The following is a 93,959-nucleotide window of genomic DNA, read 5'->3' as shown; positions in this document are numbered from 1 at the left end:
AAAGGCTTGGGGGCAATGGATCGAGCAAGCCCGGCAAAGCGGGATTGCCGCGCTGCAACTGTTTGCCCAGCGCTTGCAGGGTTACTGGCACGGCATCCTGGCCCGCTGCCGCCATCCGCTCAATACCCGCGTCGTCGAAGGCATCAACAACACCATCAAGGTCATCAAGCGTCGCGCTTACGGGTACCGCGACGAGGAATATTTCTTCCTCAAAATCCGCGCCGCGTTCCCCGGAATTCCTCGATGAACCTATTTTTTTTGGAGTGGCCGAGCGTGGATTCGCGGAAGCCCGCCTGCGCCGATTCGCGTATGCTGAGCGCTTTGTCATGCAGCAAAGGAGATTCGCATGTCCGAAGTCGCCGTCGTCGCGCTCATCGTCGCAAAGCCGGGTGCGGAAGCGAAGCTATTGGAACAACTCGAGGGAATCGTCGGGCCGACGCGCAAAGAAGAGGGCGCACTGCAGTACGATCTGCACCGCGATCTTCAGGAGCCGCGCCGTTTCATCTTCATCGAGCGCTGGACGAGCGAAGCCGCGCTCGCTGCCCATGCGCGATCCGCGCATATCGATGCGTACAAGCGTGCTGCGGCGGATTGGATCGAGAGTGCGGAGATTCGCGTCGCGTCGAAGATCGCTTAGCGAAGAGAGAGCGGGCCGCGCGGCGCGCGGCCCGGTGACAAGCATCGGCGATCAGTGCGATGCGTTCGGGACGTCGAGGATCAGGATGATCGTCCAGTCGGCGTCGCCGTCGTGGTGGTACTGCCGCTCCGCGACGATGAACGGCTGCTGCTTGCCTTGCGGACCGAGGAAAAGCACGTCGCCTTCCATCGGCAGGCATTCGATCGGCGGCAGCGCGAGAAACGCATCATCGGAGCCGCGCGGCATCAATTGCTTGATCTTGCTGGTCGCGGCCTCGGTCCATTCGATGTCCAGTTGGATGTTGCTCATTCTGTCCTCCGCACCGGAGTGCGCACGGTTGGAAAAGTTCGGTGCGCGACTTTAGCACAATGCGCGGCGCGCTCATTCCGGCGCGCCAATGAAAAAGCCGAACCCGACAGATCCGGATTCGGCTTTCGCGCAAGCGGGGCGTACCGCGCTTATTCGCTGGCGGCGTTCGCCGGAGCTGCCTTGGTCGCCTTCTTCGCGCCCTTGTGAGCAGCCTTCTTCGGGTGATGCTTGTGCTGCTCGTGCATCGGCTTTGCTTCGGCGGCCGGCTCGGCAGCCTGTTGCTGCTGCAGCGCTTGTGCGCGCTGCTCGATTTCGGCGATCTTCGCCGGATCGGTGATCGTCTTGATTTCCGTGCTCTCTTGCGCATGGGCCGCGCCAGCCAGAGCCGACACCGAAACCAGGATAGCCATGGTCATCTTCTTCATTGCTTACCTCCGCTAAGTGGTGATGGACCCGAGTGTTGCCGATTTGTCTGGCGTCTGCAATCGAGTGAGCCGAGTTTATCAAAAGTGACGGATCAGTGCATTCGATTGCGTCATGGCGGTTGGCCGCGTGGATCGAGCGCAACAGTGAGGCAATCCGTCATCCTTGCGCAATCCACGCACACGGAACCGGTATCGGCGGTGGGGGGCGTGACGATCGGGCGCGTCGAAAACTGTGTGCGCCGCTAGAACCAGCCGAGACGGCGATACACATGGAATTGCGCGATGCCGAGGATTTCGTGCAGCGCCCGCTCGGCGTTGACGAGATTGCCGCTGCGCGGCAGCCAGCCGAGTTGCGCGTTCCTGCGGTTCGCGTAGACGGGCTGCGGCGCGATCCCGAACCGCTCGAAATCGAGGAGCGCGCGCCGCATCTGGTAAGACGAAGTGACGAGAATCAGATCATCGTAATGTTGGGCGCGTAATATGGCAGCAGTGAAGCGTGCGTTTTCGTAAGTCGTATGGCTGCGCTGCTCGTGGATCAGGTCGCTGTTCGCGACGCCGCGCGCGAGCAGATAGGGCGCATACGTGTCTGCTTCGGTGATGCCACGGAACTGCGGATCGCCGCCCGACGCGATGACCATGCAGCGCGCCGCCGTTCGTTGGCATGCCGAATAGAGTTCGGCAGTCTTGTCGATGCGGGCGAGCGCGTCGCGCGGCGGCACCGCGACGCCATCGCGGCGCTTGATGCCCGCGCCGAGCATCACGATCGCGGTATCGCCCGCCATCGTCGGACGGGCGACCGGCCGTACGCCCGATTCCGCGAGCGCGATGAGCGGCGCGGCGAGCCAGCCGGACGCGATCAGCCACAAGAGCGCGACGCCCGCGACGAGTATCGCGATCGCGCCGGGGCGTTTGCGGCAGAGCAGAAAAACGACGAAGAGAAGTCCAAATGTGTTAAACAGAATCAATTTGATTGGGGTAAGGTAGCTTTTTGGGCACGGTTAGCGATCTGTCCCCGCGTTGCGCGAACGAAGCGGCGGGGAGCGGGTCGGAAGAAGTGAGGGGATTATAAGGACCCCTCTTGAGCTGCGTGGCGGCGCCGGCGGGCGGAGACCCAGGCCGGCGGGGCCGCTTTGCAATGTCGCCGCACTTTAAGAAAGAATCGAGATGGCCACGTATTCCAACGAAGCAGTGCTCGACGCGCTGAGGCGTGTCCAGTACCGTCAGGTTCCTTGGGCGAGGCGTCCGGGTGTGTTCGAATACCTGCGTGCGCTCGGCTTGATGGATACGGTTCGGCAGAAGACTGTCGCGCCTGCGCCCGGTTTCCACGCGCCCGTCGATATCGCCGTTTTGACGGACAACGGCCGAGTCGAATTCGCACGGCTCGAGCGAGACGAAAGGCAGCCCGATTGGGACGCACGCCGGACCGAAGATTACGCGCTCAGCGAAGCGAGTGCCGTGTCGATTCTCGAAAGTCGCTTGTAGCGCCGCGCACGGCGCCGCATCCTCCGCACGAAAAAAAGCCCGTATCGCGAGGATACGGGCGGTACCGGGTACATTGCTGCTGCCACGCTGTGCTCATGGCAAAGCTCAGACTCGGCGAGTGCCGAGCAGTTCCCGTGCATGCGGATTTTTCCCTTTGCTGCTTCAGTGATGATTCGAATAGCTCGGCGGACGTTGCGCATCATTGCGCGCGCGTGCATTGCTGGCGATGTCGCCGCGCAGATCGCCGCGCGGCACGTTCGGTCGTGCGCCGGGTGCGGCTGCATCCGCTTGCGAACGGGCGACTCGTTCCCGCTGTCCGTGCTGCTTCGGAGGAAATTGGTCGGCGTGCGAAGGAGCGGCGAGCGCCAGCGAAACGACAATGCCGCATGCCTTGAGAAGTGACATGGGTTTCATCGTTGGGAGCTCCCTTTTCAAGCCGTCGGACGGCTCGTTGATATATACCGTTAAGGTAAGCGGGGGAGCGAAGGCGCGTTGTAAATATTAGTAAATAGATGTATCGCTTGATCGCATTGTCAGGAGTCCGTGCGAAAAGGCGGCCGTGCGCCGCGGCAGCGGGCGTCGAAAACGATTCTGGGCGGTCGGTGCCGCCCAGAAATTGAATTCATGCCATCTTGACGGGAGCGCGCCAGGATTCCGGATTGGTCCAGAACGCGCCGCGCAGACGATCGCGGCTCGGCGGCGCGGGCGGTTTCACCGCGCTCGCGCCGATGCGCCCGCGCAGCGAGATCTGGCGGCCGCTCGAACCGAGACGCTTCACCACTTCGGCGAGCGTGCCGTCGGCCTGCCATTCGTCGAAGCGTCGACGGCAGGTCGGCGGCGAAGGATAGCGGCCGGGCAGCTTCGACCAGCCTTCGCCCGTCGACAGCACCCAAAGAACGGCGTTCACCACCGAGCGCGCTTCCACGCGGGGACGACCGCGGCGCTCACTGCGTGCAGGCTCGGAGCAGAAGAGTCCCTCGAGCAGCGCCCATTCGTTGTCTCTCAAATCGTCGAACAGCATCATGTCCTCACCTCAGCGAAGCTAACTCCGGTGCGCCGCCCTGCGCCGCGCACTCGTCGAGCACTCGATGCAACGAGTGCCGGGGGAGGCATCGGCTCCATGCAGCAGCGGATGTTGCGCGATCCGCCGCGAGAAGCCCGAAAGCCCGCAGCCCTGTGCGCCTGCTAATGCACGAAGCGTGCCACGTTGGCGACGACCACCCCAAAGCCGCCTGGTAGCGAACTGACAGCCGCGTCAGCTAGGGGCGTATAAGACGCTAAAAAGACCGTCGAGCAAATAAGGACAATCACCAATCTTGTGCAGTCTGGCTCGTGAGACGTGCGTTTCAACGTGTGCTGCACCGCACCGACACACGGCACGGCATCGCAAGGACGCAATACAATTGCGCATCGATGCGTCCGATTGATGAGGGAATCCCATGAATATCACGCTGAGGCAGTTGCGCGTGTTCATCGAAGTCGCGCGGCTCAAGAGCTTCAGCCGGGCAGGCGACGAGATCGGTCTCACGCAGTCGGCCGTGAGCCGGTCGGTGCGCGAGCTGGAAGGCGAGATCGGGCTCAAGCTGATCGACCGCACGACGCGCGACGTGCAACTGACCGACGTCGGCACGAATTTGATCGCGAGCGTGTCGCGCCTGCTCGGCGACCTCGACGACACGCTGCGCGAGATCCGAGAGATCGGCGAGCAGCGTCGCGGGCGCGTGATCGTCGCGGCGAGCCCGACGATCGCATGCCGGTTGATGCCGCGCGTCGTCGCCGCGTGCGAGCAGCGCTTTCCGTTCGTCACGCTCGGCCTGCGCGACGACGTGCAGAGCGACGTGCTGCGCAAGGTGAAATCGGGGGAGGTCGATTTCGGCGTCGTGATCGGGCCGCTCGCGACGAACGATTTGATCAACGAACCGTTGATGACCGATTCGTTTTGTCTCGTCGCGCGCGCCGATCATCCGCTTGCCGCGCGCGATCGCGTGCCGTGGACGGCGCTCGCGGGCGAGCGGCTCGTGCTGCTCGACTACGCGTCGGGCAGCCGGCCGCTGATCGATGCGGCGCTCGCGACGCATCGGGTCGCGGCGAGCGTCGTGCAGGAGCTCGGCCATTCGGCGACGGTGTTCGGCCTCATCGAGGCGGGCGTCGGCGTGAGCGTGCTGCCGTGGCTGTCGTTGCCGCTGCCGGCCGGCTCGTCGCTCGTCGCGCGGCCGCTGGCGCCGCGCACGGAGCGTACCGTCGAGCTCGTGCGGCGGCGCGACCGCTCGCTGTCGCCGGCGGCGGACGCGGTCTGGGGGCTCGTGAAAGAGATGCCGGCGCGCGTCGAGGATCTGAGCTGACGACGCGCCGCGTAGCCGATTCGGCATGGGGCGGGGTCCGGTCGTCGCAACGTTTGCCGCTGAGTCCGGATAGGGGGCGCATCGCCGTTCGCGCGGGCGGGCGCTCTGTCGGCGACCATGGCGGAAGCGTCGGCGGCGAGCGTTTTCGTCGCCGCCGACGCGCCAGAGATATGTCTTTTGCCGTACGTTCTTTGTCTTTACGCACAGGGCAATTTTGCGTAAGATGGCGCTCAGTCACGCGGTTCCGACTTGGTTCCGCGCTGTTCCGTCCGGTTTGGGTTGGGCTTGAGAGTAGGTTCGCCGCCCCCGGTTCGTGCTCCCATCAATATGACCGATCAGAATCGGGCGAGCGCGTCTTCCGTTCCTTTCGTCTGTTCGATTGATCCGGTTCGCTTGACCACAGGGTCTGACCTAGCTGCATGAATACCCAAGAGGCGAAGATCGTCCTCGAGACTGCTTTGATCTGCGCGCAGGAACCGCTGAAGCTCGGCGATTTGCGCAAGCTCTTTGCCGACGGCATGTCGGCGGACACAGTCCGAACACTGCTCGAAGATCTGAAACAGGAATGGACCGGGCGCGGCGTCGAACTCGTCGCGCTCGCGTCGGGCTGGCGCTTCCAGAGCAAGCCGGCGATGCGCACCTATCTCGACCGGCTGCATCCGGAGAAGCCGCCGAAGTATTCGCGGGCCGTGCTGGAGACGCTCGCGATCATCGCGTACCGGCAGCCGGTGACGCGTGGCGACATCGAGGAAATCCGCGGCGTCACGGTGAACACGCAAGTCGTCAAGCAGCTCGAGGACCGCGGCTGGATCGAGGTGATCGGTCATCGCGACGTGCCGGGCCGTCCGGCGCTCTACGCGACGACGAAGCCGTTCCTCGACGATCTCGGCCTGAAGGCGCTCGACGATCTGCCGGCGCTCGAGGAGCCGGCCGCGCATCTGGAGGCAAGCCTTCTCGCGCAGCAGGCGATCGACTTCCCCGAAGATGCGCGGGGCGACGGCGGAGCGGTGGCGGACGCGTCCGATGTGGATGCGGGCGAGGCGGCCGCGCATGCTGCAGATCCGGCGGTTCGACCGGACGAAGCCGTGGCGTCGGCTGACGACGAAGCGGCGGAAGCCGAGGCACGCGCGCCCGATGCGCCGTCCGAAGGCGCTGACGGCTTGACGGCACGGATTGCCGATCCGGCTGATAATGACGAACGAGCCGATGCGAGCGGCGATGCGGCACAAGCTTCCGACGAAGCCGATGCGTCGCGGCGGGTCGGTGGCGATTGCGATTCATCCGAGCATGCCGCCGGCCGAATCGAAGCCGGCGAAGCCGTCGATTCGGCATCGACCGCTGACGAAGGCGCACTCGCGCAAGGCGCACCCGCGTCGCACGAGCATGCGGCGGCGCATGGCAATGCGCAGGATGCAGCGGACGCCGCCATGGCGCCGCATGCCGAGTCGGCCGGCCACGCCGCCGGCGAGCGCGCCGAATCGCCCGTGCCGGCGAACGAATACGCACACCCTGTCGCGCAGGCGGACGCAGCTCCGGCCGACGCGGCAAATGCAGCAAGCCGCGAGGCGGCCGCCGATCCGGCGGCGGACCAAGCGACGAAGGAAGACCAACGCGCGATCGGCGGCATCCCGCACGATGCCGAGCCGGTCCCAGCGCAGGCGGAGGAGGCGTTGGACGACACGTCCGACAGTCTCGCCGACGCCGTGCGCAGTGCAAGCGAGGCGGTCCCCGAGCGCGAGCTGCAGGACGACGAAGAAGAGCCTGCGAAGCGTCGCGCCTGAGACGGGCGACCGAACCCTAGCCGTGCCCGCAACGGGCGCGAGACCTGACATTTTGAGGTTGTTTTGACTGATACCCACGACATCGATTCGTCCGAATCCGCGCATGCCGTCGCGACGGCGCGCGCCGACGGCGCACCCGAGCAGTCCGCTCAGGATGCGAGCGGCGAAGACCGCCCGCGCCGCGGCTTGCGACGCGGTCCGCGCAGCTTGATCGCACGCCGCCGAGCGGCAGCGAAGTCGAAGAACGCCGACAACGCGGAGAGCGCCGAGGCGGCCGCGACCGGCGACGCCGATGCGGGCGCCGGCGCCGCGAAGGCGCCCACGCGCGCGCCGCGCGGCAAGGACGCCGCGGCGAAGACGCCGCGCAAGCCGGCGGCCGGCAAGCGCGAAGGCGCGGCGCGGCAAGGCCAGGCGAAGCGCGGTGCGGCAGCTTCGGCGGCCGAGGCTGCTGCGCCCGCCGAGACCGGTCAGGACGATCTGTTCGCTTATGTGATTTCGCCGGCATTCGACGCCGATAACAATGCATCGGGCGGTGGCGTGCGCGCGCCGATGCTGCGCCGTGGCCGTCAGAGCCAGCCGAAGCGTGTGCTGTCGCCGGACGACGATGCGCCGAAGCTGCACAAGGTGCTCGCCGAAGCCGGGATGGGCTCGCGGCGCGAGATGGAAGAACTGATCATCGCCGGGCGCGTTTCGGTGAACGGCGAGCCGGCGCACATCGGCCAGCGGATCATGCCGACCGACCAGGTCCGGATCAACGGCAAGCCGGTCAAGCGCAAGCTGCCGAACAAGCCGCCGCGCGTGCTGCTGTATCACAAGCCGACGGGCGAGATCGTGAGCCACGCGGACCCGGAGGGTCGCCCGTCGGTGTTCGACCGGCTGCCGACGATGAAGACCGCGAAGTGGCTCGCGGTCGGCCGGCTCGACTTCAACACCGAAGGCCTGCTGATGCTGACGACGTCGGGCGACCTCGCGAACCGCTTTATGCATCCGCGCTACAGCGTCGAGCGCGAATATGCGGTGCGCGTCGTCGGCGAGCTCCCCGAGGCGTCGCGCCAGAAGCTGCTGCACGGCGTCGAGCTCGACGACGGTCCGGCGAACTTCCTGCGCATCCGCGACGGCGGGGGCGAAGGCACGAATCACTGGTATCACGTTGCGCTTGCCGAAGGGCGCAACCGCGAAGTGCGGCGGATGTTCGAGGCGGTCGGCCTGATGGTGAGCCGCCTGATCCGCACGCGCCACGGCCCGATCCCGCTGCCGCGCGGCCTGAAGCGCGGCCGCTGGGAGGAGCTCGACGAGGCGCAGGTGCGTCGCCTGATGGCGGCCGTCGGCCTGAAGGCGCCGACCGAGGAGAAGGGCAAGCACGGCGGTGCGACCGAGCGCCGCCAGCCCGATCCGATGCAGACGTCGATGGGCTTCATCAATCGCGAGCCGGTGCTGACGACCCACGGCCAGCTCGACCAGCCGCGGCGTGGCCGTCGCGGTCCGGCGGGCGGTGGCTTCGGCGCGGGCGCAGGCGGCTACGCCGGTCTGCCGGGCTACGGTGGTGGCGGCGGCGGCGCGCGCCAGGGCGGCCGCGACGTCGACGGCAATCGCGCGTCCTACGGCGCGGGCGGCAACAAGCGCGGCGCCGGCAAGGGCGGCCGCAGTGGCAATGGCAACGGCAATCGTGCCGAAGGCAACGCGGGCGGCGCGCGCGGCGGCCAGCGCACGCCGCCGCAGCGCAATCGTTCGCGGGGCCGCTGAGCGACGCGAAACGGCATTCGCAACTGCGCTCGCGTGTTGCGAGTGCCTCGCGAAATCGCCGTTTCGGGCCGATTTCGCGGGGCGAAGCTTTGCGTTCGGGCCAAAAATCGCTATAATCGCGGAGTCGCTGGGCGTACGGATTCGATGTGTAGCTCAGGTGCGACCAACGGTAACAAGATGGGCGTTGCGCCCATTTTTTTTTGCCGAAACGGTTGAGCATCTCGGGTAGCGCTTCCTGCGCCGGCTAAGGCGCGCGTCTGCGGGTGAATCGCGAGGGGCGGGCGCGGACACCCGAGAGGACACTGTGCAACTGACGGAACTGATAGAAACTACGGTCACTGGGCTCGGCTACGAGCTCGTCGATCTCGAGCGCACCGGGCGCGGCATGGTCTGCGTCTATATCGATCAGCCCGCCGGCATTACGATCGACGATTGCGAGAAGGTCACGCGTCAGCTCCAGCACGTACTGACGGTCGAAAACATCGATTACGAACGGCTCGAGGTTTCGTCACCGGGGCTCGACCGGCCGTTGAAGAAGCTGGCTGACTTCACGCGTTTCGCGGGCAGCGAGGCCGTCATCACCCTGAAAAAGCCGCTGGACGGGCGCAAGACGTACCGGGGCATTCTGCACGCGCCGAACGGCGAGACGATCGGTTTGGAATTTGAGAGGAAGAAGGGCGAGGCGGCCATGCTGGATTTCACGCTGGCTGACATCGACAAGGCCCGCCTGATTCCGCACGTTGACTTTAGGAGCCGCAAACAATGAGTCGCGAAGTGTTGATGTTGGTGGATGCGCTGGCGCGCGAGAAGAACGTCGACAAGGACGTCGTGTTGGGCGCGCTCGAAGCAGCCCTCGCGTCGGCATCCAAGAAGCTGTTCGACGAAGGCGCCGAGATCCGCGTACATATCGATCGCGAGAGCGGTGAACACGAGACGTTCCGTCGCTGGCTCGTCGTGCCCGACGAAGCCGGCCTGCAGGAGCCGGATCGCGAGATCCTGCTGTTCGAGGCGCGTGAGCAGAAGCCGGACGTCGAGGTCGGCGATTATGTCGAGGAGCCGGTGCCGTCGATCGAGTTCGGCCGGATCGGCGCACAGGCGGCAAAGCAGGTGATCCTGCAGAAGGTTCGCGACGCGGAGCGCGAGCAGATCCTGAACGACTACCTCGAGCGCGGCGAGAAGATCATGACGGGCACGGTGAAGCGCCTCGACAAGGGCAACTTCATCGTCGAATCGGGCCGCGTCGAGGCGCTGCTGCGCCGTGACCAGCTGATTCCGAAGGAAAACCTGCGCGTCGGCGACCGCGTGCGTGCGTACATCGCGAAGGTCGACCGCACGGCGCGCGGCCCGCAAATCGAGCTGTCGCGCACCGCGCCCGAGTTCCTGATGAAGCTCTTCGAGATGGAAGTGCCGGAGATCGAGCAGGGCCTCCTCGAGATCAAGGCGGCTGCGCGCGATCCCGGCGTGCGCGCGAAGATCGGCGTCGTCGCGTACGACAAGCGGATCGATCCGATCGGCACCTGCGTCGGCATCCGCGGTTCGCGCGTGCAGGCCGTGCGCAACGAGCTCGGTGGCGAAAACATCGACATCGTGCTATGGTCGGAAGATCCCGCCCAGTTCGTGATCGGCGCGCTCGCGCCGGCGGCCGTTCAGTCGATCGTCGTCGATGAAGAAAAGCATTCAATGGACGTCGTCGTCGACGAGAACGAGCTGGCTGTCGCGATCGGCCGCAGTGGCCAGAACGTTCGTTTGGCCAGCGAACTGACCGGCTGGCAGATCAACATCATGACGCCGGACGAATCCGCCCTGAAGCAGAACGAAGAGCGCGATGCGCTTCGCGGTCTCTTCATTGCGCGCCTCGATGTCGACGAGGAAGTCGCGGACATCCTGATCGACGAGGGCTTCACGAGCCTCGAAGAGATCGCCTACGTGCCGCTGAACGAAATGCTCGAGATCGAGGCGTTCGACGAAGACACCGTCCATGAACTGCGCAACCGCTCGCGCGACGCGCTGCTCACGATGGCGATCGCGAACGAGGAGAAGGTCGAGACGGCCGCACTCGATCTGAAGAGCCTCGACGGCGTTACGTCCGAACTGCTCGCGAAGCTCGCGGAGCAGGGCGTGCAGACGCGCGACGATCTCGCGGAGCTTGCCGTGGACGAGCTGGTCGACATGACCGGCATGGACGAGGAATCCGCGAAGGCGCTGATCATGAAGGCGCGCGAACACTGGTTCCAGTGAGAAATGACCATGGCGCAATGATTTGCTGGCGGCCGGAAGGCCTGACCCGATGCTAACCGCAAGGAATTGGTCCTTGCACTAAGAGGAATGAATGGCGAGTAACAACGTAGCCCAATTTGCCGCGGAACTGAAAATGCCTGCTGGTGTGCTGCTCGAACAGCTGCAGGCGGCGGGCGTCCAGAAAGCGAGCGAGGACGATGCGCTGTCGGAGACGGACAAGGCGCGTCTGCTCGATCATTTGCGCAAGTCGCACGGCGCGACCGATGGCGACAAGCGCAAGATCACGCTGACTCGCCGGCACACGTCGGAGATCAAACAGGCCGACGCGACGGGTAAGGCTCGCACCATTCAGGTCGAGGTGCGCAAGAAGCGCACGTTCGTCAAGCGTGACGACGTGAGCGAGACGGGCGCCGACCAAGCACAGGCGCAGGCCGACGAGCAAGCCGATGCGGAGCTGAAGCGCCGCGAGGAAGAAGCGCGCCGCGAGGCCGAACTGCTCGAGAAGCAGGCTCAGGAGCTGCGCGAGCGTCAGGAGCGCCTCGAGCGCGAGGAGGCCGAGCGCCGTGCGCGCGAAGAGGCCGCCGAAGCCGAGCGTCGCCGCGCGGAAGATGACGCCGCGGCGAAGCGCGCGGCCGCTGTCGCGCAGGCCGAGGCCGTGCAGCAGGCTGCGGCTGCTCGCGAGGAAGCGCAGCGTGCCCAGACCCAGCCCGAGCAGTCGGCTCAGGAAGAGGCACGCGCGGCCGCCGAGCGTGCCGCGCAGCGCGAAGCGGCGAAGAAGGCGGAGGATGCCGCACGCGAAGCCGCCGACAAGGCGCGTGCCGAGCAGGAAGAGATCCGCAAGCGCCGCGAAGCCGCCGAGGCGGAAGCGCGCGCGATCCGCGAAATGATGAACACGCCGCGCCGGGCGCAGGTGAAGGCGGTCGAGCCGCCGAAGCCCGTCGAGCAACCGGCTGCGAAGGCGGCCGAGGCGAAGGGCACGCTGCACAAGCCGGCGAAGCCCGCCGGCGAGGCGGCCGCGGCCCGTCCCGCGCCGAAGAAGCCGGCGGGCGCCGCACCGGCGCCCGCCGCTGCGCCTGCGGGCGATCGCGCCAAGAAGCCGGGCACCGGCAAGAGCGGCTGGCAGGACGACGCAGCGAAGCGCCGCGGGATCAAGACGCGCGGCGATTCGAGCGGCGGCGTTGATCGCGGCTGGCGCGGCGGCCCGAAGGGTCGCGGCAAGCATCAGGATAGTGCATCGTCGTTCCAGGCGCCGACCGAGCCGATCGTGCGTGAAGTGCATGTGCCGGAAACCATCTCCGTCGCGGATCTTGCGCACAAGATGGCGGTGAAGGCTTCGGAAGTCATCAAGGTGATGATGAAGCTCGGCCAGATGGTCACGATCAATCAGGTGCTCGACCAGGAAACCGCGATGATCGTCGTCGAGGAGCTCGGCCACCGTGCGGTCGCCGCGAAGCTCGACGATCCGGAAGCGCTGCTCGTCGAAGGCGAGGCCGGCAGCGATGCGGAGCAACTGCCGCGTCCGCCCGTCGTCACCGTCATGGGTCACGTCGACCACGGCAAGACGTCGCTCCTCGACTACATCCGTCGTGCGAAGGTTGCGGCGGGCGAAGCGGGCGGCATTACGCAGCATATCGGCGCATACCACGTCGAAACGCCGCGCGGCGTCGTCACGTTCCTCGATACCCCGGGTCACGAGGCGTTCACGGCCATGCGTGCGCGCGGCGCGAAGGCGACCGACATTGTCATTCTGGTGGTTGCGGCCGACGACGGCGTGATGCCGCAGACGAAGGAAGCGATCTCGCACGCGAAGGCGGGCGGGGTGCCGATCGTCGTCGCGATCAACAAGATCGACAAGCCGGAGGCGAATCCGGATCGCGTCAAGCAGGAACTCGTCGCGGAAGGCGTCGTGCCGGAAGAGTACGGCGGCGATTCGCCGTTCGTGCCGGTGTCGGCGAAGACGGGCGTCGGCATCGACGACCTGCTCGAGAACGTGCTGCTGCAGGCGGAAGTGCTGGAGCTGAAGGCGCCCGTCGACGCGCCCGCGAAGGGCATCGTGATCGAAGCGAAGCTCGACAAGGGCAAGGGTCCGGTCGCGACGGTGCTCGTACAATCCGGTACGCTGAATCGCGGCGACGTAGTGCTTGCAGGTTCTGCGTACGGCCGCGTGCGCGCGATGCTCGACGAGAACGGCAAGCCGACGAAGGAAGCCGGCCCGTCGATCCCGGTCGAAATTCAGGGCCTGTCCGAAGTGCCGGGCGCGGGCGAGGAAGTCATCGTGCTGCCGGACGAGCGCAAGGCGCGCGAAATCGCGCTGTTCCGTCAAGGCAAGTTCCGCGACGTCAAGCTCGCGAAGCAGCAGGCGGCGAAGCTCGAAAGCATGCTCGAGCAGATGGGCGAGGGCGAAGTGCAGAACCTGCCGCTCATCATCAAGGCGGACGTGCAGGGCTCGCAGGAAGCGCTCGTGCAGTCGCTGCTCAAGCTGTCGACCGACGAAGTGCGCGTGCAGATCGTGCACAGCGCGGTGGGCGGCATCAGCGAAAGCGACGTCAACCTCGCGACCGCATCGAAGGCCGTCATCATCGGCTTCAACACGCGTGCGGACGCTCAGGCTCGCAAGCTCGCCGAGTCGAACGGCATCGACATCCGCTACTACAACATCATCTACGACGCAGTGGATGAGGTGAAGGCAGCGATGTCGGGCATGCTCGCGCCGGAGAAGCGCGAAGTCGTGACGGGCATGGTCGAGGTGCGCCAGGTATTCAAGGTGCCGAAGGTCGGCGCGGTCGCGGGCTGTATGGTCACGGACGGCGTCGTCAAGCGCACGTCGTCGGTGCGCGTGCTGCGCAACAACGTCGTGATCTTCACCGGCGAGCTCGATTCGCTGAAACGCTTCAAGGACGATGTGAAGGAAGTGAAGCAGGGCTTCGAATGCGGTATGTCGATCAAGAACTTCAACGATATCGTCGAAGGCGATCAGTTCGAAGTGTTCGAGGTCACGGAAGTCGCGCGTACGCTGTAACATCGGCGTGACGGCTTGAATGGGCGGGTCGGGCTTGGGCCCGTCCCGCCCATTTTCATGAACGGTGTCGCGCGCAGCGCCGATCAACCGGATGACGGATTTACCATGACTAAAAAACGCAGTTCTCCCAATCGCAACGTGCAGATCGCCGATCAGATCCAGCGTGATCTGTCGGAGCTCATCATGCGCGAGGTCAAGGACCCGCGCATCGGGATCGTCACGATCCAGTCGGTCGAGCTCACGCCCGACTACGCGCACGCGAAGGTCTATTTCACCGCGCTCACGGGCAATCCCGCGGACACGCAGGACGCGCTCAATCACGCAGCCGGCCATCTGCACAATCTGCTCTTCAAGCGCCTGCACATTCACACGGTGCCGACACTCCATTTCCATTACGACCAGACGATCGAGAAGGCCGTCGCGATGTCGCGCCTCATTGAAGAGGCAAACGCGACGCGTGCGAAGGACGACTGAGCATCGCACGAGCCCTTGCGCGAAGACCACATGACGACTGTTTCGCCTCGCCCCCGGATTCCGCGCCGCGCGCTCGACGGCGTGCTGCTGCTCGACAAGCCGGTCGGGCTTTCGAGCAACGACGCGCTGATGCGCGCCAAGCGCCTGTATCTTGCGAAGAAAGCGGGCCACACGGGCACGCTCGATCCGCTCGCATCGGGATTGCTGCCGCTATGCTTCGGCGAAGCGACGAAGTTTTCGCAGGATCTGCTCGACGCCGACAAGACCTATGAAGCGACGATGCGCCTCGGCGTGCGCACGACGACAGGCGACGCCGAAGGCGACGTGCTCGACACGCGCGACGTGGCCTGCGACGAGGCCGCAGTCGATGCGACGCTCGCGCGTTTCACCGGCGATATCGTGCAGGTGCCGCCGATGTACTCGGCGTTGAAGCGCGACGGCAAGCCGCTATACGAATATGCGCGCGCCGGCCAGACGGTCGAGCGCGAAGGGCGCACGGTGACGATCCGCTCGCTCGAGCTCCTGTCGTGCGCGGTGCCCGACGTGACGTTTCGCGTCACGTGCAGCAAGGGCACCTATGTGCGCACGCTCGCCGAGGACATCGGCGAAGCGCTCGGCTGCGGCGCGCATCTGACGATGCTGCGCCGTACCGGCGTCGGTTCGCTGACGCTCGAGCATGCGGTAACGCTCGATGCGCTCGACGCCGCGACGCAAGTCGAGCGCGACGCGCGACTCGCGCCCGTTGACACGCTGCTGTCGACGTTCCCGCTCGTGAAGCTCGACGCGGCGCTCGCGAAGCGTTTTCTTCACGGCCAGCGCCTGAAGCTCGCCGAACTGGCCGCGCGGCCTACGGACGAAGGCGCGCGCGTGCGCGTCTACGACGGCGACGACCGGCTACTCGGCGTCGCGCGTGCGATAGAAGGGGTGCTCGCGCCGGAACGGCTCGTCGTGACGGGCGCGTAGTCGCTTGGGCGGGTCGCGGCGAGGCCGGCCAGCGCCGCTCCGCGCGCAACAAGCAAGGCGAAGTGCGATGCCGCGCCGACGATGGATACGCCGTCGCGCCACACGGCATGCAGGGACGCAGCGCGCGCGATGTCAGCGTGATCGATACGACGTCAGCAAAACAAAACGCCCGGCTCGAAGGCCGGGCGTTTTGCTTGGTGCGGCGTGAACGGCGCGAAGCGCCGCTCAGTGCGCGGCCGACGCCGCCGCGCTCGAATCGCCGCCGCCCGCACGCTCGGGCTTCGTGATCCAGATGAGCGCGATCAGCAGCACGAAGATCGCGGCCGAGATGTAAAACAGGTCGTTCACGCCCAACTGTGCGGCCTGCTGCGTCGCGAGGTTGTTGATGAGCCCGTGCGCCTGCTCCCGCGTGAGGCCGAGCTGGCCCATCTGCGTGACCGCTTGATTGAACGTCGGGTTGTACGGATTCGCCTGTTCGACGAGCTGCGCGTGGTGGAAGTTGTTCCGGTGGTCCCACGCGGTTTGGAAGATCGACGTCCCGATGCCGCCGCACATGATCCGCACGAAGTTCGACAGACCCGACGCCGCCGGAATCCGGTGGCCGGGCAGGCCGGACAGCGTAATCGATACGAGCGGAATGAAGAAGCCCGCCATCGCGATGCCTTGCACGAAGGTCGGCGCCATCAGCGACCATTCGTCGACGCCCGTCGTGTAGCGCGAGCGCATCCAGAAGCACAGCGCGAACGTCAGGAATGCGGCCGTCGCGATGTAGCGCGGATCGGTGCGCGACAGAAACTTGCCCGTGAGCGGCGACAGCAGGATCGCGAAAAAGCCGACGGGCGCCATCACGAGTCCCGCGTCGGTCGCCGTGTAGCCGATCTGCGTTTGCAGCCACAGTGGCAGCAGCACGAGATTGCCGAAGTAGAGCCCGTAGCCGACCGACAGCGCGATCGTGCCGCCCGTGAAGTTGCGCATCCGGAACAGCGACAGATCGACGACCGGATGCTCGGCCGTCAACTCCCAGACGACGAAGAACGCAAACGCGATCAGCGCGGTGAGCGCGAGCACGACGATCGTCGTCGACGCGAACCAGTCGAGGTCCTTGCCCTTGTCGAGCATGACCTGCAGCGAGCCGACCCAGATCACGAGGAGCGCGAGCCCGACGCCGTCGATCGGCGCGCGGCGGACGGCCGACTCGCGACTGCGATAGATCATCCACGTGACGGCCGCGGCGGCGAAGCCGACCGGAATGTTCACATAGAAGATCCATGGCCACGAGTAGTTGTCCGAGATCCAGCCGCCGAGAATCGGGCCGGCCACGGGCGCGATCAGCGTCGTCATTGACCACAGCGCGAGCGCCATCGGCGCTTTCGCACGCGGATAGCTCGACAGCAGCAGCGCTTGCGACAGCGGGATCATCGGCCCGGCGACCGCGCCTTGCAGCACGCGCGACGCAAGCAGGAACGGCAGCGTCGGCGCAAGCCCGCACATCCATGACGAGATCACGAACAGGATGATCGACGCGAGGAAAAGGCGTACCTGGCCGAAGCGCTCGGTGAGCCAGCCCGTGAGCGGCACCGAGATCGCGTTCGCGACCGCGAACGACGTGATGACCCAAGTGCCCTGGTCGGACGACACGCCGAGGTCGCCCGAGATCGTCGGGATCGCGACGTTGGCAATCGACGTGTCGAGCACGTTCATGAACACGGCGAGCGATACCGCGATCGTGCCGAGTATGAGCTGTCCGCCGGTGAGCGGAGGAAGGGGAGCTTGTGGCTGTGCCATGCTTCGTGGTCCGGCGTGAAAGGCGCTTACATCAGGTTCGATGTGCGGCCGGCGACCTTCGCGGCCGGCGTCGGCCCGCCCGAGCCGCCCGAGTTCGCCGCGATGATGCGCGCGATCTCCGCATTCGCTTCGTCGCCGTACTTCGCGAACACGTCGGTCTCGTATACGGTGTTCTGCACGTTGCCGAGCTGGTTGCCGCTTTCGTCCTTGATGTCGACGTCAACTTGCATCGACAGGCCGATCCGCAGCGGATGATCCTTCAGATCCTTCGGATCGAGCTCGACGCGCACGGGCAGACGCTGGACGACCTTGATCCAGTTGCCCGTCGCGTTCTGCGCCGGCAGCAGCGAGAACGCGGCGCCCGTGCCGGCCGAGAAGCCGATCACCTTGCCGTGGTACTTGACCGACGAGCCGTAGATGTCGGCCGTCAGCTCGACCGGCTGGCCGATCCGCATGTGCTTCAACTGCACTTCCTTGAAGTTCGCGTCGACCCACACGGCGGCGAGCGGCACGACCGACATCAGCGGCGTGCCCGGCGACACGCGCTGTCCGACCTGCACCGAGCGCTTCGCGACATAGCCGGTGACGGGCGCGGGCAGCGTGTTGCGCGCGTTGCCCAGATACGCGTCGCGGACCTTCGCGGCGGCGGCGAGCACGTTCGGATGATCGGTGATCGTCGTGTTCGCGGTGAGCGCGCGATTCGACGCGAGCTGCTGCTCGGCGGCGTCGAGCGATGCCTGCGCGGCCTTCACCGCATCGCGCGCGTGCGAGATTTCTTCCTGCGACACGGCGCCCGTCTGCGCGACGGCGAGCCGGCGGCGCAGGTCGTCCTGCGCCTTCGACAGGTCCGACTGGCGCAGCGCGACCTGCGCGCGGTACTGGTCGTCGTTGACATAGAGGCCGCGCACCTGGCGCACCGTTTGCGCGAGGTTCGCCTCAGCCTGCTGCAGCGCAACTTGCGAATCGGCCGGGTCGAGCATGACGAGCGGGTCGCCTGCCTTCACGGTCTGCGTGTCGTCCGCCTTCACCGCGATCACGGTGCCCGTCACCTGCGGCGTGATCTGCACGACATTGCCGTTCACATAGGCGTCGTCGGTGGATTCGTGGAAGCGCGCGACGAGCAGGTAATAGAGGCCGTAGGCGATCGCGGCGATCGCGATCACCGCGACGAGCAGCGTCATCATCCGCTTGCGCTTGCCGTTGCTCTGCGGCTGCGCGGTCGCTGCGTTTTGTTGAGGGTCGCTCATGGCGAGTTTCTCCGTCTTCTATCTAAGGCGATTAAAGCGAGGGTCCGGATGTGTCCGGGAATTCAGTTCGACGCGTGCTGCGCGGAGGCGTCCGGCGTCGACGCGGGGGCGGGCGCGGCGAGCCGCGTGCCGGTCGCGTCGAAGCCGCCGCCGAGCGCCTTCGCGAGGCCGATTTGAAGGTCGCGGCGGCGCATCTTCAGGTTCGTCACCGTCTGCTCGGCGGCGAGCCGATTGCTGTCCGCATTCAATACCTGCAGTTGCGGCGACAGGCCCGCCTTGTAGCGGATCACCGCAAGCTCGTACGCGCGCGTCGACGCGTCGAGCGCGCGCTGCGCGTCGCCCATCTGCGTGTCGATCGAGCGGATCGACGCGACTTGCGTCGCGACGTCGTTCAAGGCATTGATCAGCGCCTGGTTGTAGTTCGCGACGGACAGATCGAAGTCGGCGTAGCGGCCCTTCAGCCGTGCGCGCAACGCGCCGCCGTCGAAGATCGGCAGATGGATCGCCGGGCCGAATTGCGCCTGGCGGCTCGCGAAGTTCAGGAATTTGCCCCAGCCGAACGCATCGAAGCCGAAGCCCGCCGCGAGGTTGATGTCCGGGAAGAACTCGGCTTTCGCTTCCTTCACGTCGTGCATCGCCGCCTCGACCTGCCAGCGCGCGGCGACGATGTCCGGGCGGCGCGACACGAGATCGGCGGGCAGGTTGTCCGGCAGCGCGACCGCAGCGCCCGGGCTCAGCACGGGTGCCGCGATTTTCAGCCCGCGGTCGGGGCCCTTGCCGAGCAGCGCGGCGAGCTGATAGCGCACGTTCGTGATCTGGCCGTCGAGATCGGATAGCGTCGACTGGCTCGTCGCGATGTTGCCGCGCGCGGTCTGGCGCTCGACGTTGGTGTCGAGGCCCGCGCCGACGCGGCCGTCGGTGATCTTGCCGACTGTCTGCCGGTTCGAGATCTCGCGCTCGGCGATGTCGCGCAGCGCGTAGAGCTGCGCGAGCTGGTTATAGGTGCGCGCGACCGATGTCGCGAGCGTCACGCGCGCCTGCTGCATGTCGGCTTCGGCGGCCTTTTCCTGCGACACGGCCGCATGGAGGCGCGCGCGGTTCTTGCCCCACAGGTCGAGCTCCCACGACGCGCTCGCGAGTGCGTTGTTCTCGCTGTACCACTGGCCGCCGAACGGCGGCGGGAAGAGGGCGTTGCCCGAATACAGCTCGCGGGTCCACGAATACTTCGCGTCCGCCTGCGGCAGGAGCGTCGAGCGCGACGACTCGATGTACGACGACGCCTTCGCGATCCGCGCCTGCGCCTGCGCGATCGTCGGATTGCCTTCGAGCGCCTCGTCGATCAGCTTCGGCAACTGCGAATCGCCGAACTGGTTCGCCCAGTCGAGCGACGGCCACTGGCCGCCTTGCGCGGGCAGGCTCTGCGTGCTTTCGAACTGCGTCGCGGGGGCCATTGCCTTGTCGCTCTTGATGCCGAAATAGTTCGCGCATCCCGCGAGCGCGAGCGCGGCGACCGCGACGGCCGTGGCGGTCCGGCAGGCGGACAACGGGAAGGTTTTCATTGCTGGGTATCCTGACTCGGAATCTGACTCGGAATGAATAGTGGACACTGCAAGGATTTCCTTACATTTATCTGTCTGAATTACTTGTTGCGGCAATATTTACGATGGGCTTCCGCCGGTACCCGGACATTCGCCTGAATTGACGAGAATGCGACGCAGCATGCTCTTGAGGAAGCCGACTTCCTCGGGCGTGAAGCCATCGAGCACCTGATCGAGCACGCTGCGGAAGATTGCCGGCATGCGCCTCGTGAGTTCGCGTCCTTCGTCGGTCAGTTCGAGCCGCACGACGCGCCGGTCCTCGTTGCTGCGCACCCGCTGCAGCAGGCCGCGCTTCTCGACGCGGTCGAGCAGGCGCGTGATCGCGCTTGCGTCGATGCCGTACTCGCGCGCGAGCTCGGCCGCCGTCGAGCATTTGCCGACGGCGAGCATGAACAGCATGGTCGCCTGCGTGCCGGTGATGCCGAGTTCCGTCTGCGTGCGCTGCGTGACCATGTTCGTCATCAGCGATTTCACGCGCGACATCAGATAGCCGACGCTGTCGTTGATCTGATACAGGGACAGATCGAGATCATGCTGCGGGGAAGAGGGGTCCGACATAAATTCTCTGAGGCTGCAATAGTTGACTAGGCAGCAGTATAGGCGCGATTAGTTGCTGCGGCAAATGTTAATTGAAGCTCCATTTGGATGCAGAACTGCAAAAATGGCCCTGACGCGAGTGGGCCCATCGGCGACTGGCGGATGGCGGCGCCGATGCCGCACCGCAACGGGCGGCTCAGCTTGCGACATATTGACGTGCTATAATTTCAGGCTTTTCAAGCTGCAAATCGCGCGCGCATCGGGCAACGGTGCGCGCGCGTTTGCGCGTTCCATCCGTTTTCAGGTTTCTATGACCCGCGCCCTTCGCAACATCGCCATCATCGCCCACGTCGACCACGGCAAGACGACGCTCGTCGACCAACTGCTTCGCCAGTCCGGCACCTTCCGCGAGAACCAGCAGGTCGCCGAGCGGGTGATGGATTCGAACGACATCGAAAAGGAGCGCGGGATCACGATTCTCGCGAAGAACTGCGCGGTCGAGTACGAAGGCACGCACATCAACATCGTCGACACGCCGGGACACGCGGACTTCGGCGGTGAAGTGGAGCGCGTGCTGTCGATGGTCGACTCGGTGCTCCTTCTCGTCGACGCGGTCGAAGGCCCGATGCCGCAGACCCGCTTCGTGACGAAGAAGGCGCTCGCGCTCGGTCTCAAGCCGATCGTCGTCGTCAACAAGATCGACCGTCCGGGCGCGCGGATCGACTGGGTGATCAACCAGACGTTCGACCTGTTCGACAAGCTCGGCGCGACCGAAGAGCAGCTCGACTTCCCGATCGTCTACGCGTCGGGCCTGAACGGCTACGCATCGCTCGATCCGGCCGCGCGAGACGGCGACATGCGTCCGCTGTTCGAGGCGATCCTCGAGCACGTGCCGGTGCGTCCGGCCGATCCGGAAGCGCCGCTGCAACTGCAGATCACGTCGCTCGACTACTCGACGTACGTCGGCCGGATCGGCGTCGGCCGCATCACGCGCGGGCGCATCAAGCCCGGCATGCCGGTCGTGATGCGCTTCGGCCCGGAAGGCGACGTGCTGAGCCGCAAGATCAACCAGGTGCTGTCGTTCGAGGGTCTCGAGCGCGTGCAGGTCGAGTCGGCCGAGGCGGGCGACATCGTGCTCATCAACGGCATCGAGGACGTCGGCATCGGCGCGACGATCTGCGCGGTCGACACGCCTGAAGCGCTGCCGATGATCACTGTCGACGAGCCGACGCTGACGATGAACTTTCTCGTCAATTCGTCGCCGCTCGCGGGCCGCGAAGGCAAGTTCGTGACGAGCCGCCAGATCCGCGACCGCCTGATGAAGGAGCTGAACCACAACGTCGCGCTGCGCGTGAAGGACACGGGCGACGAAACGGTGTTCGAGGTGTCGGGCCGCGGCGAGCTGCACCTGACGATCCTGGTCGAGAACATGCGCCGCGAAGGCTACGAGCTCGCGGTGTCGCGTCCGCGCGTCGTGATGCAGGAAGTCGACGGCGTCAAGCACGAACCGTACGAACTCCTGACGGTCGATCTCGAAGACGAGCACCAGGGCGGCGTGATGGAGGAACTCGGCCGTCGCAAGGGCGAGATGCTCGACATGGTGTCGGACGGCCGCGGCCGCACGCGTCTCGAATACCGGATTCCGGCGCGCGGCCTGATTGGCTTCCAGGGCGAATTCCTCACGCTCACGCGCGGCACGGGCCTGATGAGCCACATCTTCGATGCGTACGCGCCGGTCAGGGAAGGTTCGGTCGGCGAGCGCCGCAACGGCGTGCTGATCTCGCAGGACGACGGCGCGGCGGTTGCCTATGCGCTGTGGAAGCTGCAGGATCGCGGCCGCATGTTCGTGAAGCCGGGCGACGCGCTCTATGAAGGCATGATCATCGGCATCCACAGCCGCGACAACGACCTGGTGGTGAACCCGATCAAGGGCAAGCAGCTGACCAACGTGCGCGCGTCGGGCACCGACGAAGCGGTGCGCCTCGTGCCGCCGATCCAGATGTCGCTTGAATACGCGGTCGAATTCATCGACGACGACGAACTCGTCGAGGTGACGCCGCAGTCGATCCGCCTGCGCAAGCGTCACCTGAAGGAGCACGAGCGTCGCCGCGCGAGCCGCGAAGCCGAAGCCGGCTGAACGTTCGCCGGGCGTTGCCCGCGCGTCGCGCCGCCTCCGCGATGCATCGAAAGAGCCGCCTTCGGGCGGCTTTTTCGCATGTGCGGAAAGAGGGTGGGCACGCCGTTTGAAAAACAGTGTTGCATGCTGCCGCCGGAATGATCGCGAACCGCGCGAAAGCCCGCCGGGACGGGCTTTCAGGGCGCTATCGCCGTGCTCGCCGCAGGGTTTTCTGTGATATGCTGCGCGCACGCAAGTTTTAGGTCCTTCCAAGCAAGACTTGATTCGCGCAATCCGCTAAACGGTCAGGCCGTGTCGCGGAAGGTTGAGTAACCCGCTATTTCTCGAGAAGCTCGAAGAAAGGTGAGCGTCAAATGTCAGATGTAATGAAGCAGTTCCAGCTGAACTCGTATTTGTTCGGCGGCAACGCTTCGTATGTTGAAGAACTGTACGAAGCCTATTTGGATAATCCGGCGTCGGTGCCGGAAAACTGGCGCGAATATTTCGACGCACTGCAAAATGTTCCCGCGACCGACGGTTCCAACGCGAGCGACGTGGCCCACAATCCGATCGTCGAATCGTTCGCGCAGCGCGCGAAAGCCAACGCTTTCATCCCGCGCGAAAGCGGCGGCAACCTCGCTACCGCCCGCAAGCAAGTTCACGTTCAGTCGCTCATCAGCGCTTATCGCTTCCTCGGCTCGCAATGGGCCAATCTCGATCCCCTGAAGCGCCGCGAGCGTCCCGCGATTCCCGAGCTGGAACCCGCGTTCTACGATTTCTCCGAAGCCGACCTCGACCAGACGTTCAGTGCGAGCAACCTGTATTTCGGTTTCGAGCAGGCGTCGCTGCGCGACATCGTCAAGGGTCTGCGCGACACGTACTGCGGCACGATCGGCGCCGAGTTCATGTACATCGGCGACCCGGAGCAGAAGCGCTGGTGGCAGGATCGCCTCGAGACGATCCGCGCGACGCCGAACTTCTCGGCTGACAAGAAGAAGCACATCCTGAACCGCCTGACGGCCGCCGAAGGCCTCGAGCGCTACCTGCACACGAAGTACGTCGGCCAGAAGCGCTTCTCGCTCGAAGGCGGCGAGAGCTTCATCGCATCGATGGACGAAGTCGTCCGGCACGCGGGCTCGAAGGGCGTGCAGGAAATCGTCATCGGCATGGCGCACCGCGGCCGTTTGAACGTGCTCGTGAACACGCTCGGCAAGATGCCGGCCGATCTCTTCGCCGAATTCGAAGGCAAGCACGTCGACGATCTGCCGGCAGGCGACGTGAAGTATCACAAGGGCTTCTCGTCGGACGTCTCGACGGAAGGCGGCCCGGTTCACCTGTCGCTCGCGTTCAACCCGTCGCACCTCGAAATCGTCAACCCGGTGGTCGAAGGTTCCGCGAAGGCGCGGATGGACCGCCGCGGCGACGCCGACGGCCTGCAAGTGCTGCCCGTGCAGATCCACGGCGACGCGGCGTTCGCGGGCCAGGGCGTCGTGATGGAAACGCTGAACCTCGCGCAGACGCGCGGCTACGGCACGCACGGCACGCTGCACATCGTCATCAACAACCAGATCGGCTTCACGACGTCGGACCCGCGCGATTCGCGCTCGACGCTGTACTGCACCGACGTCGTCAAGATGATCGAGGCGCCGGTGCTGCACGTGAACGGCGACGATCCGGAAGCGGTCGTGCTCGCGACGCAGATCGCGATCGACTACCGGATGCAGTTCCACAAGGATGTCGTGATCGACATCGTCTGCTTCCGCAAGCTCGGCCACAACGAGCAGGACACGCCGGCCGTCACGCAGCCGCTGATGTACAAGAAGATCGCGCAGCACCCGGGCACCCGCGCGCTGTACGCGGAGAAGCTCGTCCAGCAGGGCGTGATCACGGCTGAAGAAGGCGATGGCTTCGTGAAGGCGTACCGCAAGGCGATGGACGACGGCCATCACACGGTCGATCCGGTGCTGTCGAACTACAAGAGCAAATACGCGGTCGACTGGATGCCGTTCCTGAACCGCAAGTGGACCGACGCGGCCGACACCGCGGTGCCGCTTGCCGAGCTGAAGCGCCTCGGCGAACGCATCACGACGGTGCCCGAGAACTTCAAGGTCCACCCGCTCGTCGAGCGCGTGATCAACGATCGTCGCGCGATGGCGCGCGGCGAGCAGCCGCTCGACTGGGGCATGGGCGAGCACCTCGCGTTCGCATCGCTCGTCGCGTCGGGCTACGCCGTGCGCCTGACCGGCCAGGACTCGGGCCGCGGCACGTTCACCCACCGCCACGCGGTGCTGCACGACCAGAACCGCGAGCGCTGGAACGACGGCACCTATGTGCCGCTGCAGAACATCGCCGAAGGCCAGGCGAAGTTCACGGTGATCGACTCGGTGCTGTCGGAAGAGGCGGTGCTGGGCTTCGAATACGGCTATTCGACCGCCGAGCCGAACACGCTCGTCGCGTGGGAAGCGCAGTTCGGCGACTTCGTCAACGGCGCGCAGGTCGTGATCGACCAGTTCATCTCGTCGGGCGAAGTGAAGTGGGGCCGCGTGTCGGGCCTGACGATGCTGCTGCCGCACGGCTACGAAGGCCAGGGTCCGGAGCACTCGTCGACTCGCATCGAGCGTTTCCTGCAGCTCTGCGCGGATCACAACATGCAAGTGGTGCAGCCGACGACGCCGGCGCAGATTTTCCATCTGCTGCGCCGCCAGATGATCCGCCTGTTCCGCAAGCCGCTCGTCGTGGCGACGCCGAAGTCGCTGCTGCGCCACAAGGAAGCGGTGTCGGACCTGTCGGAGCTGGCGAAGGGTTCGTTCCAGCCGGTGCTGGGCGAAGTCGACGGCGGCATCGACGCGAAGAAGGTCAAGCGCGTGCTGGCCTGTTCGGGCCGCGTGTACTACGACCTCGTCGCGCATCGCCGCGAAGCGAAGGCGAACGACGTCGCGATCGTCCGGATCGAGCAGCTCTATCCGTTCGCGCACAAGCAGTTCGAAGCGGAGATGAAGCGGTTCGAGAACGCGACGGAAGTGGTCTGGGTGCAGGACGAGCCGCAAAATCAGGGTCCGTGGTTCTACGTCGAACACCACCTGAAGGAAGGCATGAAGGAAGGGCAGAAGCTCGCGTACAGCGGCCGCCCGGCTTCCGCCTCGCCGGCCGTCGGCTATTACGCGAAGCACTACGAGCAGCAGAAGGCCCTCATCGAAGGCGCATTCGGCCGCTTGAAGAGCGCATCGATCGCGAAATAAAGAGACGCAGCGAAGCGGGAAGGCGCGGTGCGCTTTCCCGCACGCTTTCGATCGCGCGCGCCGCGCGCCGCGACTCCCGACAGCGCACGCAAACGTCTCGTCATTACCCAGATTAAGCATCCAGGAAATTCAAATGGCTATCGTAGAAGTCAAAGTCCCCCAGCTCTCCGAATCGGTTTCGGAAGCGACCATGCTGCAGTGGAAGAAGAAGCTCGGCGAAGCCGTCGCGCAAGACGAAATCCTGATCGAGCTCGAGACCGACAAGGTCGTCCTCGAAGTGCCGGCGCCCGCCGCGGGCGTGCTCGCGCAAGTACTGCAGAACGATGGTGACACGGTCGTCGCCGACCAATTGATCGCGACGATCGACACCGAAGCGAAGGCGGGCGCCGCCGCTGCCGCGGCCGGCGAAGCCGAAGTCCAGCCGGCCGCAGCACCCGCTGCCGCACCGGCCGCGCAACCGGCTGCCGCCGCTGCGTCGAGCACGGCTGCCGCTGCACCGTCCGCCGCGAAGCTGATGGCCGAGAAGGGTCTCGCCGCAGGCGACGTCGCCGGCTCGGGCCGCGACGGCCGCATCACGAAGGGCGACGTGCTGTCCGCGGGCAGCGCGCCGAAGGCCGCTCCGGCCGCCGCGCGGGCGTTGGCCGCCGCGAAGCCGGCGTTGCCGGAAGTGAAGGTGCCGGCGTCGGCGACGACGTGGCTCAACGACCGTCCGGAACAGCGCGTGCCGATGTCGCGTCTGCGCGCGCGTATCGCCGAGCGTCTGCTCGAGTCGCAGCAGACGAACGCGATCCTGACGACGTTCAACGAAGTGAACATGCAGCCCGTCATGGACCTGCGTGCGAAGTACAAGGACAAATTCGAGAAGGAACACGGCGTGAAGCTCGGCTTCATGTCGTTCTTCGTGAAGGCCGCGGTCCACGCGCTGAAGAAGTTCCCGCTCGTGAACGCGTCGATCGACGGCAACGACATCGTCTACCACGGCTACTTCGACATCGGCATCGCGGTCGGTTCGCCGCGCGGCCTCGTCGTGCCGATCCTGCGCAACGCGGATCAACTGAGCCTCGCCGAGATCGAGAAGAAGATCGCCGAATTCGGCCAGAAGGCGAAGGACGGCAAGCTGTCGATCGACGAAATGACGGGCGGTACGTTCTCGATCTCGAACGGCGGCGTATTCGGCTCGATGCTGTCGACCCCGATCATCAACCCGCCGCAGTCGGCAATCCTCGGCGTGCACGCGACGAAGGAGCGCCCGGTCGTCGAGAACGGCCAGATCGTGATCCGTCCGATCAACTATCTCGCGCTGTCGTACGACCACCGGATCATCGACGGCCGCGAAGCGGTGCTGTCGCTCGTCGCGATGAAGGACGCGCTCGAAGATCCGGCGCGCCTGCTGCTCGACCTGTAAGCACGCTTTTCCCGCATCGAACCGCTGCGGCGAGCCGCGCGGGCGCCCCTTTCCGGGCGCCCGTTCGGCACGCCGCTGCCAAATCAAAGGATTGTCATGTCGAAGGAATTTGACGTCGTCGTGATCGGCGCCGGCCCTGGCGGCTACATCGCGGCGATCCGCGCCGCGCAGTTGGGCAAAACGGTTGCCTGTATCGAAAAATGGAAGAACCCGGCGGGCGCGCTGAAGTTGGGCGGCACGTGCCTGAACGTCGGCTGCATCCCGTCGAAGGCGCTCCTCGCCTCGTCGGAAGAGTTCGAGAAGGCGTCGCATCACCTCGCCGAGCACGGCATCAGCGTCGGCGACGTGAAGATGGACGTCGCGAAGATGATCGGCCGCAAGGATGCGATCGTCGAGAAGATGACGGGCGGAATCGAGTTCCTGTTCAAGAAGAACAAGATCACGTGGCTGAAGGGCCACGGCAAGTTCACCGGCAAGACCGACGCCGGCGTGCAGATCGAAGTGAGCGGCGAAGGCGAAACCGAGGTCGTCACCGCGAAGAACGTGATCATCGCGACGGGCTCGAAGGCGCGCCATCTGCCGAACGTGCCGGTCGACAACAGGATCGTCGCGGACAACGAAGGCGCGCTGACGTTCGACACGGTGCCGAAGAAGCTCGCCGTGATCGGCGCGGGCGTGATCGGCCTCGAGCTCGGCTCGGTGTGGCGCCGCCTCGGCGCCGAAGTGACGGTGCTCGAAGCGCTGCCGGCGTTCCTCGGCGCGGCCGACGAAGCGCTCGCGAAGGAAGCGGCGAAGCTGTTCAAGAAGCAGGGTCTCGACATCAACCTCGGCGTGAAGATCGACGAAGTGAAGGCGGGCGCGGACAGCGTGTCGATCGCGTACACCGACAAGGACGGCAACGCGAAGACGCTCGAAGCGGATCGCCTGATCGTGTCGATCGGCCGCGTGCCGAACACCGACAACCTCGGCCTCGAAGCGATCGGCCTGAAGGCGAACGAGCGCGGCTTCATCGACGTCGACGACCACTGCCGCACCGCGGCGCCGAACGTCTACGCGATCGGCGACGTCGTGCGCGGCCCGATGCTCGCGCACAAGGCGGAAGACGAAGGCGTGCTTGTCGCGGAAGTGATCGACGGCCAGAAGCCGCACATCGACTACAACTGCATTCCGTGGGTGATCTACACCGAGCCGGAAATCGCGTGGGTCGGCAAGACCGAGCAGCAACTGAAGACGGAAGGCCGCGAGATCAAGTCGGGCAAGTTCCCGTTCTCGATCAACGGCCGCGCGCTCGGCATGGGCCGTTCGGACGGTTTCGTGAAGATGATCGCCGACGCGAAGACGGACGAGCTGCTCGGCGTGCACGTGATCTCGCCGAACGCGTCGGACCTGATCGCAGAAGCCGTGGTCGCGATGGAATTCAAGGCGGCGTCGGAAGACATCGCACGGATCTGCCATCCGCACCCGTCGTTGTCCGAAGTGATGCGCGAAGCGGCGCTCGCCGTCGACAAGCGCTCGCTCAACAGCTAAGCGCGAAAACGCAGCACCGCGCGCCGGCCGTCGCGGCCGGCGTCGCAGTTTCTCGGCGAAGGCGGGTGGGTTTTCCTGCTCGCCTTCGTTTTTGCCGGTTTGCATGATGAACGTCACCGAATACTACGAGCACGAGCTGAAGACGCGCGGCTATCAGTCCGATGCCGCGCAGCGCGCCGCGGTCGAACGCCTGCAGCGCTGTTATGGCGAATGGGTCGCCTACAAGGCGCGTCGCTCGAATGCGTTCAAGAAACTCGTCATTCGCCCGGATCCGCCGCGCGGCGTCTACATGTGGGGCGGCGTCGGGCGCGGCAAGAGCTTCCTGATGGACAGCTTCTATGCGGTCGTGCCGGTGCAGCGCAAGACGCGGCTGCATTTTCACGAGTTCATGCGAGAAGTGCATCGCGAGCTCGAGGAGCTGAAAGGGCAGGCCGATCCGCTCGACGAGCTCGCGCGCCGCATCGCGAAGCGCTATCGGCTCATCTGCTTCGACGAATTCCACGTGTCGGACATCGCCGACGCGATGATCCTGTATCGGCTGCTCGACCGGCTGTTTTCGAACGGCGTGCAGTTCGTGACGACATCCAATTACGATCCGGACGATCTGTACCCCGACGGATTGCATCGCGACCGCATGCTGCCGGCGATCGCGCTCTTGAAGGACAAGCTCGACGTGCTGAACGTCGACGCAGGCGTCGACTACCGGCAGCGCACGCTCACGCAGGTGCGGATGTATCACACGCCGCTCGGCGCGCAAGCCGATCGCGCGCTGCGCCATGCGTTCGCGCAGCTCGCCGCGGTGCCCGACGAGAGCCCGATCCTGCACATCGAAAAGCGCGAGATCAAGGCGCTGCGCCGCGCGGACGGCGTCGTCTGGTTCGATTTCGCGACGCTCTGCGGCGGCCCGCGCTCGCAGAACGACTACCTCGAGCTCGCGAGCCGCTTCCATGCGATCGTGCTGTCCGAGGTGCCGCAGATGTCGCCGCGGATGGCGTCCGAGGCGCGCCGCTTCACGTGGCTCATCGACGTGCTGTACGACCACAAGGTCAAGCTGCTGATGTCGGCCGCGGTGCCCGCGGAAGATCTGTACATCGAAGGACCGATGGCGAACGAATTCAGCCGGACGGTCTCGCGCATCGTCGAGATGCAGTCGAAGGAGTATCTCGAGACGCCGCGGCGCCTGATCGACACGTCGCTGACCTGATCCGACCCGACTGGCCGGCGGCCGCGTATTGCACGGTGTGAACCCCGAACGACCCGGCCCGAATTCGAAAAAGCACGCCAGACGGTTAACTTCGGTTAATTCGGTATTAACTATTCTTAAATCGGCGCGCGCGTTGTATCCAATGCCGATTCGTCTCGATATCGTTGCGTCATGTTCTTCACGAACGGAGAGACACATGACGCCGTATCGCGATATCAATGATGAGGAGTGGCAGCGCGTCGCTCCGTTGCTGCCCGAGCTGCGTCCGCGCAAGGAATTGCGCGGCAGGCCGCTCGCGGATACGCGCGCGGTGCTGAACGGCGTGCTGTGGGTGATCTATAGCGGCGCGAACTGGTCGGCGATGCCGCGCCGTTTTCCCGCGTATCAGACCTGTCATCGCCGCTTCAAGGCGTGGCACGAGTCCGGCGCGTTGAAGCGCGTGCTGGTCGAGCTGTTCGGCGCAGAAAGCGATGATCTGTGCGAGCTGATGGCGATGCGCATGCGTACGCATGCGCGCTCGAAAGCGGCGCAAGCGCGCAGCGGCGGAGCGTCGACGACGTCGACCGCGCCTCGTCACGATCACGCGCTCGAGCACGTGATCTGACGCGACGCGCGCAGCATATCGCGCGCATGAAAAAACCGGCCTGGCGGAAACGCACAGGCCGGTTTTGTTTTGCCGCCAGCGTTCGCGAAGCGCGGAACGCGAGCGGCGACAAGCAGCGCTTGTCGGCGTCGAATGGGCTTATTGCGCGCGCATCCAGGTTTGCGAGCGACCGAGCAGCGACACGCCGATGTAGCCGCGCACGACGAGCTTCTGCCCGCCTTCTTCGAGCTTCATCTTGCATTTGTAGACCTTGCCGTTTTCCGGGTCGAGGATGTTGCCGCCGTCCCAGCCGTCGCCTTCCTTCTTCATCGCCTTGATGATCGTCATGCCCTTGATCAGCTGATCCTTGCGCTCGTCGGTGCACGCGGTGCAGCGGCGATCCGGCGTGTCGTTCTCGCCGAGGCCCTTGAGGACCTTGCCCGACAGTTCGCCGCTCGAGTCTTCGCTGATTTGCACGAGTGCCTTCGGCTTGCCCGTGTGGTCGTCGATTGTCTGCCATGTGCCGATCGGGCTGTCCGCTTGAGCGAATGCGCTCGCAGCGCATGCGAGGAGCGCGCCTGCAACGGTGATTGAGCGCAGTGAACGGGTCATTTGAAACATGTCTTCCTCCTTGGATCGCACAATGTCTTTTTCATCGGGCTCGCGGGGCCGTTTGCGTTGAACGGCGATGCATGCGAGCTTTGCGCAGAATACGTGAATCTGCGCGCCGCGTTTGATACAAGTGCTTCTAATCGACGTGAAGATGTGAAGTGAAAACGGAAGCGGCCCGTCGCATGACGGGCCGCGTGCGCGAAGCGAAGCGGCAAGGGCGCGAGCGCGTCAGTAGAGCTGATAGGAGAACGACGCATTCACGCGCGGGCTGCGCGATGCGCTCTCGATCGGTGAGTCGCCGACGGGCTTCGCGATCGACACGTCGAGGTTGTAGAAGCGGCTGTCGGTCAATCGCACGCCGAGCCCGACCGACGACAGTCGGCGCGGCACCGGCGTGCCCGAATGCAGATACACGCGCGCCATGTCGTATACGACGTACGGCGTGATGTTCTTCAGATACGTGAAGCCCGGCGCGAATGCGCGATTGAACTCGAGCGACGCGCCCCAGCCGGAATCCCCCGACGTCTCGCCCGGCTGATAACCGAGCGCGAAGCGCTGCGCGCCGAACGAGATCTGCTCGGTGGTCGGCAACGAATCGGGGCTGTACTGGCCGGTGAGCTGCACGGTCGAGCCGATCTTGAACGGCCACTCGTTCGTCTGCACGAACGTCGCGCCCGTGCGCACGAACGTCGTCGATGCGGGATTCGTCGCGGTGACGCCGGGAATGTTCGTGATGCCCGATTTCGACGCGCCGAGAATGTCGAATGCCTTCGCGACGTTGAAGCTCAGCTTCTGGACCTGCTTCGGCTGCACGCTCGTGTAGTCGAGCTGCATCTGCAGCACGCGCACTTGCGAGCGCGTGCCGATCATCGCACCCGTGATCTGGTTCTGGTAGCGATCTTCACTGTGCGACGCGTAGCCCGACACCGTGCCGAGCAGGCTGCGCTGGTTGCTCAGCATCAGCGGATAGGACGCGGACAGGCCGAGCTTGTCGTTGATGACGGTGCGCTGGACATTTGGCAGCGCCGTCTGGTCGACCGACGGATTGCCGCGGTAGTGGCTCGCGTCGAGACGCGTGACGAGGCCGTTGCTGCCGATCGGCACGGCGCCGTTGAACGACACGTACGTCTGGTTGTTCGGGCCTTTCGGGAAGAGGGCGGAGATGCTCAACTGCTCGCCGAGCGAGGTGAGGCCGTTCTCGGTCACCGTGAAGAGCCCCTGCAAGCCGGGGTTGTTCGTGTTGAGCCCCGCGCTCACGTTGAACGGCTTGCGATCGACGTTGAGCTCGAGCGTCGTCGCGCCGTCGGTGTTCTGCGGCGGCGGCACGTTCGCCTTCACCGTGACGCCGGGCAAGAGGCCAAACGTGTTCACGTAGCGCTCGAACGTCGCGCGGCGCAGCGGCCGGTCGTCCATGATGTGCGCGGCGATCGCGCGGACTTTCGGTTCCATCGCGCCGGGCCGGCCGGTGATCTTCACGTTCGCGACGTAGCCTTCGACGACCGTCACGCGCACGACGCCGCCCTCGAACGTCTGCGCGGGGATGAATGCGAACGACAGTGCGTAGCCGCGCTCCTGATACAGCTTCGTCACGCCGTTCGCCATTTCGATCAACTGGCCGATCGTAATGTCCTTGCCGACGAGCGGCGTGAAGCGCTGCGAGATCTCTTCGAACGGAATCGACTTGACGCCTGCGACCTGGAACGAGGTCGGCGTCAGATGGCGGGCGAGCAGCGCCTGCACCTGGACTTCCTGCGGCGCGACCTGCACGGTCACGCTCGGCCGCTGCGGCGTGTTGATCTGCGGCAGCGCTTCGAGCGGGTTGCCGCCCGAGCGGCTTTGCGCGTGCGCGGCGCCGGCGGCCGCAACGAGCGCGAGCAACAGCATCCAAGATTCGTGTCTGGATTTCATTGTGATTCCTCGTGGGCCTCTTTGTGCTTGTGATCTTCTAATGCAGATGCGCGGCATATCGCGCGCCGCGCATCGTGGTCTTCCGTTGTTCTAATCCGACTGCGCGCTCCCCGCCGGAGGGAGCGCGCCGTGCTTCGTATCACTTACTCATGCTGCCCAGCGTCCCGAGGGTGTTCGTCACTGGTGCGAGGAGCCCGGTCGAGCCGCTCGTCGACGAGGTCGCGCCGCCCGTGAGCGACGTGATGGGGGCGAGCGGATTCGTGCCGCCGCTCGATCCCGTCGCGCCCGTGAGCGCGCCCGTGACAGTATTCAGCAAACCGGTAACGGGCGCGAGCGGATTGCTCGCGCCGCCGGACGTGGCGCTCCCGCCGAGCGCGCCTCCGCCGAGGCTCGACAGCGCGCCGCTCAGCGGGTTGCCGAGCGTCGAGCCCGAGCCCGAACCGGTGGCGGCCGTTGCCGTCGAGCCGCCGACGAGGCTCGTGATGAGACCCGGGATCGGCGCCGCACCGTTCGGTGCGGCCGGATTGACGAGGCCGCCCGCGTTCGTCACGGTGTTGCCGACCGAGGACACGAGCTGGCCGACATCGCCGACGAGCGGCTGCGACGACGTGCCCGCGATCTGTTGGCCGGCCGAGCTGATCGCGCCGCCGACTTGCTGCAACAGGCCCGACACCGGCTGGCCGACGCCCGTCGTGGTGCCGACCGTCTGAGTGACCTGGCCCGCCGTGATGACGAGCGGCGTCACGGCCGAGCTGATCGGCTGCGTGATCTGCTGGACAGGACCCGTCGACAGCGCGCTGCCGAGCATCGTGCCGGCCGCGTTCACGCCGTTCGCCGCCGTCGCCAGCGCGCCTGCGACGGGCGTCGTGACGGGCGAGAGCGGTGCGAGCGGGCCCGTGCCGACAGCCTGCACGGTCTGGCTGAGACCTTGCACGGTGTTGCTCGCCGCGCTCACGACGTTGCCGAGGCCGGCGACCGTCGTGCCGACCGGATTCTGCGTCGAGCCGATCTGGCCGAGGCCGTTGCTCACCGCGTCCGCCGCGGCGTTGAGGATGCCGCCCGTGCTGCCGACCGTCGCGCCGACGCCTTGCGTGACGCCGCTGCCGAGGCCCGGCACGCTTGTCGAGCCGATCGTGTTGCCGAGATCGGTCGCGGTCTTGCCGAGCGTGTTGACGACGCCGGACGTGCCGGTCGCGGTCGGCGGCGGGTTGTTCGGATTGGTCGGCGTCGTGTTGCCGCCGCTGCCGCTGTTGCCCGCGGACGGCGGCGCGGCGATGTCGCTGCCGCCGCACGCGGCGAGCACGCACGCGGTCGCGAGCGTGGTGAGCGGAACGCGCCAGCCCGTAAGCACGGACGCCGGAACGAAACGTTGCTGATTCATGATGCTGCTCCTCGCTGTCTTATCTGATGCTGGATGGGCGCGAGCCCTGTTTACTTCTTGATGCCGCCGAGCAGGCCGCCGACGAGCGACGTGACGGGCGACAGCAGGTTGGTCGACCCGCTCGTGCCGCTGCTCGTGCCGGTCAGCGGCGCGGTGAGGCTCGCGACCGGGTTCGTCGCGGTGGTCGTCGAGCTCGTCGCCGGCGCCGTCGTTGCGCCGCCGAGTGCGCCCGTCGCGGTCGACACGAGGTTCGTGACCGGGGCGAGCGGGCTCGTCGACGTCGTGCCGCCGGTCGCACCGGTGAGCGCGCCCGTGACAGTCGACACGAGGCCGGTGACGGGGGCGAGCGGGTTGCTCGAGCCCGTACCGCCCGTGAGCGCGCCCGTGACGGTCGAGACGAGACCCGTGACCGGCGCGAGCGGGTTGCTCGTCGACGTGCCGCCCGCTGCGCCCGTGAGCGCGCCCGTCACCGTCGACACGACGTTCGTCAGCGGAGCGAGCGGGGTGCCCGAGGTCGCGCCGCCGACGCCGCTCAGCGTGCCCGTCAGGCTGCCGACCGCGGCCGTGATCGGCGCGAGCGGATTCGTCGAGCCGGTGCTGCCCGTCAGCAGGCCGCCGACCGACGTGATCGTGTTGCCGGTTGCCGACACCGTCTGGCCGAGGCCCGTCGTGACCGGATTGTTGCCCGTCTTCGTGATCGGCGCGCCGGCCTGGTTCAGGCCGCCGCCGATCGTGCCGAGCAGCGTGTTCATGGGCGCGCCGAGGCCCGTCACGTTGCCGACCGTTTGCGTCGTGCCCGTGACCATCGACGTGATCGGCGTGATCGCCGAGCTGACCGTTTGCGTCAGTTGCTGGACGGGGCCCGTCGACAGTGCGGTGGTGAGCGTCGTGCCGCCCGCGGTGATTGTGTTGCCGAGCGTGCTGACCGCGCCGCCGAGCGGCGACGTGAGAGGCGACAGCGGCGCGAGCGGGCCCGTGCCGAGACTCGTGACGAGGTTGCCCGTTTGCGTGACGGCCCCGCCCAACTGGCTGACCACGCCGCCCGTGCTCGCGACGGTCGTGCCGATCGGGTTCGTCGACGAGCCGAGCTGGCCGATGCCGCTCGTCACGCCCGTGCCGAGCGCGCTGACTGCGCCGCCGAGGTCCTGGACGATGCCGCCGAGCGCTTGCGTCGTCTGCGTGTTCACGCCGGGCAGCGTCTGGCTGCCGACGACGGTGCCGAGGCCCGACACGGTCGAGCCGGCGCCGCTGATGATGCCGCCCGTGTTGCCGGCGATCGTGCCGAGTGCGTTGATGCTCGACGAGGTCGACGTGCCGCCGCCCGACGTGGAACCGCCGCCGGAAGTCGAGCCGCCGCCGGAGGTCGAGCCGCCGCCGCCCGACAGGCCGCCCGTCGAGCCTGAGCCGCCGTCCGAACCCGAGCCGCTCGTGCCGCCCGAACCCGAACCTGAGCCGTCGCCCGTCGTGGAAATCGCGTTGCCGCTACCGGAGCCGGAGCCCGAGCCGTCGAGCCCCTTGCTGATCGAGCCGGAGCCGCCGCAAGCGGAGAGGGAGAGCATGGTTGCTACGGTGGCCGCGATCAAAGTCGTCCGGAGCGTGCCATGGGAAATGGTCTCGATGTTCATAACGTCCTCGCATTGGTGTGTTGTCTGATGATTGGTGTGCTGCACCTGCGGCCGACTTCTCTGCAACTGGCATGCCATTTCTCTGGACGATCTTTTCGGTGCGCGCGCCGATGTCCCGCAACCCCTTGTCGGAAAAGGGTTTGAGCGAGGCGGGGCATCTCTTGGAAAGGGGCGGAAGTTGGGGGCGGCGGCCGAATTCTTATGCCTTCGTAACGTAACGCCGCGTGTTTTTCGTTACGTCCGCGGCGTAACGTGCGGCAAATGCGCGGGCGGCTCGTCGATATGTGAATCGAACTTTTTACTAATGGATTAGGTATGTAGATCTAACCTATCGTAAGTCCTTATGTGTAAGGACTACCGGGAAGTCGTAAAAATAAGCGTGCGCGTGGTCATAATGTCTGATCAAAATTGACAAAATTGTGGAACCAACAAAGATTCAGATATAAGATTCGCTCGCGCGCTATTTGTACGGCCTGGTACATCAGGGAATACGAGGAGGACGCCGCCGACATGAATGTTAACTTGTATCAAATTGTTAGAAACTCTTGAAAAAGGAGTTATAACGAAACCGCCCGATCCGACATTAAAGTCGAATGGCGGGGCAAGGTCGGCCGATAGCGAAAAGCAAGGCCAATGAGGACTCAAGGCACGAGGATCAACATGAAACAGCTGATGAATCGCTTCCTCACGGAGGAGGCAGGGGTAACCGCGATCGAATACGGGTTGATCGCGGGTCTGATCGCGGTGGCCATCGCGACGACGGTCGGCACGCTCGGTACCGACCTCAGCAACCTGTTCAGTACGATCGCCAGCAAATTGCCGGCGGCATAACGTTTACTTCTAAATACGCGTTACCACGAATTGCGGATTGCTTCGGCAATCCGCAACACGTCGCTGGGCGGCTGGGGCTGAAATGATTCATTTATTCAGTATTGGGTTCTTTTTTGCCTGGGCTGCGGCTGTTGCAATTGCTGATTGTCGCGATCGCCGTATTCCCAACGAATTGGTGCTCGCTGGTCTTGCTGCCGTTATCATTTTTACAGTCTGCCGACAAAACCCGTTCGATACGACATTGACCGGCGCATTGATCGGCGGGGTGGTCGGTCTCGTTTCCCTTTTTCCGTTTTTCGCACTGCGCGTGATGGGCGCCGCGGACGTCAAGGTATTCGCGGTGCTCGGCGCGTGGTGCGGCCTGTCGGTGCTGCCGTGGCTGTGGATCGTCGCGAGCATCGCGGCGGGCATTCACGCGCTCGGCCTCATGCTGCTGAGCCGCACGTCGTTCGGTTCGCTCGGGCGCCACGGCGCGCCTGCGTTCGCGCTCGGCGCGCGCCGCTCCGCGCCTTATGCGGCGTTTCTCGCCGCGCCCGCCGCGGCCTGGCTCGCCTATCTGATTCATACCGGAGGCACGCGATGAAGCACGCGCTCGGACGGTTCCGGCCGCGGCGCTTCCAGCGCGGCGCGACCGCGATCGAATTCGCGATCCTGTTCCCCGTCTTTTTCATGGTCCTCTACGGGATCGTCACGTACGGCATGATCTTCGCCGCGCAGCAGAGCCTGACGCTCGCCGCGACGGAGGGCGCGCGCGCGGCGCTCAATTACCAGGTCGCGCAGACGCAGGCGGCGGCGCTCAGCCTGCGTGCGACGGCCGCGTGCACGGCCGCGAGCAATCTGACGGGCTGGCTGACGGGCGCGACGTGCTCGACCTCGCAGAATTTCACCTGCTCGTACGACTCGACGATGTACTGCATCCAGGTGACGGTTACGTATCCGTATGCGTCCAATCCGCTCGTGCCGACGGTTGCGCTCTTCAACGCGGTGCTGCCGACGACGCTGACGAGCCAGGCGACGGTGCAGATCAACCCGACGAACATCATATGAACGTGATCGATTAGGCCGGGCCGCCGCGCCGCCAGCCGGCGCGGTTTTCTCCAACGACTTCTTTCGCCGCTGCACTGATAACAACCATGGCCAATCATCTGACCAAGATCATCGCGGGGCTGCTGATCGGGATCGCGATCCTGCTCGGCATTTACGCGTGGCTGCTCGGGCGCAAGCCGGCGCCCGCCGCGCCGAGCGCCGCGACCGCCGTCGCGACGGCGGTGGTGCCCGTCGTCGTCGCGGCGCGCGCGCTGCCGGCGGGGCAGCCGATTCCCGCCGACGCGCTGAAGGTGCAGCAGATGCCTGCGCCGATCGCCGGCGCGTTCCCGAATCCGACGCTCGTCACGGGCCGCATCCCGGCGAGCGACATCGTCGCGCGGGCGCCCGTGCTCGAAAGCGAGCTGATGTCGGGGCTTGCCGACCAGATCGCGCCGGGCGAGCGCGCGGTCGCGGTCAAGGTCGACGACACGAACGCGGTCGGCAATCGGCTGCGTCCCGGCAACTTCGTCGACGTGTTCGTGAATATGAAGCGCGAAGGCAGCTTCGGCACGACCGGCTCGGAAATCTCGCAATCGCAGGCGCGGCTGCTGCTGTCACGGGTGCGCGTGCTGTCGTTCGGCGACGCGACGGTCGATCGTGACGGCACGCCGGGCCCGACGGGCGCGGGCGCGCGCACCGCGGTGCTCGCGGTGCCGACCGCGCAGGTCGACGCGCTGACGCTCGCCGAGGCGAGCGGACGGCTCGTGCTCGCGCTGCGCAGCCCGCGCGACGAAGACGTCGCCGCGCAGACGGTCGCCGTGCGCGCGTTAGGCGGCGTGGAGCCGTCGAACCAGGCGGCGGCGGGGCTCGTGCTGAGCGAGCTGTCGGGCAGCGGCGGCGCGCGGGCGCCGGCGCCGCGCGCGGCCGCGCCGCGGGGCGCGCCGGTGGCGGCCGCGCCGCGCGCAGGAGGCAGCATCGAAGTGATCCGGGGCGGGCGAGCCGAAACGGTCGCCTATTGATCGACAAGTTGATTCGAACAGTGACGGCAGGGAGAGGGGCCGGCTCGCGCCGGCTTCCGACACGATGAAAAATAGACTGATTGCATTGGCGATGGCGTTCGGCGTGTTGCTGTCGTTCGCCGCGCGGGCGGCGGAGATGGGGACGATCGAGCTCGCGACGGGCGCGCAGCGGCAGATTTCCGTCGGCCGCAACGTGCAGCGGGTCGCGGTCGGCGATCCGAGCGTCGCCGACGTGCTCGTCGTGAAGGGCGGGCACGCAAGCGTGCTGCTCGTCGCGAAGGCGGCCGGCTCGACGAGCCTGATGGTGTGGGAGCGCGGCCGCGACGAGCCGGCCGTCTACACGGTCAACGTCGTGAGCGGCGCCGCGCGCGCGCTGCTCGACGGCGGCTCGCCGAGCGTGAAGGCGTACGGCGGCACGGCGGTCGTGTCCGGCTCGGCCGCGACGCTCGACGCGCATGCGCGCGCGCTCGCGCTCGGCAAGGGGATGGCGGGCAAGGACGGCGGCGTCGTCGACGCGTCGACGGTCGGTGGCAAGAACGTCGTGCAGGTCGACGTGCGCGTCGTCGAATTCAGCCGCTCGGTGCTCAAGCAGGCGGGCCTCAACTTCTTCAAGCAGAACAACGGCTTCACGTTCGGCTCGTTCGCGCCGAGCGGCCTCGCGTCGGTGACGGGCGGCGGGACGCCGTCGATGTCGGTGTCCGCGAACATTCCGATCGCGTCCGCGTTCAATCTCGTCGTCGGCTCGGCGACGCGCGGCCTTTTCGCCGACCTGTCGATCCTCGAGGCGAACAACCTCGCGCGCGTGCTCGCGCAGCCGACGCTCGTCGCGCTGTCCGGGCAAAGCGCGAGCTTTCTCGCGGGCGGCGAGATTCCGGTGCCGGTGCCGCAGTCGCTCGGCACGATCTCGATCGACTGGAAGCCGTACGGCGTCGGCCTCACGCTGACGCCGACCGTGCTGAGCCCGCGCCGGATCGCGCTCAAGGTCGCGCCGGAATCGAGCCAGCTCGACTTCGTCCATTCGATCACGATCAACGGCGTGACGGTGCCCGCGCTCACGACGCGCCGCGCGGACACGACGGTCGAGCTCGGCGACGGCGAGAGCTTCGTGATCGGCGGCCTGATCGATCGCGAGACGACGTCGAACGTCGACAAGGTGCCGTTCCTCGGCGATCTGCCGATCATCGGCACGTTCTTCAAGCACCTCAGTTATCAGCAGAACGACAAGGAACTCGTGATCATCGCGACGCCGCATCTCGTCGCGCCGATCGCGAAGAACGCATCGCTGCCCGCGACGCCCGGCGAGTTGTCCGAGCAGCGCGACGGGCCCGTATGGCGGTCGTATCTCGGCGGCGCGCTGTCGTCGGACGCAGGCCCGGGGTTCTCGAAATGAGCGCGTGCCGCATCGACAGCGCGAGCGCCGCGACACGGCGCGCAACCGGAACGCTTCAACATGAACGCGAGAACACAATCTTTGGCTGAGCCGGCCGTCACCGACTACTTCGTCTGCGCGTCGTCGCTTGGCGAACACGTGGGCTGGCTTGCGCAGACGCTCGTCTCGGCGGGCGCCGTCGAGGCCGCGCCGCTCGAGCCGACGGCGCTCGCGCAGCGCATCGCCGGGCTCAATCCGGTGCTCGTCTTCGTCGACTTCTCGGGCGGCCATGCGCAGGCGGCGAGCGCCGCCGCGGCCGCGGTGCGCCTGTCGCATCCTGGGCTGCCGATCGTCGCGCTCGGGTCGATCGCGGAGCCGGAGAGCGCGCTCGCCGCGCTGCGCGCGGGCGTGCGCGACTTCATCGACTTCTCCGCGCCCGCCGAGGACGCGCTGCGGATCACGCGCGGGCTGCTCGATCACGTCGGCGAACAGCCGAGCCGCCACGGCAAGCTGATCGCGCTTCTCGGCGCGCGCGCCGGGATGGGGGCGAGCACGCTCGCCGCGAACCTGTCGGTGCTGTTGCAGAAGCGCTCGGCCGCGCAAGGCCGGCAGACGGCGCTCGTCGATCTCGGGCTGCCGGCGGGCGACGGCGCGCTGTACCTGAACACGCGCTGCGAATTCGATTTCGTCGAGGCGGTGCGCAACCTGCGCCGCTTCGACCGGACCTTCGTCAACACGGCGCTCGCGCGCCATTCGAGCGGCGTCGCGCTGACGTCGCTGCCGCCGAATCTCGCCGGGCTGCGCGACGTGTCGTACGCGTCTTGCGTCGGTCTGATGAACCGTCTGCGTGCGTTTTTCGACTATCAGATCATCGATCTGGGCGGCTTCTCGAACCGCGACTTCGTCGCGCAGACCGCGTGCGCGGCCGACGAATCGTGGCTCCTGTGCGACCAGGGCGTCGCATCCGTCGTGTCGGCGGTCGAGCTGCTCGATTCGCTGCGCGACGCGGGCGTCGACACAGGCAACGTGCGTCTCGTCGTCAACCAATACGATCCGGCGCTCGGCCTGTCGCCCGCGCAGATCGCCGAGCGCCTCGGCCTCGCGCTCGCCGCGACGTTGCCGTCGCGGCGCGTGCCGATCGGGCATGCGGCCAATCAGGGCAAGCTGATCGTGGACATTGCCGAGCGCGACCCGTACGTGCGCGCGCTCGAACCGCTCGTCGAACGCGTGACGGGCGGCACGGGGGCCGCCGCGTCACGCACGGCGAGCGGTCTTTCCGCGCTCAAGCGCTTCATTCAACCCACCTCCAAGCGGTCGTAAGAGATGGCACACGACATTCAATTTGCCGACGGGGCGACGCCGTTCTCGCAAACGCAGCAGTTTCACGACATCAAGAACGCTGCGCACGAGCATCTTCTGACGCGCATCGAGGAGCTGGGCGCGGAGTTCGGACGCTGGTCGAGGCAGGCGATCAACCAGTTCGTCGATCTCGAGATCGACAGCTTCGTGCGGCTGCGCCGCATTCCGCTCAACGAAAACGAAGTGCGGGCGATCGCGGAGGCGCTGACGAAGGAGCTCGCGGGCTTCGGGCCGATCGAGGACCTGCTTGCCGATCCGAACGTCGAGGACATCCTGATCAACGGCTACAGCGACGTGTACGTGTCGAAGCACGGAATCCTGGCGAAGCTGCCGATGCGCTTCACCGACAACGCGCATCTGCTGCGGATCGTGCGGCGCATCCTCGCGCCGATCGGCCGCCGTCTCGACGAGTCGAACCCGATGGTCGACGCGCGGCTGCCGGACGGCGGGCGCGTGAACGTCGTGATCGAGCCGCTGTCGATCGACGGCCCGGTCGTGTCGATCCGCAAGTTCCGAAAGGACCCGCTCAAGCCCGCCGATCTGCTCGCGAACGGCACGTTCGACGATGAGATCGGCACGCTGCTCGAAGCCGCGGTCGCCGCGCGCTGCAACATCCTCGTGTCGGGCGGCACGAGCTCCGGCAAGACGTCGCTTCTGAACGCGCTCGCGTTCCACATTCCCGAAGCCGAGCGCGTCGTCACGATCGAGGATACGGCCGAGCTGTCGCTCAACCATCCGCACGTCGTGCGGCTCGAGAGCCGGCCGGGCGGCTTCGACGGCACGGGCGTCGTGTCGATCCGCGACCTGCTGCGCAACACGCTGCGGATGCGCCCGGACCGGATCATCGTCGGCGAAGTGCGCGGCGGCGAAGTGCTCGAGATGATGCAGGCGATGAACACCGGCCACGACGGCTCGATGGGCACGATCCACGCGAGCTCGCCGCGCGAATGCCTGTACCGCCTCGAAATGCTCGCCGGCTTCGCGGGCTTCCAGGGCACCGAATCGAGCCTGCGCCGGCAGATCTCCAACGCGGTCGACTTCATCGTGCAGATCGGGCGGCTGTCGAACGGGCGGCGGCGGATCCTGTCGGTTACCGAAGTGACGGGGCTGTCGGACAACATCATCGCGACGCAGGAGCTTTATCGCTACGAGCCGCGCGTGAACGCGGACGGCGACGAGATCGACGCGTGGGAATCGCTCGGCATCCATCCGCATTCGCCGAAGCTCGCGCGCTTCAGGCAGATGCTCGCGGGCGGCGGCCACGGCGGCGAGCCGTTCGGCCGAGGCGGGGGCTTCAATGTCTAGCGCGGCGCTCTTCGCGCTCGCCCTCGCGCTCTTGTGCGCGGCGGCGGCGCTCGCGCTGTGGCGGCGCGGCGAGGCGACCCGGGAGCGCGTGCATGCGGCGCGCTACATCGACAGCCGGCTCGAGCCCGGCGCGCGCCCGGGCGCGCAGCCGAAGGCGCCGCTCGCGGGCGAGTCGACGCGCGCGGCCGCGTCTGCGTCCGCCGCGGGCGCGGCGGGCGGCGCGCCGGGCGCGAAGCCCGCCGACGGTTTCGGTTTCGCGCGGTGGCGCGAGCGCGCGGCCGACGCGTGGCTCAACGTATCGAACCGCGCGGGCGTGTCCGAGGTTCGCACGCCGCTGATCCTGCTCGTCGCGGCGACGGTCGCAGCGACGCTGTGGACGGGCCTGCACGGCGGCTTGCTCGCCGCCGTCGCGACGCTTGTCGCGGGGGCGACGCTCGTCCTGTTCTGGCTCGTGTCGCGGATGCAGAAGCGGCGCCTGCAGATCGTCCGGCAACTGCCGTCGTTCCTCGACGGCATCGTGCGGCTCGTCACGCTCGGCAACAGCGTGCCCGCCGCGTTCCAGGCGACGCTGCAGACGACCGAGGCGCCGCTGCGGGGCTGCCTCGATCACGTGTCGCGAATGCTGCGATCGGGCGTCGAGATCGATCGCGCGATGGTCTATATCGCGGAGCTCTATCGGATCAAGGAATTCGAGCTCGTCGGCTCGGTGCTGCGGCTGTCGGTCAAGTACGGCGGCCGTGCGGACGTGATGCTCGACCGGATGGCCGTCTTCATGCGCGACCTCGAACAGGCGGAGCGCGAGCTCATCGCGATGTCGGCGGAGACGCGGCTGTCGGCATGGGTGCTCGGCGCGCTGCCCGTCGGCATCGGCAGCTTCGTGATCGCGACGAATCCGAAGTACTTCAGCGCGATGTGGCTCGACCCGACGGGGCGCCAGCTCGTGTATCTCGCGTTCATCCTGCAAGTCGGCGGCGGCTACTGGCTGTACCGGCTCGCCCGATTGAGGTGACGACGATGGATTCCAGCCGCCTCGGCGCAATTGCGCTCGCACTCGGCGCACTCGGCGTGCTGATGCTCGCCGTGCTCGCGATCATGCGGATCGTGCTCACGCAGCGCACCGGCCGCACGCTCGCCGACGCGCTCGACCAGCGCGCGGCCGCGCTGGAAGCGGCCGCCGCGCGGGCGACGGCAGGCGCCGCGGCCGCGACTGGCGCGGCGCGTCCGCCCGCCGCGGATGCGGCGCCTGCCGAGCGCCGGCCGCGCTTCGCGACGCTGCTCGACCGCGCGGGCAAGTTCGGGATGCGATTGCTCGACACGCGGCTCGGCAAGCAGATCGTCGCCGACGAGGACCGGATGCTGCTCGAGCAGTGCGGGTACGTCGACGCGCACACGCGCGGCATTTTCCTGAGCGCGCGGATCGCGAGCGGGGTCGCGCTGCCGGCCGCCGTCGCGATCGTCGGCGGCGAGACGGTCGGCACGCATCTGACCGCGTGGGTCGCGCTGTCCGTCATCATCGGCTTCATGCTGCCGAAGATCTACGTGCGCCGCCGCGCGACGGCGCGCCGCCAGTCCGTCGTCGACGAGATGCCGCTTCTCGTCGACATGCTGCGGCTCTTGCAGGGCGTCGGGCTGTCGCTCGACCAGAGCATCCAGGTCGTCACGAACGACTTCAAGGGGATGCTGCCCGTGCTGTCGTCGGAACTCGGGATCGCGCAGCGGCAGTTCGTCGCGGGCCGCACGCGCGAGCAGTCGCTGCAGCGCCTCGCGACGAGCTTCAACAACGAGGATCTGCGCGCGATCGTGCGCCTGCTGATCCAGGTCGACAAGCACGGCGGCTCGGTGCAGGAGCCGCTCAAGCAGTTCGGCGACCGGCTGCGCGAAGTGCGGCGCGCGATGCTGCGCGAGCGGATCGGCCGCCTTACCGTGAAGATGACGGGCGTGATGATCGTCACGCTGCTGCCCGCGCTTTTCATCGTGACGGCGGGACCGGGGATGCTCGCCGTGACGCACGCGCTCACGGCCGCGCGCCGTTAGCCGGCGCGCAACGAAGGAAGAAACGACATGAGACGAAGCAGCTTTTCTCCAATGACGACGGCGGCGCTCGCGATGCTTGCGCTGTCGCTTGCCGCGTGCGGGGCGTTCAAGGAGTCGGGATACGGAATCGGCGCGCAGGCCGAGCGCGCGGCGCTGATGCAGGCCGCGGCCGACAAGAATGCGCCGCCCGACACGCCCGGCATGTATCTCGGGCTGATCGGCCGGATGCAGTCGCAAGGGCTCTATTACGCATCGCTCGCGCACATCGATGCGTACGAGAAGCAGTACGGCGCGTCGCCGGATACGATCCTGCTGCGTGCGGACGCGCTGCGCGCGACCGATCAGCCGGCGGCGAGCACGGTCGCGTACAGGCAGTTGCTGAACACGCCGCTCGCCGCGCGCGGCTATCGCGGGCTCGGCCTCTTGGCCGGCGCGTCGGGCGATTTCGACGCCGCGTCGCAGGCGCTCGCGCAGGCGACGACGCTCGCGCCCACCGATTCGCTGACGCTGTCCGATCTCGCCTATGCGCGCATGCGCGGCGGCGACGTCGTGGGCGCGCGCGTGCCGCTGATGAAGGCGGCCGAGCTCGACCAGAACAATCCGAAGATCCTGAGCAACGTCGCGCTCTTCCTGCTCGCGACGGGCCAGACGCGCGACGCGCTCGGCTTGATGAATCAGCTGAAGCTCGCGCCCGCGGTGCGCACGGAAATCCGCAACGACGCAACCAAGATCGCGGCCGCGTCGCGCGCGCGGCAGCGGGCGCTCGCGCGTCCGGGCGCGCCGAACGCGACCGGCTCGGCGAACGCGACGGGCTCGGCGAACGCGACGGGCGGCGCCAATATGGCGGGCATCGGCGCCGGGGCGTTGGGCGCGACAGGGGCGACAGGAGCGACAGGGGCGACAGGGGCGATAGGCGCGATAGGCGCGGCCGGCGGCAAGGGTGCAACGGCCGTCGCGGGGGCGCCCGTGCCGGTGGCCTCGGCATCCGCGTCGGGCTTCGAGCCGACGGTGCCGCTCTTGCAGCGATTCTCGCAATGACAGACGTGACACGGAGCCGACATGACGACGCATGACCACACCAAGACCGCCGCGGCCCGATCCGGACGCGGCCGCGCGCTTTGCGCGACGCTCGCGCTGGCGGGTGCGCTCGTGGGCACGGCGGGCGCCGCCCGCGCGCAATCGCCGCAAGGCTCGACGCCTGCCGCATCGGAAGTCGGCCACGCGACGCACACGTGGCTCGAATGGCAGGCGAGCAACCGCGACGCGGGGCCGTCGCAGCCGATGATCGGGGAGGCGGCGTCGATCGCGTACGAGCGCTATCTCGATTCGTTCAAGACCAGGATTCCGGCGTTCTACGGATCGGCTGCGAGCATGAGCGGCGGTGGCGGCGGGGCGGGCTCCCTTCTCACGCCTGCGTCGCGTTCTCAGTGAGGTTCGCATGCCGTTAGCTCGCCGTTGCGCCGATCGCCGGCCGTCCGCTCGCGGACGCCGGACGATCGCGCGCGAACGCGGCTCGTTCGCCGTCGTCGCGGCGGTCTGGATGCTCGTCGCGATCGCGGCGCTCGGCGCGGTCGACATCGGCAGCGTGTTCTTCGCGCGCCGCGACTTGCAGCGGGTCGCCGACATGGCGGCGCTCGCCGCCGCGCAGAAGATGGACGACCAGTGCACGCAGCCTGCCGCCGCCGCGAACGCGAACGCGCGCTCGAACGGCTTCGACCCGGCGAAGAGCGGCAACACGCTCGCGCTTTCATGCGGGCGCTGGGACACGCAGAGCAACGCGGGGCCGAGCTATTTCAATACGACGTCGACGCCGCTGAACGCGGTGCAGGTGACGGCGACGCAGAGCGTGCCGTACTTCTTCCTCGGCCCGTCGCGCACGGTCAGCGCGACGTCGACCGCGAAGGCGACCAACATCGATCAGTTCACGGTCGGCACGACGCTCGCGAGCCTGCAGGGCGGCCTCGTGAACAACGTGCTGAACGCGCTGCTCGGCGCGAATCTGAGCTTGAGCGTGCTGTCGTATCAGGCGCTCGCGTCGACGCAGATCAAGCTCGGCGACCTGATGGCGGCCGCGAACGTGCTGACGGTCAACGAACTGCTGTCGACACAGGTGACGGCGGGGCAGTTCGCGCAGCTGACGCTGACCGCGCTGTCGCGCACCCAGGTCGTGAACGCGAACCTGCAGGCGAGCGTCGCCGCGCTGCAGGCGATCGTCGGCGCGAATCTGGGCGGCGGAAAGTTCAGCATCGGCAGCCAGTCGGGCGGGCCCGGGGTGTTCGCGCTCGGCTTGTCCGATACGCAGGCGGCCGCCGACGCGAAGATCAACGTGTTCGACGCACTGATGGTCGCGGCGGAAGTCGCGGCGGCCGGCCGGCCCGCGGTGAACGTTGCGACGGGCTTGCAGCTCGCGGGGCAGGGCGCGACGCTCAAGCTGCAGATCATCGAGCCGCCGTCGATCGCGATCGGCGAGTCGGGCATCGATCCGAAGACGGGGGCGTGGCGCACGCAGGCGAACAATGCGCAGATCCGGCTGTATCTGAACGTGAGTCTCGGCCCCGCCGGTCTGCAGCCCACCGGCGTGCTGTTGCCGCTCGCGCTGCTCGTGAGCCTCGTCGACAACCTCATCCAAGTCAATCTGAACCTGCCGCTCACGCTGCAGGTCGCGACAGGCTCCGCGTGGCTGCAATCGACGAACTGCGCGACGACCGCCGCGTCGAGCCGCGCGGCGATCGTCGTGCAGCCGGGCCTCGCGAACCTGTGCATCGGCGACGTGCCGACGGATCTACCCGCGCAGCAGACGTTCGCGTGCAACGTGCCCGCGACGCTCGCGACGCTCGGCGTGCTGAGCGCGCCGCTGCTGCAGATCAAGTCGGCACTCGCGCTGCCCGCCGTGGTGCCGCAATCGAATGCGGCGACGCTGACATTCAACGGCGTGACGGGCGACGCCGACGACTACCAGGCGGCGAATTCGAACGCGTTGGGCTCGGTGCTCGCGAACGCGCTGTCGGGCGCCGCGCAATCGCTGACGGGGCAGAATGGCCTGACGCTCTACGTGCTCGGCGCGGCGGTGCCGGTCGGCAGCCTGCTTAATCCGGTGGTAACGGCTCTCGTGAACCAGCTCGGCCCCGTGCTGAGCTCGCTCGATCAGGTCGTCGTGCCGCTCCTGAACCTGCTCGGCGTGCAGGTCGGCGCGGCGACGGTCCACAACGAGGCGCTGACCTGCGGCACCGCGCAAACGGTATATTGAAGAAGTCACGATAACGATGAGAAACACGAACGCAATCGAAGGACTCGACCTGTACGTCTGGGAGGGCAAGGCCGACATCGTCGATCGGGTCGCACGCTGCATGTCGAGCTTCGAAGTCGAGGTGATTCGCGCCGACAACGAGGTGCTGTCGCCCGAGCGGACCGCGATGCGGCCGTCGCTCGCGATCATCAGCGTCACGATGATCGAAAGCGGGGCGGCGTTCCTTCGCAGCTGGCAGTCGGACATCGGCATGCCGGTCGTCTGGGTCGGCGCGGCGCGCGATCACGATCCGTCGCTGTATCCGCCCGAGTATTCGCATGTCCTGCCGCTCGACTTCACGTGCGCGGAACTGCGCGGGATGATCTCGAAGCTCGCGGTGCAACTGCGCGCGCATGCGGCAAAAACGCTCGAGTCGAGCGCGCTCGTCGCGCATTCCGAGTGCATGCAGGCGCTTTTGCAGGAAGTCGACACGTTCGCCGACTGCGACACGAACGTGCTGCTGCACGGCGAGACGGGCGTCGGCAAGGAGCGGATCGCGCAGCTGCTGCACGAGAAGCACTCGCGCTACTGCATGGGCGAGTTCGTGCCCGTCAACTGCGGCGCGATTCCGGATGGCCTGTTCGAATCGCTGTTCTTCGGGCACGCGAAGGGCTCGTTTACGGGCGCGGTCGGCACGCACAAGGGGTATTTCGAGCAGGCCGCGGGCGGCACGCTCTTTCTCGACGAAGTCGGCGATCTGCCGCTCTATCAGCAGGTCAAGCTGCTGCGCGTGCTCGAGGACGGCGCGGTGCTGCGCGTCGGCGCGACGGCGTCCGTCAAGGTCGATTTCCGGCTCGTCGCGGCGAGCAACAAGAAACTGCCGCAGCTCGTCAAGGACGGCCTCTTCCGCGCGGACCTATACTACCGGCTCGCGGTGATCGAGCTCAGCATCCCGTCGCTCGAAGAGCGCGGTCCCGTCGACAAGATCGCGCTCTTCAAGTCGTTCGTCGCATCGATCGTCGGCGACGATCGCCTCTCGGCGCTGCCGGAGCTGCCTTACTGGCTCGCCGAAGCGGTCGCCGATTCGTACTTCCCCGGCAACGTGCGCGAGCTGCGCAATCTGGCCGAACGGGTCGGCGTGACGGTCAGGCAGACGGGCGGCTGGGACACGGCGCGGCTGCAGCGGCTCGTCGCGCATGCGCGCAGCGCCGCGCAGCCGGTGCCGGCCGAGAGCGCGCCCGACGTGTTCGTCGATCGCAGCAAGTGGGACATGGCCGAGCGCAGCCGCGTGATCTCCACGCTTGACGCAAACGGTTGGCGTCGGCAGGATACCGCGCAGCATCTCGGCATCAGCCGCAAGGTGCTGTGGGAAAAGATGCGCAAATACCAGATTTTCGACGAGGAGCCTGAAGCACGGGAAAGCGAGTGAAGCGTGGCTGCGAGGCAGCCGGCAAACATGCATTCGAAAAACTACAACACATCGAAGCAGGAAAAACACAATGAGCCACATACGGGGAATGGGGCGCGTCTTCGTCGCGATCGCGGCGGCGGGCGGCCTCTGCGGCGCGCATGCGCAGGCATTGGATGGCGACGGCGGCGCGTCGCCGGCGTTGACGGCGTCCGCCGTGCCGGCGGCATCGGCCGTTTCGGCGCAGGCCGTCGTCAATCTGTCGGCGCCGAGCGCGGCGACGGCCGCGAGCGTCGACGCGAACGGGCAGAGCACGATCGACGAGTTGCAGCGGCAGATCCAGGCGCGCGAGCTGACCGAAATGCGCACGACGTACAACGGCAACTACGGCGCGAGCCTGCTGCTCAACGTCAAGGAAGGCACGTACTTCGTCGCGCTGTTCCAGCAGAAGGCGTTCTGGCGCGTGATCGAGACGGCGAACGATGCGCGCGCGGAAGCGGTCTACCGCGATTTCGCGAAGCAGTCCGAGAATCTCGCGGTGAGCGAGCTCCAGGCCGCGAAGCTCGAGTCGCAGAAGGCGCAGACGGACCGGCAGATCGCCGCCGCGCAGGAGCGGGCGAGCCGGCTGCAGGCGGATCTGAACATTGCGCGTGAGCAACGGGCGGCCGTCGCGAGCCGGCAGAAGGACAAGCGCGACGAGGCGGTCGCGCTGCAGGCGCAGGAGAACGAGCTGCAGGATCAGCTGCGCAAGCTGAAGCAGCAGGTGCGCTCGCTGCAGAGGCAGGCTGACGCCGGATTGCCGAGAGTACGGTGATCACAAATGGGGCGGGGCGGAACCGGACGGCTCCGCTTCAGGCAAGCGCCGGCTTTCGCCGCGACGCGCGCGCTCCCGAAGCTCGATGAGAAAAAGGGCAAGCCGGTGTACGGCTTGCCCTTTTTCGTATGGACGGAGGCGCTTATTGGCCGTCAGTCGGGCCGAGCGAGCGGCGGCGGCGCGTGACGATCACGGGGCCGTTGCCGTTGCGCTCCTGCGCGCCGGACGGCGTCGACACGCCGTCTTGCGGCTCACGCGGCGCGCCGTACGATTCACGGGGCTCGCGCGGTTCACGCGGCTCGCGCGTGCCGTAGCCTTCGCGGGGTTCGCGGGCACCATAGCCGCCGTCGCCGCGGGATTCGCGAGCGCCATAGCTGTCGCCGCCGCGGGATTCGCGGGAGCCGTAGCCGTCGCCGCCGCGGGATTCGCGGGAGCCGTAGCCGTCGCCGCCGCCGCCGCCGCGCGGCTCGCGGGAGCCGCCGTGCGAGCCATACGGACCGTGGCCGCCGCCTTCGCGCCCGCCGGAGCGGCCGCCGCCGCCATGCGGGCCGCCCGGACGCGGACCGCGCGGGCCGCCCGGACGGGCGCCGCCCGTGTCGAGCTGGATCGTCGAGATGGCGCGTTTATAGATGCCTTGCAGGCCGACGGGCGTGCGCAGCATCACCAGGTACTGGTCGAACGACTCAATGCACCCCGTCAGGCGAATACCGTTGACGAGATAGATTTCGACGCGCTTGCGTTCCTTGCGCGCGGCATTGATGAAGTCGTTTTGCGGATGGGATTCTGCAGGATTGGCCATTAAAAAGCGGCAGGTGCCGGCGTCAATTAAGAGTTATGCGTTTCGCCGCATGCGAACTTACACAGCGTTTGGCGGGATTTTACCCTGTTCGAACCCGATGCGCGCGCGAGCGTTTGTGTCCAACCGTTACCCACTATAGACGGTCCCGTGCATTTGCGCGATCCGTCCGAACGGCTAAAGCGCGTTTGGCCGCACTTTCGTTACGTCGGGTTACAGCTCTCGCACGGCCGTTGCACCTGGCGCCGCGCAGGTTCGCTAGAGTGCGTTCACGAAGCCGGCCACGCCGGCGAAACGAGGTGATGAACATGAAAAAGATTCTGACGATCACGATGCTGGGCATCGCGGCGCTCGCCGCATCGGGCGGCGCGACGGCGGGCGGCGTCGACCTGTCGATCGGGCTCGGCGTGCCGGTCGCGCCCGTCTATGTGGCGCCGCAGCCCGTCTACGTCGCGCCCCAACCGGCGGTCGTCGGGTATCCGGCGTACGGCGGATACGAATGGCGCGGCGACGACGATGAAGACCGCTGGGAGCGTCACCGGCACGAGCGCCGGTGGCACCGCCGCCACGACGACGACTGATCGCGTCAAGCGCGTGACGGTTGGCCGCCTCGGCTCGCCGAGGCGCCGCCGCAACGAAACGCCGCGCGAGCCGGAAAGCCGCGCGGCGTTTCGTTGTGTCGAATGCTCGTCGCCGTTCGTGACGAAACGATGACGGGTCAGAACTTGTAATCGGGATTCTTCGGATCGAACGCCGTTTCGTCGAACGACTTCGGCGTGACCTTCTCGAACACGATCCGCTCGAACACGCGGCCGTCGTTGTCGAACGATTCGACGGTGCGGAAGTACGGCTGCCGCAGATCGAGCCCGAGCGTCTCCCGCTTCGCATAGAACTGCGGCCGGCCGCCGGGCGTCTCGTAGGTGAGCGCGACGACGCGCACGCCCTTGATCGTCTTCGCCTCGACGTGCGTCGGCTTCAGCGCGCCGGCTTCGCGGTATTTCTTCGCCTCGCTCAGATAGAGGTTCGCGACGAACTCGGTGCCGAGATCGCGCACCTGATGGTTCGACTGCGCGCGGGCGAGCGCGCCGTCGAGCGACGTCCACATCGGCACCTTGCCGAGCAGGCCGCCCAGGTGGCCGTACATCTCGTCGGCGCGCTTCGTCGAGTCGTAGATCACTTCCTGGCCCGAATGCGCGCCGTCCGGCAGCCACTTTGCGTAGACGCGCAGCGGCCCGTGCGTCACCTTGACGAACATGTGGTCGGGCGTATCCGACCATTTGCCGCTGATGCGCTCCTGGCGCAGCATCGTGAATTCGTACGACGGATAGCCGATCGGCCCCGCCGCGACGTAATCGGGCACGGTCTGCGGATCGAGCGACTTGAAGAGCGCGGCGAGCGTCGCATCGTCGAGCTTCTCGAGCGCGCCCTGGCGAGCGGCCGTGCGCAGCCAGCGAACCTGCTGGTCGACGGACAGCTTCGCGACCTTCGCGAGCTCGGGCGGAAGCGCCGCATCCGCCGCGCCGGATTCGACGGCGGCGGGCGCTTCGGCGTTGGCCTGCGCCTGCGCGTACGCGGCGCCGTTGGCGAGCACGAGCGCGAGCGCCCCCACGGCCGAGGCGGCGGCGAGACAGCGCCGCGCGAACCGTGTTCGCGAAGACGAAGACCGGTATTGCAGTGATGCGTACGACATGCATTCCTCCCAGGAAGCGGACCAGAAATCTTGTAGTGGTGTTTTCGTTTTTCGTCAGTGCTTCGCAGACGGATTCGCCGGCGCGTTCGCGAGCTTCGCGAGTTCCTCGTCGCGCAGCGCGCGGCGCAGGATCTTGCCGACGTTGGTCTGCGGCAGCGCGTCGCGGAACTCGACCGCCTTCGGCATCTTGTAGCCCGTCAGGTTCTTGCGGCAGTGCGCGAGCACCGCTTCGGCCGTCAGCGACGGATCGCGGGGCACGACGAACACCTTGATGCGCTCGCCGTGCACGGGATCGGGAATGCCGATCGCCGCCGCCTCGCGGATGCCCGGATGCGACACGAGCACGTCTTCGATCTCGTTCGGATACACGTTGAAGCCCGACACGAGAATCATGTCCTTCTTGCGGTCGATCAGGCGGATGAAGCCTTTTTCGTCCATGACGCCGATGTCGCCCGTCGCGAGCCAGCCGTCGGCGTCGATCACCTTCGCGGTCTCGTCCGCGCGCTGCCAGTAGCCGCGCATCACCTGCGGGCCGTGCACGCACAGCTCGCCCGGCTCGCCGACGCTCGCCCACTCGCCGTCTTCCTTGCGAAAGCGCACGAGCGTCGACGGCGCGGGCAGCCCGATCGAGCCGCTGAACGATCGCTTTTCGTTCGCGTCGTACGGGTTCATCGTGACGATCGGCGAGCACTCGGTGAGCCCGTAGCCTTCGACGATCGGGCAGCCGGTCACTTGCTCGAAGCGCTCGGCGACCGCGCGCTGCATCGCCATGCCGCCCGCCATCGCGAGCTTGAGCTTCGAGAAGTCGCGCTTGCGGAATTCCTCGTTGTCGAGGAACGCGTTGTAGAGCGTGTTGATGCCGGTGATGCCCGTGAAGGTCTCGTGGCGCAGGATCTTCATCATCATCTTCGTGTCGCGCGGGTTCGCGATCAGGATGTTGCGCCCGCCGAGCCCGAGAAAGATGAACGCGTTCACCGTCAGCGAATAGATGTGATAGAGCGGCAGCGGTGTGAGCACCGTCTCGACGTCGCCCGTCAGCTGATCCTCGATCCACGCCTTCGCCTGCAGCAGGTTCGCGATCAGATTGCCGTGCGTGAGCATCGCGCCTTTGGCGACGCCCGTCGTGCCGCCCGTGTACTGCAGGAACGCGAGGTCGTCGTGCTCGAGCGCGACGGGCGCAGGCGCGCGGCGCGCGCCTGCCGCGAGCGCCGCGCGCAGGCGCACGGCCTGCGGCAGCCGGTACGGCGGCACGAGCTTCTTCACGTGCTTGAGCACGAAGTTGATCAGATGGCCTTTCGGATTGAGGCCGTCGGCGAGCAGATCGCCGAGCGCCGTCACGACGACGTGCTTGATCTGCGTTTCGGGCAGTGCTTCCTGCAGCGTCTTCGCGAAGTTCTCGAACACGACGATCGTCTGCGCACCGCTGTCCTTCAGCTGATGCGCGAGCTCGCGCACCGTGTAGAGCGGATTCACGTTGACGACGATCGCGCCTGCCTTCAGCGCGCCGAACAGCGTGACCGGATACTGGAACGTGTTCGGCAGCATGATCGCGACGCGGTCGCCGGGCTTCACGCCGAGGCTCTGCAGATACGACGCGAACGCGGCCGCCTTGCGCGCGAGCGCCGCGTAGGTCATGCGCGCGCCCGCGCTGATGAATGCGACGCGGTCCGCGTAGCGTGTCGTGCAATCGTCGAAGTACTGGGCAAGCGATCGGTATTGCGTGACGTCGATGTCGTGCGGCACGCCGGCGGGGTACGACGCGTACCAGATGCCATCGGTGTTCGGCGCTTGGGTGTGGGCGTGGGCGGGCGCAACGGGGGCGGTCATCGCTTGTCTCCTGATTCGTTGTGATGGGCCGGCGCGCGGGCGTCGGCGGCGCGGCGCGTGACGCGCCGTGCGATGCGTTGCTGGGGTGTGCGACGGAAGCGGCGCGTCGGATCGCGGCGGGCCCGGCGCCGCCGCGATCGGCCGCGCGCCGCGCGGCCGTGACTCGCTGCGCGCGACCTCAGGTCGCGTGGGTTTCGGGCGCGGCCGCGACGACCGGCTCGGCCGCGACCGCTTCGGTGCGTGGTGTCGTCGGCATCGGCGCGACGGACGCCGGGGCGACGGACGCCGGCGGCGCGATGTCCGCCGCGGGCGCCGAAACGGAGACCGGTTCGATCGCGGGCGCGACAGCGGGCGCCGACGGCGCGGAAACGACAGGCGCGGAAACGACAGGCGGCGCGATTGCCGCGAGCGGCTCGGCCGGCTGCGTCGCGTCGGTTGCGGCCGCTGCGCCGTCGAGCACCGACGCGAAGATCGTGAGCTGCGTCGCGTCGGGCATCGGCGCCCTCAGCGCGGCGACGATCAGCGACGACAGTCGCGCGATCATCTGCACGTCGTTCATCGTGCGGCCTTGCGTGAATTCGTCGATGAGGCTTTCGGTCTCCGCGCCCGCGAGCGCGCCCGACAGTGCGCCGATCGCGTAGTGCAGCCGCCAGCCGAGCTCCGCGCGCGGCAGGTTCGGCAGCGCGCGCTGGAACGCGTCGAAGAAGCGGCCGGCGACGGTCGCGTAGTGCGCGGTCAGGAAATTGCGCACGAACGCCGACGGATCGGTGTACGCGCGGCCGATGAGTCTGAGGAATGCGCGGCCGCCGCGTTGCGGATCGCGCGACGCCTGCAGCGCCGGAATGAACATCGCGCCCAGCACGTGCTCGCACGTGACGTGCGCGCCGAGTTGCGCATCGAACCGATCGAGGATGCGCAGGCGCTCCTCGTTCAGTTGATCGAGGCGCCGCGACAACATCGCGTGGATAAGCGCTTCCTTGCTGCCGAAGTGATAGTTGACCGCGGCAAGATTCACCGCTGCGCGCGATGTGATTTGCCGCATCGACATCGCTTCGAAGCCATGCTCGATGAAAAGATCTTCGGCCGCATCGAGGATGCGCGCCTTCGTCCCGCCGGATTGCCGGCTGGCCTGTCGAACTGCCATGTTCCGCCTCCCTTGCCGGTTTCCCGGTACGCGAACAAGCGATTCAAATGTGTAATTGAAACAACCGTTTTCATTAAGATAAAAAGCGGCACGGGGCGGCGGCAAGCGTTGTTTGTGGACAAACTCCTCTAGAGCGTGCGGTGCAATGCAGCATGAATGACGTGCTGCGCACTGTACGACGTGTGCTTGCGTGATGGTGCACCGCCGCGTGCGGGGCTATCCCGTCGTCGGGCTCATCGCGGCCGCCTGGGTCATGTCGATCCCGCGCCGCTCGCGGCTGAACACAATTAAAACGCAGATGACGACGGCGACGATGCCCGCGACCGTCGCGAGCGCCATGCTGTAATCGTTGCCGTGATTGACCGCGAGCTGCGCCTGCATCGTCGCGTTGCCCGATGCGAGCAGATTGCCGAGCTGGTAGACGAAGCCCGGGAACGTCGCGCGAATTTCGTCCGGCGAGATCTCGTTCAGATGCACGGGGATCACGCCCCATGCGCCTTGCACCGAGATCTGCATCAGGAACGCACCCGCGGCGAGCGCGAGCGCGCCGGTCGAGAACGCCCACAGCGGCAGCACGGGCAGCGCGATCATCGCGGCGATGAAGATCGCGCGGCGGCGGCCGATCCGCTCGGACAGCCAGCCGAACGTGAGGCCGCCGACGATCGCGCCGATGTTCAGCACGATCGTGATCCACGACACCGTGTGCGGATCGAAATGATGCTGCTCGCGCAGGAAGGTCGGATAGAGATCCTGCGTGCCGTGCGAGAAGAAGTTGAACGCGGTCATCAGGACGACTGCGTAGATCGACAGCTTCCAGTTCTGCTTGAGCGTCGCGACGAGGCTCGGGCGCGCGTGCTTTTCCATCTGCTTCCATGCGGGCGACTCGGGCACTTTCGCGCGCACGTACAGCACGAGAAGCGCGGGCAGCACGCCGATCATGAACATTCCGCGCCAGCCGATGTACTGGTAGAAGAGGCCGAAGACGACCGATGCGAGCAGATAGCCGCTCGGGTAGCCCGCCTGAAGCAGGCCCGACACGGCGCCGCGCGCGCGCGTCGGAATCGTCTCCATCGTCAGTGCGGAGCCGACGCCCCATTCGCCGCCCATCGCGATGCCGAACAGCGTGCGCAGCACGAGGAGCGCGGCCAGGCTCGGCGCGAAGCCGGACGCGAGCTCGAGCAGCGAGTAGCACGCGATGTTGATCATCAGCGTCGGCCGGCGGCCGAAGTGGTCGGCGAGGCGGCCGAAGATCAGCGCGCCGATCGGGCGCGCGGCAAGCGTCAGCGTGATGGCGAACGCGACGGCGGGAATTTTCGTGTTGAACTCGGCGGCGATGTCCTTCAGCACGAAAACCATCAGGAAGAAATCGAACGCGTCGAGCGTCCAGCCGAGATAGGCGGCGATCGTGACGTTGCGTTGTTCCCGCGTCCAGCTTAGGGTCATGACGGCGGTCTCCTCGAGAGGGAAGCGCCGTGGCCTTGGCCGTTTGCACCGTCCGGGCTGGCGCAGTGCGCAGACGGTAACGCGAGTGTACGCCGCTCATCGCGCGCGTGAAGGCTCCGAGCGATCCGATCCGGATTTATCCCTATGAAATACACTGTTGCGCGGCGAGCAATCGATGCGTTTGCCTCGACGCGTCGCGCCGCGTTGCGTCACGCGACGTCGCGCCATGTTGCGCCATGTCGCGCGAGATTGCATTGCGTCGTGCGAGTCGCCGGAATTCGCACCGGTTTCCGCGATGCGGCGAGCGATGCTAATGTGGCGCCGTCTTCTTTTTTCACGTGCTTACAGATGGATTCGGATTCGCAAGCTCGTCCGGCGCTGCCGATTCTCGAAACCGGCCGCTTGTGGCTGCGCCCGCGCGCGCTCGCCGATCTCGACGCATGCATCGAGATGGATCGCGATCCGGACGTGACGCGTCACATCGCCGGTCCGTGGGGCGATCCCGTCGAGCATCGTCGTTTCGTGGAGCACCGGATCACGCGTGGGTATCCGCCCGGGCTCGGCTACTGGTCGATCTTCGAGAAGGCGCGCCCGGACCGGTTCGTCGGGTGGACGCTGCTGATTCCCGATTACGTCGACGGCGGCCGCGACGTCGAGATCGGCTGGCGCCTCATGCGCGCCGCGTGGGGGCGCGGGATCGCGAGCGAAGCCGCGCAGTGCGTCGTCCGGCACGCGTTCGGGACGGTCAGGCTGCCGCGCATCGTCGCCGACATCGCCGCGGCGAACGGCGCGTCGCTGAACGTCGCGCGCAAGCTTGGGATGCGGCGCGTCGGCGTCGTGCAAGACGGCATCCCGTACATTCGCCACCGGCTCGAGCGCGCGGATCTGACGGCTCGCCGCTGATGCGTCTGCGCGCGGCCGAAGGCGGCGCGTGCGCGCCGCGCATCGTGCGGCGGTGCGGCAGCGCGCTTTGCGCAAGTTTCGGGGGCAATACGCTATTAACGCGGACGCCGATCCCATGTATCGTTGCCGAAATCGATTTCGGGAGCGCCATCATGACGATCGGCCAGGACGTGCATCTCATTCCCGCCAGGCTCGACGCGCTGCGTCCAACGCAGATCACGGTCGGCTATCGCGAAGTGAAGGCGAAGCGCAAGCATTGGAAGTCGCTCGGCAAGAAGGCGCGCCGGGCGGCGATCGAATCGCACTGGTTTCCGGCCGTGCTCGGGCCGGGCGGCGAATACTTCATCACCGATCATCATCATCTCGGGCTCGCGCTCATCGAAGAGGGCGTGAGCGAGGTGAAGGCGATGCTGCTGAAGGACTTGTCGTGGCTCGACGAGACGATCTTCTGGCGGATGATGGAGCACAACCAGTGGGTGCATCCGTTCGGTGCGAACGGCGCGCGCCACGACTACGTCCGCCTGCCGAAAACGCTCGTCGGCCTGAAGGACGATCCTTACCGCAGCCTTGCGGGCGAGCTGCGCACGGCGGGCGGCTATGCGAAGGACGCGACGCCGTTCAGCGAATTCCTGTGGGCCGATTTCCTGCGCCCGAAAATCGCGCTGACGGACATCCGCAAGGATTTCGCGAAGGCGCTCGAAGCGGCGCTCGCTCACGCACATGCGCAGGAGGCGCGCTATCTGCCGGGCTGGTCCGGCGTGATCGGGACGCCGCGCTGAGCGCCGCGTGTTCGGCCGAACCACGGGTCACGACCACGGAACGCGCATGGAGCTTCATTCGAACCGTCTCGACGCGCCGCCGCAGCACGCCGCACATTTCGCCGCGCTCGACGAGCCGCCCACGCCGCGCGGCCGGCGCACGGCGCTCGATGCGCTCGCCGGGCTGTCGATCGCGGGCCTGCTGATTCCCGAGGCGGTCGCGTACGCGGGGCTCGCGAACCTTCCGCCGCAAGCGGGGCTCATCGCGCTCTTGGCCGGGCTCGTCGTCTATGCGCTCGCGGGCAGCAGCCGCTTCGCGATCGTGTCGGCGACGTCGTCGTCGGCCGTCGTGCTCGCGGCGACCGTGATTTCCGAAGCGGGGCCGAACGTCGCCGCGCAGTTCCTGCTCGCGGCCGCGCTCGTCGCGACGACGGGCATCCTGTTCATCCTCGCGGGCGCCGCGCGCCTGGGCGGCATGTCGGACTTCATCGCGCGCCCGGTGCTGCGCGGCTTCACGTTCGGCCTTGCGCTCACGATCGTCATCAAGCAGTTGCCGAAGATTCTCGACGTGTCGATCCATCATAGCGATACGCTGCGCGTCGCACTCGACCTGCTGCTCGGGATTCCGCATTGCAACGTCTACAGCGCGGCGCTCGGCGCGACGGCGCTCGCGATCCTGTTCGCGCTCGGACGGCGCTCGCGCGTGCCGGCGACGCTTGTCGTCATCGTGCTCGGCATCGCGGCCGGCTATTGGATCGACTGGCATCGCTACGGGATCGCGGTCGTCGGCACGATCGACCTGCAGAACCTCGCGGTCGGGATGCCGGCGCTCGGCCGCTCTGAATGGATGCAGGCGGCCGAGTTCGGCTTCGCGCTGATGCTGATTCTGTACGCGGAGTCGTACGGGTCGATTCGCAACTTCGCGCTGAAGCATGGCGACACGATATCGCCGAACCGCGATCTCGTCGCGCTCGGCTGCGCGAATCTCGTGTCGGGGCTGCTGCACGGGATGCCCGTCGGCGCCGGCTATTCGGCGACGTCGGCGAACGAGGCCGCGGGCGCGCAGTCGCGCATGGCGGGCCTCTTCGCGGCAGCCGTGATCGCAATGATCGTCTGGCTGCTGCTGCCGCAGCTCGCGCGCATCCCGGAGCCCGTGCTCGCCGCGATCGTGATTTTCGCGGTTAGCCATTCGCTGCATCCCGAAGTGTTCCGGCCATACTGGGTGTGGCATCGCGACCGGATCGTCGTGATCGCCGCGCTGTCGGCCGTGATCGTGCTCGGCGTGCTGCACGGCCTGCTCGCCGCGATCGGCGTGAGTCTGCTGCTGACGCTGCGGCAACTGTCCGAGCCGAACGTGAGCGTGCTCGGGCGGCTGCGCGAGAGCCACGATTTCGTCGACGTGTCGATGCACGAGGACGCAAAGCCGATTCCGGGCGTGCTGATCGTGCGGCCGGAGGCGCAACTGTTCTTCGCGAACGCGGAGCGCGTGCTGAACATGGTGCGGCATCTCGCGCGCGACGCGCAGCCACCCGTGCACACGGTCATGCTGAGTCTCGAAGAGTCGCCCGACGTCGACGGCACGACGATCGAAGCACTGAAGACGTTCGCCGCCGAATGCGATGCGCGCGGCTGGCGCCTCGTGTTCGTGCGCCTGAAGCCGAACGTGCTGCGCGTGCTGCAGCGCGCGGCCGACGGGGCGCTGCGGGCGGGCGCGCTGTCGGAGCTGAGCGTCGACGAGAGTCTGCAACTGCTGGCGGCGAGCGAGTCGGCGGGCGCGTGACGCGCCGGCATCGGTCGCCGCTGCGCGTCGGTGCGTGGACGTGCGCGGCGGGTGCCTATCGCGACGGCGGGCTGCTCCCGTTCGTTCCGCTTGCGTGTCCCCGATGCCCGCCCGGTCCGCTCGGCCCGTTCGCTCGCACGCCGTCATGCAACGCGCGTTGGTCCGCGCGCGTCACGGCGTCGCGGCGCGCATCCCCGGCTGTACCGCGCGCAACTCGGAGAAGGGCACGCGCGACAGATCGAGCAGCGTCTGCGTCGTCGCTGCGATTTCGCGACGCACACGCGCGTAGTCGATCTTGTCCGCGGTCGTCGCGCCGTAGTTGAGGAGATACGTCGGGCCCGTGATGAAGTTGATCGTCGGCACGTGTGCGCGGCCCCAGAAATACTGTCCTTCGCCGGGCCAGACCGCATCGTTGGCGCTACCGCCGCCGTTCGGGTTCAGCGGCGGCATCGCGAACGCGGGCGCCGCGTTCGCGCGGCGCACCAGTGCATCGGCCGCGTCGACGAGCGCTGGGACGCTCGGCATGAACAGCGCCGTCGGCTCCGCCTTGCCGGTCGGCACGAGCACGCCGCGCGCGTTCGGCAGCCATTCCTGCGCGCCCAGATGCTCGATCGTGACGACGCACGCGATCCGCGCGACGAGGCCGTCGTGCGCATGGCGCGCGAGGAAATCCTCGACGCCGACACCGCCCGCGAAATGCCCGCTCGACAGCATGATCATGATCGTGCGCGGCAGCGCCGCGCGCGGCACGCGGCACGCGGCTCAGGTACTGCGCGATCGCGACGATCGCGTTCGGGCCGTTGTCTTCGATCCCGTTCGTGCCGTCCGTATGGCTGTTGACGACGGTCAGCTCGTCGGTCGCGCCGGGGATGATGCCGATCAGGTTGCGGGTCTGAACGCGCTCGATGCTCGCGTCGAGCGTTAGCCTGAGCATCGCGCGGCGGTCCGCGAGCGCCGCGAGCTTCGCGCCCATCGCGCGATCGACGAAGAGGCCGGGCACGCGGCGCAACTGGCCGTCGTACGGCGCGTAGAGATCGGTCGCCTCGGCGACGGACGTGTCGGCGATCATCACGACGCCGGCCGCGCCCGCGGCCTGCAGCTTGTCGAGCATCGCGGTGAGTGGGCCGACCATGAAGCTCGTGCGGACGTAGGGCGCCGACGGCGGAAACGCATTGTCCGGATCGAAGATGCGCAGCGCGCGCGCGTGGAAGAACGCGCCCGATAGCCTCATGTCGGGCAATTCGACGACGGCGATCTTGCCGGCGATGTCGGCGTCGGGCGCCTGTCCCGGCGCGAGATACCGGATCGGCGCGACGACGCCTTCGCGGCCGGTATCGCCGGAATACGGGATGTAGCCGGCGACGTCGATGCGCTCGGGCGGCGCGCCGTCGACGACGTCGAGCCGCCAATGGCGCGCAGTCCAGCGCGTCATCGGCACCGCTTCGGTGTAGAGCCGCGGCACGCCGGCGCGCGCGAGACGGCGGCGCAGCGCGTCGATATAGCGTTCGTGCGCGGGCGAGCCGGTCGACCGAAGTCCGCGGCGGTCGAGGTCGATCTGCCAGCGCACAAGCTGTGCCGGCGGCAGGAGCTGCGACGCGTCCACTTCGACGGCCGCTCGATCCGGCAACGCGGCTGCCGGCCAGGCGTCTGGCTCCGGATCGGCGTGCGCCGCTTCGACCGTCGACAGCGCGAGCAACAGCGCGCATCCCGAAACGCCGAGCAAGCGGCGCGTCCATGATTTGAGCTGAGTCATTCGAATCTCCTCGAGAGGCAGATCGCAGGGTGGCCGATCTGCGATGCGACGTGGGCCTCGGTGGCGCCCTCGCCAGATGATGCGAAACGAATGGAACGAACCGAGACGCGATCGCGTGGGGCGACGCGTCGACATCGATGCGCGTCGTGACGTCGAGGCTCGCGTGTCTCGGCCTTCGCGCGTCGGCCGGCGTTTCGACGCACGTCCGGCGTGCGAGACGTCACGCTTGCCGCCTCGCGCTACGTTCGACGCCCTGACGGTTGGGGCGGATGCATGTCGGCTTCGACGATGTGGCGATGTGGCTCGGGCAGGCGGCGCGCCGTATGCTGCGTGCTGCGTGCTGCGTGCTGCGTGCTGCGTGCTGCGTGCTACGTGCTACGTGCTACGTGCTACGTGCTACGTGCTACGTGCTACGTGCTACGTGCCGCGGGCGATGCGAAGAGTCCGTCTGGCAATGCTGTTCGACACGGCTGAAGAAGGCGAACGCACGACGGCCGCATCGCACACGCATCGTCGCGGACACACCGAACGCCACGGTGCGCCGCTTCGCACCTACGCGTGGCACTCGGCGACGCGCGCCGCTCAGCCTCGCACGCCGCCGAGCAAGACCGAGCAAGACCGAGCAAGACCGAGCAAGACCGAGCAAGACCGAGCAAGACCGAGCAAGACGCGACGGCACCGTCGCGCCCCCGGACTCAGCGTCGTCGCTTGCGCTGCGGCGGTGGCCGTTGCCGCAGTCGCTGCGGCCGCTGACGGGGCTGGCTCCATGCGGCACCGCGATCGCGAATGAAGTTCGACAGCTCGGCAGTCGACGCGAGCGGCGCCTCCGCCTCCTCGTAATGGTCTTTCTCGTTGCGCAGCGGCAGCGCGGCGATGCGTGCCGCATGGAGCTTGTCGAATCTCGAAGGCGTCGCCGCATTCGGATGGGGCAGCGTCGACACGGGCACCGTCACGCCGCTCAGCGGATCGTCGTCGGCGGCGCGCGGGGTCGCGAGCGTTGAGCACATCGCCGAGCGACGCAGCGGCTTGGTGTTGACTCCGGTCGGGATGCATCCGTCGAGCGCTCGGGCGGCCGCCGTGGCGGAGGCGATGGGCTTCCGGGCTTGCGTCGGGCCTTGGATTCGTGTGCGGAAAGTGCGTCGGGCATGTGATCGTTATACGAATGCCGGCGTCGAAGTTCAAATGCGATGCGTCGGAACGGCAGCGTGGGACGCGTTCGACGGCGGGGCGGCGGCGTTGCGCGAACGTGCTTCGGGGCGCGTGTGTGCGAGGCGGGTGGACGATCCGAGCGCGCCGCATCGGAGCGCACGCGCGGGACGATGCGCGAGCGCAGCATGCGTTCGACAGGAGGGCGTTTTATCGCTTGTCCCGAGCGGGGCTGCGCATAGGGCGGGCTCGGGCCGGTTCCCGGATCGCTTGACGAGCGCGTGACCGGGTGATGGCGTGAGGGCCGTTGCAATGACGGCGTATGCGCGGGGCGCGCCGTGCTTCGCAGCGCGTATCACGCATGACGCAAACGAGCGGGGCCGCTTGCGCGGAAAACAAAAAACCCCGTACGCGATGCGTTACGGGGTTCGTTATGCTGCTCGAAAAGTGATGGTGCCCAGGAGAGGACTCGAACCTCCACGATGTTGCCACCGCTAGGACCTGAACCTAGTGCGTCTACCAATTCCGCCACCTGGGCACTGCTGCATCGAGCAAGACCGCCATTTTAGACGTCTCATGAATTCTGTCAACAGAAATTTGGGGTGAGACCAAAAATCCATGAAGACAATGTTCGCGAGACGCATGCAGCCTCACACAAAAAGAAAAAGCCAGCTTGCGCTGGCTTTTAAATTTGGTGCCCAAGAGAGGACTCGAACCTCCACGGTGTTGCCACCGCTAGGACCTGAACCTAGTGCGTCTACCAATTTCGCCACCTGGGCAGGTGCGTGTGCTGCAAAGACCGCCATTATAGACGGCCGATCGCGTCTGTCAATACTTTTTCGTCGTCCGCGCGGGCCGCGGCGAGCGCGGCACAACACGCGGCGCGCGGTCCGTTTGCCGCAGCGGCGGGTGTTAGAATGGGGCGGCATGAGCGGCGCGCCCGTTCGGCTCCGCTTGCCGCGGTCGCGCAAGCCAAACGCAACGAGAAAAATCATCGACAAGCCCTTGAGCAAGTATCCGTATCCCATTCCGAGCCGCGAAGAGATTCTCGGCGTGCTGCGCACGAGCGACGCGCCGCTTGCGGCGAACGACATCGCCGAAGCGCTGTCGATCAAGCGTCAGGAGCGCGAAGGATTTTTCCGGCGCGTCGCCGCGATGGAGCGCGACGGCCAGATCCGGCTCGACAAGCGCGGCCATTATCAGCTGACGCATCCGTCCAACTTCGTCGCGGGCCGCGTGCAGGGCCATCGCGACGGCTACGGCTTCGTGATCCGCGACGACGGCCAGGACGACCTGTTCCTGCCGAACGCCGAGATGCAGAAGGTGATGCACAACGACCGCGTGCTCGCGCGGATCGTCGGCTACGACCGGCGCGGCCGGCCGGAAGGGCATGTCGTCGAGGTGACCGAGCGCGCGAACAAGCGCGTGATCGGGCGTCTCCTCAACGAGAACGGCGCGCTCATCGTCGCGCCCGAGGACAAGCGGATCGGCCACGACATCCTTGTCGCGCAGAACGCGAAGAAGGCGAAGGTCGGGCAGGTCGTCGTCGTCGAGCTCACCGATTTTCCTAGCCGTCATTCGCAGCCGCTCGGCCGCGTCGTCGAGGTGCTCGGCGACATCGACGATCCCGGCATGGAGATCGAGATCGCGGTGCGCAAGTACGGCGTGCCGCACGAGTTCGGCCCGGACGCGCTCGGCGAGGCCGCGGCGCTGCCGGACAAGGTGCGGCCCGGGGATCTGCGCTATCGCGTCGATCTGCGCGACGTGCCGCTCGTCACGATCGACGGCGAGGACGCGCGCGACTTCGACGACGCCGTATATTGCGAGCAGATCCCGGTCGGCCGCGGCGAGGGCTTGCGCCTCATCGTCGCGATCGCGGACGTGTCGCACTACGTGCAGCCGGGCAGCCCCCTCGACGCCGATGCGGTCGAGCGCAGCACGTCCGTCTACTTCCCGCGCCGCGTGATTCCGATGCTGCCCGAGAAGCTGTCGAACGGGCTCTGCTCGCTGAATCCGCAGGTCGACCGCTGCGTGCTCGCGTGCGACATCGTCATCACCGCGCGCGGCGACATCAAGGCGTATCAGTTCTATCCGGCCGTGATCCACTCGGCCGCGCGCCTCACGTATACCGAAGTGGCCGCGGTGCTCGCGAACACGAAGGGGCCGGAGGCCGCGCGCCGCGCCGAGTTGATGCCGCACCTGCAGAACCTGTACGGCGTCTACAAGGCGCTCTTCGTCGCGCGGCAAAAACGCGGCGCGATCGATTTCGACACGACCGAAACGTACATCGTCTGCAACGCGCAAGGCAAGATCGAGCAGATCCTGCCTCGCCAGCGCAACGACGCGCATCGTCTGATCGAGGAATGCATGCTCGCCGCGAACGTCTGCGCGGCGGATTTCCTCAAGCGCAACAAGCACCCGGGCCTCTACCGCGTGCACGCAGGGCCGACGCAGGAAAAGCTCGAGAACCTGCGCGCGTTCCTGCGCGACATGGGGCTCACGCTGGGCGGCGGCGACACGCCGCACGCGAGCGACTACGCGGCGCTGATGGCGCACATCCGCGACCGGCCCGACGCGCAGATGCTGCAGCCGATGCTGCTGCGCTCGATGCAGCAGGCGGTCTACAGCCCGGACAACATCGGCCACTTCGGTCTCGCGTACGACGCATACGCGCACTTCACGAGCCCGATCCGCCGCTATCCCGACCTGCTCACGCACCGCGCGATCTACGCGATCCTCTCCGGCAAGAAGTACACGCCGAAGTCGCCGGAAGGCGTCGAGCTGAACACCGCGCTGTCGCCGCGCGCCCGCGCGATGCAGCGCGAGGACGACGAAGTGCGCGGCCGCGCACGTTCGAACACGGCGATCTGGGAAGAGCTGGGGCTCCACTGCTCGGCAAACGAGCGGCGCGCAGACGAGGCGTCGCGCGACGTCGAAGCGTGGCTCAAGTGCTATTTCATGCGCGACAAGCTCGGCGAGGAGTATGGCGGGATGGTGAACGGCGTGACGTCGTTCGGCATCTTCGTGCAGCTCGACGCGCTCTTCATCGAAGGCCTCGTGCACGTGACGGAGCTGGGCGCCGACTACTTCCAGTACGACGAAGTCAAGAACGAGCTGCGCGGCGAGCGCACGGGCATCCGTTATCGGCTGTCCGATCGCGTGCGCGTGCAGGTGAGCCGCGTGGACCTCGACGCGCGCAAGATCGATTTCCGGCTCGTGCGCGAGGCGCCCGTCAAGGCGCCGCGTCCGGCGGTGTCGGCGGCCGCGGTGGAGCCGGGCGGTGCGCGCGTGCGCTCGCTGCCGCCCGCTGATGTGCCGCCGGCGCGCCGCAAGAAGACCGTGAGCGCGCCGAGCGCAGCGGTGAAGGAAGCGCGCGCGGCGCGCAAGAAGGGCGCTGCGTCGAAGCCGGCCGCGAAGAAGGCGCGTTCGCGCAAGAAGTACTGATCGAGCGCGTCGCCGTCGAGCGCCGACGCCGATTGACCGAGACGCCGCGCACCCGGACGGGTGTGCGGCGCTTTCCATTTTCATTGCGGCCGTGCGATGCGCGGCCGCGCGTTTTGATCGAAGGTTGTTCCAGCCATGTCACGTCTGAAGGTTCTCTACGGTTTTCATGCGGTGACCGCACGCATGCGGCACGATGCGTCGACAGTCGCGGAGGTGTTCTACGATCAGACGCGCCGCGACCGCCGGATGCAGGATTTCCTGCACACCGCGAAAGAGGCAGGCGTGCGTCTCATCGCCGCCGACGAGACGCGGCTCTGGGGGCTCGCGCATACCGAGCGCCACCAGGGTGTCGTCGCGCGCGTCGAGGATCTGCCGCTTGCGCAGAACCTTGCCGAGTTGCTGGACGGTATCGCCGGGCCGGCGCTGCTGCTCGTGCTCGACGGCGTGACCGATCCGCACAATCTGGGCGCATGCCTGCGCGTTGCCGACGCGGCGGGCGCGCACGCGATCATCGCGCCGCGCGACCGTGCGGCCGGGCTCAACGCCACCGCCGCAAAGGTCGCGAGCGGCGCGGCCGATACGGTGCCGTACATCACGGTGACGAACCTCGCGCGGGCGCTGCGCGAGCTGAAGGACGCGGGCGTGTGGGTGATCGGCACGTCGGACGACGCGACGGCGAGCCTCTACGACACGAAGCTCGACGGCCCGGTCGCGCTCGTGATGGGCGCGGAAGGCGAGGGAATGCGGCGCTTGACGCGCGACACGTGCGACGAAGTGATGTTCATCCCGATGGTGGGGAGCGTCGAGAGCCTGAACGTGTCGGTCGCGAGCGGCGTGTGCCTGTACGAGGCGATCCGGCAGCGGGGCGCGAAGCAGTAAGCGCGCCGTGTGCGCGTTTGCCGCCGGGTTCGAACGGCGGGCGAGCGCAGCTTCGTCCACGGTGCCCGACGGCGCGCGGGCGGCGGCTTGCGTTGCCGATGCGTTCGCATGCGTCGTTGTCGAAGCGAATCGAATCGAATTGCGACGCGGCGGTTTTCATCGACGAGAGGCGCCGATGCGCGTCTTTTTTGATTGCGATGCATGGCGGCCGCCCGGCCGCATCGTTTGCCGTTTTCGCAAAACAGACACAAAACGCGCAAGAATACGATCGACGAAGCGTCTAGAATGAGGCGCTCATGTCGGGGCGGCCTCGTCCCGGCGACCGCAGATTTACCGAGCGCCGTCATCATGAAATTCCCTTTCCGCCACGCGTTTCTCGCGAGCCTCAGCCTGCTCGCCGCCTGTACGACACCCACGCTCGTCAATCACGGCGACTATTACGCCGACACGAGCCGCCCCGCGCGCAGCGTCGATTCGCGCATCCGTTTCCTCGTCATGCATTACACCGAGATCGGCGAAGCGCAATCGCTGCGCGTGCTGACGCAGGAAAACGTCAGCGCCCATTACGTCGTATCCGACCAGCCGAGCCTCGAACGGGGCGTTCCCGTCGTCTATCAGCTCGTCCCGGAAAGCGAGCGCGCGTGGCACGCGGGCGTGAGCTCGTGGCAGGGCGCAACCGAATTGAACGGCGTGTCGATCGGCATCGAGAACGTGAATCGCGGCCCGATCGATACGCCGCAGGGCCGCATGTGGGCGCCGTATCCGCCCGCGCAGGTCGACGCGATCGTTCGGCTTGCGAAGGACATCGTCGCCCGCTACCAGATTCCACCGACGCGCGTCGTCGGCCACAGCGACATCGCGCCGCAGCGCAAGATCGATCCCGGCCCGCTGTTCCCGTGGCGCGCGCTCGCGAAGGCGGGCGTCGGCGCGTGGCCCGACGATGCTACAGTGGCCGCGCGTCTCGCGGGGCAGCCGCCGAAGTCGCTCGTCGACGTGCGCGAACTGCAGCTGAAGCTCGCGCGCTACGGCTACGACGTCGCGACGGACGGCGTGCTCGACGATCGCACGCGGCGCGTGATCGCCGCGTTCCAGATGCATTTCCGGCCGACCGATTACGCCGGCAATCCGGATGCGGAAACCGACGCGATCGCGCAAGCGCTGCTCGACAAGTACATGCCTTCGCAGCCGGCGCCCGAGCGCGACGCGGCGGCGGCCGACGTGGCAAGCGCGGTTGCGGTGCCGTGAATGTGTTTGGCGGTCGGGCGACGAAGCGACCGCGTCGCTAATCGACTAACCGACTAACCGGCTAACCGGCTCCGCGACTGAACGGCTCCGCGGCTGAACGGCCAAGCGACCGAGCCGCCAAGCGGCGAGCGGCGAGCGGCCGGAAGACCAAGCGATCAAGCAACGAAACGATGACTGATCCAAACGGCCAAGCGTCGCGGCGGCGACGCGTTGCCTTGCCGCCGCCGTCGGATCGAAAAAAAACGTCGAGCGGAGCGTCTCCGGTAAACTTGCGTTTTTCGCACTTCGATTGCTTGACGCTTCTCATGACACAAGACGAACTCAAACGCCTCGTCGGCGAGGCCGCTGCCCAATACGTGATCGATAACGTGCCGGAAGGCGCGGTGATCGGCGTCGGCACGGGATCGACCGCCAACTGCTTCATCGACGCGCTCGCGGCCGTCAAGGACCGCTATCGCGGCGCGGTGTCGAGCTCGGTGGCGACGACCGAGCGCCTGAAGTCGCATGGCATCAAGGTCTTCGACCTGAACGAGATCGAGTCGTTCCAAGTGTATGTCGACGGCGCCGACGAGATCGACGGCGGCGGCGCGATGATCAAGGGCGGCGGCGGCGCGCTGACGCGCGAGAAGATCGTCGCTTCGGTCGCCGAAACGTTTGTCTGCATCGCCGACGCGAGCAAGCGCGTCGCGGTGCTCGGCCAGTTCCCGCTGCCCGTCGAGGTCGTGCCGATGGCGCGCACCGCGGTCGGCCGCCAGCTCACCGTGCTCGGCGGCGTGCCCGTGCTGCGCGTGAAGCAGGACGGCACGCCGTACGTCACGGACAACGGCAACGAGATCCTCGACGTGAAGGGCCTGCGCATCGAAGACCCGCGCGCGCTCGAAGCGACGATCAACGGCTGGCCCGGCGTCGTGACGGTCGGCCTGTTCGCCGAGCGCGGCGCGGACCTGTGCCTGCTCGGCACGGAACACGGCGTCGAAACACTGCGCTACGCCAAGTATTAATCAATCATTCAGGAATGAATTCGATGCGCGAAAGCAATTAAGTTGGTTAAATCCAATCATAAGAACTTTGATTGCCGACGCTTTCGGCACCCCTTCAATCCGAGGTCCGGCGAGCTTGCAACAAGCTTGCTGGACCTCTTTTTTTGGGGTTGTTTTTTTCTGGATATAGTAAGAGGGATTACCCTGTCAGGTGTTTTCCAGATAGCGGAATTGCGACGAACTCAGCAACGTATCGTTCATAAGAACAAAGCTGAAAGTCACGTCATTTCGATACAGAGGGCCGGCGAGACTGCGAGGGCATTGTGCCAACACAGGTGATGTTCGGGGAGAGGTCTCATGGAGCAGGGAAAGGACCGGTCACTGGTCAGTAAAGTGATGGATGGGCTTGTCACGGGAATCGTCGAGGACAAGTATGGCGGCGTCTTGCCGCCGCAGGACGTGCTGTCGAAAGAGTTCGACGTCAGCCGCACCGTGATGCGCGAAGCGCTCTCGATGTTGCTGGCGCGCGACATGCTGGACGTGCGTCCGAAGGTCGGCACGCGCGTGCGGCCGATGAACCACTGGAGGATGATCGACGAAGACGTCGTGAACTGGCGTTTCCGGGCCAAGCCGGATCGGCAGTTCATGCGCGACGTGATCGAGTTTCGGACACTGATCGAGCCGCGCGCGACCGCGCAGGCGGCAAGCCGCGCGACCGCGGCCGAGATCGCGGGCATACGGGAGGCATTCGAGCTATTCAAGTTGGCCGAGCCGGGGACACCGGCATATGACGAGGCGGATGAGCTGCTGCATACGCGGATCGTGCATGCGAGCGGCAATCAGTTCTTCCAACAAATGGCGGCGATCATTCGCGGCGCGCTGCGCGTCGTGAATCCGCGAATGAGCCGGCGCGACGACATCCGTGCGCTCGCGCTCAAGTCGCACGGGCGGGTGGTCGAGGCGATCGAACGGCGCGATGCGCGCGAGGCGGAAGCGGCCGCGCTCGAGCTGATCGACTACACGGCAGAGGAGATGCGCGACTTCGCAGTCGAGGTGCCCGAACGCAATTGAGCGCCGCGCCGTGTCGCATGCCGGATGCCGGCCGTTTATCATGACGGTCGGCCGGGCTGCGGGCCCGACGCCGGATTTCCTCAGCGACACGGAATTGACTCGATGACCGAATATCAACCGACGCCGATTCGCTTCGGCATCGTCGGCGCGGGCAGCATCGCGCGCCGGTTCGCACAGAGCGTCGCGCACGTGCGCGGCGCCGCGCTCGCGCACGTGTGGGCGCGCCGCGCCGATGCGGCCGCCGCGTTTTGCGGCGCGCACGGCGGCGCGCCTTGCGCAAGCTTCGACGCGCTGCTCGCATCCGATATCGATGCGCTGTACATCGCGACGCTGAACGACAGCCACGCGCGCTACGCGCGCGCGGCGCTCGCGGCCGGCAAGGCGGTGCTCTGCGAAAAGCCTGCGACCGTCAACGCGCGCGAGCTCGATGAGGTGCTGGCCGTCGCGCGCGCGGAGAAGCGCCTGTTCATGGAGGCGATGAAGCCGCCGTTCTATCCGCTGTACCGGACGCTGCGCGCGCATCTCGAGCGCGATCCGATCGGCGACGTCGCGCTCGTGCGCGCGGGTTGCGCGTCGTCGACGGTGCCGGCCGAGCATCCCGTCTACCGCTTCGAGCAGGCGGGCGGCGCGCTGCTCGATATCGGCATCTACGAGATGTTTCTTGCGGTCGACTGGCTCGGCGCGCCGCTCGACGTGCAGACGCTCGGCAGCGTCGGCGCGACGGGCGTCGACGTGTTCGCGAGCGTCAACGCGCGGCACGAGCGCGGCGTGTCGCAGCTATTCTGCGGGCTCGACGTGATGGGGCGCGGCGACGCGCTCCTTGCGGCGGCGGGCGGCTACGTGACGATTCACGAGAACTGGTGGAATCCGGCGCGAGCGACGATCCGCTACGCGGACGGCCGCGTCGTCGAGCTCGACGAGCCGTTCGAGGGCGGCGGCCTCAACTACGAGACCGCGCACTTCTGCGAGTTGCTGCGCGCGGGAGCGCTCGAGAGCCCGGTGATGACGCACGATCATTCGCGGCGGATGATCGCGATGACCGACGCGGCGCGCGCGGCGCTCGGCGTACGCTATCCGATGGATTGATTGGCGACGCGGGCGCGTTGGCCCGCATGATGCGCGCGTCGGCGCAACAATTCCGATCAATGCCGGCTCGGCAACGCGAGCCGCCGCTCGTACCAGCGCTGCACCCATTCGAGGATCTGGCACAGCACCCAGTAGACGGCCGCCGCGGCGAGATAGAGCGGCAGCGGCTGATAGGTCGACGCGATGATCTCCTGCGCGCTGCGCAGCAGCTCGGTGACGGTGATCACCGACACGAGCGACGTGTCCTTGATCAGGCTGATGAGACTGTTTGACAGGCTCGGCACCGCGATCCGCAGCGCCTGCGGGCCGATCACGTAGCGCAGCGTCTGCCGCCACGACAGCCCGAGGCTGTACGCCGCGAGCCATTGTCCCTTGTCGATCCCGTTGATCGCGCCGCGCATGCTTTCGGACATGTAAGCGGCGACGTTCGCGGACAGCGCGATCACGCCGGCGGGCGTCGGTTCGAGCGAGATGCCGAGGCTCGGCAGTCCGTAATAGATGACGAAGATCTGAACGAGGAGCGGCGTGCCGCGCATCACGCTCACGTAAGCGCGCGCGAGGCCGGCAAGGACCGCGCTGCGGCCGATGCCCATCAGCGCGAGCACGACGGCGCCGACGAGGCCGAGCACCATCGACAGCACGGCGAACTTGACGGTCAGGAGCGCGCCCTGGAGCAGGACCGGAAGCGACTGGACGAGGAGAGAAGTGATCGACATGTGAAGCGAGGACGAAGCTTGCGCGAAAGCGCAATCATAAACCGGGCGCGCAATGCAAAGGGCGGCACCGTTGCGGATGCCGCCCTCGTTCGCCGCCGGATGGGCGCGGCAAGACTACGCGACTACGCGCTCACTTGACGGGCTTCGTCACGTCGATGCCGAACCACTTGTCCGAGATCTTCGTGAACGTGCCGTCGGCTTCGAGCTGCGTCATCGCGTCGGCGATCGCCTTCGCGAACTTCGGATTGCCCTTCTTGAACGGGATGCCCGACGGGTTCGCCGATCCGACGTTCGCGCCCGGGCGCAGCGGAAGCTGCGAGGTCTTCGTCAGATACGCGAGCATCAGACGGTCGTTGAGCGCCGCATCCAGCCGGCCGGCCGCGAGGTCGCGCAGGTATTCGGGCGCGCCCGGATACGTCTTCACGTCGATGCCCGGCACCGACTTCGCCATGTCCATGTAGTTCGTGCCGAGCGCGACGCCGAGCTTCTTGCCCTTCAGCTCCTCGAGCGACTTGAACTGGCGGGTGTCGTCCTTGCGCTGGATCAGTTGCGCGGACGAGAACGTGTACGCCGGCGAGAAGTCGAGCGTTTCGCGGCGCTTGTCGGTGATGCCGACCTGGTTGACGATCACGTCGAACTTGCCTGCCTGCAGGCCGGCGATGATGCCGCTCCATTCAGTCGTGACGAATTCGGGCTTCACGCCGAGCTTCGCCGCGATCGCTTTCGCGATGTCGACGTCGAAGCCGACGAGCTCGCCTTGCGGGTTCTTCGAGTTGAACGGCGGGAACGTGCCTTCGAGGCCGATCCGCAGCGTGCCGCGTTGCTTGACTTCGTCGAGCAGGTCCGCGGCGTGCGCGGTGGCGGCGACGAACGACGCGCCGATCAGGCCGGCGACCAATAGCTTCTTCAGCGACGCAATTTTCATCGTGTTGTTTCCTTGCCTGGGATGAGACCTTCGATGAGGCCTTGATATCGATCGCGCAATGATAGCGAAATGGCAATCGATATCTAAATATCCTTTGTTTATTTCTATATCACCGCGCGCGCTCGCGAGCGACCGCCTTCACGCACTCGGCGACGAGCGCCGGGCCGCGATAGATGAAACCCGTATACAACTGCACGAGCGACGCACCCGCCGCGAGTTTCGCACGGGCGTCCTCGCCGGAGAAGATTCCGCCCACGCCGATGATGGGTACTGCGTCGCCGAGCGCCGCATGCAGCTTGCGGATCACCGCGTTCGACGCGTCGAACACCGGCCGCCCGGACAGCCCGCCCGCTTCGTCGGCGTGCGGCAGGCCCTTCACCGCTTCGCGCGACAGCGTCGTGTTGGTCGCGATCACGCCTTCGATCTGGTGGCGCAAGAGCGTCGCGGCGATTTCGTTTACCTGCTCGTCGTCGAGATCGGGCGCGATCTTCAGCGCGAGCGGCACGAGCTTGCCGTGCAGGTCGGCGAGGCGCTGCTGCTTGTCCTTCAGCGCGGCGAGGAGGGCGTCGAGCTCACCCGCGCCTTGCAACTGTCGCAGGTTCTTCGTGTTCGGCGACGAGATGTTGATCGTTACATAGCTCGCGAACGGGTAGACGCGCTCGAGGCAGTACAGGTAGTCGTCGGCCGCGCGCTCGATCGGCGTATCGGCGTTCTTGCCGATGTTCAGGCCGAGCACGCCGCGGTAGCGCGCCGCCTGGACGTTCTTCACGAACTGGTCGACGCCGCTGTTGTTGAAGCCCATCCGGTTGATGAGCGCTTGCGCCTCGGGCAGCCGGAACATCCGCGGGCGCGGGTTGCCGGGCTGCGCCCGCGGCGTGACCGTGCCGACCTCGATGAAGCCGAAGCCGAGCGCGGCGAGGCCGTCGATTGCCGCGCCGTCCTTGTCGAGACCGGCCGCGAGCCCGACCGGGTTGCGGAACGTGAGCCCCATCACGGTGCGCGGCGCGTCGGGCACGCGCGCGGCGAGCGCGCACGCGAGGCCGGTGCGGCCCGCGGCGCCGAGCATGCGCAGGGTCAGATGGTGGGCGTCTTCCGCATCCATCTTGAAGAGGGATGCGCGGGCAAGCGGATAGAGGGAGCTGAACACGGACGAGGCGGCGGCAGCCGAAAAATTGACAACCGGCTATTTTAGCCGAGAAGCGCCGCCGTGCCTTCCGCGGGCGGCGCGGCGTGGGCGCCGCTCACGCCGTCAGCGCGTGCCCGAATGGCCGCCCGGCAGCGGCGCGCGTCCGAGCGCGGCATCGACGGGCGGCAGGTCGACGAGCGTCGGGTCGAGCACTTTCCAGCGGCCGTCGACGAGCCCTTCGAGCGGATGGAAGTTCGCCTTGTAGGCCATCTTCGGGCTCTCGCGAATCCAATAGCCGAGGTAGACGTACGGCAGGCGCAGGCTCTTCGCCTGTTCGATCTGCCAGAGGATGTTGTAGGTGCCGTAGCTCGCGTGCGGCTCGTCCGGATCGAAGAACGTGTAGACGGACGACAGGCCGTCGCCGAGGATGTCGATCATGCTGACCATCCGCAGCGCGCTCGCCCCGTTCTCGGGCGGATCGAGATCGCGGAACTCGACGAGCCGCGAGTTGATCCGGCTCTGCAGCAGGAATTGCTCATATTGATCGCGGCTGTCGCGGTCCATGCCGCCGCCCGCGTGGCGCGCCGACTGGTAGCGCATGTAGAGCGCGTAGTGTTCCTCGTCGTAGTGGAGCGGCGAGACGGTCGCGATGAGCGCGCGATGGCGCTTCCACGTGCGCCGCTGCGTGCGGTTTGGCGTGAACGCGTCGACCGGCACGCGCACCGGCACGCACGCGCGGCAGCCGTCGCAGTAAGGGCGGTACGTGAACACGCCGGAGCGACGGAAGCCCGCCTTCACGAGCTCGGTGTAGATGTCGGAATTGATCAGATGACTCGGCGTCGCGACTTGCGAGCGCGCGATGCGCCCGTCCAGATAACTGCACGGGTAGGGGGCCGTCGCATAGAATTGCAACGCCGAAAGCGGTGAAAGCGGCAGCTCAGTGGGATGAGTCATGGGCAGCTCTCGATGTATTGATGTTTTGCCGCGCTAACGATCCAACGTATCCGTTGCCGTCGCCGAAGCGGCATGGCCGAGCAGCCCGGCGACCACGGTCTTGTCGAACCGCCACGGTATCGCCGGCTCGCCGACGGCGCGGCGCACGTGCGCGACGAACGCCTTGCGCGCGATCTCGCGGCCGCCGAGCGACGCCAGATGCGACGTGTTCTGCTGGCAGTCTATCATTTCTACCCTGTGCTCGCGCAGGTGCGCGACGAGCGCCGCGAACGCGATTTTCGACGCATCGCTCACGTCCGCGTACATCGATTCGCCGAAGAACATCCGGCCGAACGACACGCCGTAGAGGCCGCCCACGCGCCGGCCGTCGAGCCAGGTCTCGATGCTGTGCGCGTCGCCCGCGCGGTGCAGCGACGAATACGCGTCGATGATCTCCGCGGTGATCCACGTGCCGCGCTGCCCGCGTCGCGGCGCCTGCGCACACGCGCGCATCACGCCGGCGAAGTCACAGTCGACGCGGATCTCCCAGCGCGGCTCGCGCAGCACGCGCTTGAGCGTCTTCCTGAACGTTGCCGAGATCTTGAATTCGGTCGGCGCGAGGATCATCCGCGGATCGGGGCTCCACCACAGCACCGGTTGGCCGTCCGAATACCACGGGAAGATGCCGCGCCGGTACGCGTCGATCAGGCGCGACGGCAAGAGGTCCGCGCTCGCGGCGAGGAGGCCGGGCGCGCCGCTCGCCGCGCCGAGCGCGCGCTCGACGCTCGGAAACGGATCGTCGGGACCGAGCCAGGGGACCATGCGCGCGCGCCTAGCCGTTGCGCAGCGAGCGGAAGATGTCGCCCGTATGGACGCCGTAGTCGCCCGCCTCGCGGTCGGCGAAGAAGAACCGCAGCGTCTGGCTGACGGTCGGGAACGCGATCTCGTCCCACGGGATGTCGGGCTCGCCGAAGAGCCGCACCTCGAGACTTTCCTCGCCCGCCTCGAACGACGGATCGACGAGGCGCGCGAGATAGAACAGATGCACTTGATGAACGTGCGGCACGTTCAGCAGCGTGAAGAGATTCTGCACTTCGACGCGTGCGCCCGCTTCCTCGAGCGTCTCTCGCGCGGCGGCTTCGGCCGTCGTCTCTCCCATCTCCATGAAGCCTGCGGGCAGCGTCCAGTAGCCGTAGCGCGGCTCGATCGCGCGCCGGCACAGCAGCACCTGATCGCCCCAGACGGGGATCGTGCCCACGACGTTGCGCGGGTTCTGATAGTGGATCGTGCCGCAATGGTCGCAGACGAAGCGCTCGCGATTGTCTCCCGGCGGGATGCGTGCGATGACTTCGTGACCGCAAACGGAACAGAATTTCATAGGAAGGGGATGGGAAATGGTGATGCGAGTGTATCACCGGGCGACGGCATCCTCGAACGCCCGCTGTCGAGCGCGACGCCGAACGGGCGGGCGCGGCGGCCCGGTACGCCGCCTGCGTTTCGCGCCGCCGCGATTTCCCGATTTCCGTTTGCACGCTTCGCGCCGACGATGTGCGGTGGCGCCCGGATGCAGATCGGCGACGCAATCGCGCAGGCGCCGAAAAAGCAAAAAGCCCACCGTGGAGGGCGGGCTTTCTGATCGGATTCGACGTGGATTCATCCGTTTTCGCATGCTCGTGCAGCACTGAGCGCTGCTTGCGAAATCTGGCTTGGTTGCGGGGGTAGGATTTGAACCTACGACCTTCGGGTTATGAGCCCGACGAGCTGCCAGACTGCTCCACCCCGCGTCCGTCGAAGGGTGAAATTATAAGGAGTTACCCGAAGAATTGCAACACCTTGCCGCCGATTTCTATTCGCCGCCGTGCTCGAACGGTTCCAAGGCGGTGCTGCGCTAGAATCGGGCGATCCGTCGGCCGCGTCGCACGGGCCGCGCAGCGCGCCTGCCGCCCGATGCGAGCGGCCTTTCCCTTTCCGTATTTTCGCTATCGTTCGCACACACGCTTCATGGACATCGCTCTCGATCTGCAGTCGATCGCCGTACAGGAAAAGACCTTCGTGTTCCCGCAGTTCGACGCAGCACGCGCGTGGGCGCTCGGCTCGCAGCTGCGCGAACTCGCACTCGCGCGCGGCCACGCGATCGCGATCGACGTGCGCACGTTCGGCCAGCCGCTGTTCTTCGCGCTGCTCGACGGCGCGACGCCTGACAACGTCGACTGGGCGCGCCGCAAAGGCAACGTCGTCGCGCATTTCCGGCGCAGCTCGTATGCGGTCGGCCTGCGGATGCAGCAGGCGGGCGCGACGCTCGCCGACAAGCACGGGCTGCCCGTCGCCGAATACGCGTCGCACGGCGGCGCGTTTCCGCTGACGGTCGCAGGGGCGGGCGTGATCGGCTCGGTCACCGTGTCGGGGCTGCCGCAGCGCGGCGACCACGAACTCGTCGTCGAGGCGCTGTGCGCGCAGCTCGGCCACGCGTACGACGCGTTTGCACTCAAGAGGAACTGACGCGATGCAACTGCCAGGTTACGCATGGCTCGCGATCGCGATCGTCGCCGAGGTGATCGGCACGTCGGCGCTGCGCGCGGCTGAAGGCTTCACGCGGCTCTGGCCGACGCTCGTCGTCGCCGTGGGCTACGGCACCGCGTTCTATTGCCTGTCGCTGACGCTGAAGAGCATGCCCGTCGGCATCGTGTACGCGATCTGGTCGGGCGCGGGCATCGTGCTCATCACGCTCGTCGCGGTCGTCCTCTATCGGCAGGTGCCGGACTGGCCCGCTGTCGTCGGGCTCGCGCTCATCGTCTCGGGCGTCGCGGTGCTCAATCTCTTTTCGAAGATGCAGGCGCATTGACGGTCGTGCCCGCTCACTTCACTTTCCGTTGCCATGAACGCTTCCCATAACGATTCTCCGCAAGCCGACGTCCGCGCGCATGTCGCGAACCGCATCGGCTTTCTCGAACTGAACCGTCCGCAGGCGCTCAACGCGCTGTCGACCGAGATGATCCGCGCGCTGCATCGCGCGCTCGATGCGTGGCGCGACGATCCCGACGTGCTCGCGGTCGTGATCCACAGCCCGCATCCGCGTGCGTTCTGCGCGGGCGGCGACGTGCGCTTTTTCTACGATGCGCACCGGCGCGGCGATCAATCGTCGATCGACACGTTCTTCATCGAAGAGTATTCGCTGAACCACGCGATCTTCACGTATCCGAAGCCGTACATCGCGCTGATGCACGGCGTCGTGATGGGCGGCGGGATGGGCATCTCGCAGGCGGCGAAGCGCACGGGCGGGCTGCGCGTCGTGACCGATTCGACGAAGATGGCGATGCCGGAAACGCGCATCGGACTCTTTCCGGACGTCGGCATGAGCTGGTTCCTCGCCCGCACGCCGGGCGCGCTCGGCCGCTATCTCGCCGTCACGGGCGCGACGCTCGACGCGGCGGGCGCGCTGTACGCGGGGCTCGCCGACGCGTATCTGCCGGATGCGGCGCTGCCCGCGCTGCTCGACGCGTTGCGCGCCGAGCGCTTCGACGACGGCGCGGCGGTGACGGCGCGCGTCGCGGCCGACGCCGCGCGGCACGCGGTGACGCCGGCGCCGGACGCGTCGGCGCTCGCGGCCGCGCGTGCGTCGATCGACAAGCATTTCGCGCGCGCCGACGTCGCCGCGATCGTCGCGTCGCTCGATGCCGAGCGCGATGACGCCGTGCGCGCCGCGTGGGTCGACAAGGCGCGTGACGCGATGCGCGGCGGTTCGCTGTCGCCGCTGTCGATGGCGGTGTCGCTTGAAGTCGTCGAGCGCGCACGCGGCGCGACGATGGCCGATTGCCTGCGGCGCGACCTCGACCTGACGCGCTCGACGTTCGCGCGCGGCGACGTGATCGAGGGCGTGCGTGCGGTGATCGTCGACAAGGATCACGCGCCGAAGTGGCGTTATCCGACGGTTCCGGACGTGACCGCGGATGCAGTCGCGAAGATGTTCGAGAGCCCGTGGCGCGCGCACGAGCATCCGCTCATGGGTTTGCGCGACTGATGACGTCGCGGCGCGCGTAGGGGGACGCGAGCGCGGGCGGACGACGTGCCCGCCGCGCTCGATCGTTGCCGGAGCGCGTGCTTCGCCTCATATCTGCAGGCGGGCGGCGCGTCGTACGACGTCGCGTGATCGACGGCCGGTGTCGGATCGGCGTGCGACCAGCGCTCGGACGATCGGTCCGGGCGATGACCTAACGACAGGCGATAACTTGACGACGCGATGCCGGAACGTCGATTCGTCGTCGACTGCGCCGATCTGCGCCGGCGACCGCACGATCATCCGATGAACGACGCTCGCGTCACGCCCCGGTGACGACGATGGAACGCCGAGCCCGACGGGCGACGCTCATGCGTCGCCGCCGCCGTCGTCCGACATGAACGCGCGCATGAACACGAGCGCGCCCCAGCCCCAGATCGCGTTCGCGACGAAGCCGACGACAAGCGGCGGCAGCATGTTGCCGGCGGGCCAGATGCCGCGCAGCGGATCAATCGCGAACACGCGCGCGGCGGTGAGCACGATGCCGCCGAACACGAGCGATGGCACCCATGGCGCCGCGCGCTCGGGCGACACGCGCAGCAGCCACGCCATCAGGATCGCCCAGCACGCGCTCATGATCGCGTTCGCGACGAATTCAGGAATGCCGAGCGGTGCGAACGGCGCGGTCGAGAAGCCCGTCGCCTCGATGAGGCCCGCCGTATGCAAGAGCGCGAGCGTCGCCTCACGGAAGAAGAGAGCGGCGAGGAAACCGGACAGAAACGGCAGGATCACTTTCTGCATCGAGAGCGCCACGTGAGGGCGCGGCACCGTGCGGCGCGCGCCGGGTTGTCAGGGACTTGGTGCGACATTATAGGGGCCCGTGCGCTCATATTCGCTGCAGCAGCACGCAAAGCACGAAAGCGGAAAACCTAAGCTCAAAAAAATCGTTCCTATACGAAACCGCGCTCCCTAGACTGATTTCCCAGAGACGGCCCAGCCGCCCACCGCGCGAAAGCGCGCGCACGCCGCGCGATCCGCTGCGGCATGTGTTCCCCAACTCATCCGCGAGCGTCGCGCGTGCCGCGTCCGACCGCGCATCGTCGCGTCGCCGTCGCCCATTTTTTTGCACGATCAGTCAGGCAGGAGCATCGCATGAATGTGTTTTGGTTCATCCCCACGCACGGCGACAGCCGCTATCTCGGCACGGCCGAGGGCGCGCGCGCCGCGGACTACGACTACTTCCGGCAGGTCGCCGTCGCGGCCGATACGCTCGGCTACGACGGCGTGCTGCTGCCGACGGGCCGCTCGTGCGAGGATGCGTGGGTCGTCGCGTCGAGCCTCATTCCGGCGACCAAGCGGCTGAAGTTCCTCGTCGCGATCCGGCCGGGGCTGTCGTCGCCGGGGCTGTCCGCGCGGATGGCGTCGACGTTCGACCGGCTCTCCGGCGGGCGTCTCCTCATCAACGTCGTGACGGGCGGCGATTCGGCCGAGCTCGAGGGCGACGGCCTCTTCGCCGATCACGACACGCGCTACGCGATCACCGACGATTTCCTGCACATCTGGCGCAAGTTGCTTGCCGAATCGCACCAGAACGGCAGCGTCGAATTCGACGGCGAGCATCTGCAGGCGAAGGGCGGCAAGCTGCTCTATCCGCCCGTCCAGCATCCGCATCCGCCGCTGTGGTTCGGCGGCTCGTCGCCCGCCGCGCATGCGATCGCGGCCGATCACATCGATACCTACCTGACTTGGGGCGAGCCGCCCGCGGCGGTCGAGAAGAAGATCGCCGACATCCGCGCGCGCGCGGCCGAACGCGGCCGCAAGATCAAGTTCGGGATCCGCCTGCACGTGATCGTGCGCGAGACCGAGGAAGAAGCGTGGCGCGATGCCGAACGCCTCATCAGCCGGCTCGACGACGACACGATCGCGCGCGCGCAGCAGGCGTTCGCGAAGATGGATTCCGAAGGACAGCGCCGGATGGCCGCGCTGCACGGCGGCAAGCGCGGCTCGCGCCAGGAACTCGAGATTTATCCGAACCTGTGGGCGGGCGTCGGCCTCGTGCGCGGCGGCGCGGGCACGGCACTCGTCGGGAATCCCGAACAAGTCGCCGCGCGGATGCGCGAATACGCAGCGCTCGGCATCGAGACGTTCATCCTGTCCGGCTATCCGCACCTCGAAGAGTCGTACCGCTTCGCCGAGCTCGTGTTCCCGCTCGTCAAGGGCGGCGGCAACGCGCGCCGCGCGGGGCCGCTGTCGGGGCCGTTCGGCGAAGTCGTCGGCAATCAGTATCTGCCGAAGGCGAGCCAGAGCTGAGCATGGAGGACATCGACATGACAACGACGCGCTCCAGCTTCGCGATCCGCCGCGCCGGCCAGGCCGCGCGCGCGATCGCGCCGTGGCTCGTGCCGCTCGTGCTCGTGCTCGTGTGGGAGCTCGGCGCGCGCTCGGGCGCGCTGTCGAACCGCGTGCTGCCCGAGCCGCTCGCCGTCGTGCGCGCCGCGTGGGCGCTCGTCGAATCGGGCGACATGTGGGCGAACGTGAAGGTCAGCACGTGGCGCGCGCTCGTCGGCTTTGCGATCGGCGGCGGCGTCGGGCTCGCGCTCGGCCTCGCGACGGGACTCTCGAAGACGGCCGAAGTCGCGCTCGATTCGACGATCCAGATGATCCGCAACATCCCGGCGCTCGCGATGATCCCGCTCGTGATCCTGTGGTTCGGCATCGACGAGAAGGCGAAGCTGTTCCTCGTCGCGCTCGGCGTGTTCTTTCCGATCTACATCAACACGTATCACGGGATCCGGTCGGTCGACGCGGGTCTCGTCGAGATGGCGAGGAGCTACGGCGTGAAGGGCTTCGCGCTCTATCGCGACGTGATCCTGCCGGGCGCGCTGCCGTCGATTCTCGTCGGCGTGCGGTTCGCGCTCGGGCTGATGTGGGTGATGCTGATCGTCGCCGAAACGATCTCCGCGCAATCGGGCATCGGCTACATGACGATGAACGCGCGCGAATTCTTGCAAACCGACGTGGTGGTGGTCGGCATCCTGCTGTACGCGGCACTCGGCAAGCTCGCCGACGTGCTCGCGAAGTGGCTCGAGCGTGCGACGCTGCGCTGGCACCCCGCATATCAACCGGGAGCCCAGGCATGACTGGAACCACGTTGGCCGCCACCTACGGCCCGATCGCGGGCGCGGATCTCGAAGCCGAGCTCGCGCAGCCGCGCACCACGGACGGCGACGCGCAGGACGCCGCGATGCTCGAGCGCGACGGCGGCGCGCACGTGCTGCCGTTCGCGTCGGGCGGCGAACTGCGCCGCGCGCCGCGCGGCGACGACGCTCGCGAGCCCGCCGAAGACGCTTCGGTGCGCCTGCGGCGCGTGAGCAAGCGCTACGGCGAGCGGACCGTGCTCGCCGACGTCGATCTGTCGATCGAGCGCGGCAGCTTCGTCGCGATCGTCGGCCGAAGCGGCTGCGGCAAGTCCACGCTGCTGCGGCTTGTCGCGGAGCTCGAGACGCCGAGCGCCGGCGCGCTCGTGAAGCGCGGCGACGGCGGGGCGCTCGACACGCGGATCATGTTTCAGGATGCGCGCCTGTTGCCGTGGAAGACCGTGCTGCAGAACGTGATGCTCGGTCTCGGGCGGCGTGCGAAGGACGATGCGCGCGCGGTGCTCGACGAAGTCGGGCTGCTCGCGCGTGCGAACGACTGGCCCGCGCAACTGTCGGGCGGCCAGCGGCAGCGCGTCGCGCTCGCGCGGGCGCTCGTTCACCGGCCGCAGTTGCTGCTGCTCGACGAGCCGCTCGGCGCGCTCGATGCGCTCACGCGCATCGAGATGCATGCGCTGATCGAGCGCCTGTGGCGCGAGCATCACTTCACCGCGCTGCTCGTCACGCACGACGTGCAGGAAGCGGTCGCGCTCGCCGACCGGATTCTGCTCATCGAGGCGGGCAGGATCGCGTTCGATCAGCCGGTGCCGCTCGACCGGCCGCGCGCGCGAGCGTCGGCGGCGTTCGCCGCGCTCGAGGATCGCGTGCTGCAACGCGTGCTGACGGGCGCGGATGCGGCGCCGGCCGCGGCGAATCAGGGCGGCATGCGCGGTCGAGCGACGGCGGCGGGCGGGCTGCGCTGGGCGGTATGACGGGCGTGCGCCGAGGCGCGGCCACGCGATCGGACCGATCGCATCGATCAATCAGACGAACCATTCGGAGCGAATACCCGATGAGCATCACGGCAATCAACGTACGCAATCAATTCCGAGGCAAGGTGAAAGAGATCATCCGCGGGCCTGTCGTGTCCGAGGTCGACGTCGACACGCCGTTCGGCATCGTCACGTCGGTCATCACGACGCGCTCGATCGACGAACTGGAGCTGAAGGTCGGCACCGAGGTGGTGGCGCTCGTGAAGTCGACGGAAGTATCGATCGCGCGCCTGTGAGCGGGCGGTTGCGTTGAACGTCTCGCCGGCGCGGAGCGGTCTCTCGCGCCGGCCGGTCACCGGCCTCGCCGTTCTTCCCGGCACTTGTGAAAGTGCTAGGATGCAATCAAACCGACGGCGGAGGCGGGCCATGTTTCCTATCCTGAGTCCCGAAGCGATCGAAGCGCTGAAATGGATCGACCAGTTCGGCGCCGGTCGGCCGTTGCCGACGGGTTTCCGGCTGCCGCTCGAGGAGCTCCTGAACGACGGCCTCGTCTATCTGAGCGGCCCCGACCGGGTCGACATCACCGACGACGGCAAGGCTTACCTATCTGAAGCGTACGATTGACGGAGGCGGCAGACGCCGGGCGCAGGGTTTGCCCGTGTATGCGCCGGCGCATGGTCCGTCCGGATCGGGGAGGCGACAAAATGGAACCGAAAGGCAATGACATCGGCGACTTCGGCGAGCCTTACAAGGGCTACGACATCGAAGTGAAGACCGAGCAGGTTTGGGCGGGCGAGAAGGCCCATTACCGGGTGCTGCAGGGCGGCGCGGTCGTGATCGACTGGCGGCTCGTGCATATCGACGGGCTGCTGCTCAGCGAGCGCAGGGTGATCGAGCAGACGCTCGCCGTCGCGCGATCGACGGTCGATCGGGAACTGCTGGGGGCGGGGGTCGTTTGACGGACTTTTTCCGTACGCGGTCGCGCAGGCTATCCACGCTCGGATCGTGCGGGAGCGAGGCGCGAATCGATTGGGCGCGGCATCGGGTTCGAGGAGGTACTTCGTCGATGTCGCAGGGCTGTCGACGCACCTTTGATGGCGGTATTCGCATCGATCCATACAATTGGATCGGTGCTCGCGAAAACGCTTGAATGCGATACAAATAGTCACAAAGAACCGGCGTGCCGCGTGGTACGCGTCGAATATACTGATAGCGCATCTTCTCCTCGTGCCAAAGGATCCGATGCAAAAGAAAGCCCCGGCTGCGTCATGCAGTCGGGGCTTTCGCGTTTGGGATTCGGCACGCGCGAACGGCGCGCCGCGCGGCACGCGAACCGGCCCGTCGGCCGCATTGCGGTAAAATGCGCGGTTGTCCACGCGCCGCCGCGCTTTTCCGTACCGCCTATGTCTGCCTTGTCTTCGTCCAGTCCACGCCGAGTGTCCGTCGCTCCGATGATGGACTGGACCGATCGCCACTGCCGTTCGTTTCATCGGACGATCTCGCGCCACACGTGGCTCTACACAGAGATGGTGACGACGGGCGCGCTGCTCCACGGCGACGTCGCGCGCCATCTGGCGTTCACGCCCGACGAAGCGCCCGTCGCGCTGCAACTCGGCGGCAGCGAGCCCGCGGATCTCGCGCATTCCGCGAAGCTCGGCGAGCGCTGGGGCTACGACGAAATCAATCTGAATTGCGGCTGTCCGTCCGAGCGCGTGCAGCGCGGCGCGTTCGGCGCGTGCCTGATGAACGAGCCGCAACTCGTCGCCGATTGCGTGAAGGCGATGCGCGACGCGGTGTCGATTTCGGTGACAGTCAAGCATCGGATCGGCGTGGACGCGGTCGAGGACTACGCATTCGTGCGCGATTTCGTCGGCACGGTCGCCGCGGCCGGCTGCGACGTGTTCATCGTGCATGCGCGCAACGCGATCCTGAAGGGCTTGTCGCCGAAAGAGAATCGCGAGATCCCGCCGCTCAAGTACGACTATGCGTATCGGCTGAAGCAGGACTTTCCTCAGCTCGAGATCGTCGTCAACGGCGGCGTCACGACGCTCGACGAAGTCGAGCAGCACCTGCGGCACGTCGACGGCGTGATGCTTGGCCGCGAGGCCTATCACAACCCGTACGTGCTCGCCGACGTCGACGCGCGCTTCTACGGCGCAACCACGCCGGCGCCGACGCGTGAGGCAGTGGAGGCGCAACTCGTCGAATACTGTGCGACCGAACTCGCGCGCGGCACATATCTCGGCGCGATCGTCCGGCATGCGCTCGGCCTGTATCGCGGCGTCGCGGGTGCGCGCGGCTGGCGCCGCGTGCTGTCGGACAACAAGCGTCTCGTGCGCGGCGATCTGTCGATCTTCGACGAGGCGCGCACGTATCTGGCGAGTGCGGAAGAATTTTTGGAAAAAAAGGCTTTGCAAAGTTAAACGGCCTTTGTATAATCTCGCTTCTTCATTGGTGAGCCTGCTGCGGCGAATCAAACGGAGAAAAAAATAGTGGTGGCTGTAGCTCAGTTGGTAGAGTCCAGGATTGTGATTCCTGTCGTCGTGGGTTCGAGTCCCATCAGCCACCCCAATAAAATCAAACGCTTGGCGCGATTGCTGTTCGGATGAACAGTGCTGAAATTCCACAAAATGGAATTTACAGCGCCTTCCGCTTCACGATCTTCGTGCGGTCGTACACCCTGGCTGTAGTCTGAGGATTCGAATGCAGGTCGGGAACGTGCCGCGCTGCGCCTTGTGCTGGGTGGCATGGTAGGCCCGGAGATCGTGGAAAGTGAAGCGGCGCGCGATCACCTGTTTCTCGATGGCCTCGGCCATCAGCTTTCCCCAAAATGCTTTGAAGCCGTCGCGCGTGTAGTGCGTGCCGAAGCGGTTCGTGAACACGTACAGGCATTCCCTGTCGCCGCGGAGCGCCGCGAGACGATCCAGGAGAGCTCGCAGCGGGTCCGTAATCTCGATCTGCTCGATCACTTTGCCGCGGCGCTTGCCGCGTTGCTTCGCACGCTTGACACGGATATGGCCGGCCTCTAGGTCGACCTGGGGCCAGCTCAGATCCAAGAATTCGATCTTGCGATTGCCGGCGAGCGCGGCATACTCGGCCGCCATGCCCATCACTGCACGCTGACCTCCCTGCTTTGCAAGCCAGCTCGAGAACGCGATGAAGTCCTCTCGATCCGGCGCTTCGGTGCGCGGCTGCTCTTCATTGCGCCGGACCTCTCGGCAAGGGTTCATCTTTGCCTCACCGAACTCGATCGCCAAGCCGATGAGATTCGAGAGCAGGGCGATTTCGCGGTTCGCGCGCACCGGCGCATCCCTTCGCTCGATCCGAAGATAGCGCGCGACGTCCGGCGCCTCGATATCCGCAGCGCGCGCGTTCTCGAACCTCAATAGAAGCGGCCCGGCGCATTGCTCGTAATCCTTGCGCGTGTCGGGCGCATAGCGCTTCCAGCGATCGGTTTGCCGAAACTCCCTCCATAGTCTGCCGATCGTTCCTGCATCGCCAGTAGCGCCGATGATGTCGAGCACTTTGCGAATCGCCGCGATCTTGTCCATACCGAGGCCGATCGGCTTGCGGTGCGCGATAGACGACGCGAGTAAGCGCTGGATCGCTCTTCGTCCGCTCATAGACCTTCTGCGACACATCTAGCCACGCGCCTTCCTCGGTGAGGATCTGGTAGATGACTGCCGGTTCCTCGACTTTGGCGAGAGCCGGAGCGGCCGCGATCATCGCCTGATAGTCGGAGCGCACCTCGGCTTTTACCAGTGCCTCGCCATAGAAATCGGCGTCTCCTTTCCCCACTCCAACAGCAATCATCTGCTCGGTAGGCTCGGTCGGCACGATCTTCCAGCCTGCCGGGATCGACGCAGCAGGCGATGCTGCCGCGCGGGCTTTCCATGCAGCGCCCAACCGCGGCGACCAGTGGCGCAGCTTTACCGTCTGCGCCTCGCCTTTCTTCCGCTTTGCGGCGATCACCTTCACACCTTCGTCGGTCAAGTGCGTCGACGACACGCACACGCACCCCGATGCACAGGCCGGCAACACCGGCCGGGTCACAACTGAGCAGGCGACGCACCAATAAAAAACCCCGCATTGCGCGGGGTTTGTCGTTTCTGGGGCGGGATCGCTCAGGTGTGCGCGTGCTCTCGGATCTCGCGCAGCGCGTCGTCGCCAATCTTTTCCTTGGCGAGTTCGGTGTCGTAGTGCGTCTGGAGATTCATCCAGTTCTGCGGATCCACCCCGAAGAACGCGCCGAGGCGCACAGCAGTGTCTGCGGTAATGGCACGGTCGCCTTTGACGATTTCGTTGATGCGACGGGCCGGAACACTGATCGCTTTCGCGAGGGCGTATTGGCTGATGCCCATCGGCTCCAGCCAGTCGAGCGCCAGGATTTCACCGGGCGTCGCCAGGGGTACTTCTCGGGTCATGACTTTCTCCGGGTTGGTCAGTGGTAGTCGACGATTTCCACATCAGAGGCGCGGCCGCTGGCGAATTTGAAGCAGATACGCCACTGGTCGTTGATGCGGATGCTGAATTGGCCTTGCCGGTCCCCCTTCAGCGCTTCGAGCCGATTGTTCGGCGGGATGCGGAGGAAGTCCAGATCGGTCGCAGCGTGCAACTGCTGGAGCTTGCGAATTGCGACGCGTTCGAAATTGACGAAGCGGGCGACCCGCGTGCCATTGAACAGCGCCTCAGTGTCACGGCAGTTGAACGATGTAATCATGGATTGATAGTAACGCAATGCGTTAATAACGTCAAACGTTACTATCGTTTTTGGGGTACGAATGCGATACCGACGATTGGACGCCGCACGCGACTACGTTTTCGGCGGAGGAGCGGCCGACTTCCTCGTGAACACGCCGGAGACGGTAGCGCAGGCCGTTCTGACGCGCCTGCGCCTGCTGCGCGGTGAATGGTTCATCGATACGACGGCGGGCATGCCGTGGGCGACCGACGTGCTCGGGAAGTACACCGGTGGCACCTACGACGCAGCGATCCGCCAGCGCATCCTCGGCACGCAGGGCGTGACCGAGATCGCGAGCTACTCGAGCTCGGTTGACCCGGAGACACGCACGCTCACGGTCGCCGCGACGATCAACACTATCTACGGCACCACCACGGTACAGGCGACATTGTGACTCTCACGACCCACGCACCCACCATCGACGCGAACGGCATCACGGCGCCGACGTACGCCGACGTGTTCTCGTTCCTGCAGGACCAGTTCCGGGCAATCTACGGCGCGGATACGTATCTGGAGCCGGACAGCCAGGACGGTCAGCTGCTCGGCATGTTCGCCAAGGCGATCAACGACGTGAACTCGGTCGCGATCGCTATCTACCAGTCATTCAGCCCCGCCACAGCGCAGGGCGCGGCGCTGTCGAGCAACGTGAAGATCAACGGCATCGCGCGGAAGGTCGCATCGTACTCGAGCGCTGACCTGGTGCTCGTCGGCCAGGCCGGCGCGACGATCACGAACGGGGCGGCGAAGGACGCCAACGACGTGAAATGGCTGCTGCCGGCGACCGTGACGATCCCGCCGAGCGGCACGATCACCGTCACGGCGACGTGCGCGACGATCGGCGCCGTCGCGGCGCGCGCCGGCACGATCAACCAGATCGCGACGCCAGCGTTCGGCTGGCAGACGGTGACGAATCCGGCGGACGCGGCTGCGGGCGCGCCGGTCGAATCCGACGCAGCGTTGCGTCAGCGCCAGACGGTTTCGACGGCGCTCCCGTCTCTGACGGTGCTCGACGGGATCATCGGCGCGGTGGCGAACGTTGCAGACGTCACGCGCTACGTCCCATACGAGAACGACACTGACGCGACCGATGCAAACGGCCTTCCTCGGCACTCGATCTCGCTCGTCATCGAAGGCGGCGACGCAACTGCGATCGCGAACGCGATCGCTGTCAAAAAGACGCCTGGATCGCCGACGTACGGCACAACCGCTGTCGTGGTGACGGACGTCTACGGCCGGCCGATCACTATCAAGTTCTTCCGGCCGACGGCCGCGCCGATCACGGCAACCGTCACCCTCAAGGCGCTCGCAGGTTACACGACACAGACCGGCCAGCAGATCCAGCAAGCGGTATCGGACTACATCAACGGCGTACAGATCGGCGGCGGCCTGTCCGGCAGCGTGGAGTGGGGCGACGCGCTTACCGCGGCGAACGGCGTCGGCGGCGGCGTGACTTTCAAGCTGTCCGGGCTGACGTTGAGCGGGCCGCGCGGTGCCGGCACGCCCGACTACGGGCTGCAGTTCAACGAAGCGGCGTCTTGCACGCCTGCGAGCGTGAATCTGGCGGTGACCTGATGGCCGACCTGAATGGCTTCCAATCCGGAACCGCGCAGTCGGATCAGCTCAACAAGGTCTGGCGCCAGTCGAGCATCATGGCCGCGGTAGTCGCCCAGTTCATCGTCAACCAAACCGGCCAGAACGCGACGGATGACGGCACGACGGCAACACTCTTGTCGAACCTTGCCACGGCCGTGGCCATCTCGGCCCGCCAGAATCCCGTCCTTGCCGACACCGGCACGGCGAACACGTATGCGGTTGCTAACCTGGCTGCGTTCCCTGCCTACCCGACCGCCTCCGGCCTCGTCATTGACGTGAGCATCGCGAACGCCAACACGGGTGCGTCGACGCTGAACGTGGATGGCCTCGGCGTTAAGCCGATCTACGGACTCGCTCTGCAGCCACTTCAAGGTGGCGAGCTGGTCGTCAAGGGCGTCGCGTGCTTCCAGTACGTCGTCGCATCGACGGTCAACTCCGGAAATGGCGCATGGATCCTGACGGAGTGCGCGGGTGGGGCACAACAAGTCGCCGCTGCCACGCAGAGCAACCATGCGCTGCAGCTGGGCCAGGCAACCGGTAGATTGCTGAGAACGAGTGTCTACACCAACGTTGGCGGCGCGCAGTATGTGTCGGTGAATGGCGGCGCAGCAACGACTACGGGAGCGACGACGTTTAGTGCGCAGGCATTGACCACGCGCCAGCGGGTGACAGTTGTTGGTGGTGGCGCTTCTGGTGGCCCGGCTGGCGCCTCCTCGTCGGGCAGCGCTGCAACTGGAGGCGGCGGTGGCGCCGGAGGTATTGCCGTAAGCCTGATGGGCCCGACCTCGGGAACTGCCATAACCGTGGGTACCGGTGGCCCGTCCAATACAGGGGCGACGGGCAATAACGGTGGAACCTCGTCGTTTGGGGCGCTGCTTTCTGCTACTGGTGGCTCGGGTGGAAATTGGTCAACAAATGTCGCATATCCAAGCGGACAGGGAGGGGGAGCCGGCGGGACCGGTACTGGCGGCAATGTCTACAATGGGGCGGGTGGCCCGGGCGCCCCCGCAATGTGGCCAAACTCAGGCATGGTCTTGAGCGGAAATGGTGGCGGCACTCAATATTCCGGTGGCGCATTGGGGGCAATCATCTCGACTGCTACCAGCGTAGCTGGGACAGCGGGGGGCGGATATGGCGCAGGCGGTAGCGGGGGTGGTAGCAACGCGGGCGCGGCGCTGGCTGCAGGTGGCGCTGGCTACGCTGGCGTCGCAATTATCGAGGAGTTCGCTTAAATGAAGACTTACGCGCGCATTAGCTCAGGCACGGTAGCGGAAATTATTGGTCCGTTGACGGACGACGACAGCAACGAAATACCAATTTCGGAAAGGTTTGTTCCGGCTATTGTGGGCGCGCTCGTAGATATTTCGAGCTCGACCACTCAGCCGAAGCAGGGTTGGAAATATGACGGCGCTACCTTCTCTGCGCCATCATTTTGAATTCACTGCAGCCCGTCGCAAGCGCTGACCTACGCTCCGCGCTTCATCGTGGATAACCGCGCCCTTTGACCGGAGTTTCGTGCGGCCTTCTCAGCACTAAGACGCGGCCATCCATCGGGGCGGCGATGCCGGGGTATTCGGGGACGATGGGCCAGACGTAGCCTATCTCCGGTGAAAATTCGAGTGTCTCTACCTCGAATCCTGCGTCCATGCCAGCCTGTATCAGATCCTGATGCGCGATAAGGCGCATTTCCAGCGTGCTGCCAGGGCCACCGTGGAAGCACGGACGGAAATCGACGTGCTTGGCACCTGACGTATCGGACCAGCGCACCTCGTGCCGGCCGCCGCAATCCTTGACTTCAAGGCTGGCGGCATCGGGATACCACTCAATCGTTTCTGGCAGGTGGTAAGTCGGCGCTGACAAAATAAGGATGCCACCGGGTCGCAACATCCGGCGCATGTTCTCAAGGACCTTGCGCGGCGCCAGCGGGGTGTGCTCAATCACATCGGAGCAAATGATCAGGTCGATGTTTGAATATTGGTCGATCGATCTCAGGTCGCATATATCGAGCTGCGGCTCGGTGTGGTAGTAGGTATTTGCGTATGAGAGTTTCGCCGCCAACGGCCAGGCGTAGATTTCGCTGTCAGATATCCCAATCGCCGTGATACTCCGGCGATCGCTCTGCTTGATCAGAGGCTTAGACTCTTCGTTGAAGGCATAGCGCATTACGCCGAGCATCAGCCCCCTGAAGCGCGCGTTGCTACCGCACTGCGCGCATAGCATCAATTCACGATGCGCCTGATTTATCTCGGAATTATTGCGACCGCAGATGCAACATTGGAACTGGTTCACTATCCTCGTCTCCATTTGTGCGTCGCGCGAAAGAATATCACGCTGAAAAGGAAAGGCGGGGGCTCTGCGCGTGGATTATTCCGTGCAATACCCCGGTCATAACACCAAGCCAGATTCGTTTTCATGGATTACCTCAGTTGGTAGATGCCCAGAACGGGCCAGAAAGATTTGGGATTAGCAACTGGCCGCCTTCGGGCGGCTTTTTCATTTCGGGGACTTGATGAAGAACGATCTCGCGGTAAGCGCAGCGAAGGCGGCGCCGGCGGTGGGAAGCAATTTCTGGCTGTGGCTGACCAGCCACGACATCAACTGGTGGGTAGCCGTCGCGACGATCGCGTACATCGGGCTGCAGGCGTACTACCTGATCAAGAACAAAGGGAAGAGGGCATTGCTCGATGGCTAACGTACCGAAGAAGACACTGGCGGGTGTTGTGGGGGCTGCTGCGGCAGCCCTTCTTTTTTCCATGGTCCCGAAGTTCGAGGGGCTCGAACTTGTCGCGCGACCGGACCCGATCGGGATCATCACGGCGTGCAACGGCGACACGAAAGACGTGCACGCCGGCCAGCGCTTCACCCCCGACGAGTGCCGAGCGCGCCTGGAGCAACGGCTGATCGAGCATGCCGAGCCGGTGCTGAAGTGCACGCCGGGGCTGAAAGGGCACACGTACCAGCTCGCCGCGGCGGTGAGCTTCGCCTACAACGTCGGGCCGGCGGCGTACTGCGGCAGCACGACGGCGAAGCGGTTCAACGCCGGTGATTGGAAGGGCGCGTGCCGCGTGATGAACGAGGCGGACAACCGGCGCCCGCAATGGGTGACGGCCGGCGGCCGCGTGCTGCCCGGCCTGGTGAAACGCCGCGCTGAAGAGCGCGCATTGTGCGAGCGCGGACTATGACGACTGCGAAAACTCACGAGACGCGCCGCACGCTGTCGGAGGACGTTTTTTACCCGGACCACGAATCGCGCACTGAGTCGCCGACCTTCCGCGCGAGCAAGCGCGCG

Annotated in this window: 86 protein-coding genes, 4 tRNA genes and 3 pseudogenes; 58 read left to right on the top strand and 35 right to left on the bottom strand. The window is 66.6% G+C overall.

Features of this window, described 5'->3' with window-relative positions:
• Window positions 1–247: transposase (locus WS62_RS12470; protein ID WP_197422816.1), on the top strand; the 247-nt coding region annotated here is incomplete at its 5' end.
• Window positions 248–346: 99 nt separating this feature from the next.
• On the top strand, window positions 347–637 hold the full coding sequence (locus tag WS62_RS12465; RefSeq protein ID WP_066571094.1) for a putative quinol monooxygenase: 291 nt from the start codon (window positions 347–349) through the stop codon (window positions 635–637).
• Window positions 638–688: 51 nt separating this feature from the next.
• Here the strand turns inward: WS62_RS12465 and WS62_RS12460 are convergent, their stop codons facing one another.
• The 3 genes from WS62_RS12460 to WS62_RS12450 form a co-directional block, all read right to left on the bottom strand.
• Window positions 689–946, bottom strand: a complete 258-nt coding sequence (locus WS62_RS12460) for a DNA-binding protein (protein WP_066489517.1) — start codon at window positions 944–946, stop codon at window positions 689–691.
• 149 nt (window positions 947–1,095) lie between these two features.
• Window positions 1,096–1,371, bottom strand: a complete 276-nt coding sequence (locus WS62_RS12455; protein ID WP_066571093.1) for a hypothetical protein — start codon at window positions 1,369–1,371, stop codon at window positions 1,096–1,098.
• Between the two features lie 242 nt (window positions 1,372–1,613).
• Window positions 1,614–2,336, bottom strand: a complete 723-nt coding sequence (locus WS62_RS12450) for a YdcF family protein (protein ID WP_066571092.1) — start codon at window positions 2,334–2,336, stop codon at window positions 1,614–1,616.
• 199 nt (window positions 2,337–2,535) lie between these two features.
• Here WS62_RS12450 and WS62_RS12445 point away from each other — a divergent pair, with 199 nt between their 5' ends.
• Window positions 2,536–2,853, top strand: a complete 318-nt coding sequence (locus WS62_RS12445) for a hypothetical protein (protein WP_010104120.1) — start codon at window positions 2,536–2,538, stop codon at window positions 2,851–2,853.
• 162 nt (window positions 2,854–3,015) lie between these two features.
• On the opposite strand, the gene WS62_RS12440 is transcribed toward WS62_RS12445, so the two are convergent.
• Window positions 3,016–3,267 carry a hypothetical protein gene (locus tag WS62_RS12440; protein ID WP_066489528.1) on the bottom strand — a complete coding sequence of 84 codons (252 nt, stop codon included), beginning with the start codon at window positions 3,265–3,267 and terminating at the stop codon, window positions 3,016–3,018.
• A 208-nt stretch (window positions 3,268–3,475) separates the two neighbouring features.
• Window positions 3,476–3,877, bottom strand: a complete 402-nt coding sequence (locus WS62_RS12435; RefSeq protein ID WP_010104117.1) for a transposase — start codon at window positions 3,875–3,877, stop codon at window positions 3,476–3,478.
• Window positions 3,878–4,292: 415 nt separating this feature from the next.
• Between WS62_RS12435 and WS62_RS12430 the strand changes: the two genes are divergently transcribed.
• The 8 genes from WS62_RS12430 (at window position 4,293) to truB (ending at window position 15,413) form a co-directional block, all read left to right on the top strand.
• Complete coding sequence (locus tag WS62_RS12430) at window positions 4,293–5,195, top strand: LysR family transcriptional regulator (RefSeq protein ID WP_066571091.1); 903 nt, start codon at window positions 4,293–4,295, stop codon at window positions 5,193–5,195.
• A 419-nt stretch (window positions 5,196–5,614) separates the two neighbouring features.
• The gene (gene scpB / locus WS62_RS12425) at window positions 5,615–6,976 is read left to right on the top strand and encodes an SMC-Scp complex subunit ScpB (protein ID WP_066571090.1); all 1,362 of its coding nucleotides are present in this window, start codon (window positions 5,615–5,617) and stop codon (window positions 6,974–6,976) included.
• A gap of 63 nt (window positions 6,977–7,039) precedes the next feature.
• A complete protein-coding gene (gene rluB, locus WS62_RS12420; protein WP_066571089.1) occupies window positions 7,040–8,719 on the top strand; it encodes a 23S rRNA pseudouridine(2605) synthase RluB in 1,680 nt (559 codons plus the stop codon).
• 304 nt (window positions 8,720–9,023) lie between these two features.
• Window positions 9,024–9,485, top strand: a complete 462-nt coding sequence (gene rimP, locus WS62_RS12415) for a ribosome maturation factor RimP (protein WP_004193908.1) — start codon at window positions 9,024–9,026, stop codon at window positions 9,483–9,485.
• Window positions 9,482–10,957 carry a transcription termination factor NusA gene (gene nusA, locus WS62_RS12410; RefSeq protein ID WP_066571088.1) on the top strand — a complete coding sequence of 492 codons (1,476 nt, stop codon included), beginning with the start codon at window positions 9,482–9,484 and terminating at the stop codon, window positions 10,955–10,957. The genes rimP and nusA overlap by 4 nt, the downstream gene beginning before the upstream one ends.
• Before the next feature lie 91 nt (window positions 10,958–11,048).
• On the top strand, window positions 11,049–13,976 hold the full coding sequence (gene infB, locus WS62_RS12405; RefSeq protein WP_066571087.1) for a translation initiation factor IF-2: 2,928 nt from the start codon (window positions 11,049–11,051) through the stop codon (window positions 13,974–13,976).
• A gap of 105 nt (window positions 13,977–14,081) precedes the next feature.
• Window positions 14,082–14,450 carry a 30S ribosome-binding factor RbfA gene (rbfA, locus tag WS62_RS12400; RefSeq protein WP_066489542.1) on the top strand — a complete coding sequence of 123 codons (369 nt, stop codon included), beginning with the start codon at window positions 14,082–14,084 and terminating at the stop codon, window positions 14,448–14,450.
• Window positions 14,451–14,507: 57 nt separating this feature from the next.
• Entirely contained in the window at window positions 14,508–15,413 is a 906-nt protein-coding gene (gene truB / locus WS62_RS12395; RefSeq protein ID WP_442855080.1) for a tRNA pseudouridine(55) synthase TruB, read from the top strand.
• Between the two features lie 225 nt (window positions 15,414–15,638).
• On the opposite strand, the gene WS62_RS12390 is transcribed toward truB, so the two are convergent.
• From WS62_RS12390 to WS62_RS38085, 5 genes and pseudogenes are all read right to left on the bottom strand, one after another.
• A complete protein-coding gene (locus tag WS62_RS12390) occupies window positions 15,639–17,198 on the bottom strand; it encodes a DHA2 family efflux MFS transporter permease subunit (RefSeq protein ID WP_066571085.1) in 1,560 nt (519 codons plus the stop codon).
• A 26-nt stretch (window positions 17,199–17,224) separates the two neighbouring features.
• Window positions 17,225–18,445, bottom strand: a complete 1,221-nt coding sequence (locus WS62_RS12385; protein ID WP_066571084.1) for an HlyD family secretion protein — start codon at window positions 18,443–18,445, stop codon at window positions 17,225–17,227.
• 62 nt (window positions 18,446–18,507) lie between these two features.
• Complete coding sequence (locus tag WS62_RS12380; protein WP_066571083.1) at window positions 18,508–20,004, bottom strand: efflux transporter outer membrane subunit; 1,497 nt, start codon at window positions 20,002–20,004, stop codon at window positions 18,508–18,510.
• A 99-nt stretch (window positions 20,005–20,103) separates the two neighbouring features.
• Window positions 20,104–20,601, bottom strand: a complete 498-nt coding sequence (locus WS62_RS12375) for a MarR family winged helix-turn-helix transcriptional regulator (protein ID WP_066571082.1) — start codon at window positions 20,599–20,601, stop codon at window positions 20,104–20,106.
• A 198-nt stretch (window positions 20,602–20,799) separates the two neighbouring features.
• A pseudogene (locus WS62_RS38085) lies at window positions 20,800–20,938 on the bottom strand (pyridoxal-dependent decarboxylase).
• Here WS62_RS38085 and typA point away from each other — a divergent pair.
• From typA to WS62_RS12345, 6 genes are all read left to right on the top strand, one after another.
• Entirely contained in the window at window positions 20,891–22,717 is a 1,827-nt protein-coding gene (typA, locus tag WS62_RS12370; protein WP_066489556.1) for a translational GTPase TypA, read from the top strand. The pseudogene WS62_RS38085 and the gene typA sit on opposite strands and share 48 nt — an antisense overlap.
• Window positions 22,718–23,070: 353 nt before the next feature.
• Window positions 23,071–25,935 (top strand): 2-oxoglutarate dehydrogenase E1 component, encoded by a 2,865-nt coding sequence (locus tag WS62_RS12365; RefSeq protein ID WP_066489558.1) that lies wholly within the window; start codon window positions 23,071–23,073, stop codon window positions 25,933–25,935.
• Window positions 25,936–26,068: 133 nt separating this feature from the next.
• Window positions 26,069–27,340 (top strand): 2-oxoglutarate dehydrogenase complex dihydrolipoyllysine-residue succinyltransferase, encoded by a 1,272-nt coding sequence (odhB, locus tag WS62_RS12360; RefSeq protein ID WP_066571081.1) that lies wholly within the window; start codon window positions 26,069–26,071, stop codon window positions 27,338–27,340.
• 96 nt (window positions 27,341–27,436) lie between these two features.
• Complete coding sequence (gene lpdA / locus WS62_RS12355; RefSeq protein WP_066571080.1) at window positions 27,437–28,867, top strand: dihydrolipoyl dehydrogenase; 1,431 nt, start codon at window positions 27,437–27,439, stop codon at window positions 28,865–28,867.
• Between the two features lie 106 nt (window positions 28,868–28,973).
• Window positions 28,974–30,071: a cell division protein ZapE gene (gene zapE / locus WS62_RS12350; RefSeq protein WP_066571101.1), complete on the top strand. Its 1,098-nt coding sequence runs from the start codon at window positions 28,974–28,976 to the stop codon at window positions 30,069–30,071.
• A gap of 196 nt (window positions 30,072–30,267) precedes the next feature.
• Window positions 30,268–30,675, top strand: a complete 408-nt coding sequence (locus WS62_RS12345; protein ID WP_066571079.1) for a transposase — start codon at window positions 30,268–30,270, stop codon at window positions 30,673–30,675.
• A 138-nt stretch (window positions 30,676–30,813) separates the two neighbouring features.
• On the opposite strand, the gene WS62_RS12340 is transcribed toward WS62_RS12345, so the two are convergent.
• The 4 genes from WS62_RS12340 to WS62_RS12325 all read right to left on the bottom strand — a co-directional run bounded on the left by WS62_RS12340 (window position 30,814) and on the right by WS62_RS12325 (window position 36,180).
• On the bottom strand, window positions 30,814–31,275 hold the full coding sequence (locus WS62_RS12340) for a DUF2147 domain-containing protein (RefSeq protein ID WP_066571078.1): 462 nt from the start codon (window positions 31,273–31,275) through the stop codon (window positions 30,814–30,816).
• A 219-nt stretch (window positions 31,276–31,494) separates the two neighbouring features.
• Entirely contained in the window at window positions 31,495–33,150 is a 1,656-nt protein-coding gene (locus tag WS62_RS12335; RefSeq protein WP_197422819.1) for a ShlB/FhaC/HecB family hemolysin secretion/activation protein, read from the bottom strand.
• Window positions 33,151–33,313: 163 nt separating this feature from the next.
• Window positions 33,314–34,555 (bottom strand): collagen-like triple helix repeat-containing protein, encoded by a 1,242-nt coding sequence (locus WS62_RS12330; RefSeq protein ID WP_066571076.1) that lies wholly within the window; start codon window positions 34,553–34,555, stop codon window positions 33,314–33,316.
• 50 nt (window positions 34,556–34,605) lie between these two features.
• Complete coding sequence (locus WS62_RS12325; protein WP_066571075.1) at window positions 34,606–36,180, bottom strand: collagen-like triple helix repeat-containing protein; 1,575 nt, start codon at window positions 36,178–36,180, stop codon at window positions 34,606–34,608.
• Window positions 36,181–36,813: 633 nt separating this feature from the next.
• Between WS62_RS12325 and WS62_RS12320 the strand changes: the two genes are divergently transcribed.
• From WS62_RS12320 to WS62_RS12255, 14 genes are all read left to right on the top strand, one after another.
• A complete protein-coding gene (locus WS62_RS12320; RefSeq protein WP_162498962.1) occupies window positions 36,814–37,011 on the top strand; it encodes a Flp family type IVb pilin in 198 nt (65 codons plus the stop codon).
• 82 nt (window positions 37,012–37,093) lie between these two features.
• Complete coding sequence (locus WS62_RS12315; protein WP_066571074.1) at window positions 37,094–37,594, top strand: A24 family peptidase; 501 nt, start codon at window positions 37,094–37,096, stop codon at window positions 37,592–37,594.
• Complete coding sequence (locus tag WS62_RS12310) at window positions 37,591–38,058, top strand: TadE/TadG family type IV pilus assembly protein (RefSeq protein ID WP_066571073.1); 468 nt, start codon at window positions 37,591–37,593, stop codon at window positions 38,056–38,058. The genes WS62_RS12315 and WS62_RS12310 overlap by 4 nt, the downstream gene beginning before the upstream one ends.
• Before the next feature lie 86 nt (window positions 38,059–38,144).
• Window positions 38,145–39,056: a Flp pilus assembly protein CpaB gene (gene cpaB, locus WS62_RS12305; protein ID WP_066571072.1), complete on the top strand. Its 912-nt coding sequence runs from the start codon at window positions 38,145–38,147 to the stop codon at window positions 39,054–39,056.
• A 64-nt stretch (window positions 39,057–39,120) separates the two neighbouring features.
• Window positions 39,121–40,446, top strand: coding sequence for a type II and III secretion system protein family protein (locus WS62_RS12300; RefSeq protein ID WP_066571071.1), 1,326 nt, complete (start codon window positions 39,121–39,123; stop codon window positions 40,444–40,446).
• Between the two features lie 60 nt (window positions 40,447–40,506).
• Window positions 40,507–41,745 carry a fimbrial protein gene (locus tag WS62_RS12295; RefSeq protein ID WP_066571070.1) on the top strand — a complete coding sequence of 413 codons (1,239 nt, stop codon included), beginning with the start codon at window positions 40,507–40,509 and terminating at the stop codon, window positions 41,743–41,745.
• Window positions 41,746–41,748: 3 nt separating this feature from the next.
• A complete protein-coding gene (locus tag WS62_RS12290) occupies window positions 41,749–43,089 on the top strand; it encodes a CpaF family protein (protein ID WP_066571069.1) in 1,341 nt (446 codons plus the stop codon).
• Window positions 43,082–44,098, top strand: coding sequence for a type II secretion system F family protein (locus tag WS62_RS12285; protein ID WP_066571068.1), 1,017 nt, complete (start codon window positions 43,082–43,084; stop codon window positions 44,096–44,098). Before WS62_RS12290 ends, WS62_RS12285 begins: the two co-directional genes overlap by 8 nt.
• Before the next feature lie 5 nt (window positions 44,099–44,103).
• Window positions 44,104–45,123: a type II secretion system F family protein gene (locus WS62_RS12280; protein WP_066571067.1), complete on the top strand. Its 1,020-nt coding sequence runs from the start codon at window positions 44,104–44,106 to the stop codon at window positions 45,121–45,123.
• 27 nt (window positions 45,124–45,150) lie between these two features.
• Entirely contained in the window at window positions 45,151–46,161 is a 1,011-nt protein-coding gene (locus WS62_RS12275) for a tetratricopeptide repeat protein (RefSeq protein ID WP_066571066.1), read from the top strand.
• A gap of 21 nt (window positions 46,162–46,182) precedes the next feature.
• Window positions 46,183–46,554, top strand: coding sequence for a DUF3613 domain-containing protein (locus tag WS62_RS12270; protein WP_066571065.1), 372 nt, complete (start codon window positions 46,183–46,185; stop codon window positions 46,552–46,554).
• A gap of 7 nt (window positions 46,555–46,561) precedes the next feature.
• Complete coding sequence (locus WS62_RS12265) at window positions 46,562–48,370, top strand: TadG family pilus assembly protein (protein WP_066571064.1); 1,809 nt, start codon at window positions 46,562–46,564, stop codon at window positions 48,368–48,370.
• A 16-nt stretch (window positions 48,371–48,386) separates the two neighbouring features.
• Complete coding sequence (locus WS62_RS12260; RefSeq protein WP_066571063.1) at window positions 48,387–49,778, top strand: sigma 54-interacting transcriptional regulator; 1,392 nt, start codon at window positions 48,387–48,389, stop codon at window positions 49,776–49,778.
• 88 nt (window positions 49,779–49,866) lie between these two features.
• Window positions 49,867–50,571, top strand: coding sequence for a DUF2968 domain-containing protein (locus WS62_RS12255; RefSeq protein WP_066571062.1), 705 nt, complete (start codon window positions 49,867–49,869; stop codon window positions 50,569–50,571).
• Between the two features lie 142 nt (window positions 50,572–50,713).
• Here WS62_RS12255 and hfq read toward each other — a convergent pair whose 3' ends face one another.
• On the bottom strand, window positions 50,714–51,370 hold the full coding sequence (gene hfq, locus WS62_RS12250) for an RNA chaperone Hfq (protein ID WP_066571061.1): 657 nt from the start codon (window positions 51,368–51,370) through the stop codon (window positions 50,714–50,716).
• A gap of 305 nt (window positions 51,371–51,675) precedes the next feature.
• Here hfq and WS62_RS12245 point away from each other — a divergent pair, with 305 nt between their 5' ends.
• Entirely contained in the window at window positions 51,676–51,948 is a 273-nt protein-coding gene (locus WS62_RS12245; RefSeq protein WP_066571100.1) for a hypothetical protein, read from the top strand.
• A 137-nt stretch (window positions 51,949–52,085) separates the two neighbouring features.
• On the opposite strand, the gene WS62_RS12240 is transcribed toward WS62_RS12245, so the two are convergent.
• From WS62_RS12240 to WS62_RS12225, 4 genes are all read right to left on the bottom strand, one after another.
• A complete protein-coding gene (locus WS62_RS12240) occupies window positions 52,086–53,057 on the bottom strand; it encodes a DUF1571 domain-containing protein (RefSeq protein ID WP_066571060.1) in 972 nt (323 codons plus the stop codon).
• A 54-nt stretch (window positions 53,058–53,111) separates the two neighbouring features.
• Complete coding sequence (locus WS62_RS12235) at window positions 53,112–54,884, bottom strand: AMP-binding protein (RefSeq protein ID WP_066571059.1); 1,773 nt, start codon at window positions 54,882–54,884, stop codon at window positions 53,112–53,114.
• Between the two features lie 178 nt (window positions 54,885–55,062).
• Complete coding sequence (locus WS62_RS12230) at window positions 55,063–56,028, bottom strand: TetR/AcrR family transcriptional regulator (RefSeq protein ID WP_066571058.1); 966 nt, start codon at window positions 56,026–56,028, stop codon at window positions 55,063–55,065.
• 216 nt (window positions 56,029–56,244) lie between these two features.
• Window positions 56,245–57,471 (bottom strand): MFS transporter, encoded by a 1,227-nt coding sequence (locus WS62_RS12225; protein ID WP_066571057.1) that lies wholly within the window; start codon window positions 57,469–57,471, stop codon window positions 56,245–56,247.
• 348 nt (window positions 57,472–57,819) lie between these two features.
• Between WS62_RS12225 and WS62_RS12220 the strand changes: the two genes are divergently transcribed.
• The 3 genes from WS62_RS12220 (at window position 57,820) to WS62_RS12210 (ending at window position 60,912) form a co-directional block, all read left to right on the top strand.
• Window positions 57,820–58,374 (top strand): GNAT family N-acetyltransferase, encoded by a 555-nt coding sequence (locus WS62_RS12220; RefSeq protein ID WP_066571056.1) that lies wholly within the window; start codon window positions 57,820–57,822, stop codon window positions 58,372–58,374.
• Window positions 58,375–58,526: 152 nt separating this feature from the next.
• Window positions 58,527–59,153, top strand: coding sequence for a ParB-like protein (locus tag WS62_RS12215; protein ID WP_066571099.1), 627 nt, complete (start codon window positions 58,527–58,529; stop codon window positions 59,151–59,153).
• 46 nt (window positions 59,154–59,199) lie between these two features.
• Complete coding sequence (locus WS62_RS12210; RefSeq protein WP_066571055.1) at window positions 59,200–60,912, top strand: SulP family inorganic anion transporter; 1,713 nt, start codon at window positions 59,200–59,202, stop codon at window positions 60,910–60,912.
• A 171-nt stretch (window positions 60,913–61,083) separates the two neighbouring features.
• Here WS62_RS12210 and WS62_RS12205 read toward each other — a convergent pair.
• From WS62_RS12205 to WS62_RS12190, 4 genes and pseudogenes are all read right to left on the bottom strand, one after another.
• Window positions 61,084–62,665: pseudogene (locus WS62_RS12205) on the bottom strand (PA domain protein).
• 695 nt (window positions 62,666–63,360) lie between these two features.
• Window positions 63,361–63,712 (bottom strand): annotated as a pseudogene (locus WS62_RS12200) (alkaline phosphatase family protein); the annotation flags it as partial.
• A 550-nt stretch (window positions 63,713–64,262) separates the two neighbouring features.
• A tRNA-Leu gene (locus tag WS62_RS12195) sits at window positions 64,263–64,349 on the bottom strand.
• Between the two features lie 154 nt (window positions 64,350–64,503).
• A tRNA-Leu gene (locus WS62_RS12190) sits at window positions 64,504–64,590 on the bottom strand.
• 226 nt (window positions 64,591–64,816) lie between these two features.
• Here WS62_RS12190 and rnr point away from each other — a divergent pair.
• From rnr to WS62_RS12155, 6 genes are all read left to right on the top strand, one after another.
• On the top strand, window positions 64,817–67,255 hold the full coding sequence (gene rnr, locus WS62_RS12185; RefSeq protein ID WP_066571098.1) for a ribonuclease R: 2,439 nt from the start codon (window positions 64,817–64,819) through the stop codon (window positions 67,253–67,255).
• 135 nt (window positions 67,256–67,390) lie between these two features.
• The gene (rlmB, locus tag WS62_RS12180) at window positions 67,391–68,134 is read left to right on the top strand and encodes a 23S rRNA (guanosine(2251)-2'-O)-methyltransferase RlmB (protein ID WP_066489637.1); all 744 of its coding nucleotides are present in this window, start codon (window positions 67,391–67,393) and stop codon (window positions 68,132–68,134) included.
• Window positions 68,135–68,482: 348 nt separating this feature from the next.
• A complete protein-coding gene (locus WS62_RS12170) occupies window positions 68,483–69,379 on the top strand; it encodes an N-acetylmuramoyl-L-alanine amidase (protein WP_066571052.1) in 897 nt (298 codons plus the stop codon).
• Window positions 69,380–69,684: 305 nt separating this feature from the next.
• A complete protein-coding gene (gene rpiA, locus WS62_RS12165; protein WP_066571097.1) occupies window positions 69,685–70,380 on the top strand; it encodes a ribose-5-phosphate isomerase RpiA in 696 nt (231 codons plus the stop codon).
• Window positions 70,381–70,716: 336 nt separating this feature from the next.
• Window positions 70,717–71,430: a FadR/GntR family transcriptional regulator gene (locus WS62_RS12160; protein WP_066571051.1), complete on the top strand. Its 714-nt coding sequence runs from the start codon at window positions 70,717–70,719 to the stop codon at window positions 71,428–71,430.
• Window positions 71,431–71,532: 102 nt separating this feature from the next.
• Window positions 71,533–72,516, top strand: a complete 984-nt coding sequence (locus WS62_RS12155; RefSeq protein ID WP_066571050.1) for a Gfo/Idh/MocA family protein — start codon at window positions 71,533–71,535, stop codon at window positions 72,514–72,516.
• Between the two features lie 56 nt (window positions 72,517–72,572).
• Here the strand turns inward: WS62_RS12155 and WS62_RS12150 are convergent, their stop codons facing one another.
• From WS62_RS12150 to WS62_RS12120, 7 genes are all read right to left on the bottom strand, one after another.
• Window positions 72,573–73,232: an amino acid ABC transporter permease gene (locus WS62_RS12150; protein ID WP_059471678.1), complete on the bottom strand. Its 660-nt coding sequence runs from the start codon at window positions 73,230–73,232 to the stop codon at window positions 72,573–72,575.
• Between the two features lie 130 nt (window positions 73,233–73,362).
• On the bottom strand, window positions 73,363–74,157 hold the full coding sequence (locus WS62_RS12145; protein WP_066571049.1) for a cystine ABC transporter substrate-binding protein: 795 nt from the start codon (window positions 74,155–74,157) through the stop codon (window positions 73,363–73,365).
• Between the two features lie 109 nt (window positions 74,158–74,266).
• Window positions 74,267–75,304, bottom strand: a complete 1,038-nt coding sequence (locus tag WS62_RS12140; protein WP_066571048.1) for a quinone-dependent dihydroorotate dehydrogenase — start codon at window positions 75,302–75,304, stop codon at window positions 74,267–74,269.
• A 102-nt stretch (window positions 75,305–75,406) separates the two neighbouring features.
• Complete coding sequence (locus WS62_RS12135) at window positions 75,407–76,237, bottom strand: arginyltransferase (RefSeq protein WP_066571047.1); 831 nt, start codon at window positions 76,235–76,237, stop codon at window positions 75,407–75,409.
• A gap of 33 nt (window positions 76,238–76,270) precedes the next feature.
• Window positions 76,271–77,038, bottom strand: coding sequence for a leucyl/phenylalanyl-tRNA--protein transferase (aat, locus tag WS62_RS12130; RefSeq protein WP_066489660.1), 768 nt, complete (start codon window positions 77,036–77,038; stop codon window positions 76,271–76,273).
• A 10-nt stretch (window positions 77,039–77,048) separates the two neighbouring features.
• A complete protein-coding gene (locus WS62_RS12125) occupies window positions 77,049–77,594 on the bottom strand; it encodes an NUDIX hydrolase (protein WP_066571046.1) in 546 nt (181 codons plus the stop codon).
• A gap of 329 nt (window positions 77,595–77,923) precedes the next feature.
• A tRNA-Met gene (locus tag WS62_RS12120) sits at window positions 77,924–78,000 on the bottom strand.
• A 217-nt stretch (window positions 78,001–78,217) separates the two neighbouring features.
• Between WS62_RS12120 and WS62_RS12115 the strand changes: the two genes are divergently transcribed.
• The 3 genes from WS62_RS12115 to WS62_RS12105 are packed head-to-tail and all read left to right on the top strand — an operon-like array spanning window position 78,218 to window position 80,234.
• Window positions 78,218–78,715: a heme-degrading domain-containing protein gene (locus WS62_RS12115; RefSeq protein WP_066571045.1), complete on the top strand. Its 498-nt coding sequence runs from the start codon at window positions 78,218–78,220 to the stop codon at window positions 78,713–78,715.
• Window positions 78,716–78,725: 10 nt separating this feature from the next.
• Window positions 78,726–79,058: a DMT family transporter gene (locus tag WS62_RS12110; protein WP_442855079.1), complete on the top strand. Its 333-nt coding sequence runs from the start codon at window positions 78,726–78,728 to the stop codon at window positions 79,056–79,058.
• A gap of 33 nt (window positions 79,059–79,091) precedes the next feature.
• Window positions 79,092–80,234 carry an enoyl-CoA hydratase/isomerase family protein gene (locus tag WS62_RS12105; RefSeq protein WP_066571044.1) on the top strand — a complete coding sequence of 381 codons (1,143 nt, stop codon included), beginning with the start codon at window positions 79,092–79,094 and terminating at the stop codon, window positions 80,232–80,234.
• Window positions 80,235–80,579: 345 nt separating this feature from the next.
• Here WS62_RS12105 and WS62_RS12100 read toward each other — a convergent pair whose 3' ends face one another.
• Complete coding sequence (locus tag WS62_RS12100; RefSeq protein WP_059597004.1) at window positions 80,580–81,011, bottom strand: hypothetical protein; 432 nt, start codon at window positions 81,009–81,011, stop codon at window positions 80,580–80,582.
• A 351-nt stretch (window positions 81,012–81,362) separates the two neighbouring features.
• Here WS62_RS12100 and ssuD point away from each other — a divergent pair, with 351 nt between their 5' ends.
• From ssuD to WS62_RS12060, 8 genes are all read left to right on the top strand, one after another.
• Window positions 81,363–82,520, top strand: coding sequence for an FMNH2-dependent alkanesulfonate monooxygenase (gene ssuD, locus WS62_RS12095; protein WP_066571043.1), 1,158 nt, complete (start codon window positions 81,363–81,365; stop codon window positions 82,518–82,520).
• 17 nt (window positions 82,521–82,537) lie between these two features.
• Entirely contained in the window at window positions 82,538–83,350 is an 813-nt protein-coding gene (gene ssuC / locus WS62_RS12090) for an aliphatic sulfonate ABC transporter permease SsuC (RefSeq protein ID WP_066571096.1), read from the top strand.
• Window positions 83,347–84,336 (top strand): ATP-binding cassette domain-containing protein, encoded by a 990-nt coding sequence (locus WS62_RS12085; protein ID WP_066571042.1) that lies wholly within the window; start codon window positions 83,347–83,349, stop codon window positions 84,334–84,336. Before ssuC ends, WS62_RS12085 begins: the two co-directional genes overlap by 4 nt.
• An 80-nt stretch (window positions 84,337–84,416) precedes the next feature.
• Window positions 84,417–84,632 (top strand): TOBE domain-containing protein, encoded by a 216-nt coding sequence (locus WS62_RS12080; protein ID WP_006026606.1) that lies wholly within the window; start codon window positions 84,417–84,419, stop codon window positions 84,630–84,632.
• Window positions 84,633–84,762: 130 nt separating this feature from the next.
• Window positions 84,763–84,960 carry an iron ABC transporter permease gene (locus WS62_RS12075; protein ID WP_066489672.1) on the top strand — a complete coding sequence of 66 codons (198 nt, stop codon included), beginning with the start codon at window positions 84,763–84,765 and terminating at the stop codon, window positions 84,958–84,960.
• A gap of 80 nt (window positions 84,961–85,040) precedes the next feature.
• Window positions 85,041–85,295 carry a hypothetical protein gene (locus WS62_RS12070; RefSeq protein WP_066571041.1) on the top strand — a complete coding sequence of 85 codons (255 nt, stop codon included), beginning with the start codon at window positions 85,041–85,043 and terminating at the stop codon, window positions 85,293–85,295.
• A gap of 444 nt (window positions 85,296–85,739) precedes the next feature.
• Window positions 85,740–86,759, top strand: coding sequence for a tRNA dihydrouridine(20/20a) synthase DusA (dusA, locus tag WS62_RS12065; RefSeq protein ID WP_066571095.1), 1,020 nt, complete (start codon window positions 85,740–85,742; stop codon window positions 86,757–86,759).
• A 72-nt stretch (window positions 86,760–86,831) separates the two neighbouring features.
• Window positions 86,832–86,907 (top strand) — tRNA-His (locus WS62_RS12060).
• Between the two features lie 83 nt (window positions 86,908–86,990).
• Here the strand turns inward: WS62_RS12060 and WS62_RS12055 are convergent.
• From WS62_RS12055 to WS62_RS12045, 3 genes are all read right to left on the bottom strand, one after another.
• Window positions 86,991–87,959, bottom strand: a complete 969-nt coding sequence (locus WS62_RS12055; RefSeq protein ID WP_231748270.1) for a tyrosine-type recombinase/integrase — start codon at window positions 87,957–87,959, stop codon at window positions 86,991–86,993.
• A gap of 501 nt (window positions 87,960–88,460) precedes the next feature.
• Window positions 88,461–88,760, bottom strand: coding sequence for a HigA family addiction module antitoxin (locus tag WS62_RS12050; protein ID WP_066571039.1), 300 nt, complete (start codon window positions 88,758–88,760; stop codon window positions 88,461–88,463).
• A 17-nt stretch (window positions 88,761–88,777) separates the two neighbouring features.
• The gene (locus WS62_RS12045) at window positions 88,778–89,056 is read right to left on the bottom strand and encodes a type II toxin-antitoxin system RelE/ParE family toxin (protein WP_066571038.1); all 279 of its coding nucleotides are present in this window, start codon (window positions 89,054–89,056) and stop codon (window positions 88,778–88,780) included.
• A 61-nt stretch (window positions 89,057–89,117) separates the two neighbouring features.
• Here WS62_RS12045 and WS62_RS12040 point away from each other — a divergent pair, with 61 nt between their 5' ends.
• The 4 genes from WS62_RS12040 to WS62_RS36290 are packed head-to-tail and all read left to right on the top strand — an operon-like array spanning window position 89,118 to window position 92,106.
• Window positions 89,118–89,471 (top strand): hypothetical protein, encoded by a 354-nt coding sequence (locus WS62_RS12040; protein WP_066571037.1) that lies wholly within the window; start codon window positions 89,118–89,120, stop codon window positions 89,469–89,471.
• Window positions 89,468–90,649 carry a baseplate J/gp47 family protein gene (locus WS62_RS12035; protein WP_066571036.1) on the top strand — a complete coding sequence of 394 codons (1,182 nt, stop codon included), beginning with the start codon at window positions 89,468–89,470 and terminating at the stop codon, window positions 90,647–90,649. The genes WS62_RS12040 and WS62_RS12035 overlap by 4 nt, the downstream gene beginning before the upstream one ends.
• Window positions 90,649–91,902: a hypothetical protein gene (locus tag WS62_RS36295; protein WP_156440960.1), complete on the top strand. Its 1,254-nt coding sequence runs from the start codon at window positions 90,649–90,651 to the stop codon at window positions 91,900–91,902. Before WS62_RS12035 ends, WS62_RS36295 begins: the two co-directional genes overlap by 1 nt.
• Entirely contained in the window at window positions 91,903–92,106 is a 204-nt protein-coding gene (locus WS62_RS36290) for a hypothetical protein (protein ID WP_156440959.1), read from the top strand.
• A 43-nt stretch (window positions 92,107–92,149) separates the two neighbouring features.
• Here WS62_RS36290 and WS62_RS12025 read toward each other — a convergent pair whose 3' ends face one another.
• On the bottom strand, window positions 92,150–92,959 hold the full coding sequence (locus WS62_RS12025) for a class I SAM-dependent methyltransferase (RefSeq protein WP_197422818.1): 810 nt from the start codon (window positions 92,957–92,959) through the stop codon (window positions 92,150–92,152).
• Window positions 92,960–93,179: 220 nt separating this feature from the next.
• Between WS62_RS12025 and WS62_RS12020 the strand changes: the two genes are divergently transcribed.
• Window positions 93,180–93,362 carry a hypothetical protein gene (locus WS62_RS12020; RefSeq protein ID WP_011881857.1) on the top strand — a complete coding sequence of 61 codons (183 nt, stop codon included), beginning with the start codon at window positions 93,180–93,182 and terminating at the stop codon, window positions 93,360–93,362.
• Entirely contained in the window at window positions 93,355–93,852 is a 498-nt protein-coding gene (locus WS62_RS12015; RefSeq protein ID WP_066571033.1) for a lysozyme, read from the top strand. The genes WS62_RS12020 and WS62_RS12015 overlap by 8 nt, the downstream gene beginning before the upstream one ends.
• Window positions 93,853–93,959: the final 107 nt, after the last annotated feature.

Origin of the sequence: Burkholderia sp. ABCPW 14 (genome assembly GCF_001523835.1) — a bacterium.
Classification (GTDB): domain Bacteria; phylum Pseudomonadota; class Gammaproteobacteria; order Burkholderiales; family Burkholderiaceae; genus Burkholderia; species Burkholderia mayonis.
This window is presented reverse-complemented; position numbering and strand designations above follow the sequence as displayed.

Excerpts from the sequence above, each read along its gene's own strand:
- WS62_RS36290 (WP_156440959.1), top strand. The coding sequence starts at position 91,903 with ATGAAGACTTACGCGCGCATTAGCTCAGGCACGGTAGCGGAAATTATT.
- scpB (WP_066571090.1), top strand. The coding sequence starts at position 5,615 with ATGAATACCCAAGAGGCGAAGATCGTCCTCGAGACTGCTTTGATCTGC.
- WS62_RS12260 (WP_066571063.1), top strand. The coding sequence starts at position 48,387 with ATGAGAAACACGAACGCAATCGAAGGACTCGACCTGTACGTCTGGGAG.
- infB (WP_066571087.1), top strand. The coding sequence starts at position 11,049 with ATGGCGAGTAACAACGTAGCCCAATTTGCCGCGGAACTGAAAATGCCT.
- WS62_RS12460 (WP_066489517.1), bottom strand. The coding sequence starts at position 946 with ATGAGCAACATCCAACTGGACATCGAATGGACCGAGGCCGCGACCAGC.
- WS62_RS12265 (WP_066571064.1), top strand. The coding sequence starts at position 46,562 with ATGCCGTTAGCTCGCCGTTGCGCCGATCGCCGGCCGTCCGCTCGCGGA.
- WS62_RS12290 (WP_066571069.1), top strand. The coding sequence starts at position 41,749 with ATGGCACACGACATTCAATTTGCCGACGGGGCGACGCCGTTCTCGCAA.
- WS62_RS12145 (WP_066571049.1), bottom strand. The coding sequence starts at position 74,157 with ATGAAAATTGCGTCGCTGAAGAAGCTATTGGTCGCCGGCCTGATCGGC.
- odhB (WP_066571081.1), top strand. The coding sequence starts at position 26,069 with ATGGCTATCGTAGAAGTCAAAGTCCCCCAGCTCTCCGAATCGGTTTCG.
- lpdA (WP_066571080.1), top strand. The coding sequence starts at position 27,437 with ATGTCGAAGGAATTTGACGTCGTCGTGATCGGCGCCGGCCCTGGCGGC.
- WS62_RS12315 (WP_066571074.1), top strand. The coding sequence starts at position 37,094 with ATGATTCATTTATTCAGTATTGGGTTCTTTTTTGCCTGGGCTGCGGCT.
- WS62_RS12320 (WP_162498962.1), top strand. The coding sequence starts at position 36,814 with ATGAGGACTCAAGGCACGAGGATCAACATGAAACAGCTGATGAATCGC.
- WS62_RS12075 (WP_066489672.1), top strand. The coding sequence starts at position 84,763 with ATGTTTCCTATCCTGAGTCCCGAAGCGATCGAAGCGCTGAAATGGATC.
- ssuC (WP_066571096.1), top strand. The coding sequence starts at position 82,538 with ATGACAACGACGCGCTCCAGCTTCGCGATCCGCCGCGCCGGCCAGGCC.
- WS62_RS12345 (WP_066571079.1), top strand. The coding sequence starts at position 30,268 with ATGACGCCGTATCGCGATATCAATGATGAGGAGTGGCAGCGCGTCGCT.
- cpaB (WP_066571072.1), top strand. The coding sequence starts at position 38,145 with ATGGCCAATCATCTGACCAAGATCATCGCGGGGCTGCTGATCGGGATC.
- WS62_RS12050 (WP_066571039.1), bottom strand. The coding sequence starts at position 88,760 with ATGACCCGAGAAGTACCCCTGGCGACGCCCGGTGAAATCCTGGCGCTC.
- nusA (WP_066571088.1), top strand. The coding sequence starts at position 9,482 with ATGAGTCGCGAAGTGTTGATGTTGGTGGATGCGCTGGCGCGCGAGAAG.
- WS62_RS12335 (WP_197422819.1), bottom strand. The coding sequence starts at position 33,150 with ATGCTGTTGCTCGCGCTCGTTGCGGCCGCCGGCGCCGCGCACGCGCAA.
- rpiA (WP_066571097.1), top strand. The coding sequence starts at position 69,685 with ATGACACAAGACGAACTCAAACGCCTCGTCGGCGAGGCCGCTGCCCAA.
- WS62_RS12160 (WP_066571051.1), top strand. The coding sequence starts at position 70,717 with ATGGAGCAGGGAAAGGACCGGTCACTGGTCAGTAAAGTGATGGATGGG.
- WS62_RS12300 (WP_066571071.1), top strand. The coding sequence starts at position 39,121 with ATGAAAAATAGACTGATTGCATTGGCGATGGCGTTCGGCGTGTTGCTG.
- WS62_RS12375 (WP_066571082.1), bottom strand. The coding sequence starts at position 20,601 with ATGTCGGACCCCTCTTCCCCGCAGCATGATCTCGATCTGTCCCTGTAT.
- WS62_RS12125 (WP_066571046.1), bottom strand. The coding sequence starts at position 77,594 with ATGAAATTCTGTTCCGTTTGCGGTCACGAAGTCATCGCACGCATCCCG.
- WS62_RS12325 (WP_066571075.1), bottom strand. The coding sequence starts at position 36,180 with ATGAACATCGAGACCATTTCCCATGGCACGCTCCGGACGACTTTGATC.
- WS62_RS12270 (WP_066571065.1), top strand. The coding sequence starts at position 46,183 with ATGACGACGCATGACCACACCAAGACCGCCGCGGCCCGATCCGGACGC.
- zapE (WP_066571101.1), top strand. The coding sequence starts at position 28,974 with ATGAACGTCACCGAATACTACGAGCACGAGCTGAAGACGCGCGGCTAT.
- WS62_RS12135 (WP_066571047.1), bottom strand. The coding sequence starts at position 76,237 with ATGACTCATCCCACTGAGCTGCCGCTTTCACCGCTTTCGGCGTTGCAA.
- rlmB (WP_066489637.1), top strand. The coding sequence starts at position 67,391 with ATGTCACGTCTGAAGGTTCTCTACGGTTTTCATGCGGTGACCGCACGC.
- rbfA (WP_066489542.1), top strand. The coding sequence starts at position 14,082 with ATGACTAAAAAACGCAGTTCTCCCAATCGCAACGTGCAGATCGCCGAT.
- WS62_RS12085 (WP_066571042.1), top strand. The coding sequence starts at position 83,347 with ATGACTGGAACCACGTTGGCCGCCACCTACGGCCCGATCGCGGGCGCG.
- aat (WP_066489660.1), bottom strand. The coding sequence starts at position 77,038 with ATGGTCCCCTGGCTCGGTCCCGACGATCCGTTTCCGAGCGTCGAGCGC.
- WS62_RS12435 (WP_010104117.1), bottom strand. The coding sequence starts at position 3,877 with ATGATGCTGTTCGACGATTTGAGAGACAACGAATGGGCGCTGCTCGAG.
- WS62_RS12015 (WP_066571033.1), top strand. The coding sequence starts at position 93,355 with ATGGCTAACGTACCGAAGAAGACACTGGCGGGTGTTGTGGGGGCTGCT.
- WS62_RS12150 (WP_059471678.1), bottom strand. The coding sequence starts at position 73,232 with ATGTCGATCACTTCTCTCCTCGTCCAGTCGCTTCCGGTCCTGCTCCAG.
- WS62_RS12215 (WP_066571099.1), top strand. The coding sequence starts at position 58,527 with ATGACGATCGGCCAGGACGTGCATCTCATTCCCGCCAGGCTCGACGCG.
- WS62_RS12380 (WP_066571083.1), bottom strand. The coding sequence starts at position 20,004 with ATGAAAACCTTCCCGTTGTCCGCCTGCCGGACCGCCACGGCCGTCGCG.
- hfq (WP_066571061.1), bottom strand. The coding sequence starts at position 51,370 with ATGGCCAATCCTGCAGAATCCCATCCGCAAAACGACTTCATCAATGCC.
- WS62_RS12100 (WP_059597004.1), bottom strand. The coding sequence starts at position 81,011 with ATGCAGAAAGTGATCCTGCCGTTTCTGTCCGGTTTCCTCGCCGCTCTC.
- WS62_RS12465 (WP_066571094.1), top strand. The coding sequence starts at position 347 with ATGTCCGAAGTCGCCGTCGTCGCGCTCATCGTCGCAAAGCCGGGTGCG.
- WS62_RS12390 (WP_066571085.1), bottom strand. The coding sequence starts at position 17,198 with ATGGCACAGCCACAAGCTCCCCTTCCTCCGCTCACCGGCGGACAGCTC.
- WS62_RS12230 (WP_066571058.1), bottom strand. The coding sequence starts at position 56,028 with ATGGCAGTTCGACAGGCCAGCCGGCAATCCGGCGGGACGAAGGCGCGC.
- WS62_RS12340 (WP_066571078.1), bottom strand. The coding sequence starts at position 31,275 with ATGTTTCAAATGACCCGTTCACTGCGCTCAATCACCGTTGCAGGCGCG.
- WS62_RS12225 (WP_066571057.1), bottom strand. The coding sequence starts at position 57,471 with ATGACCCTAAGCTGGACGCGGGAACAACGCAACGTCACGATCGCCGCC.
- WS62_RS12040 (WP_066571037.1), top strand. The coding sequence starts at position 89,118 with ATGCGATACCGACGATTGGACGCCGCACGCGACTACGTTTTCGGCGGA.
- WS62_RS12210 (WP_066571055.1), top strand. The coding sequence starts at position 59,200 with ATGGAGCTTCATTCGAACCGTCTCGACGCGCCGCCGCAGCACGCCGCA.
- WS62_RS12245 (WP_066571100.1), top strand. The coding sequence starts at position 51,676 with ATGAAAAAGATTCTGACGATCACGATGCTGGGCATCGCGGCGCTCGCC.
- WS62_RS12295 (WP_066571070.1), top strand. The coding sequence starts at position 40,507 with ATGAACGCGAGAACACAATCTTTGGCTGAGCCGGCCGTCACCGACTAC.
- typA (WP_066489556.1), top strand. The coding sequence starts at position 20,891 with ATGACCCGCGCCCTTCGCAACATCGCCATCATCGCCCACGTCGACCAC.
- WS62_RS12020 (WP_011881857.1), top strand. The coding sequence starts at position 93,180 with ATGAAGAACGATCTCGCGGTAAGCGCAGCGAAGGCGGCGCCGGCGGTG.
- WS62_RS12455 (WP_066571093.1), bottom strand. The coding sequence starts at position 1,371 with ATGAAGAAGATGACCATGGCTATCCTGGTTTCGGTGTCGGCTCTGGCT.
- WS62_RS12285 (WP_066571068.1), top strand. The coding sequence starts at position 43,082 with ATGTCTAGCGCGGCGCTCTTCGCGCTCGCCCTCGCGCTCTTGTGCGCG.
- WS62_RS12240 (WP_066571060.1), bottom strand. The coding sequence starts at position 53,057 with ATGTCGTACGCATCACTGCAATACCGGTCTTCGTCTTCGCGAACACGG.
- WS62_RS12445 (WP_010104120.1), top strand. The coding sequence starts at position 2,536 with ATGGCCACGTATTCCAACGAAGCAGTGCTCGACGCGCTGAGGCGTGTC.
- WS62_RS12280 (WP_066571067.1), top strand. The coding sequence starts at position 44,104 with ATGGATTCCAGCCGCCTCGGCGCAATTGCGCTCGCACTCGGCGCACTC.
- WS62_RS12170 (WP_066571052.1), top strand. The coding sequence starts at position 68,483 with ATGAAATTCCCTTTCCGCCACGCGTTTCTCGCGAGCCTCAGCCTGCTC.
- WS62_RS12070 (WP_066571041.1), top strand. The coding sequence starts at position 85,041 with ATGGAACCGAAAGGCAATGACATCGGCGACTTCGGCGAGCCTTACAAG.
- WS62_RS12310 (WP_066571073.1), top strand. The coding sequence starts at position 37,591 with ATGAAGCACGCGCTCGGACGGTTCCGGCCGCGGCGCTTCCAGCGCGGC.
- ssuD (WP_066571043.1), top strand. The coding sequence starts at position 81,363 with ATGAATGTGTTTTGGTTCATCCCCACGCACGGCGACAGCCGCTATCTC.
- WS62_RS12045 (WP_066571038.1), bottom strand. The coding sequence starts at position 89,056 with ATGATTACATCGTTCAACTGCCGTGACACTGAGGCGCTGTTCAATGGC.
- WS62_RS36295 (WP_156440960.1), top strand. The coding sequence starts at position 90,649 with ATGGCCGACCTGAATGGCTTCCAATCCGGAACCGCGCAGTCGGATCAG.
- WS62_RS12080 (WP_006026606.1), top strand. The coding sequence starts at position 84,417 with ATGAGCATCACGGCAATCAACGTACGCAATCAATTCCGAGGCAAGGTG.
- WS62_RS12105 (WP_066571044.1), top strand. The coding sequence starts at position 79,092 with ATGAACGCTTCCCATAACGATTCTCCGCAAGCCGACGTCCGCGCGCAT.
- WS62_RS12235 (WP_066571059.1), bottom strand. The coding sequence starts at position 54,884 with ATGACCGCCCCCGTTGCGCCCGCCCACGCCCACACCCAAGCGCCGAAC.
- WS62_RS12365 (WP_066489558.1), top strand. The coding sequence starts at position 23,071 with ATGTCAGATGTAATGAAGCAGTTCCAGCTGAACTCGTATTTGTTCGGC.
- WS62_RS12430 (WP_066571091.1), top strand. The coding sequence starts at position 4,293 with ATGAATATCACGCTGAGGCAGTTGCGCGTGTTCATCGAAGTCGCGCGG.
- WS62_RS12220 (WP_066571056.1), top strand. The coding sequence starts at position 57,820 with ATGGATTCGGATTCGCAAGCTCGTCCGGCGCTGCCGATTCTCGAAACC.
- WS62_RS12155 (WP_066571050.1), top strand. The coding sequence starts at position 71,533 with ATGACCGAATATCAACCGACGCCGATTCGCTTCGGCATCGTCGGCGCG.
- WS62_RS12255 (WP_066571062.1), top strand. The coding sequence starts at position 49,867 with ATGGGGCGCGTCTTCGTCGCGATCGCGGCGGCGGGCGGCCTCTGCGGC.
- WS62_RS12330 (WP_066571076.1), bottom strand. The coding sequence starts at position 34,555 with ATGAATCAGCAACGTTTCGTTCCGGCGTCCGTGCTTACGGGCTGGCGC.
- WS62_RS12115 (WP_066571045.1), top strand. The coding sequence starts at position 78,218 with ATGGACATCGCTCTCGATCTGCAGTCGATCGCCGTACAGGAAAAGACC.
- WS62_RS12055 (WP_231748270.1), bottom strand. The coding sequence starts at position 87,959 with ATGAGCGGACGAAGAGCGATCCAGCGCTTACTCGCGTCGTCTATCGCG.
- WS62_RS12275 (WP_066571066.1), top strand. The coding sequence starts at position 45,151 with ATGAGACGAAGCAGCTTTTCTCCAATGACGACGGCGGCGCTCGCGATG.
- dusA (WP_066571095.1), top strand. The coding sequence starts at position 85,740 with ATGTCTGCCTTGTCTTCGTCCAGTCCACGCCGAGTGTCCGTCGCTCCG.
- WS62_RS12440 (WP_066489528.1), bottom strand. The coding sequence starts at position 3,267 with ATGAAACCCATGTCACTTCTCAAGGCATGCGGCATTGTCGTTTCGCTG.
- WS62_RS12385 (WP_066571084.1), bottom strand. The coding sequence starts at position 18,445 with ATGAGCGACCCTCAACAAAACGCAGCGACCGCGCAGCCGCAGAGCAAC.